Here is a 114,574-nt window from a genome sequence, read left to right as displayed (position 1 = left end):
CGACCGCGGACATGGGGTTCCCGATGACAGAGCCTTGTAAGAAGGCTCTCATCTCGGCCTGGTGCCGAACCCCACAAGAAGCGCCGGCCTCGGTGCCGCACAGCACTGAGGCTTCCCAGCACTGGTTAGTTCCCGCTCACTGCTTCGAGCGTTCGATGCGGGCGACCTTGCGTCCGGCCTTGAGGTACACATCCGCCTTCTCTGTCGGCTGCCCGAGGGAGGAAAGAGCCTTGTCCACGGCCTCGCTCAGCGGCCGTTGGACGTCCTCCTCGGCCAGGACCACGGCCTCCTGGCCTTCCCCCGTCTCGATGACGACGCGCAGGCCGTTCTGCTTGGCGATCCGCCGTGCAGCCGGGGCCCGTCCTTGCCGGGGCGATGGTGTGTGCCGAGACCGCCTCCATCGCCCGACGAGACCGGTGACGGTTACCTGTAGGTGCTCCAGCGTGTGGTGGTGTCGCCGTGCTGCAGGGTGTCGAGTCGGTGGCGCCATTGGGCGCGCAGGCCGGGGTTGGTGTTCAGGACTGGTAGGACGCTGGTGACGAGCTTGAGTTCGCGAACCTGGCGCAGGACGGGGAACCCGGGCCAGCCCAGCACGTCATAGCCGTACTCCTCTGCGAGCGGGGTGTGGGGATCCTGGGCGTAGTCCATGCGGACCTTGCCCACCGCTGCAGGCACCAGGTCCCATTCCCGAGGACCATGACTGAGGCTGTCGAAGTCGCAGATCACCGGACCGTCAGGGCCGGAGATGAGGTTACCCAGGAACGGGTCGCCGTGGATCACCCCAGCGGGAAGCTCGAACTCCAGGTCCTGGACCTGGGCCTCTAGTTGGTCGGTGCGCCTAATGAGGAAACTCCGGTCGACGTCGGCCAGTCCTTCGGCGTCCGTGATGCGGCTGCGGATCCGCTCGAACGGCTCCCACGACGGCAGGGCGAGATCCGGGGCTGGCAGGGCGTGGAGGTGTTTGAGGTCGGTACCGGTCGGTTCGGGGCCGGTGGAGGGCACCAGGTGCCAGAAGGTCGCCGTGGCTCCGCCGGCCTGGACGGGCTGGGAGATGTCCTCGGCCAAACGCACTGCGGGGGCGTCATGGTGGGCGAGCCATCGTGCCGCCCGGATGACTACGGGGACGCGTTCGACCACGGTCGCCGAACCGGCGATGCGCACCACCAGTCTCGCGCGTGGGAGGCGGTAGACGGCGTTGTTGGTGAACTTGATCAGCTCGGCGTAATCGGCCGCCTTGGCGCCCAGTCCGGCTTCCTCGCACAAAGCGGCGAGGACGTCGTGGACGCGGTCTCTGGTGAGGGCGAACCGGGGGCTGGTGGAGGCGGGGATGGTGCTCATGATGTGCGAAGAGTAGCAATCTCGGCGGCCAGGTCCGCTGTCTCACCCCGGGTCCGGTAGGCCTGGGCGGCCTGCTGCAACGGGGCCAGGCGGTCGATCACGCGCACCGAGCGGACCTGCCGGGCGAGGTCGACGGCCTGGCGACCGATGCGCACTCCCTGATCGGGGTCGCCGTTGACGATGTGGGCGGTGGCCAGGGTTGTCAGTTCGAAGGCCCGGCTACGGCCCATGGCGGGGCTGCGGGCGTCCACGGCCCGGTACAGGTGCTCGGTCGTGGCCGTGTACGCGCGGGGAGAGGGCGTGGGAAGCGCGGCGTTGACGACCCCCGACAGGGCGTCCAGGTCGGCTTCGTGGAAGAACCGCACCCAGGGGGTGGCGTCCGAGTGTCTCGTGCCGGTTTTATTGGAGGCTCTGGCATGTACCGGCTTCGATGGAGCCGTCTTTCTGGATTCTCAGGCCACGGTGCTCGGTTGTCTCTTCTCGAACTCTACGGGTGTCAGCCAGCCGATCGCCGAATGCCGCCGTTGCCGGTTGTGGAAGATCTCCAGGTACTCGAAGATCGCGTTGGCCAGCTCAAGTCTGGTTCGCCACCTGCGCCGATCCAAGAGTTCGACCTGCATCCGCGACCAGAACGACTCGATGACGGCATTGTCGTAGCAGTCCCCGAACGATCCCATCGAGGGCACCAGCCCGGACTCCTTGGCCCGACGGGTGAAGGCCCACGACCCGAACTGCACGCCATGATCGGAGTGGATCACCGTCCCCGGGCTTGGTTCGCGGTTGTCGATGGCCATCCCCAGCGCGTTCGTTACCAAAGCCGCCGTAGGCGAGGAATCGATCGCCCACCCGACCACACGCCGCGAACACACGTCCAGCACCACCGCGCAGTAGACCTTGCCCTCCCGGGTGGGGTGCTCGGTGATATCGGTGACCCAGAGCTGGTCCAGGCCCTGGCGAGCGAACTGGCGGTCCACCAGGTCGGCCGAGACCAGATCCGGCCGCGCCCGCCGCCACTTGGAACGGCCCGCGACTCCCTTGAGCCCCGCACGGGACATCAGCATCGCCACGGTTCCGTGCCATAGACGCATCCCACGTCCGAGAGTCAGCTCGGCGTGCACCCGCCGCACCCCGTACACACCGTTGGAAGCGGCATGGATCTGGCGAATGGTGTCGGTGAGCAGCACATGCCGGACCGAGCGGGCCGAAGGGCCGCGGTCGCGCCAGGCGTAGAACCCCGACTCCGAGACCCCCAACACCCGGACGGCGACCTGGACCGGATGGCCCTCGTTGGCCATCACCGCGATCGCCTCGAACCGTCTTTTGGGGGCACCACCTTCACCAACAGCTCGCTGGCCCGGCGGTGGACGGCCAGTTCGGCCTCCAACTCGGCGATGCGCTTGTTGGCTACGGCCAGTTCGGTCTTCTCGGTGCTGGTCAGGCCCGGGGCCAGGCCTCGGTCGATGCGGTCCTGGCGCCGCCAGGCGTAGATCGTCTCGGTACTGATGTCCAGGTCGCGTGCCACGTCCGCGACGCTGCGTCCGGCCTGGACCAGGTCCAGGACCTTGCGGCGGAACTCGGCAGGGTATCCACGACGTCCCACGATGCCCTCCTTCAAGGGTCACGTGGTCCCAGGATCCAGAAATCCGACTCCGAAAAACGCAGGACACACCAGCCTCCATCACACCCGGAACAAGACATGTCGAACCAAGGAGTCCTATAAGGGTTGACCCGGCAGGGGCGGGCCGTCAACGCGGCCATGTAGGGCTCGATCTGGGCGCGGGTGCCGTGGCGGGCGAACCGCCACAGGAAGGCCACCTGACGGGGCTCGGGGAGCGCGTCGAGCCCGTGCGGGCTGAAATTGGGGTCGGGGCCGCGTCGCAGTTGCCTTTCGAAGCATTTCATGACCGCATGATCACACCGTGCTACGACAGGTGGCCCGACTACGTCAGCTCCGGTGAGTGGCTCGGTGCGAACCAGGGGGCCCTCAGCGACTTCACCTGCCCCTCCACACAAGGGGCTCGTCGGGGACTCGAACGCCCACCAGGGAAGGGCCTTGCTCTAATAGATGGCGATTGCGTCCACGATCACTGCGGGACCGGAGATGTAGGCGTACACATCTTCGTTTGGCAGGTCCACAGGCAGTTGTTCTACGAGCTCCTTGACCTGCTCGGCAGCGCTGGCCATCAGAGTGCGGCGAAGCATGTGCTCCCAACCGTGCAACAACCACTCTTCCGAGCTGAAGTAGCCCTCGTCGCCATCGGGAATGAGCTGCCGGACGCTGCCCAGTACCCGCAGGTCTCCTTCTACACGGTCAGCCGAGGCCTGATCGATGAAGTGGTCCGGCCGCACGTTCACGTAGACCTGAATCGGGAGGGAGGAGCCCTTCAGTTCCAACAAGACCGGAACCGGCAGCAGCTCGTTCTGCAGGTAGACCCGCTTCAGGGCTTGGGAGACCTCGTCGTCCTCTGCGCTCATGTCGAGGACTGCCTCGATGTCACCTTCGGTGCTGTCCATCAGCATGCGCATGACGTAGAACATCTTGCCGACCAGACTCGCCGCCGTGATGCGCGTCTGCCCGTTCAGTTCGACCACGAGATCCTTGCTCAAGGCATGGGTCTCATCGGGGGAGACGGTCACAGCAGGGCGCTGGATCAGCCCGTCGATGACCTTGCTGACGGTGGCCTTCTCTTTGGGAGCCAAGGTGTAGGTGGACTGCAGCTCCACATCACTTCCCGCGGCCAGGTTGGCGCCGAACCCGGAGATGCCGATCTTGCCGCCTCCGGATCGCTTCCTGACCGCCTTCTCAACGATCTCGGCCTCATGTGGGAAGGGCACGTCGTTGTACTCAGCGTGTGCGAGCAGGGTGTCGGCATCGAGGTAGATCGGGTTGCGTAGCGCCATGGTTCAACGTTCGCATCCCTAGGCGACAATCCATGGTCCAACTGCTGTCGGATGGAAGGTCGGTGGGGCGTCGTGGCGGCCTTCCTCGTGCCACCGTGCACCCCCGAAACCGGCTGTATGACGGGAGCCCGGCACGTCATCCGCAGCCCCGTGCACCCGCTGGTGCACCCTAAACGCGAAAACGGCCCCTGGTGTGCGAAGGGTCTTCGCAGGCCAGGGGCCGTCTTTCGAACGGAGCGGATGACGGGAATCGAACCCGCGCTATCAGCTTGGGAAGCTGAAGTTCTGCCATTGAACTACATCCGCGTGTGACCGCCGGAAGTCCGGTTGTCGACGCACGCCATCCTAGCCCAACTCCGCCCCCCATGGGCAACTCGGCGCGGCAACCGCGGTCCGGCCGTCCCGCCTATGGTGCGTTGTCGCAGGCGGTAGGTTCGGACCGTGCTGCTCTCCGATCGCGATATCAAGTCCGAAATCGATGCCGGGCGGGTCCGGATCGACCCCTACGACCCCGGCCTCGTCCAGCCCTCCAGCATCGACGTGCGGCTGGACCGTTTCTTCAGGGTCTTCGAGAACCACAAGTACCCCCACATCGACCCCTCGGTCGAACAGCCCGACCTCACCCGCCTGGTCGAGACCGACGGGGAGGAGGCGTTCATCCTCCACCCGGGCGAGTTCGTGCTGGCGTCCACCTACGAGGTGGTCAGCCTGCCGGTGGACATCGCGAGCCGGCTGGAGGGCAAGAGCTCCCTGGGCCGCCTCGGCCTCCTCACGCACTCCACCGCCGGCTTCATCGACCCGGGCTTCTCGGGGCACGTCACCCTCGAACTGTCGAACGTGGCGACCCTGCCGATCAAGCTGTACCCGGGCATGAAGATCGGCCAGCTCTGCATGTTCCGCCTGTCCTCCCCGGCGGAGCGCCCGTACGGCTCCGCGGGCTACGGCTCCCGGTACCAGGGGCAGCGCGGTCCGACGCCGTCCAGGTCCCACCAGAACTTCGTCCGCACGCCCATCAGCCCCGACGCCTCCTGACCGGCGGCGGCTCTGGAATCGGCCGGACGCTTACGTTACGGTTATGAATCGACACGTACCGTCGCGCGACGCATCTGTCTCGTATATGTGACAAGGGTCACCATGAAAAGCAGAGTGGCATAGATCACATATAGACGTCTTGCGGTGCCGACATCCGGTGTCATAGGTCGGCGGACGGTTTTTATGTCGGTTAAACATGTTATTTGCCGGTTACCAACCGTCTGAACTGTGCGTACGTATCTCTGTAGGGTTTGCACCCGACGTGAACCAGGTAGCGGTACCGCCCCGACCAGGGGGCGCATGGGGGCCCTGCGCAAGCCAGCTACCTGCGGGAACCGCGGGTCGGCAGTGGGGCTGAGTATGCCCTGGTGTGCCTCGCGGCCAGGACAGCCCCATAGAGGAGACCGTGCCAGCAGTACGCGCAGACCACTTGTACAAGGTGTTCGGGAAACAGTCCGGAGCCGCCGTCGAGCGGCTCCAGGACGGCAGCCACCGTGACACCATCGCCGACCTCGACGTGACGGCAGCCGTCATCGACGTGTCCTTCGAGGTCGAACCGGGCGAGATCTTCGTCGTCATGGGCCTGTCCGGATCAGGGAAGTCGACCCTGATCCGGATGCTCAACGGCCTCCTGGAACCCACCGCGGGGACGGTCGAGGTCGGCGGCGTGGACATCACCGCCCTGAGCAGGAAGGAACTCCTGAACCTCCGGGGCGAGAAGATCAGCATGGTCTTCCAGCACTTCGCGCTCCTGCCCCACCGCACGGTTCTCGAGAACGCCGCCTACGGCCTGGAGCTCCGCGGGGTCCCGCGTGCCGAGCGCGGCCGCAAGGCGCGGGAGACCCTCGAACTGGTGGGTCTGGGCGGCTGGGAGGACAAGCTCCCCGAACAGCTCTCCGGAGGCATGCAGCAGCGCGTGGGCCTGGCCAGGGCACTGGCCGCGGACACCGACATCATCCTCATGGACGAGGCGTTCAGCGCCCTCGACCCGCTCATCCGGCGGGACATGCAGACCCAGCTCCTGGAACTCCAGGAGAGTCTGGGCAAGACCATCGTCTTCATCACGCACGACCTCAACGAGGCGATGCGCCTCGGCGACAGGATCTGCGTGCTCCGCGACGGACGCGTCGCCCAGATCGGTACCGCGCAGGAGATCCTCAGCGAGCCCGCCAACGACTACGTCGAGCGGTTCATCGAGGACGTCGACCGGACCCGCGTGCTCACCGCGTCCTCCGTCCTGGACGCCGACGCCTCCGAGGCCGACGCGTCCGCGCCGCAGGTCGCCGCGAGCACGCCGGTGGCCGACCTGTACGCCGACATGACCACCGCCGAACGCCTCCGCGTGGTGGCCGAGGACGGCAGCGTCCTCGGCACGGTGACGCGCAACTCCGTGCTCGCCGCCCTCGCGGCGGGGAAGGAGACCCCGTGACACCCGTGGAGTTCCCACCGAGCCTGCCGATCGGCGAGGGCTTCGAGGCGTTCAACAGCTGGCTCAAGTCCAACTTCGGCCTCTTCTTCGACGCGCTCGGCGCGTTCATCCGCTGGGCGGTCGACGCCCTGTCCGGGTTCTTCGTCGAACCGGGTGCGGGCCAGCTCGCGTTCATCGCCGCGGTCATCGTCGCGGCCCCGCTGCTGAGGACCCGGCGGCTGCCGCTGACCGTGATCGTCGGCGCCGTCTCGCTGCTCTACGTCCTCCAGGGGCAGTTCGGCTTCGGCGACACCGTCGTGAACCTCCTCGGACGCCCGTTCTTCGGGTGGGCGATGACGCTCTTCGACCAGCAGTACGTGGACGCCTACCTGTGCATCTCGCTGCTGTTCCTGATCGCCGTCACCGTGCTGGGCCTGACGGGCCGGTCGACGAGGGTCCGGACCGCCGTCGTCGCGGGCGGCTGGCTCGTCCTCCTCGTGCTGGGCTGGCTCGTGCTGCCGGCGCTGGTCACGAACCCGGCGTCGCTGCTGATGATCCTGCTGCTCGCCCTGCTCGCGCTCTCGGTGGCCGGATGGCGGATGGGCCTGTTCGCCCTCGTCGCCCTCACCCTGATCGCGTCCGTCGGCCAGTGGACGAACGCCATGGACACCCTGGGCCTCGTCCTCGTGGCCAGCGCCATCGCCGTCGTCGTCGCGATCCCCATCGGCGTCCTCGCGGCCTACAACGACACGGTCAGCAAGATCGCCAAGCCGGTCCTCGACCTGATGCAGACGCTGCCCGCGTTCGTCTACCTGATCCCCGCGATCTTCTTCTTCTCGATCGGCGCCGTTCCGGGCGTGGTCGCGACCATCGTGTTCGCGATGCCCCCCGGCGTCCGCCTGACCGAGCTGGGCATCCGCCAGGTCGACCGCGAGCTGGTGGAGGCGGGCGAGGCGTTCGGTGCGCCGAGCCGCAAGATCCTCACCGGCATCCAGCTGCCGCTGGCCCTCCCGAACATCATGGCGGGCGTCAACCAGGTCATCATGCTCGGCCTGTCGATGGTCGTCATCGCGGGCATGGTCGGCGCGGGCGGCCTGGGGAGCCAGGTGTACCAGGGCATCACGCGCAACGACGGCGCGCTCGGCTTCGAGGCCGGCATCGCCGTGGTCATCCTGGCCATCTTCCTCGACCGCCTCACCGCGGCCGTCACCCGCAAGGGGCCCCGGGCCCGCGCCTCCGCCCAGGCGTCCTGAGCCGACCCGGCCCCGCACACGGAATTACCTAGGGAAGGAATCCCACGATGTACACCCCCAAGCGCATGACCGCGCTGTCCGCCGCCGGCATGAGCGCCGCACTCCTCCTGACCGCCTGCGGTGGCGGCGGGGAGGACCTGACCGGCCCCGCGGAGGGCGAGGGCGGGGACAACAAGGAGATCAACATCGCGCTGATCGCCTGGGAGGAGGGCATCGCCACCACCGCCATGTGGGAGGTGATCCTGGAGGAGCTGGACTACGACGTCACCGTCACCGACGTCGACGTCGCCCCCATGTACCAGGGCGCCGCCAACGGCGACGTGGACCTGTTCCTCGACACCTGGCTGCCGATCACCCACTCGGACTACTGGGAGGACTACGGCGACCAGCTGGAGGACCTGGGCGTCTGGTACGACAACGCCGTCCTGACGATCACCGTCCCCACCTACATGGAGGACGTGAACAGCATCGCCGACCTGACCGACCACGCCGAGGAGCTGGGCGGCCAGATCATCGGCATCGACCCGGGCGCCGGCCTGACCCGGGTCACCAAGGAGGAGGCGATGCCGGGCTACGGCCTGGACGAGGACTTCGAGCTCGTCGAGTCCTCCACCGCGGCCATGCTCGCCGAGCTGGACTCGGCCATCGCCGAGGAGGAGCCCATCGTCGTCACCCTGTGGCGTCCGCACCCCGCCTACGCGCAGCACGACCTGAAGGACCTCGAGGACCCCGAGGGCCTCATGGGCGACGCCGAGCAGATCCACGCGGTCGGCCGTGACGGCTTCTCCGAGGAGTACCCGGAGCTCAGCGAGTGGATCGGGAACTGGGAGATGACCGACGACGAGCTGGCCTCCCTGGAGGTGCTGACCGTCGGAGAGGGCGTCGACGACCCGCAGGCGGGCGCCCGCACCTGGCTGTCGGAGAACCCGGAGTTCCTGGAGCGCACCCTGGGCGAGGCCGCCGAGGGCCTGGAGTTCTAGCACGCCGGGCCGGCGGCGCGCGAGGCCGCGCGCCGCGCCCGCGGCGGGAAGCGTGAACGGGCCGCCCCCTCGGGGGCGGCCCGTTCGTGTCGTCGGGGGGTCAGGGGGCGTAGTAGCCGCCCTGGGCGCCGCCGTAGCCCTGGTTGAGCTGGCGGGCCCTCTCCCTCCTGGGGAGCAGGTACGCCGCGAGCAGGCCGCCGAGGAAGCCGAAGAGGTGGGCCTGCCAGGAGACGCCGGGGTACTGGGGGAGGACGCCCCAGATCATCGTCCCGTAGAAGACGACCACGCAGATCATGATGACGATGTCGACCGTCTTGCGCTCGACGATGCCGCGCAGGACCGTGTAGCCGAAGTAGCCGAACACCAGGCCGCTGGCGCCGACGGTGAGGGAGAAGGGCGAGCTGAACAGCCAGACCCCGACCCCGCTGACGACGATGACGATCAGCGTGGTGAGCAGGAACCGGCCCAGGCCGCTGAACGCCACGAGAGAGCCGAGCACCAGGAACGGCAGCGAGTTGCCGATGAGGTGTTCGAGGTTGCCGTGCATGAAGGGCGCGGTCAGCACGGTCCAGGGCTGGTCGAAGTTCCAGGCGCGCAGGCCGAACCCGTGGTCGAGCGCTCCCCGGAGGACGAAGCTGTCGAGGATCTCGAGAACCCACATGGCCGCGAGCATCCCCGCTACGGTCAGGATGGCGGTGATTCTGGACTGCTTCACGTCATCGAGGGTAGATGACACCGGCTTGCAGCGGTATGTCTGTGGGGCGCGTGGTGGGTAATTGTCTGATGTGTCCAGAGTCGTCCCAGGGGGACCCGGACGGTCAGGACGTCAGGGAGCGCTTGCGCGGCGGAATGCCGGCCACCGCCATGAACGACTCGACCTTGGCGGGGCTGGTCATCCCGGTGAGCGGCAGGTACGTGCGCGCGGCGCGGCGGCTCTGGAGCGAGGGGAAGCGCTTGGGGCGCCCGGTGGAGTCGCACAGGCCCAGGGAGCGGATGCGACCCGGCAGGACGTAGTAGGAGCCGATGTCGTGGAAGGGGACGCGCACGATGTAGCGGCCCCGCTGGTAGCGGAACTCGCCGTCGGAGACCTCCAGGACGGGGGCCTTGATCATGTGGCCGTGCGCGGCCAGGCCGGCGCCCCCGAGGGCGAGGAGCAGGCCGAGGGTGATGTGGGCCCAGTGCCCGGGGTCGATCGCGACCACCACGACGCCGAGTACCACCAGCGCGTAACCTGCCCACAGCTCCACGTGTTTACGGCCTACGGGGCAGACCATGCGGACTGTTTCGGACACGGCAGATGCCTCTCTCGCTGGGTGCTGCGGTGGGATGACGGCGGTCGCCGTTCCCGACCCTATCGGCTCCTCGGGCATGCGAACGGTGGTTTCGGACAGCTCTGCCGAGGGGTTAGGTCTCGGGTATGCGTGCTTTGGTGTCACCAGCTCCTTTTGACGCTTTTATCTGATTAACATCATGTCATCCCACGAATCACTCGAAGATGCCGGGGCGTCCACGGGGGTGGCGTTTGCGACGAAAGAAAAGTGAGTCTTTCGTCCTCGATGGGGATTTTGGTGTCTTGTGTCCGCTTTTCTCTCGGTAATCATGCGCGAGCAAGTTGTAGTTAAACGTCGTTTACTTTATCGTCAACATTGTTGACTGGCATCAATGTCCAGCAATTCATTTCTGGCTTGTCCGAATCTGATGTCCGGGGTGTGTCGTGTGCAGTCGCCTCTGACCTGCGTGAACTGGTCGTGTTACCGCTGTATTGAGGGTTTGTGTCGACGCCCGAGGTCGATGGGCGCGAACCGGTTGCGGATGGGTCACGAATCTGCCAGTAGGGCTATACAGACATTTCGCTCAATGGTCTTCTGATCGACTAATCGCCTAGGCTCGGCTGGCTGTGTGTGAACCACACAAACCCGCGCGGTCCGGCTCGTATTAGTGATCAAGGGTGTGACTGATGGAGAATCGTAGGAAATTGCTGGCCGCCGCCGCTGTCGGCGTCTCGGCTGCCCTGGTGCTGGGCGCCTGTTCGCCCCCCGAGGACAGTGGCGGTGGCGGTGATGGAAGCTCCGTCACCTGGATCGTCAACCAGGCCGGCGGCGGCTGGAACCACAACGCCCCCGAGGGCGGTTCGGTCTACGTCATCCAGATGCTCCACGGCGTCCTGCCCCCGACCGGGTTCTACAACCCCGAGGGCCAGTGGGAGTGGAACTCCGACCTCATCGTCAACACTCCCGAGCTGCTCAGCGAAGACCCCATGGTCTGGGAGTACGAGATCAACCCGGACGCCAACTGGAGCGACGGCGAGCCCATCGACGCCGACGACTTCATCTGGGCCTGGAAGATGAACAGCGGCAAGGAGGAGCTCTGCGCCGAGATCTGCAACTCCCGCGGATCCGACGTGGACGTGCTGATCGAGAGCGTCGAGGGCTCCGAGGACGGCAAGACCGTCACGGTGACCATCGAGGAGGGGACGCAGTTCCCCGAGTGGTACACCTTCGGCATGGACGGCCTGTACCCGTCGCACCTCGCCGAGGCCGAGGGCTTCGACCTCGACACCCCCGAGGGCATGCTGGAGTCCTCCCACTGGTTCAACGAGAACCCCGTGACCGTCTCCGGCGGCCCGTACATCTTCGAGGGCACCCCCGAGCTCGACGGGCGGATCGTCAAGACCGTCAACGAGGAGTACTACGGCCCGGCCCCGGAGATCCAGGAGATCATCCAGCAGGTCAACACCGAGGAGGGCAGCTGGGTCCCGGCGCTGACCAACGGCGAGGTCCAGGGCGGCTCCCCGGCCTCCTGGTCCGACGACGTCATCACGCAGCTCGAGGACGCCCCCGACGTCGAGTTCGGCATCGAGTCCGGCGGCAGCTGGGAGCACCTCGACGTCAACCTGGACAACGAGGCGCTGTCCGACCGGGCGCTGCGCCAGGGCATCTTCACCGCCATCGACGTCCAGAACATCGCGACCCGCACCTACGGCGAGAAGTTCCCCGAGGTCGAGCCCCGCACGAACCACATCTTCTCCTCCTCGAGCGAGTACCACGAGGACGTCATCACCCCCACCGGGCAGGGCACCGGTGACACCGAGGCCGCCCTGGAGCTCCTGGAGGAGGCCGGCTACGAGCTCAACGGCGACACACTCGAACTCGACGGCGAGGCGGTCCCGGCCCTGCGCCTGCGCTACACCGCCGGCCACGTCGCCCGCGAGATCATCGCCGAGCTGATCCAGGCCGACCTGGCCGAGATCGGCGTCACCGCCGAGATCGAGACCACCGACGACCTGGGCGGCACCCTCGCCGAGCAGGACTTCGACCTGATGATCTACGGCTGGAGCACCACCCCGGCCTTCGCCAGCACGCCCTACAACTACTGGCACAGCACGAGCCTGAGCAACCACGGCAAGCTGGACGTCCCCGAGGTCGACGAGCTCACGGAGCAGGCGCAGAACGTCGCCACCTCCGAGGAGGCCGCCGTGTTCGCCAACGAGGCCGCCGCGCTCGTGGCCGAGGAGGCCTACGTCCTGCCGTTCGTGGACACCCCGTCGTTCTACTTCTACGACACCAACTACCTCGGCAACGTCACGGACAACAACACCCAGTCGCGCCGAGCCCAGTGGAACCAGCACGAGTGGACCGCGGTCAACTAGCGCACCTCCCGGCCCGCATCGCTCCGTGCCGAACAGCGGGGAGACGCGCCCGGACCGGTGACCGCCGACGGGACGAGAGTCCCGGCGGCGGCCCGGCCCGGGCGGGCCCCGCCCGCCGTCCCCCGCGGCGGGCGGGGCCGCCTCCCCGTTCCGGGAGCGCTCACCGAAGGACCTTCCCATGCTCGTATACACCGCGCGTCGCCTCGCCGTGGCGATCCCAGTGCTCCTGGCGGCGTCGGTTCTCGTGTTCCTCATGGTCGATCTCAGCGGCGACCCGCTGGCGGACATGCGCCTCGCGCAGCCGCCGCCCAGCGAGGAGGCCATCGCCGCCGCGGAGGCCCGCTACTACCTGGACCGGTCGACCCCGGAACGGTACTGGCTCTGGATGACGGGGATCGGCGGCAACGGAGACATCGGCCTGCTCCAGGGCGAGTTCGGACCCTCGGTCCGGGGCGGCGCCTTCGACATCGGCGAACAGCTCGCCTCCGGCATCTCCGTCACCCTCCGCCTCGTCTCCGCAGCCCTCGTCTTCGCCCTCGGACTGGCGGTCATCTCCGGCGTCGTCAGCGCCATGCGCCAGTACTCCAAGCTGGACTACACCCTCACCTTCATCGGGTTCCTCGCCCTCGCCATGCCGACGTTCTGGCTGGGCGCGCTGATCCGGGAGGGCGGGCTGGTCTTCAACCAGTCCACGGGCACCTCGTTCTTCTTCACCATCGGGGCGAACTCGGCCCGGGTGGGCAACATGACCAACTGGGAGTACTTCCTCGACTCCGCCGGTCACCTCGTGCTCCCCACCATCACCCTGATGCTGACCAGCTACGCGGCGTGGAGCCGCTACCAGCGCACGTCGATGCTGGAGGTGCTCAACAGCGACTACGTGCGCCTCGCCAGGTCCAAGGGCGTGCGCAACAGCGTGGTCGTCAGGCGGCACGCGCTGCGCACCGCGCTGATCCCCCTGGTCACCGTCGCCACCATCGGCTTCGTCGGCATCATCGAGGGCGTGGTGATCACCGAGACCATCTTCCAGTGGCGCGGTCTCGGGTACTTCTTCATCGAGGCGGTCAGGGCACAGGACGCGTTCGCGCTCATGTCCTGGCTGATGCTCAGCGGCACCCTCGTCGTCGTCGCCAACCTCATCGCCGACATCCTGTACGGCGTTCTCGACCCGAGGATCCGCTATGAGTGACATCGACAGCCGTACGGCGAGCGGGAAGGGCCCCGCCGGGCTACCCGCCGGAGGCGACGTCAACCGGGGGGAGGAGCTGAGCCAGGTCCGGATGGTCTGGCGCCGGTTCCGCCGGCACCGGGCGGCGATGGTCAGCCTGGTCTTCCTGGGCCTGATCACGGCGTTCGCCTTCGTCGGACCCTTCGTGTGGCCGTGGGACCACACCGTCAGCCGGGACATCCTCGGCAACCAGCCGCCGAGCCTGCAGCACCCCTTCGGCACCACCAACCAGGGCAACGACGTGTTCGCGCAGACGATGCGCGGCACCCAGCAGTCCCTCAAGGTCGCCCTCACCGTCGCGGTCCTGTCGACCGTGATCGGCTCGGTCTGGGGCGCGGTCGCGGGCTACTACCGCGGCAGGGTCGACGCGATCATGATGCGCGTCGTCGACGTGTTCCTCATCGTGCCGCTCATCGTCGCCGTGGCGGCGATCAACGGCAACGTCCGGGGCGGGACCACCTGGTACGCGGTGGCGCTCATCATGTGCCTGTTCTCCTGGGCCACCATCGCCCGCGTGGTCCGCGGCGTGGTGCTCTCCCTGCGCGAACAGGAGTTCATCGAGGCGGCCAGGGCGGTGGGGGCCAGGGCCTCGCGGATCATCTTCCGCCACCTGCTGCCCAACGCGGCCGGGCCGATCATCGTGGCCGCGACCCTGCTGGTGGCGGTGGCGGTCCTCACCGAGGCCGCGCTCTCCTTCATCGGGTTCGGCATCCAGCCGCCGGACATCTCCCTCGGGAAGATGGTGGAGGGATCCAGGACCGCGGCCTTCACCCGGCCCTGGCTGTTCTACCCGCCCGGCATCCTGATCGTCATGATCTGCCTGACGATCAACTTCATCGGTGACGGACTCCGGGACGCACTCGACCCACGACAGACGATGGTGCGGCGATGACCACGACCGAACACATGAGCGACGGCCCCGTCCCGACCGCGGGGCACGATGTCGTCCTGGACGTCCGGGACCTCAGCGTCACCTTCTCGTCCGAGGACGGCCCCCTGGACGCCGTGCGCGGCGTCACCTACCAGGTCCGCCGCGGCGAGGCGCTGGGCATCGTCGGGGAGTCCGGCTCGGGCAAGTCGGTGACCTCGATGGCGATCATGGGCCTGCTGCCCAGGACCGCCAGGGTGACGGGATCGGCCAGGGTCCTCGACCAGGAGGTCATCGGGCTCGGCGACGCCGCGATCAGCAGGATCCGCGGCGAGAAGATCGCGATGATCTTCCAGGACCCCCTCACCTCGCTGAACCCGGTGTACACGATCGGCTACCAGATCGCCGAGGCCGTGCTCACCCACCGGGACGTGACCAAGAAGCAGGCGCGGGAGCGCGCCGTCGAACTCCTCGACAAGGTCGGCATCCCCAACCCCGAGCGCCGGGTCGACCAGTACCCGCACGAGCTGTCCGGCGGTATGCGCCAGCGGGTGGTCATCGCCATCGCGATGGCCAACGACCCCGACGTCATCATCGCCGACGAGCCCACGACCGCGCTGGACGTGACGGTCCAGGCCCAGGTGCTGGAGGCGCTGGAGGCGGCCCGCCGGGAGACCGGCGCCGCCCTCGTGCTCATCACCCACGACCTCGGCGTGGTCGCGGGACACGTGGACCGGGTGGCCGTCATGTACGCGGGCCGCCTGGTGGAGACGGGCACGGTCGAGGACGTCTTCTACCGTCCGCGCATGCCCTACGCCCTCGGCCTGCTGGGGTCGGTGCCCCGGCTGGACGGGGGGCGGCACGAACGGCTCACCCCCATCCTGGGGACGCCCCCCTCCCTGCTCAACCTCCCGCGCGGGTGCGCGTTCGCGCCGCGCTGCCCGATGGCGCAGGACATCTGCCAGGAGGAGGTGCCCGAGCTCGCGGAGCCGGCGGACATCGGGGCCCCCGGCGCGGGGGAGGAGGACGACCCCCTGCGCCGGCACCGGTCGGCCTGCCACTTCAGCGAGCAGTTGGCCGGGGTCCGTCCGGAAGACCTCTTCCGGCCCACCTCCGTGGACGCGGAAGCGCCCGCCGAGGTCCTCGCGGCCGAGCTGGGGGAGCCACGGCCGGAGGCGGGCGCCGCAGGGAAGGCCCCGGAGGCGGAGCCCGGGACGGGGGCCGGCGCGCCCGGCGGGGGGTCCGAGGTCCTGCTGACCGCCACCGACCTCGTCAAGAACTTCCCGATCCGCTCCAAGGGGATCCTCCGGCGCAAGGTCGGGGAGGTCCAGGCGGTCTCCGGGATCTCCCTGGAGCTGCGCGAGCACGAGACCCTCGCGCTCGTCGGCGAGTCGGGCTGCGGCAAGTCCACGACGGCGCGCCTCCTGCTCCAGCTGATCCGCCGGACGTCGGGCGACGTCCGGTACATGGGGCGGCCGCTGCACGACCTGTCGGACGCCCAGATGCGGCCGCTGCGCCGTGACCTCCAGCTGGTCTTCCAGGACCCGTTCGCCTCCCTCGACCCGCGCATGACGGTCTCGGACACGGTCGCGGAGCCGCTGCAGATCCACGGCCGGGCCAAGGGCGCGAGGACCCGGGTCAAGGAACTCCTGGAACTGGTGGGCCTCAACCCCGAGCACGGCTCGCGCTACCCGCACGAGTTCTCGGGGGGCCAGCGCCAGCGCATCGGCATCGCCCGCGCCCTGGCGCTCAACCCCAAGGTGCTCATCCTGGACGAGCCGGTGTCGGCCCTGGACGTGTCGATCCAGGCGGGCGTGATCAACCTGCTGGAGGACCTCCAGGACGAGCTGGGGCTGTCGTACCTGTTCGTCTCGCACGACCTGTCGGTGGTCCGGCACATCGCCGACCGGGTCGCCGTGATGTACCTCGGCAAGATCGTGGAGACGGGCACGACCGATCAGCTGTTCAGCGCCCCGGCGCACCCGTACACGCAGGCGCTGATCTCGGCCATCCCGCTGCCGGACCCGGTCAAGGAGAGGACCAGGGAGCGGATCGTCGTCACCGGCGACGTGCCCAGTCCGGCCGACCCCCCGTCCGGCTGCCGGTTCCGCACCCGGTGCCCGAAGTTCGCGGGCGAGCTGTCGGAGGCCGAGCGGGTCAGGTGCGTGGAGGAGCCCCCGGACCTGCTGGACCGGGGGACGGGGCACCGGGACGCCTGCCACTACTCCCAGGTGGTCGAGCTGATCTGATCCGTCCGGGGCGTCGGGCCGGCGGCGGGGCGGGAGCCCCGGCGCCGGCCCGACGGCGTTCCCCCGGGGCAGGGGCCCGCCGGAGCCCCGACCCGCCTCCGGGCATGCGGCGGATCCCGGACGAAACCGCTCCGCCGCGCGGGGACTCGCGGTGAAACCCTGGATCGGCGGCCGTTCCTGGGCTAGGGTGCGTTGCTTCCGCCCCCTTCGAGGAGACCCATGAAGCAATCCTCCCCCGAACCCCCGCGCCCCCGCCGCACCGGAGGGCGCGGCGGCGCCCGGAGGGCCGCCGCCCTCGTCACGATCCCCCTGCTGCCGATGACGCTCATGGGAGCGTCCCCCGCGCTCGCCGACGCCTCCGGAGCCCGCCTGACCGAACTGCGCGAGGACATCGACGCCATCCTGGAGGACCCCGCCCTGGAGGGCGCCGTGTCGGGGGTGGTGGTCGTGGACACCGCGACCGGCGAGGAGCTGTACTCGCGCGACGGCGGCGAGCAGCTGCTGCCCGCCTCCAACATGAAGCTGTTCACCGCGGCCGCCGCCCTGGAGGTCCTGGGCGCCGACCACTCCTTCGGGACCGAGGTCGCGGCCGAGTCCGCTCCCGGGCGCCGGGGAGAGGTGCAGGACCTCTACCTGGTGGGCCGGGGCGACCCGACGCTCTCCGCCGAGGACCTGGACGCCATGGCCGCCGAGGTCGCGGCCTCCGGGGTCCGCACGGTCAAGGGCGACCTGTACGCCGACGACACGTGGTTCGACTCCGAGCGGCTCGTGGACGACTGGTGGCCCGAGGACGAGCCCTACGCCTACTCGGCGCAGATCTCGGCCCTGACGGTCGCCCACGGGGAGCGCTTCGACACCGGCGTGACGGAGGTCTCGGTGGCCCCCGCGGCGGAGGGCGAGCCCGCCGACGTGGACCTCGGCGCCGCGGAGGGCTACGCCGAGCTCGACAACCGGGCCGTCACCGGCGCCGCCGGCAGCGCCAACACCCTCGTCATCGACCGCCCGGTGGGCACCAACACCATCGCGGTCACCGGCTCGCTCCCCGCGGACGCCGCACCCGTGACCGCGCTGCGGACGGTCGACGAGCCCGCCGCGCTCGCGGGCCACCTCTTCGAGGAGGCGCTGGAGAGCAACGGCGTCACGGTGAAGGGCGACGTCGGCCTGGGCGGTGTCCCCGCCGACTGGCAGGACGCCGAGGTGCTCGCCGACCACACGTCGGCCGAGCTCTCCGAGATCCTCGTGCCCTTCATGAAGTTCAGCAACAACGGGCACGCCGAGATGCTGGTCAAGAGCATCGGCCAGGAGACCGCCGGCGCGGGCACCTGGGACGCCGGGCTCGTCGGCGTGGAGGACGCGCTGTCCGGCCTGGGCGTGGACACCGCCGGCCTGGTCCTCAACGACGGCTCCGGCCTGTCGCGGGGCAACCTGGTCACCGCGGACACCGTCGTCGACCTGCTCGGGCAGGCGGGTTCCGCCCCCTGGGCGCAGACCTGGTCCGCCTCGCTGCCGGTCGCGGGCGAGAGCGACCCGTTCGTCGGCGGCACCCTCGCCAACCGGATGCGCGGTACCGCCGCCGAGGGCGTGGTCGAGGCCAAGACCGGGACGATGAGCGGGGTCAGCGCCCTCTCCGGGTACGTGCCCGGGCCGGAGGGCGAGCTGGCGTTCAGCATCGTGAACAACGGCCACTCCGGTCCCGCGCCCCTCGCGGTGCAGGACGCGATCGCGGTGCGCCTGGCCGAGTACGCGGGCCACCAGGCGCCGGAGGGCGCCAGGATGATGCGCGGCCCGGTCCAGGGCAGCGGCGAGCTGGAGTGCTCCTGGGTGCAGGCCTGCTGACCGGAGGGGGCACCTGCCGTCCGGCGGTGGCCCGAGGGGGCCCTCCGGCGGAGTGATCCGGTACGGCGCCGGCCCGGCGGCGTACCGGCCGGCGGAAGCGGGACCGGCGGGCCGCACGCGGCCCGCCGGGGACGAGGGCCACGGGTTCGCCCCCGTGGCCCTCGGCCGTTCCCGGACCCCGGTCCGCTCCCGTGCGCCTACCAGGCCCGGCGCCCGACGAAGGCGAGGAACCGCGTCTGGGCGTCCGCGCCCTCCGGCGGGGTGAGCTCGGGGCCGCAGACGCCGTTGCCGCGCATGCTGTCGCCGAACTCGGCGGTGTTCCCGTGCGCCCACCGCACGTCCTCCGGGTCCAGCCGGTCGTCCAGCCCCGCCGCGCGGGCCAGGTCCCAGCGGTGCACGACCAGGTCGAAGGAGAGGAACCGGTCGACGGAGCGCGCGAACGTCGTCGGTCCGAAGTACCCGTCGTACCCGGCGTCCGCGAGCTCCGGGTCGTCCAGGTCGGCCCGGACCACCGCGCGGGCCGCGTCCCAGGACGCGGCCGGGTCCGCGTCCACCGACGGGATGTCCCCCAGGTCCCGGCCGACCAGGCGGAGGAACATGCCCTGGGTGTCCACGACGTGGCGGACCACGTCCCGGGCGGTCCACCCCTCGCAGGGGGACGGGGCCGTCCACCGGTCGTCGGGCACCGCGGCCACCGTCGCGGCGAAGGCGTCGGAGAGGCGGGCGTAGCGCTCGGAGATGTCGCTCATGGGCAGGTGTCCCCCTGGATCGGTCGAGTTCCGGCCCCATCCTCGTCCCGCGGTCCCGCCGGGGTCTTGAAGAAACGCGACAGGGCCGGGCGGACCGCACGGCCGGGCCCCTCCGGGGGAGCGGAGCGGCGCCGGACCACCGTCCGGATCGCGGGCGCTCCGGGAACCGTCCGAGCGGGGACCTACCCTGGTGCGTGTGAGACCAGAGCCCGTCGAGCGGGACGCGCGGGGCATCATCGACCCGGGGACGGGGCTGACCCGGTTCCGGCTCGACAGGTACGCGCCCTCCGCGCCGGTCGCCCGCTTCGTGGACCGCTACTGGGTGGCCTCGTGGAACCTGTCCGGGCACGAGCCGTACACCCAGCGGGTCCTCGCCCACCCTGTGGTCAACGTGGTGTTCACCGCGGGTGGGGCCGCGGTGCACGGCCCCGCCACGAAGGTCACCCGGCGCCGCCTGGAGGGGGAGGGGTGGGCGCTCGGGGTCATGTTCCGTCCGGCCGGGTTCCGGCCCCTCCTCGGCCGCCCGATGAGCGGGATCGTCGACGCCTCCCTGCCCGTGTCGGAGGTGTTCGCCGGGGACGCGCTCCCCGGGGCCCCGCACCCCCTCATGGCCGAGGTGGACCGGATCCTGGCCGGGAGGCTGCCCGCGGGCCGGCACCCGGCGGAGGACACCCGCGACCTCGTCGAGCGGGTGGCCGCGGACCCGGCGGTGGTCGGCGTCTCCGCCCTGGCCGAGCGCGAGGGGGTCGGTGTGCGGCTGCTCCAGCGCAGGTTCGCCGACCACGTCGGACTCGGGCCCAAGGCGGTGATCCGCAGGTACCGGCTCTACGAGGCGGCGGAGCGGGCGAGGCGGGGGGCCGCCCCCGACTGGGGCGTGCTGGCCGCCGAACTGGGGTTCAGCGACCAGTCGCACCTGACCAGGGAGTTCACCTCGGTCATCGGGGTCCCGCCCGCCCGCTACGCGGCTCTCACGAGGAGCGGAGGGAGAGGAGCCGGGTGAGGACCCGGTGGACGGCGTCCGCGGTCAGCTCCGGGTCGGTGCAGGAGCGCATGAACAGGCCGTCCACGGTCGCGGAGGCGGCTGCGCGGTCGTCCGGATCGGGGAGGTACGGCGCGAGGAAGGAGTCCACCGCGCGGTTCCAGCGGTCGATCTGCGGGCGCAGGGCGGGACGCCGGGACGCGAGCAGGAACAGCTCGTACTCCGCGACGACCGAGGCCCGGTCGCCCCCCGCCCCCGCGCAGGAGATCAGCTCGGCGAACCCCCGCAGCGCCGCGTCCGCCTCGCGGGGGAGGGTTCCCAGGGCCTCCACGTAGGTGTCGTTGACCCTGGTGAGGGCGTCCACGAGCAGGTCGTCGACGGCCGCGTAGTAGTAGGTGACGGTGCTGGGCGGCACCCCCGCCTCCGCGGCGACGCGGCGCTGGCTGACGGCGCCCACGCCCTCGCGCTCCACGACCCGCATCGTGGCGTCGAGGAGCAGCCGACGGCGCTGCATCCCCTTGAGCCTGCGGCCGTCGGTGGTCCCCTCGTCCACGGTGCTGCTCCCCGTCAATGCGCGCCGCCCATCTCCAGTGCCATCACTCCTCCGATGACCAGGGCGATGCCTCCCACCTGGACCCAGGTGAGGGACTCCCCGAGGAAGAGCGCTCCGATCACCGCCACCAGCGCGATGCCCGCCGCCGCCCACACACCGTAGGCCACCCCCAGGTCCATTCCCCGCGCGAGGGCCTGGCTGAGCATGGCGAAGGCGGCGACGTAGCCGACCACGACGACCACCGAGGGGATCGGTCGGCTGAACCCCTCGGAGAGCTTGAGCGAGGTGGTGGCGGTCACCTCGGCGGCGATGGCACCGACCAACCAGAACCACGGCATGTCATCCTCCAGGAGAAAGTTGTTCGTTCGACCAGGTTTCGTCTGAAGAGAAACCTGGGCGTTCGGCCAAGATGTTATCCCCGAGGGCATCCCGGTGTACAGGGCGGTTCGGAGATGGCCGTAATCTCATACATGGAGGGCTTCTGGTGCGTACCCCCTGGGTGTATGGTCGGCGGTTCCGGCGTCTCGCCCCGCGCCGGTGGTAACCGCTCTATACCGATGTGCGGGTTTTCAGAACCTTTTCCCCGCTGGTGCGTCTTAGTGGCAGTAGGCACACGGCGTTCGAGGTACGACATGGAGGTCCAGACGTGACGGGCAAGACCCCTGCGGCGGTGACGCGTCGGTTCGGCATCGGACTGGCGGCGCTCGCGCTCGTCGCCACGGCCTGTACGTCCGGCGAGGCGGAGACGCAGGGCAACAGCCCCGACGCCGACGGCGCGGAAGCGGCCGAGCTGGTGATCACGCCGGAGGACGGCGCCCAGGAGGTCGCGCCCAACTCCCCCGTCACGGTGACCGCCGAGAACGGCGTCATCACCGACGTCGCGGTGGAGCAGGTCGTCATGAACGAGGCCGCCGCGGACGAGGGCGAGGAGGACCCCGACCTCTACGCCATGACCGGAACCCTCAACGAGGAGGGGACCGAGTGGGTCAGCGACTGGAACCTGCGCCCCGGCTCGGAGATCGTGGTCACGGCCACCGCCGAGAACGACGCCGGTGAGACGACCGAGCTGGTCCAGGAGTTCACCACCCTGGACGCGGTGGCCGGTCAGCGCCTGGAACTGGAGTCCAACTTCCCCAGCTCCGGTGACACCGTCGGGGTCGGCATGCCGATCGTCATCAACTTCGACCTGCCGGTGACCAACAAGGCCCAGGTCGAGAACTCCATGGAGGTCGTCTCCGAGCAGGAGGTCGCGGGCGCCTGGAACTGGGTCAACGACAAGACCGCGCAGTTCCGCCCCGAGGAGTACTGGGACCCCTACCAGCAGGTCAGCGTCGACCTCCGCCTCGCGGGCGTCGAGGCGTCCGAGGGCGTCTACGGGGTGCGCAACCACCGGATCGACTTCGAGATCGGCCGCGAGCTGATCGCCACCATGCACGTGCCCGACCACGAGATGGTCATCACCGTGGACGGCGAGCAGGAGCGCGTCATCGAGGTGAGCAACGGCAAGGAGAGCCGGCACTTCGACACCACGAGCAGCGGCACCCACGTGCTGATGGAGCGCTACGAGAGCCTGACGATGGACTCCGCGACCGTGGGCATCCCGGCGGACTCCCCGGGCTCCTACAAGGTCGACGTGCAGTACGCGGTCCGCACCTCGCACAGCGGCGAGTTCGTGCACGAGGCGTCCTACAACGGCAACATCGGCTCGGCCAACACCTCCAACGGCTGCACCAACCTGCGCATGGACGACGCGCTGTGGTTCTTCGAGAACACCCTGATGGGCGACGTCCTCGACACCACGGGCACCGACCGTGAGAAGGAGTGGGACAACGGCTGGGGCGTCTGGCAGAAGTCCTGGGACGAGTGGCTGGAGAGCAGCGCCACCGGCGAGGCCCAGATCACCGACGGCTCCGGCACCCCGGGCTCCGTGCACGGCGAGCAGTAGCCGCCGCACGTCCGAGGGGGCGCCGGGAACCACCTGGTTCCCGGCGCCCCCTCGTCGCGTTCCGGGCCGTCCCGGTGCGGGTCAGTCCTCCTGGGACAGCCGGGCGACGAGGGCGTCTATCACCAGCGCGGTCACGGAGGCCATGTCCACGGCCTCCGGGTCCAGGAGCCACTGCACCTGGAGGCCGTCCATGACGGCGATGACCGCGGCGGCGGCGGCTCCGGCAGGGGTGCGCCCGTCGGGGCCGGGGGTGGACGCGGCCTCCCGGTGCTCGGGCCCGAGCCTGTCCAGGACGGCGTCGCAGATCTCGCCGCGCAGCACCGTGTAGCGGTCCCGGAACCACGCCTGGGCGGGATGCCGGTCGGTGGCGCTCTCCGCCGAGAGGACGGCGTACAGCTGCGTGGTCCCCGGGCGGGCCGCGTTGCGCTCCGCGGTGGTCACCAGGTGGTCGAGCATCCGGCTGCCCCCGGGAGCCGGCTCGGTGTCGTCCCGCAGTTCCAGGACGGCGGTGAGCAGGTCGGTCTTGGAGCCGAAGTGGTGCAGGACCCCGGCCGGGGTGATGTCGAGCATCGCGGCGATGTCGGCGAGCGAGGTGTTGTTGAACCCCCGGGCCGCGAAGACGTCGGCGGCGGTGCGCAGGATCTGCTCCCGCCGGTTCACCCGCTTCCGCGGAGTCGGGGCCTCGGGGCCGCCGGGGGACCGGGTGTCCGGTGCGGGGGTCGTCTCGCTCATTCCTGCTCTCCACTTCGTTGTACCCGGCGGGTACTCCGGGCCCGTGGCCGGGGGCGGGCCCGTCGCCCACGGTATCGAGATCTCGCTTCCTCCCTTTGCTTAATAAACATTAAGTAAGGTTCCCGCCCAAGAGACGTACACCACAGGGTAGGACGGCCCCCGCCGCGTCGCGGCGCGGCTTTCCTCATGGAAGGACACGGCGGGGCCCAGGGCTCCGGCCCTGCGCACCCGCGTCGGACGGCCCCCCACCGGGTCCGGCGGTACGGGACCGGTGGGGGCAGGGGCTCCCACGTCACACCGGCAACGGTTTCGGACAGCCCCTCAACGCGCATCCCCGCCCGGACCGGAGCGGCCCCGGGCCCTCAGACCTCCGCGCCGCAGTCGGTCCCGGCGCCGGAGGGATCGCAGGCCAGCATGACCAGGCGCAGGGTCTCCGGTCCGCTGACCTCGACGGTGACGGCCCCGGCGCGGTGCGCGGACCGGACCGCCGCCGGGTCCGGCCGCTCGGGCCCGGGCGCCTTGTCCGCCCGGTCCGCGGCGTCGGCCGCGCACGGTTCGGCGCAGCCGAACACCCGCGCGCTCCCGTCCCGGAGCACCTCGACGCGTGAGCCGGCCGGCGTCCCCGGGGCGGCGGCCGGTGCGGCGGCCTCCGCGTCGTCGGGGCACGGGCTCCCGGTGTCGCACACCCGCAGGTAGAGCGTGGAGGGGCCGTGGTCGGGGTCCGTGCGCCAGTAGGCGGCCACGACCCGGCCGCCGACCCGTGCGTGCGACCCGTCCGCGTCGACGTGCGCCTCGCGGCCCGGCTCGGCGGGACCGACGGTGCACCCGGGACCGCAGCCGGCCTCGCGCAGCCCCCCGGGACCGACCTCGAACAGGTGGGCGGTGCCGTCCTCGTCCTCGATCTGCACCGTCGTCCGGTTCTCCGCCGACGCCGTGAGGGCGGCGGAAGGTGCCGCCCCGGGGGGCGCCGGCTCCGGACGGAGCAGTCCCGGGGCGGCGAGCGGGAGGAGCGCCAGCACGCAGACGAGGGCGGGCACCGCGGCCGGGATGCCGTGGGCGTCGCCGGGGCGGGGACGGGGGAGGGCGGCGCGGACCGGCGCGGTCAGCCGGGCGGTGCTCCGGGCGCGGACGGTCCGCCAGGTCTCGGCCAGGGCCCGTCCCGGGGACAGGTCGGCCAGCACGTGGAGGGGGAGCGCCGCCAGGAGGAGGGCCGTCACGGCGATCCCGGCCGCCGTCGCGGCGGCGGCCGGCGCGGACCACACGCCTTCCGACGCGAGTCGGCGCAGACCCCAGAACGGCCCGGCCCAGGACGCGGCCGACGGAAGGAGGAGGGCCAGGGTCCCCGGGACGCGGCGCAGGGCGCGGGACCAGGCCGCGGGCGCACCGACGTCCTGCCCGAGCACGGCGCCGCCGCCGACGAGCAGCCCCGCGTGCACGGACACCGGGAGGCCGACCACGAGGGCGGCCAGGGTGAGACCGGCGAGGACCACGAGGCCCGCGGACGGCTCCGCCGGCAGGGAGAGCGGCGGCGCGGCCCCTCCGTCCGGGGCCGGCGAGAGGAGTCCGTGGGCCGGGAAGGCCACCGAGGCGACGGCGAGGAGGAGCACGGCCGGGAGGAGGGGGAGCAGGACGGCCGTCAGCAGGGAGCCGCCGGGCGACGGGCGCCGCTCGCGGGAGCGTGCGGGAGGGGAACCGCCCGGGGCACGGTGGGGGAGTGCGGAATCCGCGGTCCGACGGATTCCGCCGGAGCCGGTCTGACCGTCCATCGCCGTCTCCCTCGCTGTGCCCCAACCGAGACTACACAGGCCTTCCGGGGCGTACCGGGCACTCCGGGGGTCGGGGGCGGGGACGGGCCGCACCGAGCCGCGCCGGGCGGGCCGGCCGGGGCCCGGTTCGGGGCCGCCCCCGGTTCGGGGGCGGCCCCGGAATCCTGTCGCGTGCCGTCCCGGCGGTGGCGCGGTCGGGGCGGCCGTGGCGCGACCGGGACGGAGGCGCCGCGGAGCGGTCCTACCAGGACCGGACGCCGCCGACGGGCGCGGGCAGGCGCTCGTTCAGCCACGTCCACGTGCCGTCGTTCTCGGTGAAGCGGCGCTGGACGCGCTCCACGTCCGTGAGGGGGTTCGCGAACACCTCGGTCCACGCCCCCGCGGTGCGCTCCTCCAGGTAGAGGCTGCGCGCGTCGGTGCGCATGCGCACCGCCTGGAGGGTGTGGGAGGAGCCGTTGCTCAACTGGATGCGGTAGTAGGCCATGGGAAGTCCCTGGGGTCTGGTTCGTCCTGGGAGGAAGGACGGTGCGTCCCCGGAACGTGCGTGCCGCCTCGAACGGCAGGGGGATCGGTTTCCCGGTGCGTGCGGCGGGACGAGAGTGGTCGTCGACCGCGAGGGTGTGCCTGAAGGGTGGCGGCGAGAGTGCCGAGACCCGGAGTGCTCCGGGGAACGGGTGCGGGTGCCGGTGCACCGTGCCTTCCGTGTCCTCGGACTCTACTCCTCCGGGTGGGGGCGGGAGCCGAAAACGGGGTGACGGGCGGTGAAATCCGGGTGATCCGCGGGTGAGCGGCGGAGGTGATTCGGAAACCACCGTGTATATCGGTCTATATTGCTGTGATTCGTGTGATTGACGCGACCAGAGGGAAACAGTAGCGAGCCGAGGCGAACGGTTCACGCTCTGCGGTCGTCCAACGGACAGGACCCCTCTCCCCAGGGTGCCCCGTGCAACGCTTCCGACCCGAGGACCGCCATGGCCCACCCACCCCCGCCGCCGAACCTCACGCCCCTCCAGAGCTCCGACCCCCGCGTGATCCCGCCGTTCGCCGTGCACGGCAGGCTCGGTGCGGGAGGCATGGGCGTGGTCTACGGCGCCGTGGGCCCGGACGGGCGGTGGGCGGCGGTCAAGGTCGTACGCCCCGAGTACGCCGGAGAGCCCGAGTTCCGCTCCAGGTTCGCCAGCGAGGTCGCCCTGATGCACCGGGTGCGGGCCCGCTGCATCGCCCCCGTGCTCGCCCACGACACCCGTGCCGAACTCCCCTGGTACGCCACCCCCTACCTCCCCGGACCCACCCTGGGCGCGCGGGTGCGGCAGGGCGGGGCGCTCGCGCCGCACCAGGCGAGGGTGGTCGCGGCCGGGATGGCCGAGGCGATCGCCGCCATCCACGCGGCCGGGGTCGTGCACCGGGACCTCAAGCCCGCCAACGTCATCCTCGCCCCCGACGGTCCCAAGGTGCTGGACTTCGGCATCGCCAGGGCGGCCGACGCCACCGCCCTCACGCGGACCGGCGGGCTCGTGGGCTCGCCAGCCTGGATGAGCCCGGAGCGCTACCGGGGCACCAGCGGCCCCGAGGCCGACGTGTTCGCGTGGGGCGCGATGGTCGCCTACACGGCCACCGGGCGGCCTCCCTTCGGGGACGGCGGCGCCGAGACCCTGATGTACCGCATCCTGCGCGAGGACCCGGACCTGGAAGGGCTCCCCCCGGAGCTGGAGGAGCCGGTCACCCGCGCGCTCGACAAGGACCCCGCGTCCAGGCCGTCGGCCGGGGAACTGCTGCACCGCGTCGCGGCGGCGGACCCGGAGGCCGCGGCGGGGGCGGACGACACCACCATCGTGGACGGGCTGATCCGCGCCCACTGGGCCGGCGGCGCGGCCCGGGGAGCCCCGGCGCCCCGGACCGCGCCGAACGCCTTCGCCCCGCCTCCCCCCGCCGTCGTCGGCCCCGGGGGCGGACCGGCGGGCGGCGGGCCCGGGCGCGCCGGCGCGGGAGCCGCCCCGCCACCGCGGAGGCGGTTCCGCCGGGCCCCCGTGGTGATCGCCGCCGGGGCGCTCGCGGTGGCGGCCGTGGGCGGCATCGGGCTGGTCAACGCCCTGGAGGGCGGCGATCCGGACCCGCCCGCCCCCGACCCCGGCCCGTCGGTGGAGACCGCGGAACCGGGCACCCTGGCGGGCACGGTGAACGGCGCCGGCTCCACGTTCCTCTCCTCGGCGGTCGAGGCGTGGTCGGCCTCGTACACGGCTGAGCGGCAGCCCGACACGCGGATCTCCTACGAGGCGACCGGCTCCGGGGCGGGCGCCGACGCGTTCGTGCGCGGCGAGGTGGACTTCGGGGCCTCCGAGAACGCGCTCACCGAGAGCCAGGTCGCGGAGGCGGCGGAGGCCAGGGGCTGCCCCGTCGTGCAGTTCCCGGTGCTGGCGGGGGGCATCGCCCTGGTGTACGACGCCGAGGGCCTCGACGGCCTCGCGCTGCACCGGACGGAACTGGCGGACATCTACTCGGGCGCCGTGACCGCCTACTCCGACCTCGACGGGGCCGAGGACCTCGGGCTCCCGGACCTGGAGATCGTCCCCGTCCGCCACGAGAGCGAGGCCTCCACGGCGCACGTCTTCAGCCGCTACCTGGCCGCCGACGGGGGATCCTGGGGAGCGGACAACGTCGGGGACGACACCCGGTGGGGCCCCGGAGTGGTCGCCGCGTCCGGGGACGAGGGAGTGCACGCCGAGGTGGCGGCCACCCCGGGCGCGCTCGGGTTCGTCAACGCGTCCTACGCCGAGGAGCACGGCCTGGACGTGATGCCGCTGCGCAGCGACCGGGGCGTCGAGGTCGACCTCACCCCGGAGACGACCAGGGCCGCCACCGAGCAGATCGACCTGGACGGGACGGACTTCTCCCTCGACGCGGTCCAAGGGGACAGCGCCTACCCGATCATGCGGGTGAACCACGTGTTCGCCTACGAGTGCGGCCACCCGGAGGGAACCGGTTCCGTCCTGCGCGACTTCTGGGCCTACGCCCTCGGGGACGAGGGCGCGCGGATCGCCGAAGGGGCGGGGTACACGCCGCTGGCGGACTCCGTCGGCGCGCGGGTGGTCGCCGACCACGTCTCCCGGATCACCGAGGGGTGACCCCGCCGGTCCCGCCCGGGGCCCGGGTCGGGCGTTGACGCCCCCGTCCACGCCGATCACCGTGCCGGTGACGAACCGCCCGCCCGGTCCGGCCGGGGCACGTGCGGTCCCCGGGACGCCGCGGTCCCCGCGGGTGGGCGGGACTCAGGCGGCGGCGAGGCGGGCGCGCGCCTCCATGAGCGCGAAGCCCAGCAGGTTGAGGCCCCGCCAGTGCTCGGGCTGCTCGGCGTGGTCGTGCCGGGCGCCGAGCCCGATGCCCCACACGCGGTCGCGGGGGCTGGCCTCCACCAGCACGCGGGAGCCCGTGCCGAGCAGGTAGGCCCCCAGGTCCGGGTTCTGGCCGAACTTGGCGAGGTTGCCCTCGACCACGATGCCGAACCGGGCCGCCTCCCACGCCTCCTGGTCGAAGCCGCGGACCTCGCGGCCGATCGCCTTGGCGTCGCGCGGGTGCCCCGCGGCGACGATCCGCGCCTCCGCCCCGGCGTCGCCGAACAGGCGCGCCTTCCCGGCCATCATGTAGTGCTCGGCGGTCGGGTAGAGGACCCCGTCCACCGTGAAGTCGGCGGCCCACCACTGGGAGAGGCAGCTCGCGGAGACGCCCCCGCCGGCCGGAGGCCGGTGGCCCCAGAAGCAGAGGTACCGGGCCCGCCCCGTGGCGTCGATGAGCTCCCGCACGGACCGGGCGTCCGCGGGGCCGTGTGCGTCGGTCATGGGGGGAAGTCTGCCAGGAGCCGCCGACGTTCGGCCGGCCGTTTCCCGGCCGGCGCCCGGAGCGGTCCGCGGCCCCGCCGCCTCCGCCGCGATCTCGTGCCCACGGCCCGTCGGGGCGCCGGAGCCGTCCATGAGCACGGGGCCGTCCGGGCCGGATCCCCGCCGCACCGGGAACGGGTGCGGTCGGCCCGCTAGTCGAACTGGAAGGAGCGCTTGGCCAGGCCGTGCCAGAAGCCGTCCACGGTGGACCGCGAGCTCCGGTGCCCGTCCAGGCCCGCGCCCAGGGCCACGAACAGCGGCGCGAAGTGGTCGCTGCGCGGGTGGGCGATCGCGGCGGCCGGGGCCTTGTGCCCGAAGTCGAGCAGGGAGTCGACGTCGTGGTCGGCCACCGCCCGGTTCACCCAGTCGTCGAACTCCACCGACCAGGAGGGGGCGTCGCCGTGCGCCTGCCGGGACATCTCGCGCAGGTTGTGCGTCGTGAACCCGCTGCCGACGATGAGGACGCCCTCGTCGCGCAGCGGGGCCAGGCGGCGCCCCAGGGCGAGGAGCCGTGCCGGGTCGAGGGTCGGCATGGACACCTGGAGGACCGGGACGTCCGCCTCGGGGTACATCTCCCGGAGGGGCACGTAGGCGCCGTGGTCGAGTCCGCGCCCCGGGTCCTGGTGGAGGGTCCCGACCGGACCGGTGACGAGGTCGCGCACCCTCGCGGCGAGGGCCGGCGCTCCCGGGGCGGGATAGGTGACACCGTAGTAGCGTTGCGGGAAGCCCCAGAAGTCGTAGGTCAGAGGGACTCCGTCCGCCGTCGCGCCGACGGTGAGCGGAGCGTCCTCCCAGTGCGCCGAGACCACGAGGATCGCCTCCGGCCGGGCGAGGCCACCGGACCAGTCGGCCAGCTCCCGGGTCCACCGGGCGTCGTCGGCCAGCGGCGGCGCCCCATGGCTGAGGTACAGGGTCGGCATGCGCGTGGGCCGCGGTGCCATGGGGTCCTCCTGTGACTGGGAGATCGGATTTTGACCAGAACACAATTGAACTCTCAAGTATTCCGGGGGGCACGGGCCTGATGGCCGACACGAGGTGGCTAGACGAGGGCGAGCAGCGGACCTGGCGGACCTTCCTGGCCGCCGTCCACCTGTTGGAGGGCTCCCTGGACCGGCAGCTCAGAAGGGACTCGGGGCTCCCCCACGCGTACTACCAGGCCCTGGCGATGCTGTCCGAGGCCCCGGGGGGCGCGCTGACGATGACCGAGCTGGCCGGGCTGCTGAGGTCGTCGCCCAGCCGGCTCTCGCACGCCGCCGCCCGGCTGGAGGAGGACGGCCTGATCCACCGGTTCAAGCGGCTGGGGGACAGGCGGACCACGATCGCCGAGCTCACGCCGCGCGGGCTCAAGGTACTGCGGGAGGCGGCGCCCGGCCACGTGCGCGAGGTGCGCCGGGTCCTGTTCGACTCCCTGACGAGGGAGCAGGTCGACCAGCTCCGCGAGATCTCCGAGGTGATGCTCGGCGAGCTGGACCCCGAGGGGCGGGAGCCGCGGTGCCCGGGGTCCGGAGGGGCCGGGGACCGGGACTGAACCGGGTTCTGTGACCTGTCCTGACCGGGGGTTACGGCGCGGGAGGGAAAAACGCGGGGAGACACTCTATGTGTTCGGGCGGATGCGTACTATCATCTGGCTTCCCAGAAAAAGGTTGCGGTCTCAAGTGTTGGACTCGGGCCGCGATCTCCTCTGGGATACCCGCTCACAGAACAGGAATCACCCGTGAACGAGAAAACAGTCGTCTCCAGAATCAGCGACACCACCACCCTCCTCGCGAGAGCGGTCGTCGGTGTCGTCTTCATCGCCCACGGCTGGCCGAAGGCCGCCGACCTCGAGGGCACCGCCCAGGGGTTCGCCTCCCTGGGAATTCCCTTTCCCCAGTTCTCCGCCCTTCTGGGCGCGGGAATCGAGATGGGCGCCGGGCTGGCGCTCGCCGTCGGGTTCGCCCTGCCCCTCGCCGGACTCCTCCTGGCCTTCATGATGGGAAGCGCCTACTACTTCGCCCACCTCGGTGACGCGTTCATCGGCGGCTACGAGTACCTGGTGGTCCTCGCCGTCACCGCCGTCGCCCTCGGGTTCGCGGGCGGGCGCTACTCCCTGGACCGCGTCATGCCGTGGGGCCGCGCCCCGCGCCGACGGACATCGGAATCACTGCCGGCCTCCTGACCGGGGTGCCCGGTCGCCCGCTGCCGGAGGCGGGCGGCCCGGCCGCCAGAAAATACTTTTAACTTACTTAACACCTTTCACAAAACAGACATTAGTTCGCACAATATCGAGTTTCTGTCCTATCCTCGTGGCGTTTCGGGTTCGATCGGTAGAATAAAAAAACCAAACACAATCCACGTTGACAGCGGGGTCGCGTCACCGGGTCCGTCCTCCGTGACCCGACCCCCTGTGCCGAACGGGAGCACCGTGTCCCTCCTGTCCAACCGACCCGACACCCCTGACTGGCAGCTCCGCGTCACCGACCGGGACGGCACCGCCCTCCACGGAGCGGCGGTACTGGTCGCGCCGGAGTACGCCCTCACCTGTGCCCACGTCGTCGTCGAGGCCGTCGGGCCCTCGGCGGGCCCCGGCAGCGAGGTGCGCCTGGACGCGCCGCGCGGACTCCCCGGATGGGAGTCCGTCGGCACCGTCCTCGCCGACGGGTGGTGGTGGGAGGGGGAGGCGCCCTGGGACGCGGCCGTGCTCCGCCTCGACCGCACCGCCCCGGGGCCGCCCGCCGCGACCGCCCGCCACCGCGTCGGGGACCGGGTACGCGTCCTGGGCTTCCCCAACGCCGAGACCGGACGTTGGGTGACCGGACGGATCACCGGCGACAGCGGCAGCCGTTTCGGCTACACGCAGATCGACGTCGACTCCGCCACGGGCTTCGCCGTCCTGCCGGGCTTCAGCGGCAGCGGTGTCCGGGAGGGGACGGGCGACGGGCTCCTGGGCATCGTCTGCGAGGCGGCCGCCAACGGCAGGGCCGGCTGGATGATCCCCCTCGACCGGGTCCCCCGGGTCTGGGGGGCGGGCCCGGACACCGCGACCGCCGTCGCGCGCACCGCGCGCGCCATGACCGACCTGCGCACCCTGCTCTCCCCCGACCTGAGGTTCGACCTCTACACGGCCCTCGACCCGAGGCTGCGCCGCAGACTCCGCGCGGACCAGGACCTGACGGTCTTCGCCTCCCAGCTGGTCTCCCTCGCCCACGAGGAGTACCGACTCCTCGGCGCCGTGCTCGACCTCCTCGACGAGAGGGAGGAGGGGAGCGCCGGCATGCTCCGCGTCCGCGAGGCCGCGGCGCCGCTCCTGACGGGGCGGGACGGGTGAGCCGTGCGGCCGGGATAGAGGACCAGCCGCTGGAGGGCCCCGTCCCTCCCCGGGTGGACGAGGCCGACTACGCCCGGCTGGCCAAGGCCCTGTGCTCGGTCACCTGCGTCACGTCCCCCGAATACCACGAGCTGCTGCTGGGCAAGCTCCCCCGGGTCCGCTCCGGGATCAACCGGAACGCCGTGCCCGTGGTCTTCACCGACGCCCTGGTCGGCCGCTGCCGCGAGAGCCGGCTGCTCGGCGTCCTCATGCGGTGGATCGGCTACTGGTCCGACGACAGCCGGAGCTGGCGGACGGCGGCCCTGATCGCCGAGCCCCTGGTGAGGGAGGAGGAGTGGGCCCAGGTCAGCCAGGCCATACCCGAGGCCACCCGGCAGCAGGTCGACACCGTCCGGGAGGAGCTGGTCCTGTACGACGCCGCGGACTTCCGGGAGATCGCCGACCGCGTCCGGGGGGCGCGGCCCATCGACCGCACGCCGTCCGACCGTGCGTGGCACACGTTCGTGGCCCTGGCCGAGATCCCCGGCCGGGAGGGGGAGTCCGCGCTGGTCGAGTTCTGCGCGATCCTGGGCGCCCGGGGCGCGCTGCGCTGCGCGGCGCTGCTGGAGGGCTGGGGCGGGGGGAGCGCCCCCGAGGCCCCCGGGGCGCCGCCGGGGCCGGACGCCGGGGAGGACGTGCCGGCCCGCCTCGTCGTCCACGTCGAGAGGGGCGAGGAGCGCGACCGCCACGACCTGCGGTACTGGACGGTGCTCAGGGAGCACGGCGGGGACCGGCCCGACTTCTGCGACTCGGGCACCCGCAAGGGCGTCACCCCGGACAGGATCGCCGACAGCGTCGGCGTCCTGCTCGGCCTCGTGGAGGTGGACCACCGCAGGGAGCACCACCGGGGGAGGATGCGGGTGGAGCTGGTCGCGGAGCTGGACCTGCTGCGGGAGCTGGAGGCCGACCGGTGGCAGGAGGCGGGGGGAGCGGCCGGGGCGCCGCCGCTCGGGGCCCGCGCGGAGGTGGTCTACCGGGCGGCGGAGCTGGAGGACCCCTCGCGGCGCGACTACGACGCGGGGAGGAGGGCACTGGGCCGACGGTGGGCGGCCCTGCTGAGGTGCGGTTCGGGGGTGCACCTGGACACGGCCCACGAGGCGCAGACCAAGGAGCGGCTGAGCGGCCGGACCTACCGGGAACCATTGGAGGATCGGCTCCCGGACGATAGAATAGCCATTCTCTCGGTACCCTCCCATTTGGACGACTGCCACCAGTCGGTCCGGTCCGCGCTCAGGTTCGGAGTTCCGGTTGTGGTGTGGCGTTCCGCCGACAACGGTCGGGGAATCGGTCCGTGGCTGAATCTGGGAAAGACGGGACGAGAGGTGACGGTGTCATCAGAGAAACTCCAGTCGATCCCCCAGGTGCTCCACAAGTCCCGCTCAGGGGGCGTTTCGCCGGACGATAGCGGGTACATCGAAGAAAGCTTCGAGGTCGCCGTCTTCTACCACGATTCCCTGCCGGTCCTCCCGGACCCCCCTCCGCTGACCGCCAGCAGTATCCGCACCACCCCCCGTTGACCGAGGCTCGAAGGGCTCGCCATGACCGCACACGCCGGACCCGGGCCGACCGACTCCGTACCGGAGTGGTGGGTCTTCCACGGCACTGGTCAGCCGCGCGCGCATCTGGACCTCGCGACGCGGTTACCCCCGCCTCCGCAGTGGCGTACCTACGGCGGGGCGTTGAACTCCGGTTCGACGTCCCCCTTCTACGAACCGTCGGCTCCCCCGGGGGAACCCGGTGAGCCGGCGGAGCCGGGGGAGGACGCCGTCGCGACGGCGGAGAGCGCGCGGCACCTCGGCCCGCAGCACCCGCGCCCCGGCACGGTCCCGCTCGGCCCCCACCGCAAGCACCTCCTGGACAAGGTCAACGCGGCGATCCACCTGCGCAGGCCGCTCCTGGTCACGGGGCCGCCCGGGGTGGGCAAGTCCAGCCTGGCCCACCAGATCGCCCGCGAGCTCAACCTGGGCAGGACGCTGCGCTGGGCGGTGACCAGCAGGAGCACGGTCGGGGACGGCCTGTACTCCTACGACCCGCTCACCCAGATCCACGACCTCAACCTGGAGAACGCCCACCGGCGGGCCACCGGGCAGGCCCCGGACCGGCGCTACGCGGGGGACGGCGACGCGCACCTGCGCAGCAGCGCGGAGTCGATCAGCCGCTACCTCGCCCTGGGCCCCCTGGGCACCGCGTTCCTGCCGACGAGGGCGCCCCGCGTCCTGCTGATCGACGACTTCGACCTGGGCGACTTCGACCTCCCCGGAGACCTGCTCGACCTGTTCGAGAACGGCGGCTACCGCATCCCCGAGCTGGCCAGGCTGGCGGGGGTGGCGCCGACGATCGAGGTGGCCACCGACGACCCCGGACGCACCGTGCCGGTCGCGCACGGAGAGGTGCTCTGCTCCGCCTTCCCCATCACCGTGCTCACCTGCAACAGCGGACGCGACCTCTCCCCCGCCTTCATGCGGCGGTGCATCCCGGTCCGGATGGGCCTCCCGGACGAGCAGGAGCTGCTGGCCGCCGTGGCGGGGCACTTCGGGGGCGACCTGCCCTCCGGGGCGCGCCCGCTGGTGACGGAGTTCCTGGAGAGGAGCGGCAGCGGGCACGAACTCGCCATCGACCAGCTGCTCAACGCCGTGCACCTGGTGGGCGCGCTCGGCCCCGACCAGGCCGGACCCGGGGGGGATCAGGTGCGGGAGCTCTCGGAGCTCCTCTGGCACCGGCTCACGGAAAGCCCGGGATGAGTTCGGGGCGTGGACCGGGGAGCGACCGACCCCGGGTGACAGGCGACGCGGAAGGGTCCACGCACCGGGGGCCGGGGCTCACCGCGACCGACCTGGCGGACGCGATCCACCTGGCGGCCCTGTGGGACGCGAGCGCCCGCCGGGCCCGGCGGGCGCACCGCCTCGGGGAGGGCCGGGAGGAGCTCGTGGCCGACACGGGCCACGACTTCGGGCCGGCGCCGTCCCCGTGGCCTCCCGGCACGGTCCCGGAGCGGGTCGGGGACCCCGTCGCGGGCCGGCCCCGGGAGCCCGCACCCGCGACCGGCGCGGACCGCCCGGCGGCCCCGGACGGGCGCGTGCCGACACCGGACGCCCCTTCCGGGCGGGAGCAGGCCCCCTCCGAGGAGGGGGCCGAGTCGCCGGGGTTCGTCCAGCCCGTCCTGGAACGGCGGCAGGAGTTCGTCGCGGCCCTGTCCCCGTTCAACCTCAAGGCGCCCCGGGGCGAGCCCGACCGGGTCGACCCGGAGGGCACCGCGCGCGCGTACGCCCGCGCGCTGCTGGACAGCCTCCACTGGACGGACGGCGAGCGCGCGAGCGCCGGCGTCCCCGTCGTGCCCGTGCTCCGGGCACGCGACGAGAGGGCGGTGGACCTGACCCTCCTGCTCGACGAGGGCGTCACCATGCTCTTCCAGCGCGGTCCGGCGGGCGAGTTCGCCGGGCTCCTCCGGGACAGCGGCGTCTTCCGGACGGTGCGCGCGCTGCACTTCGACTCCGAGCGGGCCGGGCCGCCGGAGCTGAGGGACGCGAACGGGCGGGGCCGCGGGCTCGGCGGACGCCGGGCGACCGGCGCGCACGTCACCCTGATCCTCACCGACGGACTCGGCGGGGCCTGGCGGGACCGGGAATTCCAGGAGTGGGTGGCGGGCGCGGCCGGAGAGGGCGCACTGGCGATCCTGCACCTCCTGAGCCCCCGGCTGTGGAGGCGTGGCGCCATCGCCACCGTACCCGCGGAGCTGGGCACGTCCTGGCCCGCCGCCGCCGGGGCGCCGAACACCCGGTACGTGCGCGAGCGGACGCTCGCCGACCTGGTCGCGGACGAGGACGAGCCCGCGGCCGGGACGCTGGTCCCGGTGCTCCCGCTGAAGCCGTCCGCGCTCCACGACTGGGCGTCGTTCGTGATGGCCCGCGGTCGCGCGCGGCTGTGGACGCACACCGCCGAGTTCCCCGGGCGGCCGGGGCCGGTGCTGGCGCCCGACGCCGGGGCCGACGGGGATTTCGACCCCGACCGGGAGGTGGGCCGCTTCCAGCGGGCGGCGACCCCCGAGGCGTTCGACCTCGCCGTGGCCCTGGCCGCCGTCCCGCTGGACCCGGGCCTCGTGGAGGCCGTGTGCGAGGACGTGATGGGCCGGGCGTCGCCGTCCGAGCTGACCGAGGTCTTCTTCAGCGGGCTCGTCCGGATGGGGGACGCGGCCGAGCGCGGGGCGGTCCGGTGGGACTTCCGCGACGGGGTCCGCAAGGCCCTCCTCGCCCGGGGAGGGCGGGTGTCCGACATCCGCCGGATGCTGGGCCTGGCGGCGGAGCGCCTGCTGAGGGTGGACCCCTGGTTCGGCGACCTCGCGAGGATGCTCCGCGGCGAGCACGTGGTCTCCCCGACGAACACGGGGGCGTCGCGCTCGTGGGTGCGGTCCATGCTCCCCGCGGTGGAGAGCGCGGCCCTCGTACGCCGTTATTCGGCACCGATCAGGGAATATGCCGAAGCGGCCGGGCGAAACGGATACCGGGATCATTCTGTGCCGGAAAACTGGCCCCCGTCCTCGTCTGGTTTAGGATTGACCAAGGTTCCCGGATCTGCGCAAACGAGTAAGAGCGATAACCGGAAGACACGGAATACCGCACCCTTTTCTGATCGGTCGGGTGAAAAGCCGCTTATGTCTACAAACCCGTCAATTGGGGATAGAATGAACGATTCTGGCGACATTCACAGCGGCCGCGCGGGCAGATCGTCCACCAGCGGTCGGCCGCTGAGTGCTGTCTGGGTGCAGGTCCCCCGTAAGAACAGCGCCTTCACGGGGCGCGAGGAGCTGCTCTCCGCGCTGAGGGCACAGCTCCTCACGGGGCAGCGCCAGGTCATCACCGCGCTGAACGGGATGTCCGGGGTGGGCAAGACCGAGCTCGCGAAGGAGTACCTGCACAGGTACGCCTCCGAATACGATCTCATCGTCTGGATCCCCTCCGCCCACGGCAACCAGCTGCGCGAGAGCTTCTCCGTGCTGGCGTCCCGCCTGAGGCTGGACAGCGTCGGCGCCGGCAGCGGGCACGTCGTGGAGGACGTGCTCGCGGCGCTCCACCAGGGCGGGCTCTTCCAGCGCTGGCTTCTCGTCTACGACAACGCGCAGGCCCGGGCCGAACTGGAACAGTATCTTCCTGTCGGGGGCGAGGGGCACGTGATCATCACTTCTCGGGACAACAGCTGGACCGTGGCGGGGGGTGACGCCTTCCTCTCCGTCCGGGAGTTCGAGCGCAAGGAGAGCATCGAACTCCTCAAACGGCGCGGTCCGGCGACGCTCACCGACGACGAGGCGGACGCCCTGGCGCGCGAGCTGGGCGACCTGCCCCTGGCGCTCAACCAGGCGGCGGTGTGGCTGCACGAGAGCGGCATGGCCACCGAGGAGTACCTGCGCCAGTTCGCGGACAAGAGCGAGGAGATGCTCGCGCTGCTGCGCCCGGACGGGACGTACCCGGTGGCGGTCGCCGCCGCGTGGAACGTGTCCCTGGACCGGCTGGCCATGACCAACCCGGCCGCGCTCCAGCTGCTCCAGCTCTGCTCGTTCATGGCGACGGCGCCCATCCCCCGCACCCTCTTCAACCACGCGCGGGGCATCGAGGGCCCGGCGGAGCTGAGGACGGCGCTGGAGGACCCGGCCAAACTCGGCATGGCCATCCGGGACATCGGGCGCAACAGCCTCGCCCACATCGACCACCAGCGCAACACGGTCTCCCTGCACCGGCTCGTGCAGCGGGCGGTCCAGGCGCCCATGGACGAGGCGGAGCGGGAGGAGATGCGCCACTGCGCCCACCAGCTGCTGGGCCGCAGCGACCTCCAGGACGTCACGAACGACTCCAGCCGCTTCACCGACCTGCTGCCGCACGTGTGGGCGTCCGAGGCCTGGGACTGCGCGGACCCGTGGGTCCGCGCAGTCGTGGTCCAGATGTGCCGGATCGCCCTGCTGCGCCAGGAGTTCGAGGACGCCCGCCGCCTGGGCGACACCGCGTGGGCGTGGTGGAAGCAGCACCTGGGGGAGGAGCACCCCTCCACCCTCGGGATGGCGGTCCAGGTCGCCGTGGCGATGCGGGGCCAGGGCCACCTGGCGGAGGCCCTCGAACTGGGGGAGACCACCCTGGCCACGCTGCGCGAGCAGCAGAACCCGGAGGACCCGGAGACCCTGGAGGCGGAGATCGAGCACATCCGCAGCCTGCGGTTCGTCGGCAGGTTCCGGGACTCGCTCGCCGCCGCCGCCGACGCCTACCACCGCCGGGTGCGCCTCTTCGGGGAGGACGATCCGCACACCCTGCTCACCGCCCACTTCCGCGCCTTCAACCTGCTCCTCAGCGGTGACCCGGCGGCTTCGGCCGAGCAGTACCGCGACACCCTGACCCGGCTGGAGATCGTCTTCGGCCCCGACCACGGGCGCACCCTCGGCACCAACAACGGGTACGCGGAGGCCCTGATGGAGCGGGGCCTGTACCGGGAGGCGGAGGCGATCCAGACCAACCAGGTCGAGCGGGTCACCAGCCTGCTCGGCGAGGACGACCCCGGGGTGCTGAGCAACGTGCGGACGCTGGCCGTCATGCGGCGGCGGATCGGCAGGCACAGGGAGGCGTTCGCCCTCTCGGAGCAGGCCTGGCAGCGCTTCCGGATCAAGCAGGGCGCGGACAGCAACGACACCATGTACGCGGCGCTCGTGCACTCGATGTCCCTGAGCGCGGTCGACCAGCACGACGAGGCACTGGAGCTGGCGCAGACCACCGGTGAGCGCTACGTCAAGCTGCTGGGCGACCAGCACCCCTACGTCGGGGCCGCGAACATCAACCAGGCGATCATCCTGCGCCGCCTCGGCAGGGTCGCCGAGGCGCGCGAGCTGGACGAGGGGGCCCTGGCACTGTTCCGGGAGCGGATCGGCGGGCACCACCCCAGCGCCCTCTCCTGCCTGGTCAACCTGGCCAACGACCACTTCCTCACCGGGGACGTGGCGGGGGCCCGGGAGCTGGACGAGGAGGCCCTGGCCGCGTGCACCAGGGAACTGGGGGCGAGGCACCCGCTGACCCTCCTGGCCCGGCGCAACCTGCTCGTGGACCGCAGGGCCCAGGGCGAGGACGTCGACCCGGAGTTCATCGAGGTGGAGGACATGTACCGGGAGGCCATGGGCGCGGACCACCCCGCGACGCTGAGCATCCGCAAGAGCGTGCGCGGGGACGCGGACATCTACCTCGCACAGATGTGACCGCGGTGGTCCGGGGCCGGCCCCGGACCACGCCCGCTCAGGCGCGGTCCGCGAGTCGGAGCAGCGCGACCCACTGGTGCGCGGGCAGGGCGAGCTCCGCGTGGTCGCGGTGCGTGGAGTCGCGGATCCCGACCGCGGCGGGCGCGCTCATGACCGCCTCGACGCACGAGTTGGTACCGCCGCCGCTGTAACTCGACGTGCGCCATCGCCCGGCCCCCCGTCCCAAGCCCTTCACGAGAGCTCCTGTCCGGGCTGTCTTTCCTGGTTGTTTCTACGCACGCGGCGGCCTCGATTCTTCCGGTTCCACCATTGGTCGCTCCTGTTTCCCGTGCGGCCCTGTAAGTCCGGTCGGGTCCGACTTCGGCTCTCCCATATATTCTGCTGACTTTCGAACCCACTTGTACATGCCCACTGGGGTACTGATCATGTTGTCCGGATGCAGTCATCCTCGGACTGTTCATAAACTGATGCTTGCGGCATGTTTCCCGTTCGCCCGGGGGAACGCCGCCGGGGGATCTGTGGAGAGGATCGGGGAAGTCCGCTGCTCAGTCCGGGTGCGTCTTTCCCCGGAGTCCCCTGTGTCCCGGCGTCATCGGCGATGGCGAGTGCCGGACGGTAAAGCGTTTTCGGTGGATCCGACCCGAAACGCACCAGCTCTCAGCAGCCCCAAAGTGACCTTGGGAGCGAAAGAGCCGGGACCGCGGTCCGGCGATGGCGAAGCCCTTGACCGCTGGAAAGCGGAGGGACGTACCAGGACCTATAGGGAGAACTTCGCGAAGGCGGACCGAAGGGAGGTTTCCGCAGGTAATCCATTGTGGTCGCGGTCGTACCGCGGACGGTTCCCGACTTCTCCGGAGAAGCGACGGCCTTTGCGCTCTCCTGGGCTGTCCCCAGAGCGAGGGAGGGGATCGACGTGAATCAGGGCGAAACGCACAATTCCATCGGCGGTGGCGTCCACGGCGGTGTGGCCGTGAGCGCCGGTCGCATCGGGAGCGTCACCGTCCACCACCACGCCGCCGGGCCCGGCCCCGCGCGCCCGCCCGCGGACCCCTGGCCGGAGAGGGTGGACCGGTCACCCGTCCGGGACCGCGTCCGGGAGGGGAGCGGTGCCGGGCCCTTCCGGGAGCCCTGACCGTGCGCCGTCGTCAGCGGGGGTCCGCAACACTGCCTACCATGCTGGACATGCGCATTCTCGTGGTGGAGGACGACGACCGGGTCGCCCGTGGCCTGGTGACGGCCCTGCGGTCCGCGTCCTTCGACGTCCAGCGGGTCGCCACCGCGGAGCGCGCGCTCACCGCCCCGCCCGCCGACGTCGTCCTGCTCGACCTCGGCCTCCCCGACGCCGACGGCATCGACCTGCTGCGCAAGCTCCGCGAGCGGCCCCAGACCGCCGTCATCGCCGTCACCGCGCGGAGCGAGGAACGCGACCGGGTACGCGGGCTGCGCGCCGGCGCCGACGACTACGTGGTCAAGCCCTTCGGCGTGGCCGAACTCCTCGCCCGGATCGACGCCGTCCTCCGGCGCACCCGCCCGGCGCGGGCCGAGGCCGCCGAGGCCGAGCCCCCGCTCACGGTCGGCGCGCTCACGGTCGACCCCGACTCCCGCGAGGCCAGCGCCGACGGGCGGACGCTCCGGCTGACCCGCAAGGAGTTCGACCTGCTCTCCCTGCTGGTCTCCCGCTCCCCCTCGGTCGTCGCCCGCGACCAGATTCTCGACCAGGTGTGGGGCGACGCCTGGGAGACCTCCTCCAGGACCCTCGACACCCACATCGCCTCCCTGCGCGCCAAGGTCGGCCGCGCCGTGCGCATCCGCACCGTGCGCGGCGTCGGCTACCTCCTCGACGGGGCCTGACCGTTGCTGCGGCGCCTGCTGGCCCTCCTGCTCCCGGTCGCGTTCGTGATCGTCGCCGCGGTGTTCGTCCCCCTGGGCACGGTCATCGCCCAGCAGCGGACACAGGAGGTGTACGTCGACCGGCTGGGCGACGCGGGGCGGTTCGCCGCACTGGCCCGCACCGCCCTGGAGACCGACCGGCTCGACCCCCTCGCCCAGGAGATGGCCCACTACGAGGAGCTGTACGCCATCCCGGCCCTCGTGGTCGCGCCCGACGGGCAGATCGTCGTCGGCTCCGGGGACCGGCACCGCATGCGCGACGTCCTCGACGGGATCCCCGACCCGGGGGCCGTCGACGCCGCGATGGCCGGCGAGCGCCCCGCACCGCCGACCACCGCGTGGCCGTGGAACCCCGATCCGCTGGTGGTCGCCGAGCCCATCGGCCGCGACAGCGAGGTCGCGGGCGCCGTGGTGGTGGTCGCCCCGACCCGGGAGCTCGGCTCCGACATCCTCCAGGTCTGGGGCCTGCTCGGCCTGCTCAGCGTCGTGCCGCTGACGGTGCTGGCGACCGCGTCGCTGCCGCTGTCCCGCTGGGTGCTGCGGCCGATCCGCAGGCTGGACGCCGCCACGACCTCGGTCGCCTCGGGCGACCTCGACGTGCACGTGGACGCCGAGCGCGGCCCCCCGGAGCTGCGCCGCCTCACGGAGTCGTTCAACACGATGGTGGACGTCGTGCGCAGGGCCCTGGAGCGCCAGCGCGCGTTCGTCTCCGAGGCCTCACACCAGCTGCGCAACCCCCTGGCCAGCCTGCGGCTGGCCGTGGAGAACCTCGCGCCGCACCTGGAGACCCCCGAGGCCAGGGAGGCCCACGAGATCGCCGTCGACGAGGCGGCCGTCATGCACAGGATGCTCAACTCCCTGCTGGCCGCGACCCGCCTGGAGAGCGTCACCGGGACGGAGGCGGTGGAGGTCGCCGAGGTCCTGGAGAGCCGGGTGGAGCGCTGGAGGGCGCTGGGCGAGGCCCGGGGCGTCTCCGTCACCACCCGTGTCCCCGCCGGGGTCCGGGCGTACGCCCCGGCGGGCGGGCTGGGCAGCATCCTCGACGAACTGGTCAGCAACGCCCTGCGCCTGTCGGGCGGCACCCGCGTGGTGGTGGAGGCCGACGGGGGGGACCCGGTGCGCATCAGCGTCCTGGACGACGGCGAGGGCCTGCCGGAGGAGCAGTACACGGCGGCCCTGGACCGGTTCTGGCGCTCGCCGCGGCACCAGAACACCGAGGGCACCGGCCTGGGCCTGGCGATCGCCGCCGACCTGGTGCGGGAGGCCGGGGGGCGGCTCACCCTGGGGACGGGCCTGCCCGGAGGGGAGCGCCGCGGGTTCGGCGTGGTGATCACGCTGCCGCCGGTGCGCGGCTCCGGGGACTGACCGGCCCGGCGAAGGCCCGGCGCCGCCTCAGGCGGGCTTGTTGTCCCGGTACCAGCGCTCGGAACCGGGGTGCAGGGGGACGACGCCGGTGGAGATGCCCGTGCGCACGTTGATCTGCGCGGCCTCCGGGCGCTGGGCCGCCAGCCGGGCCTGGCCGCGGTAGACGGTGTCGGTGACCCGGTACGCCAGGGCTTCGTCCAGGTCGGCCCGGCACAGGAGCAGGTTGGGGATGGACATGGTCGGGCAGGCCGGGACCCCGGAGTAGGTGGTCGCGGGCAGCGTCGCCGGGAAGTAGGCCTCCGGGTAGGCGTCGGCCATCACGTCGGCCGTGTCCGCCAGGTCGATCAGCCGTACCGCGTGCTTCTCGGCGAGCTCGGCGACGGCCGGGGTCGGCAGCCCGGTCAGCGAGAACATGGCGTCGATCTCCCCCGACGCCAGGGCGTCGGCGGAGGCGGCCTGGTCGAGCCGGACGGTCTCCACGGCCAGGCCGGTCTCCTCCAGGATCTCCGCGACCGTGAACTCGGTGCCGGAGTTGACCGAGCCCACGGACACGCGCAGGCCGTCCAGGTCGGAGAGCTCGCGCACGGGCGAGTCGTCGAGGACGACCAGGTGGACGAAGCTGTCGTAGAGGCGTCCGACGGCGTCGAGCCGGGTGCCCTCGCCGGTGTCGGCCTCGTACGACAGCACCGCGTCGAGGCTGGCGAAACCGAGGTCGGCCGCGCCCTCGTCCAGGAGGTACAGGTTGTCGAGGGAGGCGCCGGTCTGCACCGTCCTCACCTCCAGCTCCGTCAGGACCTCCTGGAGCAGGACGGCGAGCTTCGCGCCGATCTCCCGGAAGACCGCGCCGGGCGGCCCCGTGGCGACGACCAGCTCGGAGAGCCCGTACTCGGGGCCGCGGGAGCAGCCGCCCACGGCCGCGGCGACGGCGGCCCCCGCCGCGCCGAGCAGCACGGTGCGCCGGTTCGGTCCCATCGAATGCATGGATGCAGCTTAGACAGCCCGAGCGTCGTCCGGGGCCGGGGCGCCGGCGCGGGACGCGGGTGTGCCTGCGGGAACGCCGTCCGGTCCGGGGCTCGGGGCCGGGGGCGGCCCACCGGTCCGGAACGGCCCCCGCGCCCGCTCCGGGCCCTGCCCGCCCCGCCCCACCCCGACCGCGGCACCCCGTGCATACCGGTGCGAAACACGCGGAAACACGGTGAAACCCAGGCTTCACGGGGAGGCAGGGCCGCCGAAACACGCCCTTCCTAGCGTCGGGCCCCATGGACACACCGATGTATACAGAGGCGGTGCCCGCCCCGGAGGCGCCGCCCGGGGACGGCGTGCGGCGGGCGGGGGATCCGGAGGCCGCCACCGCCACCTCGCGCCGGGACCGCGTCTACGCCCTGTTGCGCGAGGAGGTCCTGAGCGGGCGGATCGCGCCCCGCGTCCGGCTGGGCGAGGTACGGCTCGCCGAGCTCTTCGGCGTCTCCCGCACCCCCGTGCGCGAGGCGCTGGCCCGCCTGCACTCCGACGGCCTGGTGGAGCGGCGCGAGAACGGCTTCTACGCCACCGTCCCCAACCTCGCCGAGCTCCGCGACCTCTACGAGCTCCGGGTCACCCTCGAACTCCGCGGCATCTCCCGCGCGATGGAGGACCCCTCCGTCCGGCACGACCCCGGTGTCCTCCGCGCCGAACTGGAGCGGTGGGAGAAGCTCCGCGCCGACGTCCCCGAGCCCGACCCCTCCTTCGTCCTCCTCGACGAGGAGTTCCACGCCGCCGTCTCCCGCGCCTCCGGCAACCGCGCCCTCACCGACTCCCTCGTCTCCGTCAACCGGCGCATCCGCCGGGTCCGCATGTACGACTTCCTCACCGCCGACCGGATCACCTCCACCGTCACCGAGCACATCGGGATCACCGAACACCTCCTCGCGGGCGAACTCGACTCCGCCTACCGCGCCATGCACGAGCACGTCGGCGCGTCCATGGAGGTCGTCCTGGAGCGCGCCCGCCGCGCGCTGACACAGATGGCGCTCCACTCCGACGCCCTCTGACCCGGCATCCGCGCGCCCGGACGCGCCCGCCCACCGCCGCACAGACCACCGGACCAAGGAGAGCCAGCGTGTTCGACTCCGTGCTCGTCGCCAACCGGGGCGAGATCGCCTGCCGTATCATCCGCTCCGCCCGCGAACTCGGCCTGCGCACCGTCGCGGTGTACTCCGACGCCGACGCGGGCGCCCCGCACACCCGGCTCGCCGACGAGGCCGTGCGGCTCGGGCCGGCCCCGGCCGCCGAGAGCTACCTCGACGCCGGACGCGTCCTGGCGGCCGCCGCGGCGACCGGGGCCGGGGCCGTCCACCCCGGCTACGGCTTCCTGTCCGAGAGCGCCGCGTTCGCCCACGCCGTCGAGGCCGCCGGGCTGGTGTTCGTCGGTCCCGAGCCCCGCCACCTGGAGGAGTTCGGGGACAAGCACACCGCCCGCAAGGCCGCGGCCGCCGCCGGCCTGCCCATGGTCGCCGGCAGCGAGACCCTGCCCGACGTGGAGCAGGCGGCCGCGGCGGCGGAGCGCATCGGCTACCCGGTCATCCTCAAGTCCACCTCGGGCGGCGGCGGGATCGGCCTGCGCCCCTGCGCCGACGAGGAGGCCCTGCGCGCCGCCTTCGACGAGGTCGGCCGGACGGCCGCCACCCACTTCGGCGGCGGCGGCGTGTTCGTGGAGCGGTTCGTGTCCCGCGCCCGCCACGTCGAGGTCCAGGTGTTCGGCGACGGCCGCGGCAACGTCGTCACCCTGGGGGACCGCGACTGCTCCCTCCAGCGCCGCAACCAGAAGGTCGTGGAGGAGGCCCCCGCGCCGGACCTCCCCGACGCACTGCGCGCCGAGCTCCACCGCACCGCCCGCGAGCTGTGCGCGGGGATCTCCTACCGCAGCGCCGGGACGGTGGAGTTCGTCTACGACACCGAGCGGGGCGAGGCCTCCTTCCTGGAGGTCAACACCCGGCTCCAGGTCGAGCACCCCGTGACCGAGGAGATCACCGGCGTCGACCTGGTCGCGTGGATGCTGCGCCTGGCCCGGGGCGAGGACGTCCTCGCGGACGTCCCCCCGGAGGGGCCGCCGCGCACCGGGCACGCCGTCGAGGCCCGCGTCTACGCGGAGGACCCCGCCCACGGCTTCCGGCCCAGCTCCGGGCTCGTCACCCGCTTCGAGACCCCTCCCGGGGTGCGGGTGGACGGCTGGATCGAGCCGGGCCAGCGCGTCACCAGCGACTACGACCCCCTGCTCGCCAAGGTCGTCGTGCGCGGCTCCGACCGCGCCGACGCCCTCGCCCGGCTCGGCCGCGCCCTCGCGGAGGTGCGCGTCGACGGGCTCCAGACCAACCTGGGCCTGCTGCGCGCCCTGGCCGGGCACGCCGGCGTCCGCGCGGTCGCGCACACCACGGCCACCTGTGCGGAGGTCGGCGACCCGGAGCCCCGTATCGAGGTGGAGCGGGCCGGAACCCTCACCACCGTCCAGGACTTCCCCGGCCGCACGGGCTACTGGCAGGTCGGAGTCCCGCCCTCGGGGGCCATGGACGACCTGTCGCTGAGACTGGGCAACCGCGCCCTGGGCAACCCGGAGGGGGCGCCCGGCCTGGAGTGCACCATCGAGGGCCCGACCCTGCGGTTCTCCGCCCCGGCCACCGTGTGCGTCACCGGGGCGCCCGCCGACGTCACCGTGGACGGGGAGCCGGTCGCCCGGTGGGAGCCGGTGGCGGTCCCCGCCGGCGGCGTGCTCGCGGTGGGCCCCGCCCGCGGCCCCGGCATGCGCACGTACGTGCTGTTCAGAGGGGGGCTGGACGTGCCCGAGTACCTGGGCAGCGCGTCCACGTTCACCGCGGGGGAGTACGGCGGCCACAGCGGCCGCGCCCTGCTCCCGGGCGACGTCCTGCGCCCCGCGCCCGTCCCGGCGGGGGCGCCGGAGGCCCGTCCGGTCCCGGAGGCCGACCGTCCCGACTTCGGGGTCCGGAGGGGAGGGAACGCGCACTGGGACGTGGAGGTGTCCGAGGGGCCGCACGCCGCCCCCGAGTTCCTGACCCGCGAGGGCCTGGACGCCTTCTACGCCACCGACTGGAAGGTGCACCCCCAGTCCGCCCGCAACGGCGTCCGGCTCTCCGGCCCCAAGCAGTCCTGGGCCCGACCGGACGGCGGCCAGGCGGGCCTGCACCCCTCCAACGTCCACGACACCGCCTACTCCGTCGGCGCCGTCAACCTCTCCGGCGACACCCCCGTGCTCCTCGGCCCCGACGGGCCCAGCCTGGGCGGGTTCGTCTGCCCGGTCACGGTGGTCTCCGGCTCCCGCTGGAAGGTCGGACAGCTCCGCCCCGGCGACACCGTCCGGTTCCACCCGGTCACCGAGGCCGCGGCCGAGCGGCTGCACTTCGAGCCCGCCGCCGCCCCGCTCCTGCGCGCCACCGGCTCCGACGGCGACGACGGCGTCCTCGCCCGCGTCCCGGAGGGCGACGGCCGGCCCGGGGTCACCTACCGGCGCGGCGGCCACGACAACGTCCTGGTCGAGTACGGGCCCATGGAACTCGACCTGGGCCTGCGCCTGCGCGTCCACGCCCTCATGGCCGCCCTGGACCTGGCCGCGCCCGCCGGGATCGTGGACGTCACGCCCGGGGTGCGCTCCCTGCACCTGCACACCGACCCGGCGGTGCTCCCGCTGCGCACCCTCCTCGGCCTCCTCCGGGAGATCGAGGACGGGCTGCCGCCCACCTCCCGGCTGAGGGTGCCCAGCCGGACCCTGCGCCTGCCCCTGTCCTTCGACGACCCGTCCGTCCACGAGGCCGTCGCCCGCTACCGCACGGGGGTGCGCGACGACGCGCCCTGGAACCCCGACAACATCGAGTTCATCCGGCGCGTCAACGGCCTCGACTCGGTCGACCAGGTCCGCGACATCGTCTTCGACGCCTCCTACCTGGTCCTGGGACTGGGCGACGTGTACCTGGGCGCGCCGGCCGCCACCCCGCTCGACCCCAGGCACCGGCTCGTCACCACCAAGTACAGCCCCGCGCGCACGTGGACCCCCGAGGCGGGGGTCGGCATCGGCGGCGCCTACCTGTGCGTGTACGGCATGGAGAGCCCGGGCGGCTACCAGCTCATCGGCCGCACCGTCCCCATCTGGTCGGGTCTGCGCCAGTACGGGCCGTTCGAGCCGGGGACGCCCTGGCTCCTGCGCTTCTTCGACCGGATCAGCTGGTACCCGGTCGGCCACGAGGAGCTCCTCGACGTCCGCGCCGACCTGCTCGCCGGGCGCCACGCGCTCGACATCGACGAGGGCGAGTTCGTCCTCGCCGACCACGAGCGGTTCCTCGACGAGAACGCCGGATCCATCCGGGCGTTCGAGCGCCGCCAGGCGGCGGCGTTCGAGGCCGAGCGCCGGGCCTGGGAGGCCGCGGGGGAGTTCGAGGACCGGCCCGAACCCGACCCCGTCGTCCCCGCCGCGCCCGACCTGCCGCCCGGCGCGGTCCTGGTCGAGGCGCCCCTGGCCGCCTCCGTCTGGAAGGTCGACGCCGCCCCGGGCGACACGGTTGAGGAGGGCCAGCCCGTGGTCCGCCTCGAAGCCATGAAGCTGGAGGTCGTGGTCCGCGCTCCCCGCGCGGGAAGGATCTCGGACATCCTCGTCACACCGGGCCAGCACCTCGACCCGGGGAGCGCACTGGCCGTCATCACACAAGGAGAGCCCGCCTGATGCCCCACCCCACCGACCGCGTCCGCTCCGCCTACCGGAGGATCGCCGGGGCCGACCGGCCCGAGGTATGGATCACCCTGCGCCCCGAGCAGGAGACGGCCGCCGAGGCCGAGGCGCTGGAGGGACGCCTCGCGTCGGGTGAGGACCTGCCGCTGGCGGGGACGCTCCTCGCGGTCAAGGACAACATCGACGTGGCCGGCCTGCCCACCACCGCCGGCCACCCCGGCTACGCCTACACGCCGGAGGCGAGCGCGCCGGCCGTGCGCAGGCTCGTGGACGCCGGCGCGATCGTGCTCGGCAAGACCAACCTCGACCAGTTCGCCACCGGGCTGGTCGGCACGCGCAGCCCCTACGGCGCGGTCCGCAACGCCTTCGACCCCGAACGGGTCTCCGGCGGATCCAGCTCCGGGTCCGCCGTGGCCGTGGCCCTCGGGATCGCCGACATCGCCCTGGGCACCGACACGGCCGGCTCGGGGCGCGTGCCCGCCGCCCTGCACGGCCTGGTCGGCCTCAAGCCCACGCTCGGCCTGGTGCCGTCGACGGGGGTGGTCCCGGCCGCGCGCCCCTACGACTGCGTCACCGTGTTCTCCCGCGGCCTGGCCCCGGCGCGCGCGGCCCTGGCCGTGATGGCCGGACCCGACGCCGGGGACCCCTTCAGCAGGGACTGGCCCGCCGACGTGCGGCTCGCCCCGCGCGGGGCCGGACGGGTGGCGGTGCCGACGGCCGAGGGGCTCGCTCCGCTCGGAGGGGCGGAGCGCGCCGCCTTCCGCGCCGCCGCGGACGTCCTGGGCGCGGCCGGGACGGAGGTCGTGGAGGTGGACGTGGCCCCGCTGCTGGAGGCCGCGCGCCTGCTCTACGAGGGCGCGCTCGTCGCGGAGCGCCACGCCGCCGTCGGCGGGTTCCTGGCCGGGCACCCGGAGGGCGCCGACCCCACCGTCGCCGGGATCATCCTGGCCGCGGGGGACCTCCCCGCCCATGCCCTCGCCGCCGACCAGCACCGGCTGGCCGCCTACAGGGCGACCGCCCGTGCGCTCCTGGCCGGCTTCGACGCCCTGCTCATGCCCACCACGGTCGGCCACCCCACGCTCGCGGAGGTCGCCGCGGACCCGGTCGGCGCGAACTCGCGCCTGGGCACCTACACGAACTTCGTGAACCTGCTCGACATGGCGGCGGTGGCGGTCCCGGCGGGGACCGCCGACGGGCGCCCGTTCGGGGTCAGCGTCGTCACCCGGGCGTTCGAGGACCAGGTGGCCCTGGACCTGGCGGCCGACATCACCGGGGAGGAGCGGGGAGAGGCCCTTCCGGGCCCCGGGGCGGAACTGGCGGTGTTCGGCGCCCACCTGCGCGGGCAGCCGCTCCACCACCAGCTCACGGACGCGGGCGCGCGGTTCGTCGCGGAGGACGCGACCAGCGCCGACTACAGGATGGTCGCCCTGCCCACCTCGCCCCCCAAGCCCGGGCTGCTCCGCGTGGCGGAGGGAGGGGCGTCGGTGCGCTGCGAGGTCTGGCGGATCTCGCCGGCGGGCCTCGGGGCGTTCCTGGCCGGGCTTCCCGCTCCCATGTCCCTGGGCTCCGTCACGCTGGCCGACGGGCGTGCGGTGGTCGGCTTCGGGTGCGACCCGGCGGCGGCCGAGGGGGCGGAGGACATCAGCCGCCACGGGGGCTGGCTCGCCTACCTGGAGACGCTGGAGGGCTGAACGCCCCGGCCGCGGGACGCTCGCGGACCTCCCGGGAGCGGACGGGGCCGACGCCGGGGCCCCGGGTTCGGGGCCCGGGCCCGGGGGAGACCGGTGGGCGCCGCGCCCGGGACGGGCGCGCCACCGCCCGGCGGCCACGTGCCCGGACGTCCCCCGGACACGGGAGCGGCCCCCCTCCGCGCACGGAAGGGGGCCGCTCCTCGTTCAGCCGGTTCGGTGCCCCGGGGACACCGGGGCGCCGGATCAGCGGCGCGGGCGCCGCCTGCCCCGCGACGGGGGCCTGTTGGACCGGGAGGCCTCCTGGCGGGGCTCCGCCGGGAGCGTCACCGGCACGCCCGAGGGCGTGCGGGCGCCGGTCACCCGGGCCAGCTCCGGGTCCTGCGAGCTGACCTGCGCGGTCGTCGCCTCGATCTGCGCCCGGCTCATCAGCCGCGCCATCTCGCGGCGCTGGCTGGGCAGGACGAGCGTGACCACGTTGCCGGACTCGCCCGCGCGGGCGGTACGGCCGCCGCGGTGCAGGTAGTCCTTGTGGTCGGTCGGCGGGTCGATGTTGACGACCAGGTCCAGACCGTCGATGTGGATGCCCCGGGCCGCCACGTTGGTCGCGATCAGCGCGGTCACCGTGCCCTCCTTGAACTGCTTGAGGGTCCGGGTGCGCTGCGGCTGCGACCGGCCGCCGTGCAGGGCCGCTGCACGCACGCCGTTGGCGAGCAGGTGCTTGGCCATCTTGTCCACGGCGTGCTTGGTGTCGAGGAACATGATCACCTGGCCGTCGCGGGCGGCGATGTGCGTCGCCGTGGCCTGCTTGTCGGTGTTGGACACGTGCAGGACGTGGTGCTCCATGGTGGTGACCGCGCCCGCGGTCGGGTCCACCGAGTGGACGACCGGGTCGTTCAGGAAGCGGCGGACCAGCGTGTCGACGTTGCGGTCCAGCGTCGCGGAGAACAGCATCCGCTGCCCGCCGGACGGCACCTGCTGGAGGATCGCGGTGACCTGGGGCATGAACCCCATGTCGGTCATCTGGTCGGCCTCGTCCAGGACCGCCACGTCCACCTGGTCCAGGGCGCAGTCGCCCCGCTCGACCAGGTCGCGCAGGCGGCCGGGGGTGGCCACGACCAGTTCCACGCCCTGGCGCAGGGCCCGGGCCTGGCGGGAGATCGGCATCCCGCCCACGACGGTGGTCAGGTTCAGCTTGAGCGAGCGCGCGTAGGGCGCCAGCGAGTCGGCCACCTGCTGGGCCAGCTCCCGGGTGGGGGCCAGGACCAGCGCCAGCGGGCGGTGGGGCTGCGCGGTCCGTCCCTCCAGGCGGGCGAGCAGGGCGAGCCCGAAGGCCAGCGTCTTGCCGGAGCCGGTCTGGCTGCGGCCCAGGACGTCGCGCCCGACCAGCGAGTTGGGCAGGGTCGCGGCCTGGATGGCCGACGGGGTCGTCAGGCCCTGGCGGGCCAGGGTCGACTTCAGCGGCGCGGGCATGTCCAGTTCCTGGAACGTGGACACGGGGTCGAGCGCCGGGGTGGTGGAGACGGGGAGGGCGAACTCGCCGGCCGGACGGCCGGAGGGGCCCCTGCCGCCGCCCGGGGGGCGGCCGGAGGACCTGGGGGGCCGGGAGCGTCCGAAGGAGCCGCCGTGGCCGCCGCCTGTGGAGGAGCGCCGTTGTCCGTTCACGCGGGACGGATGGTTCATACGAGCCTTTCGTCGACGGCGCGTGCCGGTCGAGGAAGCCTCTGGGAGCTTCGACGTGGAGCATCGGTGGTGCGCCGGAAGATTCTGCGGTTTCCACGGCCCACGCGGAGAACACGCTGTGGGGTGGGGTGGTGCGGACCGGTGCCTGTCGGAAGCCGACGGCCAGAAGACCGGTCCAGAAAAACATGAAAAAGGGACAGAGGCCCAGCACCCGTAGGGCGGGCCTCTGTCACGACTGCAGCGCGGGGCTCAGTCAGAGCAGGGTGATGTTCTCAGCCTGGAGACCCTTGGGGCCCTGGGTGGCGTCGAACTGCACGGCCTGACCTTCCTGGAGCTCGCGGAAGCCGGTGGCCTGGATGTTGCTGTAGTGGGCGAAGACGTCGGGGCCGCCGCCGTCCTGCTCGATGAAGCCGAAGCCCTTGTCACCGTTGAACCACTTGACGGTACCGGTAGCCATGTTTTCTCCTTCGTTCTGGGCAAGGAAAACCGCAATCTGACGGTTTCCCCGTCACCGTGATGACCACCCGAATAACGAACCCTGAAGAAGACCCAGCCTGAAGGCCGAACAACGCAAAATCCAACGGGAATCACAACTGCAACTTCCATGAACTTAGCACACCACGGTTTCGGTGTCGCGGGAATTGTCGTGTGTGTCAAGGCACGGTGGCAGCTGGTATCGATCAGCCCGCCGCGGGCGTTGGACTGTGTCCGCGCGCTGTGGCAGGTGGGGCGCCGGCCCCGCCGGGACCGGCGCCCGGGCTCACTCCCCGGCCGTCTCCGTGGGGGCCGTGGCGCGCATGAGCCGCCTGTAGTGCCGGGACCGGGCGCCCAGGACGACCGCGGCCAGCACGGTCGCGACCAGGGACGCGAGGAGCACGCCCGTCTTCGCGTGCGCCAGGTGCTCCGGGGAGTCGGCGAAAGACAGCTCGGTGATCAGCAGGGACACGGTGAACCCGATGCCCGCCAGCTGGGACATGCCGACGATGTCGATCCACTTCAGGCTCGGGTTGAGCTCGGCCCGGGTGAGCTTCGTGGTCAGCCAGGAGCCGCCCGCGATACCGACGACCTTGCCCACGACGAGGCCGGCGATGATGCCCATCGCGGCGGTGTCGGTGAGGACCTCCCCGACGCCGTCGAACACCACGCCCGCGGAGAAGAACGCGAAGATCGGCAGCGCCAGCCCGGCGGACCAGGGGCGCAGCACGTGCTCCACGCCGTGGCTGGGGTCGTGCGCCTCCCCGGGCAGCTTCGTGGTCCGCATCAGCAGGCCCATCGCCACACCGGCGATCGTGGCGTGCACACCGCTCTCGTGCACCAGGCCCCAGACGACGAGGGCCAGGGGGACGTAGACGATCCAGTTGGGCAGCGCGGAGGCGTTGAGCTTCGCGGCCAGGCCCTTGCCGCGCTGGAGGTACCAGAACAGCACCAGGCCCGCGGCGGCGGCGAGCAGCGCGAGGAAGTTGATGCCGGAGGTGTAGAACACCGCGATGACGACGACCGCGCCGAGGTCGTCCACGATCGCCAGGGTCAGCAGGAACGTGCGCAGGGCCGGCGGGAGGCCGCGGCCGACGACCGCGAGGATCGCGACCGCGAAGGCGATGTCGGTCGCCATCGGGATGCCCCACCCCTGGACGGTGTCCGGGGAGGTGGCGTTGATCGCCGCGTAGATCGCGGCCGGCACGACCATGCCGCAGACCGCGGCGACGATCGGCAGCATCGCCCTCCGCGGGTTGCGCAGCTCGCCGTGCACGAACTCCTGCTTGAGCTCGTTGCCGACGACGAAGAAGAACACGGCCAGCAGGCCGTCGGCCGCCCAGGTCTCCAGGGACAGGTCGAGGTGCAGCGACGCGGGGCCGAAGGTGATCGCGCGCAGGTCCTCGTAGGCCCCGCCGAAGGGCGAGTTGATCCACACGAGGGCGAGGACCGCCGCGCCGATCAGGAGGAAACCGCCGACGGTGTCGCTGCGCAGGGTGTCCGCGAAGCGGGAGAGCGGTCCTCCGGTCGGGACGGACTGGTTCGGGTCGAGGCTCATGGGCAGCTTTCCGGGACATGGGTCGGGGACTGCCGACCAGTCTTCCCGGCACACCTAGGCGCCGTCGCGCCGCGCCCATGCTCGCCGAAGATGGGGCGAATGTCCACTCCAGAGGCCTGTGTCCGTTCCTGGAGGGCGCGCCGGGACGCGTCGAGTACAGTGCTTCGGAGGTGTGCCGGGAAGACTGGTCGGCGGTTGCTGTCGCCTATCCGGAAACAACAGGTGTCCGATGTCCGAGTCCAGCCCTCACGGCGCCCACATCTACCGATCCCCCGCCGGCGCCCGCGCGATCCGCGCCTGGTGCGAGCAGCGGATCTCGGGTTGGCCCTCCCTCCGGTCGCTGCCCGAGCTCGCCACCGCACTGGGCCCGACACGGGCCTTCCGGGCGCCGGGGGGCGACGCGACCCCCGTGCTCGTCCTCAGCGGGACCAACTTCAACTCGGCGACGTCCGTGGACACCGCGAGGACCATCGCCCGCGACCGTCCGGTCACCCTCGTCGACCTGCCCGGCCAGCCGGGCCTCAGCGTCGGGGTCCGGCCGAGGTCGGACCGCGCGGCGGCCTACGGCGCGTGGTTCGACGAGGTGCTGCCCCTGCTGACCGCGCGGCCGGTCACCGTGCTCACGCACTCGCTCGGCTCCGCCGTGGCCCTGGCGGCGAAGCCCTCCCCGCTGGTCCACGCCGTGGTGATGGTCGGGCCCGCGGGCCTGACCTCGGCGGCGAAGACGTCCGAGCTGATGCGCGCCACCCTGCCGTGGATGATCGGTCCGCGGGACGACAAGAGCACCCGCCTGCTCAACTTCATGAGCGGTCCCTCCTACGCCGCGTCGGGGACGCACCCCTTCGCCCCGTGGATGACGCTGGTCGGGCGCCACTGCCGCACCAGCCTGGCCCCGGGGCCGCTGCCGCTGGAGTGCCTGCGCCCCTGGGAGAACACCCCGGTCGTGGTGGCCACCGGGTCCGACGACGCCTTCTACTCCCCGGCGCGCCTGCACGGACCGGCCCGGCGCTTCCTGGACGCCGACGTGGTCGTCATGGAGGGCGCGGGCCACCTCGCCATGAACGAGCAGCCCGAGCGGGTCGCGGAGCTGCTGCGGTCGGTGGACTGAGGGCGCGAACGGGCGCCCCGGCCCGACACGGCGGAGGGGCGGCGCCGCGCGGTGCGCGGAACCGCCCCTCCGCCGGTGCGGGGCCGGATCAGACCGCCTCGCCGGCGCGCTCCAGCTCGGCCTTGGAGGCGCGGTGGGCCAGCGACACGGCGACGACGGAGATCAGGGCCGTGAACACCAGGTAGACGGCGATCGGCACCCACGAGTCGTCGAACCGGGACAGGAGCCAGGTCGCGATCAGCGGGGCCGTGCCGCCCGCGAGGGCTGCGCCGATCTGGTAGCCCAGGGTGACGCCCGTGTACCGGACCCGGGTGGAGAAGATCTCCGAGCTCAGGGTGCCGATGGTCGCGGTCACCGGCGCCCAGAACACGCCCAGGCCGATCACGGTGGCCAGGACCAGCATGGCCACGCTGCCGGTGCCCAGCATGAGGAAGTACGGGACGGCGAACAGCGCCAGGAGGACCGCGCCGACCAGGTAGACCTTCTGGCGGCCGAAGGTGTCCGAGAGGCGGCCCGACAGCGGGATGCACACCGTCGCGACGATCGCGCCGACGGTCACGGCGTTGAGCGCGGCCGTGTTGTCGAAGGACAGGGTGCCCGTGGCGTAGCTGACGACGAACGTGCCGAAGATGTAGAACGGCGCGGTCTCCACGACCTTGGCGCCGACGGCGACCAGCACGGCGCGCCAGTGGAAGCGGAAGGTCTCCACGACGGGCAGCTTGGCGACGTTCCCCTCCTCCTTGGCCTTCCGGAAGGACGGGGTCTCGTCGATGCCGGAGCGGATCCACAGGCCCAGGAGCACCAGCAGGACGCTGCCGACGAACGGCACCCGCCACCCCCACGCCTCGAACTGGGCCTCGGGCAGCAGGGACATGAGGGTGAGGGCGAGGCTGGCCAGCAGCATGCCCAGGGTGATGCCCATCTGCGGGACGCTGCCGAAGAAGCCGCGGCGCTCCTTGGGCGCGTACTCGTAGGCGAGCAGCAGGGCGCCGCCCCACTCGCCGCCGATGCCCATGCCCTGGACGATCCGCAGCACGACGAGGAGGACCGGGGCCAGGACGCCGATGCTGTCGTAGGTGGGCAGCAGGCCGATGCCCATCGTCGCGCCGCCCATGAGGGAGAGCGTGATGATCAGGGTCTTCTTGCGGCCGATCCGGTCGCCGATGTGCGAGAAGACCACGCCGCCCAGCGGACGGATGAAGAACGTCAGCGAGAAGGTCAGGTACGACAGCATCAGCGAGACGAGCGGGTCGTCCGACGGGAAGAACAGCTTGTCGAAGACCAGGGCCGCTGCGGTGCCGTAGAGGAAGAAGTCGAACCACTCGATCGTGCTGCCGGTGAGGCTCGCGACGAGGACCTTGGCCCTCGGTGGCCGTGCCTGCGTGGTGTCCGCGCTCATGTCCAGAGCTCCTGCCGGGGTCGGGGATTTCGCGGGCCGACGAGGGGAGGGTCCGCGAGTATGGCCGGGAGCCTAGGTCCGGGTGGCGTGCGCCACCGTTGTCAGAACGGACGACATGGGCGGGGCAGCGGTGTCGGTTCCGACAATCCGGTCCCCGGGGAGCGCCGGAGGGCGGCTCCCGTGACCGGGCGGAGACCGCACGGGAGCCGTACCGCGATGCGCCGCGCCGCGTTCAGGCCCTGAGCGTGATCGCCGCGAGGAGCCGCTGGTCGGCGTCGTCCAGGTCGAGCCCGGTCAGGGCGCAGATCCGCCGGACCCGGTGCCGGAGCGTGTTGGGGTGGACGTGCAGCCTCCCGGCCGCCGCCGTCACGTCGCCGAAGGCGTCCAGGTACGCGGACAGCGAGCGGCGCTGCTCGCCGTCCAGCGCGTCGAGCCGGTCGTCGCGCAGCCGGGGCATGTCGGCGAGGGTGTCGAACAGGTCGCGCAGCACCACGGAGGAGCGGACCTCATCGAACTCGGTCACGCGCCGCTCGGGGCGGTCCGCGACGACGTCGAGGGTCCGGCTGGCGACCTTCTTCAGGGAGGGCACCGCGCGCATCCTCGGGGCGGTCCCCGCCACGGCGGCCTGCACCGGCGTGCCCAGGTTGTCCCGCAGGACCGACACCAGCTCGCCGGCCCACGCGGCCGGGCTCCGGCCGGTGGTCGCGGGGAGCAGGACGTACAGCAGCCCGCAGGCGGGGATGACCAGCGCTTCCCTGCGGTAGGCGGCCGCGTACACGGAGGTGATCTCCGCGGCCTGGTCCAGCCGCCAGGGGAGGTCGGCCTCCGGGCCGCGCAGGGCGAGGGCGACCACCGCGACCGGGGTGGAGGGGTCGGCCCCCAGATGGCGGGCGAGCGCGTCGGTGTCGAAGGCGCCGGTCAGCAGGCCCACGGACAGCTCCTCGGTGTCCCGCCCCGTGCTGCGCGCCCCGCTGTTGGCGCGCATGACGTGCACCGCGGCCAGCCGTGCCGCGCCGTGCAGCACCTGGACGCTGGCGGGTGCGAGCGGGCGGTCGCCGACCTGGACCCATATGGTGCCGAGCGCGCGCTCCCCGGCCCGTACGCCCACGACGAGGCGCCGGGCGGCGCCGAGGTCGGGGCGCTCGGCGACCTCGACGACCTCTCCCGCCCAGAGGCGCTCGTTGACGCCCCACTCGCGCATGTGCGCCAGGAACGACTCGGGGCAGCCCCGGCCGAGGATGGTCTGCCTGCGCAGCTCGTCCGCGCCCTCGTCGGACGCGGAGTAGGCGAGGACCTGTCCCCCGGCGTCCTCGATGCTGACGAGGCCCCCGGTCAGCGTCGCGACCGTCCGCGCGAGCGAGAACAGGTCGCCGTGGCGGGACTCGGTCTCCTCGGCCTCCAGGACGGACCGGGCCAGGACGGCGAACTCCTCGGGGCCGACGGAGGGCTCCACGGAGAGGACGGGCAGGCCGAGGTCCCGGAGGCCGGCGGCGTCGTCCCCGAGGGCGGCCACGGCGCTCGCGCCCCGGAGCCCGGCCCGCGCGGCGGGGGCGGACCCGCCGGCGGGGACGACGACCAGGGACGCGGCGGGCACGGGGACGCCCTCGCCCGCCACGACGACCGTCCGCACGAGCGCGCCGAGCCCCCGGGGAGCGGCGACGAGCCCGTGGACGGCCCCGTCGAGTGCCTCCATCAGCGCTTTGACGGTCAGGCCGGTCTTGCTCACGTTCCGCTCCGGGGGTCGATCCGCACTGGTCGGAACCATTGTGCGCCTTCGGCCGGTATGCCCGCCGACGGGCGGTCAGGGGCGGTCGGGGTCCAGGACCTGGTCGACGGTGTGCGCGCCCACCGCGGCGATCCGAGCGCCCACGCTCCGGAGAGGCATGTGTGCCAACGGTTCCATGTGTACCCTTGGTTCCATGAGTGAGATGCAGGTGGAGTCCATCCGCCAGGTGCGCGACCACATCGCCGACGTCGTCGACCGTGCGGACAGGGAGGACTTGCCCACCGTGATCACCAGACGGGGGCGTGAGGTGGCCGCGGTCGTCCCCATCGACATGTTCCACCGCTACCAGCAGCTGGAGGAGCAGGAGATCATGCGCATGGTCGACGAGCGCATGGCCAACCCCGCCCCCGGCATCCCCATGGAACAGGTGATGGCGGAGATCCTGGAGAGGCCCGAGTGAACTATCGGACCGTCTTCCGACCCGAGGCGCGGGCCGAACTCCGGAAACTGCCCCGCAACGTCGCGATGAGCGTGTTCCGCAAGCTCACCGAACTGGAGACCGACCCGCTGGGATTCGGCAGCACCGCCCTGGTCGGGGCCCCCGAGGTCCGCCGTCTCCGCGTGGGCGACTACCGCGTGGTCTACACGGTGGAGAGGGGCGAGCTGATCGTCTGGGTGGTCCATGTGGGGCACCGCTCCGGCGTCTACGACTGATCCGGACCGCCGTCCCGACGGGCGGTCAGGGGCGGTCGGGGCCCAGGACCTGGTCGATGGTGTGCGCGCCCACCGCGGCCAGGAGCGGGTCCTCGTTCGTGGAGGCGGCCAGGAGCGAGCCGAAGGAGACCGCCCAGGCGCGGGCGCGGTCCCAGGTGGCGGGGTCCACGGGGGAGAGGCGCTCGCGCTCGGCGCGGAACTCCGCGCGCCCGGGGGCGTCGAACATCATCCACGCCGCGGCCAGGTCCGTGGCGGGGTCTCCGGAGGTCAGGTCGCCGAAGTCCAGGACCGCGGCCAGGCCCGGAGCGCCGTCGGCGGGCGCGAGGACGTTGGCGGGGTGCAGGTCGCCGTGGATCCACACGGGCGGGCCCTCCCGGGCCGGGGCCGAGGAGAGTCGCTCCCACAGGCGCAGGAGCTCGTCCGCGCGGGGGACCCGTCCTCCTGTCAGCCGTTCGCGGACCCGCGCGTCGCGGGAGGCCAGGGGGACGCCGCGGACCGGGTTGGCCGGTGCGTCCCCGGGGGCCGGGACGTGCAACCGGGCCGTGAAGGCGGCCAGCGGACCGGCGAGGCGCCCCCGTTCGGCGGAGGGCAGGGAGGCGGCGACACGGCCCTCGAACCACGGGACGACCGACCAGGGCCACGGGTACCCGCGGCCGGGCCGCCCCAGCCGGACGGGCGCGGGGACGGGGAAGCCGACGCGCGCGGCGACCGTGCCGAGCCAGCGCTGCTCGTTGGCGGCCAGGACCGCCGCGCTCCCGCGCCGCGGGAGCCGCACGGCCAGGTCGTCCCCCAGGCGGAGGACCACGTTGTCCCAGCCGTGGGAGCACGGGACCAGGGGCAGGCCGGCCAGGTCCGGGTGCTGGTCCCGGAGCAGGCCGGCGACGAGTCCGGCGGTGACGGCGACCTCGGCGGGGGGAGTGCGCATGGACCCATCATCCACCGGCCCCGGCGGGGCGGGCACCCGGCGAGGGCGCCGCGGCCCGGAGGATGGTAAGCACTTCCGCCGCAGGGCGCAGGGGTGCACGCACCCCGAAAAGTCAGCGTGGCCGTGCCATGGTCCGAGCCGTCCGCTGCGCCTAGTGTTATGCAGAACACATGAGTGATTCGTTCACCTTTGCAGGGGAGAGAGCATGCTCGACGCCGAGGCGACGACCCTAGGCCGACGTCGGGGCAGTGACTTCGCCCAGCTGTCCCGCCGTGTCCAGGAAGCCGGTCTGATGGAGCGGACGCCGGTGTACTTCGCCGTCCGGCTCTCCCTGATCGGGCTGTCCTTCGCCGGCGTGTGGGCGGCCTTCTTCCTCCTCGGCGACTCCTGGTGGCAGATGCTCACCGCCGTCGCCATGGCCGCCGTCTTCGGACAGGTCGGACTGGTCTCCCACGAGCTGGCCCACCTCCAGATCTTCCGCGGGCGCCGCGTCAGCGAGGCGTTCGGCAGGGTCGTGGGCAACCTCGGCATCGGGCTCGGCTACGGGTGGTGGCAGGACAAGCACACCCGGCACCACGCCAACCCCAACCACGAGGAGCTCGACCCCGACGTCCAGCCGGACATCTTCGTGTGGTCCGAGGAGCAGGCCCACGCCGCCAGGGGCGTGCCCGCCTTCCTCGGCCGCCGGCAGGCGTTCCTGTTCTACCCGCTCCTGCTCCTGGAGGGCCTCAACCTGCACGTGGGCAGCGTGCGCGCCCTGTTCCGGCCGAGCACCAAGCAGCGGGTCCTGGAGGGCGTGCTCCTCGCGGGGCACTTCGCGCTCTACCTCGGCGCGGTGTTCACGGTCCTCCAGCCCCTCCAGGCCCTCGCGTTCATCGCGGTCCAGCAGGGGCTGTTCGGGGTCTACCTCGGCTGCATCTTCGCCCCCAACCACAAGGGCATGCCCACGCTGAAGAAGGGCGAGAAGCTCGACTTCCTCCGCAAGCAGGTGCTGACCTCGCGGAACGTGCGGGGCGGCTGGTTCACCGACCTCGCCCTCGGGGGCCTCAACTACCAGATCGAGCACCACCTGTTCCCGAACATGCCCAGCCCGAACCTGCGCCGGGTCCAGCCGCTGGTGCGCGACTACTGCGCGGAAATCGGCATCCCGTACCACGAGACCGGTTTCGTGCGCTCGCACATCGAGGCGCTCACCCACATGCACAGGGCCGGGGCCCCGCTGCGCGCCGCCGCGCGGGCCTGACCGCTCAGGGGCGCTGTCCCCGCTCCCCGCGCTCCCGCGCCCGGGCCGACTCGGTCCGGGCGCGCTCGGTCTCGGGTAGCGGGACCGCCCGCAGGACCTCCCCGGCCTCGTAGAAGTCGGCGGACGGCATCGCGCGCAGGGCGCTCAGGATCTCCTCGTCGCCGCCCTCGTCCAGGGCGCGGGCGACGATCCGGTCCTTGTCCGCCGGGAACTCCATCCGGTCCAGGATCTGCCGCAGCCCGCTGATACCGCGTTTGACGCCCATGTCGGTCCCCCCGGAGAGCGAGAGGGTCCGCCCGCGCCGCGCCCCGGAGGGGGCGGGGCGCGGGCGGACCCGCTGATGCACGTACTGGTGACTACCCGGCGGCGGAGCGCCCCAACCCCGGTGCCCGCCGGCCGCGACCGGCCGGGGAGCCGGGACGGCGCCCCTCCCGGGGCGCCGCGTGTCCCCGCGTGTCCCCGCGGACCGGCGCGGGGCCCGGCGCCGCTCAGCCTTGACGGAGCCGGGGCATGACCTGCTCCCCGAACGCGGCCAGGTCGGCGTGGTAGTCCGGGAAGATGAGCATGAGGCCGTCCAGTTCGGCGTACTCGACCATCTCGCGGATCCGGCCGGCCACCGTCTCCGGCGACCCGGTCACGAACGGGGTCTGGAACGCCTCGTCCTCCGGGCGCTCGGAGGTCAGCGACAGGGCCCTGTCCAGGGGCAGGCCCCAGGAGAGCTTCATGTTGACGATCGCGTCCACGTCCGCGCCCCGGCCGTACCTCAGCCGGCGCTCCTCGGCCGCGGCGTCGGTCTCGTCCATGATGACGGTGAGCATCGAGTAGGTCCGGATGCTCCGGCCCCGCTTGTCGGCCCGCGCCTTCACGTCGAGGCTGGCCTCGCGCAGGCCGGGCAGGTCCTGCGCGGTCAGGAACGAGCCGTCGCAGTGCCGGGCCTGGAAGTCGAGCCCCGTGTCGGAGCGCCCCGCGCTGATGAGCGTGGGCGCGGGGTCGGGGTGCGGCCTGGAGCGGCAGTCGTCGAGCTGGAAGAACTCGCCGTCGTGGGTGACGGAGTCCTCCGTCCACAGGCGTCTGAGGACGGTGGCCCACTCCTCCGTGTACCGGTACCGGTCGGCGTGGCCGAGGTCGTCCCGCCACAGGCCCATCTGCGCGAACTCGTCGGCGTAGGACCCCACGACGATGTTCATCCCGGCCCGCCCCCCGCTCACCTGCTGGAGGGTGGTGTACATCTTCGCGGCCAGGGCCGGGTGGAACAGGTTCGTGTGGACGGTCGCCCACACCTTGACGCGCTCGGTCGCCTCGGCGAGCCCCGACATCATCGTCATGGACTCCAGGGTGCGCCCCCAGTGGTCGGTGGCCCCGTCGTACCCGCGCCACTTGCCCATGGACATGACGAAGTCGAGCCCGTGGGCCTCGGCGAGGATCGCGGCCTTCTTGTTGTACTCGTACGTGGCCTGCGGATGCGGTGCCGTCTCCGACACGATCCAGCCTCCGTTACCGATGGGCAGGAAGATCCCGTACTCGGTGTCGGCGGTCGGGGCGCCGCCTGGTGCTGCCATCCTGTGGGCTCCTAGTTCTCTGGCGGCGCGTCGTCGCGCCGCCGCTTCGGGTTCTGCGTGTGCCGTCCGCGCGGCCGGCGCCGCCCGCCCGGGGGAGGGCGGCGCCGGCGGCTCACCGCGTGCGGCGGGTCCTGCCCGTGCGCGCTACTCGGCGGGCCAGGAGACCTCGGTGGCGACGTGCACGGCCTCCAGGTAGCGCGGGTCGAACAGGGGCTCCAGGTCGGGCAGCTCGTCCAGCTGGCCGTTGTCCACCAGGGTCTCCCCCTCGGCCTCGGTCAGGTTCAGGTCGATGTACCCGGGAGGGGCGTCGTCGGGCGTGGACGAGGTGACCAGCTCGTGCTCGGCGTTCCACACCCGCAGGTTGTGGTCGACGTCGTACCCGGACTCGGCCAGGTCGGCGGCGTACCCGACGCACTCCTCGCCGTTCTCCTGGCAGTACGAGAACGCCTGGGCGATCGCGCGCAGGTAGTCCTCGACCACGGTCGGGTTCTCCTGGGCCCACTCGGGGTGCGTGGCCATCACGCCGAACGAGCCGACGACCCCGTAGTCCTCGGGGAGCCACTCGTTGTACTCCTCGTCCATGTCGGCGAGGAGGAACGGCTCGTTGGACCGGAACCCGGTGAGGGCCTGCACCTGGTCGCGGGGCAGGACGCTGGGGTCGTAGCCGACCTCCACGATCTCGATGGCGTCCATGTCGACGCCGTCGGCGACGAGCATGGCCTCCAGCGGGGCGGGCAGCATGCCCTTGTGCCCCAGGGTGGTGCCCTCCAGGTCGCCGAGCTCCTCGATGCCGGTCCCCGTCAGCAGGGTGGCGATGGGGACGTGCCCGTACGTGGAGATGCCGATGACGTCGTGGCCGGCGTCGTTGGCCTGGAGGACCTCGGCCTCGTTGCCCAGCGACGTGAAGTGCGCCGTACCGGCCGAGACCAGCTGGGAGTTGCCGATCGTGTCGCCGGTGCCGGGCTGGATCTCGACGTCGAGGCAGACGGCGTCGAAGAAGCCGAGGGCGTCGGCGGCGACGGCCTCCAGGATGCTCACGGAGGCCTGGTACTGGTATCCGGTGATGTAGGTGACGGGTCCCGCGGCGCGGTTGGTCTCGCACCGCTCCTCGTCGATCACGGTGGCCACGTCCGCCGGCTCCTCGGTCGCCTCCTCGCCCGCGCAGGCGGTGGTGAGGAGGAGGGCCGAGGTGAGGGCCGCGGCGGCCACGGGGCGTACGCGCCGGATCCGGGGCCGGGGGAGGGAGGCGGGGGGGAGTGCCACGAGGGCTCCTTCGGGTGTGTGCGTCACTGCTGCGACTCGTGCCAGAACAGCAGTCGTCGTTCGAGGACGGTGATGAGTGCGAGCATCAGCACGCCCATGGCGGCCAGACAGGCGATGGCCGCGTAGACGTACTCCAGGCGGGCGGTCGCGGCCGAGGTGCGGATCATCGTGCCGAGTCCGCTGGAGGACCCGGCGGCGACGAACTCCGCGACCACGGCGCCCACGATGGAAAGGGGGAACACCACCCGCAGCGCTGCGAGGGCGTAGGGGAGGCTGCTGGGGACGCGCAGCCGGAGCAGCACCTCCAGGCGGGAGGCGTGCAGGGTCGAGAACACGTGCAGGACGGGCACGGGCACCGACCGCAGCCCGGTCGTCATGTTGATGAGCACCGGGAAGAAGGTGATGATCGCGGTGACGATCACCTTGGGCGCCATGCCGAACCCGAACGCGACCACCAGGGCGGGGGCGAGCGCGACGACGGGGGTCACGTTCAGCACGACGGCCAGCGGCATGATCGCGCGCCGCACCACCGGCACCTCGGACATGACGAGGGACAGGACGAACGCCGTCCCCGCTCCGAAGGACACGCCGAGGAGGGCGATCCGGAGCGTGGACCACGCGTTGCCGAGGAACAGGCCGGGGTCCTCCACCAGGACCGTGCCCACCTCCCGGAGCGGGGGGAGCAGGTAGGGCTGGTCCTCGGCGACCGCCGTCCAGGCGAGGGCGCAGAGCAGCACGGCCACGGTGGCGGGCATCCACAGCCCGATGCCGAACAGGCGGCGGCGTACGCGCGGGGCCGCCCCTCGCGGGCCCTCCTCGCGGTCGGGACGGGGACGGGCGGGGGTCTGGGTGGCCATGGCCGTTCCTCCTCTCGGGGCGGTGCTCACAGGGGGACGAGGTCGTCGGGGGCGGCTCCGGCCTCCCAGGCGGTCTGGAGGGAGGCGCGCACCCTGTCCTCCAGGACGTGCAGGCGGGGCCCGGTCACGACGCCCCGGTCGCGGGGGCGCGGCAGGTCGACGTCCAGCACCTCGTGCACGCGTCCCGGACGGGCGGACATCACCACGACCGTGTCGGAGAGGGTGACCGCCTCGCGGACCGAGTGGGTGACGAACAGGACCGTCGTGGACATGCGCTCCCACAGCCCGAGGAGCTGGAGCTGGAGCGCCTCACGGGTGAACTCGTCCAGCGCGGAGAAGGGCTCGTCCATCAGCAGCAGGTCGGGGCGGATGCCGAAGGCGCGGGCGATGGCGACGCGCTGCCTCATGCCGCCGGAGAGCTCGTGGGGGTACTTGCGGGCGGCGTCCTCCAGGCCCACCATGCGGAGCAGCAGGTCGGGGTCCTCGCTGCCCCGGCCGGCCCGGCGGTTGACGCGGGAGGGCAGGGACACGTTGCGCCGCACGTTCTGCCAGGGGAGCAGGGCCGGGGACTGGGGGACGAGGCCGACGGCCTTGGCGGCGGCCATGCGCTCCGGGGTCGACCCGAACACGGAGACGGTCCCGGTGTCGTGCCGCTCCAGCCCGGCCACCACGCGCAGCAGGGTGGACTTCCCGCACCCGCTGGGGCCGATGAGGCTGACGAAGCGGCCCCGGGGGATCTCCAGGTCGACGTCGTGGAGTGCCGGCCGGAGCGGGTCGGCGCCCTCGTAGGCCTTGGTGAGCCCGCGCACCTCGATCCTGTCGCCGGTCACGCCGCGTCCTCGTGCCGCGGCGTCCGCTCCCCGAGGGGGAGCCGGGGGAGGGGCCCGGTCCCCGAGGGGAGCCGGAGGCGCGGAACCGCTGCGGGCGCTCGCGAGGCGGCGCCGTGCGCGGACGGGTCGGTGGGCGGCGGTGTCATCCCTGCTCCTCGATATGCGTGATCGGATGATCGCACACGGTGGCGCTCCGGTGAATGGGTGTTTCCGGGGCAAAGGGAGGAGCGCCGGTCGGGGGTGCCCGAAAAGGGCTGCGGAGGAGCGGGAACGGCTGTGCGGCACGTGGGGAAAGCGGGGAAAAGGGGACCCGGGCGCCCGGCGGGAATCGGGGACGCGTGCGCCGGCGGCGCGTCGCCGGCGCGGGAAAGGGTCGCGCGCGCATGTGGCGTGCGGCGGCGCGCGGGCGCGCACGCGCGGCGCGCATGCGCGACGGGCGGGACATCCATGAACACCCTCCGGGGATGACTGCCTCCGGACACGGCGAACCAGGGACCGGAGACGTTCGTTGGAGAGCGGGTGGGAGCATGGAATGCGGCGGCCCGCGGGGTTTGACGCGTGGAACGTTAGGGTTAATCGATTAACACGTTATGAAGTGTTCATCACGTACTGATATCGAGTGTGCGGATCCTGTGATGCTCGTCGACCAGGGCGACGGTGATCCGGTAGGAGGCGAACGCGGTGGGGAGCCAGGCCCCCCGCCCGAACAGCCGGGCGAGCGGTTCGCCGATGACCAGGAGGACGTGCGCGTCCGGGAAGTGGTGGTCGCGCAGCCACACGAGCTTGAAGGCGTCGGCGATGACCTTGTTGCGCTGGGTCGACTTGACCGGGCCCTGGAGCGGGGTGAACTGCACCAGGAGGCTCGGGCGGCCCCCGTCGGCGCAGTCGACGCCGATCCTCGTGCCGTCGGGCAGCGTGAACTCGCGGGGGGTGAGTTCGATGCCAAGGTGCGCCGACAGGGCCTCGGCCAGGCCGGGGTCGCCCTGGCGGGCCGGTCGGGTCGAGACCACCGACGACGGACTTCTCGCTGAATACGCCATGGTAGGAAGACTTTAGTGCACAGAAGCCCCATAGTCATCGCGGCGTCGTCGTTCCGGGCGGGTAATCCACGTGCTTCGGAGGGTCCTACCTGGGGCTTTATGGAAGGGATTCGTGTCGCGTCTCACAGGCGTATTATCTCTGCCGGGGAAGGCTCCGCAGGGGGCTCCGGGCAAGGTTTCCCGTAGATTCGCAGGTCGGACGGCACGAGCCGAAATCAGTGGCTTCGGGTGTGCCCGGATGTCAGGTAAAAGGGCTCTGCTATTGCCGTTTCCCATGGTCTTCGGAAAAGGCCAGTTCAGAGCGTGTTCCGGCCCGCGGGAGGAAATGTGGGATCACCGGTTGTCCTCGAAACGAGACCGGGGAATCCCGCTTCGGGCGTCGCGGGGCCCCTCCGGCAGGGGGCGGCGGGGCCCGCGGGGCGGTGCTCCGCGCAGAGGGGGCACGGGAGCCCGGGGCCGCGCGAGGTCCCGGGCGTACCGGGTCCCCGGTACGCCCGGGAACCCGGTCCGCGGGGTCCGGCGGGTCAGGCGACCTGGTCCGCCGCCGCGCGCTCGGCGGTGTCGAGCAGCGCCTGCCGCTCCCCGGGGCCGATGAACCTGCCCGCGACCACGACGGCGTGGATGCGCGTGGTGTTGCGGATGTCGGCCAGGGGGTCGGCGTCCAGCACCACGAGGTCGGCGGCCCTGCCCTCCCGGACCGTGCCCGACCACTGTTCGCGGCCCAGGAAGCGGGCCGTCTCCAGGGTCGCGATCCGGAGGACCCGCGCGGGGCTCAGCCCTGACCGCACCAGCAGTTCCAGCTCGTCGTGCAGGCCGAACCCGGGGAGGACGCCCGGGGTGAGCGGGTCGGTGCCCGCGAGCAGGCGCACCCCGGCCGCGTCCATCGCGACGACGGTCTCCCGGCGCCGCTCGAACAGGTCGCGGCGCAGGGCCCCCTCGGCGGCGCTGCGTCCACGTGTGTAGACCTGTTCCAGCACGTACTTCCACATCTCGCGCATGTACGGCGGCAGGTACCGCAGGCGGGGGTCCTCCAGTCCGGCCCGCTCCGGCAGGTCCACCTTCTCGTGCATCACCAGCGTGGGGCACAGGGCCACGTCGTTGGCGGCCAGCCGTCCGAACACCGAGGCCGCCGCCGCGGAGTCGTAGGAGTTGACGGACTCCCACTCCACCTCGTTGATCTGCCGGAACCAGCTGGAGTAGTAGGTGTCGGGTTCGAGGGAGATCCGCGCCATCGACGCCTCCATCTCCGCCGCGTCCCGGGAGAGTGCGGGCCACAGGCCGTGGACGTGCTCGAAGGAGCGCTGGCCCAGTTCGACCTGTTCCACGAAGGGCACCAGGTCCGAGCGGTGGCCGACGACGGGGATGTCCTGGCGCCGGGCCTCCTCCATCAGGGCGAGGTAGGACTCGCGGTCCAGCCGGGAGTAGACCTTCACGAAGTCCGCCCCGGCGTCGCGGGTCTCGCCGACGGCGCGGCGGGCGTCCTGGGCGCCCTTGACGACGGTGGGCGCCGCGGGGCCCGGGATGTCCTCCCAGAGGGAGGGGGAGCCGTCCACCAGGTTGCCGCCGACGACCCAGCGGGGGCCCGACATCGTTCCGGCCCCGATGCGCCGCCGCCAGTCGTGGACCCGGGGGCCGCCCCACATCTCGCGCACGGTGGTGACGCCGTTCGCGAGGTAGAGCGCGGGGATGATCCGCTCGTCCTCGATGTCGCTGTGGACGTGCATGTCCGCCAGGCCCGGGATGAGGTACTTCCCGGTGAGGTCGACCACCGACGCGGTCTCCGGTACGGGGACCTCCGCGGTGCGTCCGACCGCGGTGATGACGCCGTCCTCGACGAGGACGGTGCGGTCCGGGGCGGACGGGCCGCCGGTGGAGTCGATCACGGTCACATGGGTGTACGCCTGCACGGGTCTTCTCCTCATGGGTTGGGCTCGCGCCACATCGGGTGGACGGTGGGTCCGTCGGGAAGGGTGACCGGGTCGCCCAGCGGGGTGAACCCGTGCCGGGCGTAGAGGGCCGTGCTCCGCTCGGTGCTGGCCTCCAGGTAGGCGGGGAGGCCGGCGCCGTCGAGGCGGTGGCCCAACAGGGCAGAGCCCAGTCCCCGGCCCCGGGCGCGTGGCAGCACGCAGATCGTCGAGAGGTACAGGTGGGGGACGGTCGGGTGCCGGTCCTCCATGGTCCGCCCGAGCAGGGCGATCCGCGGCACGTGGGGCGCGTACGCCGCGGGGAGCGCCCGGAGGCTCTCCTCGCCCGGGGATCGGGCGGGGCCCGAGCGGTGGGACCAGAGGGCGAGGGCGCTCCCGGTCCCGTCGACCAGCACACGGTCGGTCGCGAGCGCGGTGGCGACGAACTCGCGCATCAGGGCGGGGAGGAGTGCGCGGCGCTCCTCGGCGTCGGGGATCATCCAGGCCATAACGGGGTCGGAGTCCATCGCCTCGGCGATGACGGCGGCCGCCCGCTCCTCGTCGGAGGGAGGGAGTTCGCGGATCTCGATCATGGAGCGATCATACGTATGTATATGACGTTTGTACAATACGCTTGTATATAAAGAGGTTAGAGTGGGTGCATGGGACACAAGGAGCAGTTGCTGGAAGGCGCCAAGCAGTGCCTGTACACGAAGGGCTACGCCCGCACGACCTCGCGCGACATCGTGGCCGCCTCGGGGGCGAACCTGGCGTCGATCGGCTACCACTACGGGTCCAAGGAGGTCCTGCTGACCACCGCGATGATCGCCGTCGTGGGGGAGTGGTCGGACCGCGTGCTCGCGGTGCTCTCCGCCGCCGACGGCGGTTCCGCGCCGGTCGACAGGTTCGAGGAGACGATGAACCGGCTCGTGCGCTCCCTGGGCGACGTCCGCACGATGGTGGCCGCGAACTTCGAGGTGCTGGCCCAGCTCGACCGCATGCCCGAACTCCGCGACCAGCTCGCCGGGGCCCACCGGCTCGCACGCCGGGGGCTGGCCGCCGTCGTGCTCGGCGTGCCGGTGGAACAGGTGACGGACGAGCAGGAGGACACGGTCGGCTCGCTCATGCTGACGCTGGTGCCCGGCGTGATGGCGCAGAGCCTGGTCTCACCCGGCGAGACGCCGGACGGGACGCGGCTCGCCGCCGCGATCCGGGCGCTGCTGCCGCAGGCGCCCGGATCGGCGGGGGAGGCGGAGGGCGACACGGTCCCGGGCCGCGCCTGAACCCGGACCGCCTCCCTCCGCTCCCGGGGACGGGCCCCGGCCCGGCCCCCGGCGGGTCATCGGCCGCCGAAGAACTCCGCCAGCACGGGCGCGAGCCGCTTCGGCGCCGTCATCACCGAGCCGTGGTTCAGACCCGGCAGCACGCGGTGCTCGGCGGCGTCGAGCACCCCCGCCAGCTCCTCCGCGGCCCTGTGGAACCCGGCCGGGCTCCTGCCGCCCGTCAGCACCAGTGTCCGCGCGTCGGTCGACCACGCGTCCGCGTCCAGCGGCTCCCCCCGCTGGGTGTCGCCCATGACCGCGATGTCGTAGGGCAGGGTGTGCGCCATCGCCGTCAGGGTCGCCCACTGCTTGGGCATCAGCCGCATCAGCCCCACCACGAACCCGGGCATGCCCTGCGCCCCGGTCATGAACTCCCGCACCGCGTCCGGGCGCCGTCCCTCGGAGAGCAGGGCGTCGATGCGCGACGGGAAGCCCGGCGGTGGGCCGAAGCCGCCCGGTTCCACCGAGAACGGCGGCTCGTAGAGGGCGAGCCGGTCGACGCCCGCCCCGGCGACGGCGGCCCGGAGCGCGAGAACCGCCCCGGACGAGCTGCCGAACACCGACGCCGAGCCGCCGACGTGCGCGATCAGCGCCGCGATGTCCTCGATCTCGCGCTCCACGGCGTAGGCCTTCGCGTTGCCGCTCGCGCCCCGGCCGCGCCGGTCGTAGTTGACCACGGTGAACCGCTGGGCGAGCAGGCGGGCGAGCCCGCGGGTGTCTCCGCGGTCGGCCAGGGCCGAGGAGACCAGGACCACCGGTCTCCCCTCGCCGAGGCGCTCGAAGGCGATCCGCGTCCCGTCCGCCGAGACGACCGCGGAGTCCGCCGCGGTTCCGTTCTTGCTGTTCGAGCCCATGTGTCCTGCTCCGATCCGGGTGCTGCTCCGTCGTGTCCGACCGTGTGACGGCGGTCCGCCGGAAAAGGAATCGGTCCGGCGGCGGCCGGTCCGGCCCTTCGGCGCGGGCGCTCGTCCTCGGGCGCGCCTCCCGGCCTCCGGGGCCTGACAGGGCCGACACCCGGCCGGCCTTGTTAACCGTATGTATATACGGTTATTGTCGTACGCCCATACGGTTATCAAGGCACCCGTGGAGACCCCCATGAACCGCCGTCCCGCCCGCCCCGCCCCGCGATGGGCCGCCGCCCTCTGCGCGGCACTGCTCCTCGCCCCGGTCGGCGCCCCCGCCGCGGCCGCCGCACGGGATCCCGCCGACCCCTACGCCGCGATCGACGACTACGTGCAGAGGCGCATGGAGGCGACCGGCACACCCGGGCTGTCCTACGCGGTGGTCGGACCCGACGGGCCCCTCCACCGGGCGGCGTGGGGAACCGACGGCGACGGGGCCCCCGTCACGGCCGGGACGCCGTTCCTGTGGGGGTCCGTGGCCAAGCCGGTCACCGCGACCGCCGTCCTCGCGCTGGCCGAGGACGGCGCACTCGGACTGGACGACCCGGTCGCCGACCACCTGCCGGAATTCCGGTTCGGAGGGGCGCACGCCCCGCAGACCACCGTCCGCCACCTGCTCGCCCAGACCTCGGGCCTGCCGCCCTCGTCGGCCTTCGCGGTCTCCGACTGCCGGGGGGACTGCCCGCGGCCCGCCGACCGCCTCCCGGCGCTGGACCGGATCCGGCCCCTCGCGCCCCCCGGCGGCGAGTACGCCTACACCAGCGCCAACTACCTGGTCCTCGCCGCCGTGGTCGAGTCCGTCACCGGCGTCCCCTTCTCCGACCACGTCCGCGACGCCGTGCTCGAACCGGCGGGTGCGGACGGTGCGATCACCGACCCCGCCTCGGCCCGCGACCGCGCCCTGGCCCCGGGGCACCTCCCGCTCTGGGGCGCCACCGCGCCGGTCGCGGCCGGACTCGACCCCCACGGGGCGGCGTACGGCTACCTCGGCGGCGACCTCGACGACCTCGCGGCGCTCGCCTCCCTCTACCTCCGGGGCGGAGGGGACGTCCTGTCGGCGGACTCCTTCGGGGAGATGAGCCGCGAGCAGGCCACGGACGACGGGGCGGGGACGGGCTACGGCCTGGGGTGGCGCGTCGGCGGACTCGACGCCCCGCTGGACGGGGCCGTGTGGCACAGCGGGGCCGCACCCGGCTACTCGGCCGTGCTGCTCCTGCTCCCCGAGCGCGGCCTCGCCCTCGTCATGCAGCAGAACTCCCACGGGCTCCTGCACGACGCGGCGAGCACGGACGTCCTGTTCGGGGCCTCCGCCATGCTCGCGGGCGCCCCGGAGCCGGAAGGCGGCCCGTCCCGCACCGCCTACCTGCTCGCCGTCGCAGCCGCCACCGGTCTGGCCGTGTGGCTGACGGCGACGGCCGCCGGGGCGTGTGCGGCACTGCGCCGACCGCGTGCCCCGGCCGCTCCGCCCACCAGGACGGCCACCGCGTTCCGGGTCGTCCCGGGGCTGCTCCCCGTCGGAGCCGGGGCCGTCCTCCTCGCGGTGACGGGGGTCGACGGGGCTCTCGCGTGGGCGCCCGACGTCGCCCTCTCCCTCGCCGTCGCCGCGGCGGCCGGCGTCGCCTCGGCCGTGCTCCGCACGTGGGCCGACGTCCGAGCGCGGCGGGCCGCGCCGGCGCGGGACCGGGCCGGGGCCGCACCCGCGCAGGCGTCGCGGTCCTGAGGCAGAAGAAGGGGCGTCACCGCTCTCCCGCCGAGAGACCGGTGACGCCCCCGCGTGTCCGTCGTGGTCTTCCCCAACCACGATTAGAACGCATGTACGAATCTATCAGCTGCCGGTGCCGAGCGCGAGATCCGCCGCGCGGAGCCGCCGGTGGCGCGGTGCCGAGATGGGCGCCGTGCCGGCCGAGCCGTGCGCCGAGCCCCCGGGCGCGTGAGGGCCGTCCGCGGTCCCCCCGGGCTCCGGGGCCGGGTCTCCCAGGCTCTGGGCTCGCGTCCGGGGGAGCCCGGCGGGCGGCTGCCGGGCCTGTCCGCGGCGGCGGGCCCCGCGTGTCGGCACGGTGATCAGGCGCGTTGCGCGCGGGGTTCCATCGGCAGCACGAAGGGCCTGCTGCTGGGGTAGAGTTGCCTCTGGCGACGGGCGGCAGCATGCCCGGGAGTCGCCGAGGGCCTCTAGCTCAATTGGCAGAGCAACGGACTTTTAATCCGTGGGTTCAGGGTTCGAGCCCCTGGGGGCCTACCCAAGAAAACCCAGGTCAGAGGCCATCTCAAGGTCTCGGTCCTGGGTTTTTCCCGTTCCCGGGGCCGCCGCCCGCCGGAGCCCGCTCCTGTGCCTCCGCCGTGCCGTCACCTCGCGGGCGTGCCCGCTCCACCCTCCGGCTCCACCCCGTGGCCGGGTCCGCCGTCCGGTACGGACGGCTACTCGTCCTCCTGCGGCGTGTAGAGCATGATCCAGTGGTCCCGCTCGGGGTCGTGCAGCACTTCGATGTCGAAGCGGGCCCACCCCTGGGTCGGGTGGTGCATCCGCTTGACCGCCGACCTCGAAGCGCCGACCTCGCCCTCCTCCCAGTGGTCGCGGAAGCTCTGGCTGGTCGCGGTGAGCTCGGCGAGCAGGGACCGCAGGTAGGCGTCGTCGGGGTACCGGCTCAGCGCGATCCGGAGCTCGGCGGCCGCGGCCCGCAGGAAGCGCTCCGAACCCTCGCCTCCGAGCAGGCGCGCCAGGGTGTCGGTCGTGAAGGCCTGGTAGGCGATGTTGCGCTCGAACGGGCCGTCGCCGAACGAGGTCCCGAGCAGCTCCTGCGCGGCCTTGTTGCGGGCCAGCAGGTCCAGGCGCCCGTCGTGCACGGTGACCGGCATCGTCTCGTCCAGGCCCCGCAGCAGGCGCAGCAGCCCGGGGCGGATGACCGAGGCGGGGGAGGCCGGCTCGGGCGGGGCCTCACCGCCCAGCCGGAAGAGGTGGGCGCGTTCGGCGTCCGAGAGACCGAACGCCTGTGCCAGGGAGGCGAGGATCTCGCGCGAGGGGCGGGGCGCCCTGCCCTGCTCCAGGCGTGTGTAGTACTCCACCGAGATCCCCGCCAGGTCGGAGACCTCCTGACGGCGGAGCCCCGGAACCCGTCGGCGGGAGGTCCGCACGCCGCCCCGCGGGTCCGCGGGGCTCATCGCGGCCCTGCGGCGCCTCAGGTACGCCCCGAACTCGGTTCGATCGCTGCTCGGCATGCCCCCTATTGTCCCCGCCCCGTGTCGGCGGGCGAGCCTGGTCCTGCCGATACCACCCTCGGCTCGGCCTTCCTGCCCCGCCCGTCCTCCCGGATCATCGAAAACGAACCGGGATCACCAGGACCGCCCCCCGCATGCGGCGGACCGCCCGGGGCCGAGGAGAGGGCATGACCAGTACAGCGTGGACCTTCACGATCCCCCGGAGTCGCGTCCAGGAGTTCCGAGACCTCCTCTCCGACCTGAACAGGGACCACCTGCCCGGCCTGGACACCCGGGCCCGAGAGGTCGGCTACCACCGGGAGCGGATGTGGCTCCAGCCGAGGGAGGACGGCGGCGCGGAGTTCATCGTCTACCTCGAGTTCGACGAAGGCGTCGACCTGGCCGCCTTCTCCGAACGGCTCCTGGCCTACGAATCCGAGTTCACGCGGTGGTGGACGCCCCGCTTCGCCTCCTTCGGAATCCCCACGTCGTTCGGTGAGCCCCTGCTGTCCTGGGACGCCTGAACCGGACCCCCGCACACACCCGCACAAAGATCGGAAACCTCATGGACGACCAGAGAACGACTTCCGCCACCCACACCGGGCTCGACGCGGCCCAGGAGTTCATCCGCGCCGTCGAGGCCAAGGACATCGACGCCGTGGCCCGGACCCTGGCCGACGACGCACGGCAGCTGTTCATGCACGCCCGGGGCGCCACGACCCCCCAGGGCGTCGCCGACATCGTCGCGGGCCGCAAGCGGGGCATCTGCGTCGCCGACGTCAAGGGCAGGAACGAGGTCCTCGCGTACACGGGCGCGCTTTTCGACAAGTTCTCCCCGCTGCGCTGGCGCGACCACAGGTGGATCGTCTCGCCCGACGGCGGCGAGCTCTTCTTCCACGGCGTCGGAGACATGGTCGTGGCGCGCACGGGACGGCCCTACCGCAACACCTATGTGACGCGGTTCGACGTCCGGGACGGCCGGATCGTTCTCATGGCCGAGTACGGGAACGCGCTGATGTACGCCGGTTTGGGTGTGCGCCCGAACGGGGCCGAGTTCCGGGCCCTGCTGCGCGCGGTCGGACGCATGCTCTCGCCGCGGCTCTCCGCCCGCTCGGGCCGGTGACCCTCCCGCCGCGTGCGGGCGGCCCCTGTGCGCGCGGGGTCTCACCCGAGGACGTCCGCAGACCGATCGGCGGGGTCGGCGGGCGACGGCGGCGCCTCGACGACGAAGAACAGGAAGCCGATCTGCGTGGACAGGGCGTGGAAGTCGTCGGGGAACAGCTCACGGGCGGCCGGGTCGGGCTGCGGCTCGCTGATGACGGAGAGGCGGAAGCCGGCGGCGGTGAAGGCGTCGGTCATCGCGTGCAGCGGTCGGCGCCAGAACTTCAGCGTGACGGTCCGCCCGCTGAACGAGAACTCGTCGGAATAGCTGGTGGTCGCGGAATAGTCGGGTCGGGGGTCCTGGATCGCGTAGTCCACGAACGGGTGCTGCACCGAGGCGATCAGCCGGCCGCCCGGCCTGAGCACGCGCCGCATCTCGGCCAGCGTCGGCCCCCAGTCCTCCAGGTAGTGCAGCACCAGCGACGCGACCACGTCGTCGAACGCGCCGTCGTCGAACGGCAGGGGGTCGCCCAGGTCCGCCACGCGCAGGTCCACGCCGTCCCCGAGCCGCCGCCTGGCCAGCGCCAGCATCCCGGCGCTGGCGTCGACGCCGGTGACGACGGCGCCGCGTTCGCGAAGGGCGGCCGACAGGGGACCCGCGCCGCAGCCGGCGTCCAGGATCCGGCGGCCGGCCACGTCCCCGGCGAGGGCCAGCATCGCCGGCCGCTCGTAGTAGGCGTTCTGGATGTTGTTCTCGTTCTCCGCCGCGTACGCCTCGGCGAAGCCGTCGTAGTCGTTCGTCCGGCCCGGAGCATCGGGCCGGGCGGGGGTCTCGGGGGTGCCGGTTCCTCGGTCCATGGCCAGAGCCTAGATGAGTAATTCCAAGGGGTGTGTGGTCTGAGCACGAGGTGAGGGAGCCCATGGTCGAGTTGTGACGCAAGACCTGAACTCCCTCGTCCAAGCACTCTACGACACCCCCCAACGGCTCCTGAAACACCGCCCGGACCTGGCCCCCGGCGTCCCGCCATCGGATTCCGCCCCCGCCTGTCCGACGCCGGCCTGGTCACCCTCGCGCTCATGCAGGCCATGCCCGGACACACCGACGAAACCCGATGGCCGCGCTACGCCCGCACCCACCTCGCGGAGCGCTTCCCCTGCCTGCCCCAACAGAGCGGATACAACAAGCGCCTACGCGAAGCAGCCGGACCGAGCGGCGCTCCCCCGCCCCGCCAGCAGGCGTGGATGAGACAAGGCCCTGTTTCCTGACTCTTCTCGAAAACGCTCTGAGTCTTCTGTGCCATCACGGCCTGCTGAACCGTTTCCGGGTATTGCGTGAACTCATGTCCGACGAACGCGCGGAGATCATCGAATGATCCGGCCTGCGGCCTGTCCCGGGCCCACGGCGAGCGTCACGGAAAGGCCGCAGCGCACTCCCGAAACACCTGTTCACGACCACCGTTCGAATTCGGCGTCGAGGCGTGTTTCAGTGCGCACCCAGACTTCGCCGTCGGCCGCCTCGGCCGGGGCGTCGACTCGCTCGAGGCCGAGAAATTCGATCAGCTTGAGCAGTTCGGCTCGCTCGGCTCGATCATCGTCGACACCATGTGAATCGAAGAAGACGTAGTAACGGTTGCTCGGGTCCACGATGCCCGAATCCGCCCAGATGCGGGCAACTTCTTCGATTGCAGCGGCTTCGGTTGTGATCATGGCGGCGCGGGTGGCACCACGGGTCTCCGGTGACGCGTCGAGGTCGGCGAGGTCCGGGAACCACTGTCCGAAGTGGTCGAGGCCGGAATGTCCGTTCTCGAAGAACAGCATGGCGCTCGGCAGGTAGCGATTGCCCCTGTCGACCTTGAGGTATTCGATCTGAGGCGCGTCCGCACCTTCGATCCGGGCGATCATGCCTCTGTCGGGCATGAGAAGCAGCCTTTGGACCGCCGGTTCGTCTTCGATGGTGTAAGTGTCGGAATCTCGACCACGGAAGAACTCGGAGAATGCCACGTAGGCCTCTTGGGGGTCTCCCACGGAAACGTAGTGGTCGTTACCGTCGCCAACACCGAAAATGAACTGCTTCGGTCCTGGTTCGTAAGAGCGAGCCATGTTGTCTCCTTGGTTCAGGCGTGATGCCTCCATCAGCGTAGTCGAATCCGAACAGGCGGACTTGTCGGTCATCACCGATGAGTCCCGGACGACCGGGAGCGTGTTCGAAGGGGCGGGAAACAGGGTCTTGGCCCGTCCGGGCCTGCCGGGCACCGGATGGGCGCGTCGCCGCGCGCGGGACGGGCACTGTTGGTGTACTCGGACAGTCGGAAGACCGGCCGAGGATCGACGACCAAGGAGCGGCATGGCGTTCTCTGAGAAGCAGCAGGCGGTTCTGCGCAAGCCCGCGTTCGGGCACGTGGCCACACTCGGCCCCGAGGGGCAGCCCCAGTCGAGCCCGGTGTGGATCGACTGGGACGGCGAGTTCCTGAGGTTCAGCCAGACCACCACCCGGCAGAAGCTGCACAACCTCCGGCGCGACGGGCGGATCGCGGTGTCGGCCACCGACCCCGACGACCCCTACATGTACGTGGAGGTCCGCGGCGAGGTGGAGCGGATCGAGGAGGACACGGACAAGGCCTTCATCAACGAGATGTCCCAGAAGTACATGGGCACCCCGTACCCCTGGGACGACCCCTCCGAGAAACGTGTCATTGTCTACGTCCGGCCCGAACGCTTCGTGGGCCGGTAGGGCGGTCGGCAGGCCACGGGCGCGGCCCCGCTCCGGCGGGGTCGCGCGCTCCCCGTCGCGGGCGGCGTCCGCGCCGCCACGGAGCACACTCGTTGAGAAATATTGCACGGTCCGCAAGAATTGGCCGTGTACGGGGAGGACCACCATGGGACTTCGGGAACGGAAGAAGCAGGCGACCCGCCGCGCACTCCAGGAGGCGGGGATACGCCTCACCCTGGAACGCGGGCTGGAGAACGTGACGGTCGAGGAGATCGCCCTGGAGGCCGACGTCTCGACGCGCACCTTCTTCAACTACTTCGCCACCAAGGAGGAGGCCCTCCTCGGCGACGTCCCCGCGACCCCCGACGAGCAGGTGCGGCAGGCGTTCGTCGACGGCGGTCCCACGGGGGACTTCGTCGAGGACCTCATCACCGTCCTGATCACGTTCCTGGTCAGCACCGAGGACCTCGCCACCCAGCGCGCGGACATGCTCCTGCGCAAGAAGCTCACCGAACGCGAACCGCAGCTCGTGCGCGGGCTGCTCGCCCGCTTCCACAACGTGGAGGTGGAGCTGGCCGGGGCCATCGCCGAGCGCACCGGCGCCGGCCCCGACGACGACCGGCCGCAGCTCCTCGCGGCGGCCGGCATGGCGGTGATGCGCCACACCATGAAGCGCCTCCACTACTCGGAGAGCGAGGAGTCCGCGGACGTCCGCGCCAAGATCCGCGAGGCGCTCCGCCACCTCGGAGAGGCCTTCGCGCCCCCGTCGCGCGAGGACTGAGCTCCGGGGCGAGCCGTCCCTCCCAGGTCTCCCGAAGGCGAACGGAACCCTCTATGGCCACCCCCGGACCCACCCGGCTGCGCTGGATCCTCCTGACGATCATCCTGACGATGCTGCTGGGCTCGCTCGACCAGACCATCGTCGCCACCGCCCTGCCCACGATCGTCGGAGAGCTCGACGGCCTGGAACACCTCTCCTGGGTCGTCACCGCCTACATGCTCGCGGCCACGGTCGGCATGCCCGTCTACGGCAAGGCCGGGGACGTCTTCGGCCGCCGCCACGTGTACGTCTTCGCGATCGCGGTGTTCCTGCTGGGGTCCGTCCTGTCCGGCCTGGCCCAGAACATGACCCAGCTCATCGTCTTCCGCGCCGTGCAGGGCATCGGCGGGGGCGGGCTGATCATCAGCGCCCAGGCGATCATCGCCGACGTGGTCCCGCCCCGCGAGCGCGGCAAGTACATGGGGGTCATGGGCGCGGTGTTCGGCGTCTCAGCCATCGCGGGACCGCTGCTCGGCGGGTTCTTCACCGACCAGCTCGACTGGCGCTGGATCTTCTACATCAACCTGCCGCTCGGGGCGGTGGCGCTGGTCACGGCGCTGGCGGTGGTCCACCTGCCCCGGCCGACCGGTCCCCGGCCCCGCCTGGATTACGCGGGCACGGCACTGCTCGCGGCCACGAGCGTCTGCCTGGTGCTGGCGACGAGCTGGGCCGGGCACGCCTACGCCTGGCTCAGCCCGCAGATCATCGGCCTGGGCGCGGGCGCCCTCGTCGCGGGCCTGCTGTTCGTCCTCGTGGAACGGCGCGCGGCCGACCCCGTCATCCCGCTGCGCCTCTTCCGGGACCGGGACTTCGTCCTGACGGCACTGGTGGGGATCACCGTCGGCATCGCCATGTTCTCGACGGTCGCCTACATGCCCACGTTCCTCCAGATGGTCGGCGGGGCGTCGGCCACCGAGTCCGGCCTGCTCATGCTCCCGATGGTGGCCGGGATGCTCACGAGCACCATCACCACCGGACGACTCATCTCCAGGACAGGCCGCTACAAGCACTGGCCGGTCATCGGCACAGCCCTGATCACGGTGGGCCTGGTCCTGCTGTCCCGCATGACCGCCGACACCCCCTACGCCTTCAACGGGACGGCGATGCTGGTCCTGGGGTTGGGCGTGGGCATGGTGATGCAGAACCTCGTGCTGATCGTCCAGAACACCGCCCCCCGCCGCGACCTGGGGGCCGCGACGTCGGCGAACAACTACTTCCGCCAGATCGGCGCGTCCTTCGGCATCGCCGTGTTCGGCTCGGTCTTCGTGTCCCGCCTCGACCGGCGGATGGAGGGCGCGCCCGGTGGCGGCGTGGAGTTCGCGGGAGGGGAGGCCGGGATCAGCTCCATGACCCCCCAGCTGCTCCGGGGCCTTCCGGCGCCGCAGCGCGAGTTCATCGTCGACGCCTTCGCGGGGGCGCTGCCGCCGATCTTCCTCTACGCGGTGCCCGTGGCCCTGGCCGGCTTCGTGCTCTCCTGGTTCATCTCGGAGAAGCCCCTGGGCACCAGCCTTCCCGGTCACGACCCCGCGGAGTCCGTCGGGCCCCGGCCGGACGCCGCGGCCGGGGACGGCGGGGACACGAGCGCCGGGGATCCCGGCACGTCCGGCCGGGCGGAGGGAACCGCCGAGGAGCTGCCCACCGGTAGGGACTGACCTCCGGGGAACGCCCGGTCTCACCCCGGGGCGGCCGCGCCGCCCTCGGGGGCCGCCGTACGGGTCGGCCCGGCCCCGTTCGGGCCGAATGTGCCCCACGCCTCAGGAACGCCGTGGGACTCCGTCCCGTCGAACCCTTCACGGGGGTGTCCGGACGCCCCCGGCCGCCCCTCCAGGGGGGTCGGGGGGATGTCAGGGGAGGGCCAGGGCTGTCCCCGATGGGAATCGTCGTGGGGAGCGGGCATGGTGGATACATGAACGAGAACTACCAGAGCAAGCGGTTCCGGCGCAGCGGGACCGACCGTTACCTCGCCGGCGTCTGCGGCGGTATCGCCGAGTTCCTCAAGGTCGACTCCAACCTCGTCCGGCTGGTCCTCGTGGTACTGACCTTCTTCGGGTTCAGCGGTGTCTTCGTGTACATCCTGGCCTGGCTGGTCATGCCGGCCGCGAACGAGCAGCGCTCCATGCTGGAGCAGATCATCCGCAACTTCCAAGGAAAGCCGAGCGAGAACTGATGTGGACCCTCAGGGCACACCCGGGCTGGGAACGACGTGAGCTCCGCACCCCACGGGAGGAACGCGAGGCCGAGGAGGCCCGCGAACCCTCCGTGGAGAGCTGCGGCGAGCGCTAGGGCGCATCCGGCCGACGCCCGCCCCGCCGAGAGGGACGGGCGGCACACGCCGGAGGACGCCCTAGGGCCGCTCGGTGGCGTCCATCCGCGCGATGGTCTCCCCCGAGAGCCGTGACCAGGGGATCGCCAGGAGCACGGCGAAGCCCACCCCGAGCACACCGGCCGAGACGATGACGACGCCGGTGCCGAAGAACTCGGCGAAGAACCCGGCGATCAGGATGCCGACGCCCTGCGCGGCCTGGAGCCCGGACGCGACCAGCCCGAAGGCCAGTCCCCGGCCCTCCTTGGGCACGCACAGCACGAACGCCGCGTTGGCCACGAACTGGTAGGACCCCGCGACGCCGCACAGGGCCAGAGCGGTCACCATCAGCCACAGCGGCGGGTCGAACAGCCAGAGCAGCAGCGGTACCGACGTGAGGACGGCCAGGGGGCCGAGCAGGCGCATCCGGGTCGGCGGCGGGACCAGGCGGGTGAGGACGAACCCGCCGAGGAACGCGCCGATCGACGAGCCCGCCATGATGAACCCCGCGGCGGCGGCCCCCGCCCCGATCTCGGCGGCCATGGGGTTGGCCAGCCCGTAGGGGATCATGTAGAGGCCGGCGAGCCACGCGAGCAGCGCCAGTGTGCGCAGCCGAGGGTCGCCGAAGACGAGCTTGGCCCCGTCGCGTGTCATGGCCGCGAACCCGGGCCGCTCCTCCTTCTCGCCCCGGGGCGCCGGGCGGGCCTTCACTCCGATCAGCACGACCGTCGCGGACAGGACGAAGAGGATCCCGGTCGACATCACGGTGATGTTGGGCCCGACGTGCGCCACGATCACACCGCCGGCGACGAGCCCGGCGAGCATGCCGATCTGCGAGGTCAGCTGGATGATCGCGGTGCTCGCGACGTAGCGCTCGCCCTGGATGATCTCCGCCATCATGGCCGCGCGTGCCGCCGCGAAGGGGATCGACGGCAGCACCGAGCAGAACAGCAGGAGCCAGATCGCCCAGATCGGCATGCCGGGGATGCCGATGAGGACGATGACCGCGGCGCGGGCGAGGTCGCAGATGACCATCACCCTGCGCCTCGGGAAGAGGTCGGCGAGCCCCGCGATCAGGGGGCTGATGATCGGCGGCAGGAAGGTGAGGGCCAGGGTGACGCCGGCGGCGAGCGCGGAGCCCGTCACCTGGAAGACGAGGATGCTGGTCGCGATGTTCAGCAGGTTGCTGCCGATCATCGAGAGTGCGTGGGCGAGCCAGACGGCGCGGAACTCGCCGATCGCCATGACGTCGCGGTAGCTGCTCCGCCAGTCGTCCTTGCCCGGGCCGGCGGGGGTCGCGTTGTCGGGGGCGCTCGAAGACTCGTGGTCTCCGTTGTCAGGTGTGTTGTCGAGGCGCGGATTGGCCACCCGGCACTCCCTTACTGTTACAGGGTTGAAATCACGCTGTGTCGTGTCTCAATAACCAACCGTTCCGGAAGGCGGGCTTCCTCGCAAGCCACTTGGGCAAATTCGTGTCTGATTCGTTGCTGCGGGTAATGAACGACGGGTGGATTCGGCAATCTCCCGGCCAAGTCGTGTACGGAACGTTTTTGCTGGTGACAATATGTACACAGGCGATCCCCGTGGCGGCCCGGCGTGTCGGACGCGGGCGAGTCGTTCCCGGATGTGTACGCAGAGCACCGAAAATGGGACCCCGTACCGAAAAAAGCGGCCGGAGTTTCGGATTCCGGCGGCCCCGCTCAGCCCCACCCCAGTTCGGTCAGCCTGGCGTCGTCGATCCCGAAGTGGTGGGCGATCTCGTGCACCACTGTGACCAGGACTTCTTCCACCACCTGCTCGGGGGTCTCGCAGATCGCGCAGATGTTGCGACGGTAGATGAAGATCTGGTCCGGGAGCACGCCGAAGTAGGTGTCGCCGCGCTCGGTCAGCGGGATGCCCTCGTACAGGCCGAGCAGGCCGTCGGGGGACTCGTCCTCCACGCTGATCACCACGTTGTCCATCAGCCGGGACAACTCGGCCGGGATCTCGTCCAGGGCGTCGGCGACCAGCTCCTCGAAGGCCCTGCGTGTCAGTTCCACCACGCCTGCCATTGTGCTGCCTGCCGGTGGGGGAGGGAAGCGGCCCCCGAGCGGCATAACACTCTGGAAAGGGAGGAAATATTGGGATCGACCCCCGTCAGCGGCATGATGGTGGTGTGTTGTCTTGGGAAGCGATCCGCGGTCACGACTTCCGTGGGGCCCTCGCGCGGCTCCGCGCCGCCCTCGACCGGGTGCGCGCCGGACGCGCGTGGCGGTGGGGGTGCGTCGTCGCCGCCGGGCTCGTCGGGGGGTGGCTCGGCCTTGCGCTGGGCGGACAGGTGGTCACCCCCATCGGCCCTGCCGACGTCACCCTGGGTCTGACCCCCCAGTGGCGCGGCGAGACCGTCGTCGACGTTGCCCCGCTGGGCCAGCTGGCCTTCGACACGCACAGCGCGCCCCTGAAGCTGGAGGCGACGATCTCCGACATCCGGCTGTCGGCGGCCCAGGAGATGTTCGCCGACCCGGAGGCCATCAACCGGATGGCCGCGGGCATCGGATCGGACCTGCGCGACGGCGTGGTCGCGCTGCTGGTCCGCGCGGTCCTCGCGGCGACCCTGGGCGCGGCCCTGATGGGCCTCCTGCTCTTCAGGAGCGCCGGGCGTGCCGCGGGCAGCGCTGCCGCGTCCCTCGCCGTCCTCGTGGCCTCGGGCGCCGCCGCCGCGGGCACCTTCAACCCCAGCGCCATCGCCGAGCCCCGCTACACCGGCCTCATCGCGGGGGCCCCGCAGGTGGTCGGCAGCGCCGAGGAGGTGGTCGGCCGCTTCAGTCAGTACCAGGAGCAGCTCGCGGGCCTGGTCGGCAACGTCGCGATGCTCTACGAGGCCACCTCGACCCTCCCCGTGTACGAGGAGGACGAGACGGTGATCCGGGTGTTGCACGTGTCCGACATCCAGCTCAACCCCGCGTCGTGGAGCATCATCCGCACCCTCCAGGAGCAGTACGGGGTGGACATGGTGGTCGACTCCGGGGACATCACCGACCGGGGCAGCGCCACCGAGGACGTGTTCGCCGACGAGATCGGCAAGCTCGACGTGCCGTACGTGTGGGTGCGCGGACAGCACGACTCCATGGGCACCCAGCGCGCGGTGGAGGCCCAGTCGAACAGCGTGGTCCTCGACGGCGCCGTCGAGGAGGTGGGCGGGCTCACCTTCTACGGCTCGGGGGACCCCCGTTTCTCCCCCGACGCGACCCGTCTCAACCCCGACGCCGCCGGGGTGGCCGCGCAGGGCGAGGAGGAGGCCGGCGAGGTCATCGGCTCCCGCGAGGACGTGGACGTGGTCCTCATGCACACGCGCACGCAGGCCGAGGCGTTCGACGGGGTGGCGCCCCTCGTGCTGACCGGCGGCGACCACCTGAGATCCACCGAGCTGACCGACCTCGGCACGAGGTTCCTCGTCCAGGGCTCCACCGGGGGCGCGGGGCTGCGTGGCCTTGATCACGGTCCGGACCGGCCGACCCCCTACCAGGCTTCGGTGCTGTACTTCGACGCCGAGAGCGGGCGCCTCCAGGCGCGCGACGACATCGACCTGGGCGGCATCGGCCTCACGTCGGCCCAGGTCGAACGGCACATCGAGGGAGAACCGGACCGCCCGGTCGGGGACCCCCCGCAGGTACCGGCGACGGAGGGCGACGGGGACGGCCGCACGCCGTAGCACCCGGGCCCGGATCGGCGTTCCCGCAGGTGGCGGACGTCTGGCCCGGGTGGGGGAATCGCTTTGGTGTTGGTGGGAATCTCCCCTATGCTTGACCTGTCACACGGGCCCCCATCGTCTAGCGGCCTAGGACGCCGCCCTTTCAAGGCGGTAGCGCGGGTTCGAATCCCGTTGGGGGTACGACGCGGTTCGAGCACTGCCGGACGTCTGGCAGAATAAGAACCGCGACAACGCGCCAGGGCACGTACCGGGCGCGACAACAGAACAAGGTCCTGTGGAGCAGTTAGGAGTGCTCGCCACCCTGTCAAGGTGGAGGCCGCGGGTTCAAATCCCGTCAGGACCGCCGTCGCCGAGCGATCGGCGAGTGCGGCTAGGTAGCTCAGTTGGTACGAGCGTCCGCCTGAAAAGCGGAAGGTCGGCGGTTCGACCCCGCCCCTAGCCACCCAGTTTGAGCAGTACCGACGCCCGGAAGCCGACAGGCTCCGGGCGTTTTTGACAGCTGCGTGACAGCAACCGGGTCATCCGAGCGCGTCCCCGAGCTTCCCCAGTGCCCGCCGCTTGTCGGCGAGCGAGGCGTGCGCGTAGATCGTCATCGTGACCCCGATGTCGCTGTGGCCCACGATCTCCCGGACCACCTGCGGCGGCACCTCCAGGTTCAGCAGCAGCGTCACGCACGTGTGCCGCACGTCGTGGAAGCGCATCCCCTCCAGGCCCGCCGCCCGGCGCAGCGGTTCCCAGGACCGGCGCAGGTTGTCCGGCTCCAGGGGCGTGCCCCTGCGGGAGGGGAAGACCAGCCCGTGTTCCTCCCAGTCGGGGAAGGCGTCCGAGCGCTCCGCGAACTGGCGCCGGCGGTGGCCCTTGAGCGCGTCCACGCAGAACCCGGGGAGCGGCACGGTCCGCGCCGAGCCCTCCGTTTTGGGCGGCACCAGGGACAGCTTCCCGCCAACCCGTTGCAGCGTGTGGACCACCTCCAGGCGACCCGCCTCCAGGTCGACGTCACACCAGCGCAGCCTGAGCAGTTCGCCCCGCCGCAGCCCCAGGCACAGCGCCAGGACGTAGAGGGCGTGGAACCGGTCGTGCTCCGACGCCTTGAGCAGCCGCCGGGACTGGGCCACGTCCAGGCCCCGGTTCACCGCGTAGCGCGGCGGCGAGACCTTGACCAGGGACGCCACGTTGCGCGGGATCACCTCCTCACGCACGGCCGTCTGGAGGGCGTTGCGCAGGACGGCGTGAATGGACTGCACCATGCGCGCCGACAGCCGGTGCCCACAGCATTCCGGCCGGGGGAGCGCGCAGCACCGGGGCCGTTCCCGGGCGGCGTCCGTGCCGTTGCGGCAGCACTGGCACAGTTGCCGAACATTCGTGACGAAGGTGCGCACGTCCCGGGCCGTCAGCTTGGCCAGCCGCTTCTTCCCCAGGTGGGGGACGAGGTAGCGGCGAACGACCCCCTCGTACCCCTGCACGGTCTTGGGACGGCGCTCGGCGCGCACGACGTGTTCGAGCCAGTAGTCCAGGTACTCGGCCACCGTCCAGTTCTCCGAGGCGACCGGAATGCCTCGGTCGGAGTCGGCCAGGAGCCTGTTCAGCTTGGCCCGCGCGTCCGCCTGGTCGCGGCCATAGCCCTGGACGCGCTTGTGCGTGCCGTCGGTGGTCAGCACGTATCCGGCGAAGGCCCAGCGGTCGTCCTTGCGCAGCCAGACGCTTCCCTCCCCGTTCGCGGCACGTCGGCGGCCCCTGCGGCTGCCCTTGCCCTCGGAGGCGCTCACGCGGCGTCCTCCAGGGCTTCCAGGCACTCGGGGAGCGCGGCGACGGGGACCAGGCGGCGACGCCCGATCTTGACCGTGCGCAGCGTGCGGGAGCGGATGAGGTTGTAGACCATCCAGCGGCTCACACGCAGGCGCTCGGCGGCCTCTTCGACGGTCAGGAGGAGTTCGGTCATGATCACGCTGCTTCCTGCTCAGGAGTTGCCGAGAGTTCGAGAGTGCGAGCGGCGTCGAGTTGGGCGCGGCGTTTGAGCGCTTCGCCCACCGCGCGGAGGAGGCGTTGCTCCCGAGGGGCCACGTCGGGGTCGGTGGGTCGGGCCAGTTCCCACTCGAAGGAGCCCGAGGCGACCGAGGCCAGCGCCGGGGGACGCGGGTTGTCCTCGTCCGCCTGGCCCTCGTTGGTCGGATCGACTCCGAGGGTTTCCAGGACCCAGGCGAGCCGGTCCGCCTTGTGATCGGCCAGGGTCTTGCCCGACCACTTGCGTGAGACCAGGACGCGGCGGCCCGCGTAGCCCAGGTGTTCGCGGCGGTGGGCCTTGGACCGGCAGAATCCGGGGCGTAGCCCTGCTTTGGGCTGGTCGGGTTGGATGCCGTAGCGCAGCCAGTTGGAGCACCGGGGCGAGCACGGCTCGAAGCGCAGAGCGTTGAGGAGCCGGTCCACGTGCTGTTCCTGCGAGATCGTTTCGACGGTGTGGCAGTCGGCGATGTCCTTGGTCAGGTACTTGGCCAGGTAGCGCACACACCGTGACGCGTCCTCGGACCCGGCCACGACCCCTTTGGCGTCCACCTGACGACCGAACCGCACCACGTGGAAGGGTTCGGCGTCTGGTTCCTCGTCTAGGGCGTCCAGCGCCTCATCCCAGGTGGGCAGCACTTCCCCGGTGGTGGGGTCGAGGTAGGTGTGGTTGTCCTCGTCCCACACGGGCAGGTGGTCACCCTCGAAGACGACGCGGTCAGCGGCGGGCCACCACACCTGGTGGTAAGTCGCGGCGGCGATCTGGCGCAGCTCCGCCCGGGGGATGGTGCCCCGGGTGGCCATGTGCAGGTGCGGGGCCAGACGCCGTTGGGGTTCCACGGCCGCGAAGTACTGGACATCGAACCCCGCCACGCGGCGAAGGTTCTGCACGAAGCGATCCACGAGCTTGGAGAAGTGCAGGGTGTCCCGAGCAGCACGGCGGTAGTCGTACGTGGAGGGATCGACGGGGGTGCCGTCCGAGCGCACCCGACCGTAGGAGTCCAACGTCAGGGTGATGAACAGTGAGGGCCGAAACACCTTGCCCGAGGCAGGATCGGTGAAGGCACGCCCGACCGTCTTCCTCGTCATGGGCCGCTTGGGCAGGTCAGGTACGTCCTGACGGCGTTTGGTCGAGCGGACCCGACGCGACCCCGAGGAGCCCGAGGAGTCGCCGGAGCGAGTGATGGAGCCGCGTAGGCCGGAGGCGGTGATCTCCTCGTCCAGGTCGGCGATCGCCGCATCCAGCGCGGACAGTTCCTCGGCCGAGGCTGATCCCGTGGCGGCGAGGCGGTCCCGTTCGGCGGTGACCATCGCGCGCTGTTCCACCCAACCGCGTTGTTCCTCGGACGGCGGATCAGGGGTCACCACGGGTTCGGCGGCTAGGTGCCACCCCTCTTCACACTGGGAGCGGCGAAGGCTGCGCTTCCTCTTGGCGCAGGCAGGGCACCGGGATTCCAGGGTGGACCCGCACGGAACGTCGATCACCTCGGCGGCACCGGTGGCGATGTTGGTGCGTCGAAGGGACACGGGGCGGATGCACACGCCGTGGTCGGTGGCGACCTGTTCGGCCACCTCACGCGCGAGCGGTTGCGCGAGGCGTTCAGCCCGGGTTGTCTTACCGGTAGGCGTCGGCATCAGCCCACCCCCACAACCACAGAGCAGGAGCGCAGCGCATGGCGCGACCTTTCCGAGAGACACCGACGCTGGCGAGCGCACTCATATGCGTAGTCGGTCTGCTGATCTCGGGGTCCGACATCATCATGAGCCGACTCAACGAGGAGAGCGCGAATTCCGCTTCCTGGCCGGGACTCATCGTGTGCGCTATAGCTCTTACGGGCGTCATCGTCCAACACCGCAGGCGAAGCTTGGCGATGCGCGACCATCAGCTCACCTCCGAACCAGAGGAGGAACCGACCTCGTAGGTGTTGGCCATGGCGGTGATGTCCTCGTCCGAGACGTAGGCCGCGCGGACCCGCACCGGGGACGGGGAGCCCTCCAGACGGACGTAGGCCACACCGGGCAAGGTGGGGTCGATCAGGTGGGCCTCCGCGCCCCGTTCGCGTGCTCCCTCTCCGAGGACCATGTCCACCTGGGATGCCTCGTCCAGCCGCAGAGCGACCTTGTCCGGGAACAGGTTGCGCAGGTTCATGACCTCTTTGCGCGGGTCCTGCAACGCCGCCAGCACGGCGAAGCCGACCGAACGCCCCTGCGAGGTCAACGTGGCGATGGCGTTCTCCGCGCGACGACGCACGTCCCGATCCGGGTGGTAGGCGGTCAGAAAGGCGACCTCGTCCAGGAGCACCATCACGAACGGGTCATCGATGGTCGGGACGTGGGAGCGCTGTTTGCCCGCGTAGCGTTCGGCCCGCTCCTGCATCGAGGCCACCGCGCGTTCTAGCAGGGCCACCGCGGATTCGCCCGTGTCGGCGTAGTGCGCGAACAACTCGCGGCCGTAGGCCAACTCCATGCGCTTGGGGTCGATCGCCCACACCTGCGCGGTGCCGTCCGCCAGGGCGGGGAGCATGGCGCGGACGGTGGACCAGATCACCGATCCCTTGCCGGCCCCGGTCACCCCGACCACAAGCACGTGGGTTCCGTGCAACCGCAGCAACCACGGCGACCCGTCCTCGCGTCGCCCCACGGGAAGGGCGTCGAGGTCCACGTGGTGGGTCATCGGGAAGGCGTCGAAGGGTTCGGCCAAGGTGTCGTGGCGGGGGAACTCCAACGTGATGTCCCGAGGACCGTTCACCACCACACGGCAGGAAGGGGCGGCGAAACCGTGCGCCAACTCGGCCACCCGGTGCTCGAAGTCCGCCGGAGAAGTGCCAGCGACCAGGGACACCCTCACGTAGTCGGCCCAGGAGTTACACCGCACACGGCGGATACGCGGGAGATAGCGGCGTTCCTGGTAGGACTCGGCCAGCCCGGAGATCACCAGCACCGGCTGCCAGTGCCGCCGGTACACGAACAGGTGCCGCCACCACGCCAGCAGACGCAGGGTCACGCAGGTGCGGTAGGAGTCCGGCCAGGCCCGCCACCACACCAAAGAGACCACTGCAGCGGCCCCCCACAGGCAGGCGAGGCCGGACCAGTCCAGCCACCACCAGGCCCCCGCCGACGAGGCCAGGCAGGCGACCATGACGGGGAAGCGGAACGGCAGGGTGAGCAGGAAGCGGACCAGCCGCCAGATCCACGAGGCCAGAACCACGATCCCGGGAGTCTCCACGACGGGAGTGGTGAACCGTACTCCCTGGGCGGGAGTGGGGAGCGTCGGGGAGGTCTGGGCGGCCCCCACCTTGGGCTGACGCAGCATCACGCCCCACCGCCGTTCGCGGTGTCGGTCTGGGCGAGGAGCCGGTCACGGGCCACACGGGCGCGAGCAGCGGCGCGAGCCGCGTCCGGGTTGGCGTCCCGCTCAGCGATGGCGGCGAACACCCGTGCCTTGAAGTCGAAGAACGCCGCCCGTTCAGCCGGGGTCGTGCGCGGCTTGTCGAACTCGGCGAGGAAGGCCCGGACCAACTGCGGTCCGGTCAGTGTGGACAGGTCGGGTCGGTTTTCGGACATACTGAGGACACCTCTTCACGAAGCTTGAGCAAGGGCTTGCAGGAGGGGTTCACAGGGGCGGCTAGGTGTTGGCGCACCAGGCCGCCCCGTCTCAAGTCTTGTGGCGGGTCAGGCGGCTTCCTTGGCCGCCGGAGCGCGACGACCGCCAGCGGCACCGCCGGGAGCCTTCACACCACGGGCGCGCAGCGAGTACGCCACCCGGGGGCGACGGCCGTTGTCGTCGACGTAGGGCATGACCGCCATCGCCTCGAACTCGACCGGCCGGAACGGCAACCCCGGAACCTCGTCCGGCAGGGTCGGGCACACCTCGGCGGCGACCTTGACCTTGACCGACTTGGCCTTGCCACGCGCTTCGGGGTCGGCGTCGATCACGTCCACCGCCCACAGCGGAAGTCCCGTGTCCTTGTCGAGCTGGGGACGCTTGGTCTCGAAGTCGGTGATCGCCTCCACCCCGAGGGCGAAGGCACCGTTGGGGAACACCGTGCCGAACTCGACCGGCAACGCACCCTGGATAGCCATGCGGACTCCTCACCGCGCCTGTCGGCGCAAACGAAAGTGTGTGGTCGGTCGCGCCTCCCACAGCAGGAAGGACTGTGCGACCCACCACACACTAATCCGCACTTTTTGTTTTGTCTAGTACGTTAAGTACTAGCTAACACTCAGAGTGCGCCCACCCTCCTCGCTAGGCCGGTCAGCGCTGTTCCGGCGGGGTCCTGGATCGCCAGGAGGTCACCCACGACCTGCCGCACGATCGGGTGCGAGTGGACCTGTTCGGGCGTGATCCGCTCCGCCTCCTCCAAGGTGGACACGGCGGCGTCGGCGTTGCGTCGTTGGAGTTGGGCGCGTGCCACGTCGATGAGGAAGCGGCCCCGGCGCTCCGGGGACAGGATGGACACGTCCACGCCGTCCGCAGCCCGCAGAGCCACGCCAGCGTCGCCCAGGTCCACCGCCACGGACACCTCGTGCAGGCCCACGTTCGCCGGACCGAACTCGGTGTTGAAGTCGTTGCGCTCTGCGCCGATGGCGTCCGCGATCCGCTTGGCCTCGGCCACGTGCCGGTAGGCGAGCGCGGCGTTGTTGCGGCGTGCGGCGGCGACCGCCCGTTGCAGGGTCAGCGCGCCGTAGACGGACATCGCCTCGGGGTTGCCCTCCTCCACCAGGCCGCCCAGAGCCTCACACGCGGTCTGCGCGGTGGCCTCCACCTGGTCGTAGTGGCGTGCCCCCTGGAAGGTCAGGCACAGACGGAACTCGCCCGCCGCCATGAGGAGCGGGTCCTCCGCCCGTTCGGCCGCCGTGATGGCGCGGTCGGCGGCGATCCACGCCGCTTCGTACTCGCCCAGGCGGGACAGCGTGGAGGAGCAGGCCCGGTAGGCGGCGTTGAGGAGCCGGAACAGCTCCAGGCGCTCACCGTTGGGGACCGAGCGCGCGGCCGACTCCAGGTCGGGGATCAGTGACTCCAGGACCTCGGTCAGCTCCATGTAGGCACTGGCGTGCGTCAGCTCCCATGCGCGGTCCACCCGTTGGCGAAGGCCATCCATGTCGACCGACGCGGGGTTGCGCCGCAGCAGCGCGGCCAGGGCGTGCGACCCGCTCAGGATGAGGCGCAGGCGGCTACTGCCCGGAGGTTCCTCGTTGGAGGCGGCGACGATGGGCGCCTCGGCGGCCAGTTCGGAGACGGGGATCTCCAGGACCTCGGCCAGCTTTTCGAGGACCACCATCCGGTCGACCTTGCGCACCCCGCGTTCGACCTGGGACACCCAGGTCTCGGAGCGTCCCACGAGTCCGGCGAACTCCCGTTGGGAGAGTCCGCGCTGTCTGCGGTGCTTGGCCACCTTGCGGCCCAGCGCCTTCTGGTAGTCGGTACTCACTCCTGCACGCCCTTGGCGTCCACCAGGTCCAGGAAGTCCACGTCCACCGAGGCCAGGAACGCGCCGCGAGCGTCGAGGAAGCGCTTCACGTGCGGCTGCTCCTCGTGCGCCTCGAAGGCGGCGCGGTCGGCGTACAGCTCGTAGAAGATCCGCTCCAGCGGCTTGCCCTCCACCGTGTGGACCGCGTACACGAGCGTGCCCGGCTCGTTCTCACGGATGAGCGGAAGCGTCTCCGCCACCAGGGCGTCGAAGCCGTCGGCGGCGGCATCGTCCTTGAGCGTGAACCGCACAGACAGGCCGAACATGGGCACTCTCCTCACTTGGACTACAAGACCCGTACTTATTGTGCGCGCAAACTGGTGCGCTACACACGCATTAGATGTACGGTAGCCGTACTAATAGTACTAGTCATGCAGCTCAGTGTCTGCCCCCTGCGCTCAGAGCACGAGGTGAAACCCCATGTCCCTCCATGCAGACAGGTCCCACCGCACGGTGACCGTCCACCACGGGTGGTTCTACGGCCGCCCTGACCAGGTCGCGGCTGTGCGCGCGTTCGTCGCCGACCGCCTGGGCGCCTGCCCGGTGGTGGACGACGCGGTACTACTCACGAGCGAGTTGGCGACCAACGCCGTGCAGCACTCCCCGTCCGGCTTGCCCGAGGCCGGCTTCGGAGTCCTCATCGAGCACGAGCACGGCCACAGCGTGCGCGTCACCGTGCACGATGGCGGTTCGTATTTCGACGCCCCGTATGTGGCGCAGTCCGCACCCGACGCCGAACACGGTCGCGGCCTGTACCTCGTTGACACCCTTGCCGACTCATGGGGCAGCTACGCCACCCTCTCCGGTCGCAAGACCTGGTTTATTGTCACTTGGGGTTAGTTTTTCCTTTTTTGCGAATGCTTCTATGAGTTCTTTCATCTGCTCGCCAATGTCCGTCTCTGTTTCCTCGTACGGGGGGACTTCGATGGTTTCTATTATTTTATCATCGGGATGAAAAAATATGGCATCTCTTGCATTATTAATCATTGCTTGATTGATAATCTTGGATGCCATGGTGCTTCCAGGTAGAGTATCGTCTGGTCCTTCAAATTCTCCCATTATGAGAGCTGCTTTTCTCGCGAGGGGCACCACTACCTCGCCTGCGTTCAAGAGGCCTATTCCCATATATGGGGGGTGGTTTGGTGCGGGCAGGAGGAGTACTGGTGCGTCTCCTGTTGCGAGCGTCTTTCTTTTGAATTTCATGATCTTCCAGGCTCGATGAAAAAATGTGTTCGCCGTCCTTGCTAGCAGTCTTTGGATGTGCTCTGCGTGGTGGTTGGCAGTGACGGTCACCTCGTAGGAGCTGGGATCGAGCAACGAAGGCGCGCTCTCGGCCAGTTCCTTCTGCTGCTCCTTTGAAATGCTTAATCCTATCTGGGCTTTAACTAGAGCGTCCGCCAGCTCGCTCATCCATTTTCTCTGTTTTTCTGTTCGTAGATGCTGTAGTGCGACCCATTCGGAAATGGCCCACCTTTGTTCTTCTGTTGGTGGCCAATTGTCGCATTCAATTATTTGGCGTATGGCCTTTGCTGCTGGGCCTTCGAGTTCTCCGAATGCATCTTCAAGAATGTCTGTATCGGATCCGTCTTCGAGCTTGAGCATGTAAAAGTCTCGATGGACGCTAGCGGCATTGATCGAAATTGGATGTGATTTCAAGTCTTTCAGTGAAAACCTTTGGATTATTTCCCTGTCATTCGCAAAGCGCTTAAGGTAGAACCTGGAAACGGTATGGTGTTTTCTTTTCTTTTTTGCACTCATTTTTTCTCCGCTTAGTTGCCGAGTTGGGCTGTATGGGATCAAGGCGACGGCGCAAGCGCCGTCGCAGTGGCCTATGGCCGCCGCTCGGGCTGCGGGCTGCCGCCCGGTCCCGAGCGCGGCCGGAGGCCGTGTAGTTGGCATCATGACGCCGCACGCTGACAAGCGGTTGCCGGTTCGGAGAAATTGGCTGATGGCGTGACAGAACCCGAGGCACCCGATAGCGGAGTGCGACTGTCTGGGGTGGCCGGCTCCGGCGCTATCGGGCACCTCGGCCCGGAGGGGGTGGCCGGCGTCCTATGGCGGGCCGGGGCAGTGGGGGAGGAGCGCGGGCGCGGCGTCGCCGTGGAGTGCGGCCGGTGGCCTTGGTCGGGGGAGGCCGGGAGGGGGCGACGAAGTGACAGCAGCGTTGACAGCAACGACAGCAGCCGGGGGTGGACTCACCCGGACCGCACCGGACGTGCGCCCAGCAGCGCAGAACGGGGCCGCGCCGCCTACCCCGCCTGAAAAGCGGAAGGTCGGCGGTTCGACCCCGCCCCTAGCCACTTCCAGCAGACATGCACAAAGGCCCCGTCACCTGCGTATACAGGTGGCGGGGCCTTTTGGTGTGTCGGTGGGCGGGGCCGCCGCTGCTCGGCCTGTTCGCCAAGACCGTCGCCGAGGTCGAGGTCACCGGGTGCGGCACCCTGTGCGTCGACTTCGACGACGGCACGGGGCTGAGGGTCGACCCGGACCCGGATTACGAGTCGTGGAGTCTCACCGGCTTCGGTTCGACTCCGTTCTGGTGGGTCCGGGCGGGGAAATCGGCCGGCAACGCTGATCAGCGGTGGCCCGGTGGCCCGGTGGCCCGGTGGCCCGGTGGCCCGGTGGCGTCGGTGCGCCTCCTCTCGCTCTGCCCCGCCGTCGGTCGTCGGGGGACCGTGTCGCTCACCACACGCGGCGGCTCCCGGACCGCGCAGGCACAGGTCACAGGGTTCCGGGACCGCGCCCCCCGACCGGCCGGGGACCGGCCCCCCTCCACCGCTGTTGACCGTGCCCCGACGGCATGGTCTGCAATGGCAGGCACCGGCACGGGAAGCACCGTGCCGGAGCGAGGAGGGAGGGCCGGCCATGGCGTGGAGCACCCGTCAGCTCGCCGAGCTCGCCGGAACCACGGTGAAGGCCGTGCGGCACTACCACGAGCTCGGCCTGCTGGACCAGCCAGAACGCGCCGCCAACGGCTACAAGCGCTACGGGGTCGAGCACCTGGTGGTCCTGCTGCGCATCCGGCGACTGGCCGGCTTCGGCCTGTCGCTGGCTCAGATCGCCGATATGGAGCGCACCGGGGAGCCCCCGGCGGAGGCCCTCCGCCTGCTGGACGCGGAGCTGGCGGAAGCGGTGGAGCGGCTCCGGCGGATCCGCGCCGAGCTGGCGGACATCCTGGCGCGGCGCCTGCCCCCGGAACTGCCCGCCGAACTGGCCCCGGTCGCCGGGCGGCTCTCCCACGAGGACCGTTCGCTGGCCCTGGTGATGACGCGGGTCTACACCCCCGAGGCGGCGGAGGCCTACATCGCGTTGCTACGGGACATCGAGCCCCATCCCGTCGACGAGGTCTTCATGAACCTGTCGGCGGACGCGGACGAACGGGCACGGCGCGGCGCGGTCGAGCAGATGCTCCCCCTGGTCCGCGGTGTGCTCGCCGACTACCCCGCCCTGGACCGGTCCGGCCTCCCCCCGGCGGACGCGGCCCGGACCGGCGAGGTGGTCACCGCGATGATGCGCGTCCTGTGCAACCCCGCCCAGCTCGACGTCCTGAAGCGCGTCGGGGACCGGCTCGCGGAGGAGCGCGAGCCGCCCCGGGGCACCTGGCCGGACACACGACCCGCCGGCGCCGACAGCCGTGAGGAAGACGAGGAATCCGCACCATGACGACCACCCGACCCGACACCCCGCCCCCGGAGCCCCCGGCCCCCGCCGCGACCTCGGCGGGCTCGACCCCGGTCTCGGAGCGGGCCCTGGCCCCGGACCTGGCCCGCGGCATGATGCTGCTGCTGATCGCGCTGGCCCACGTGCCCTGGTTCATCTACGACGCCCCCGCCGGCCTGGCCATGCTCCACCCCGACCAGGGCAACCTCGCCGACCGGATCGCCCAGGTCGCGTCCCTGGTCGTGGTGGACGCCCGCACCCACACCATGTTCGGGTTCCTGTTCGCCTACGGCATCGGGCAGATGTACGCCCGCCAGAAAGCCCACGGAACCCGGGACGAGGACGCCCGCAGGATCCTGCGCACACGCCACCTGTGGATGCTCGCCTTCGGCGCCGTGCACGCCCTGCTGCTGTGGCAGGGCGACATCATCGGCACCTACGGCCTCATCGGCCTGCTCATGGTGCCCCTGTTCCTGCACCGCACCGACCGCACCCTCAAGGTCTGGACCGCCGTCCTGCTCGCGGTGGGCGCCCTGTTCACCGTCCTGTCGGTGCTCGCCACGCTGGCCGCGCCGGCGGGCGCGCCCGGGGTGGACGCGGCCGGCCTGCAACGGGCCAGCATCGCCGAGACCGGCTACCTGCTCTCCGCCCTGATCCGCTTCCCCACCTGGGTCTTCGGGCTGGGCTCGGGGCTGGCCTCCCTGGCCCTGCCCACGGTGTTCCTGATCGGTCTGCTCGCGGCACGGCACCGGTTCCTGGAGGACCCGGAACGGCACCTGCCCCTGCTGCGCCGGGTGGCCGTGTGGGGCATCGCCGCCGGGTGGGTCCCCGGGCTGGTGCTGGGCCTGCAGCACGTGGGGGTGCTGGACCCGGTGTACGGCCCGGCGGTGGCCGCGGTGCACTTCTACACCGGGATCTTCACCGGGGTGGGCTACGCCGCGCTCTTCGGCCTCCTGGCGCACCGGCTCGCCGGTCGAAGGGGCGGGCCGTCCCTGCCGGTCCGGGGCCTGGTGGCCCTGGGACGGCGCTCCCTGAGCGGCTACCTCGCCCAGTCGGCGGTCTTCGCACCCCTGCTGGCGGCGTGGGGGCTGGGCCTGGGGGTGCACCTGTCCAGCTGGTCGGCGGTCCTGGTGGCCTTGGGCACCTGGCTGCTGACCGTCCTCGCGGCGTACCTGCTCGACCGGGCGGGCCGGCGCGGACCCGCGGAGGTCCTGCTGCGCAAACTGACCTATCGGAAGCCGGTCCGCCGGCGCCGGCCCGTGGCCGAGCACGCGGGCTGACGGATCCGTCCCCGGCGGCCCGCCGCCGTGAAGGCCGGCCCCGGCAGCGGGGCCGGCCTTCGGCGCGGGCCGTGTCCCGGCAGGGGGGCCGTGCGCGGGGCGCGCCGGCGGCGTCGGGGAAATGCGGTCGCGGCGTCCGCCCGGATACGGCACAGTGCGTCCATGGACGACGGGCGGGGACTGGACACGGACGGCGCGATCGCGCGCGAGGGCTCGCTCGCGCGGGTCGGGCCGGCCTTCGCGCCCGTGGTGGAGGCCGCCCGCGCCCGGATCGCCGGTGCGTTCGGCGACGCGCTGCACAGCGCCTACCTCTACGGAAGCGTCCCCCGGGGCACCGCGGTCCCCGGGACCTCCGACCTCGACCTGCAACTGGTGTTCCGCGACGCCGTGACCGGGGCGCAGCGGGAGGCGGCCGGGGAGATGGAGGCCGACCTCGACGCCGCCTTCGGCGAGGTCGACGGGGTGGGCGTCCTGCTGGGGTCGGTCCGCGACGCGCTCAGCGAGCTCGAACGGCACAACTTCGGTTTCTTCGTCGCCTGCCTGTGCACGCCCCTGCTCGGCGAGGACCTCGCGGACCGGCTGCCGCGCTACCGCCCCACGTCCCTGCTGGCGCGCGAGACCAACGGGGACCTGCACCTGGTGCTGCCCCGCTGGCGGGAGCGTGCCGGACGGGCGGAGACCGCGGCCGAGCGCGCGGGGCTCGGACGCGGCGTCGGCCGCCGCCTGGTCCGCACCGGCTTCACCCTGGTCATGCCCCTCTGGGGCGGCTGGACCAGCGACCTCGACGAGTCCGCCGAGATCTTCGGCCGCTACCGTCCCGACCGCCTCGGGCAGATGCGGGCGGCGGTCGCGGAGGGCCGTGCCCCCTCGGGCGACCCGGAGGTGCTGGAGGAGCTGATCGAGGACCTGGGACCCTGGCTCGCGGCCGAGTACCGTGCGGTCCACGGGGAGAAGGCGCCCCGCCCCTGAGCGGCGGACGCCGACCGCGACCCGGAGCGTCTCCTGCGCCTCTCGGGAGCCCCGCCCCTGAGCGGCGGGCGCCGACACGCCCCGTCCCTCGAAATCGGGGTGAGGGGCGCCACGGCGGAAGGAGGCCCGGGGCGCGGGCGCCCGCGGCGGGGAGGGGGCCGAACGCGGCGTCCCGCGGTCCGGGGGGCGGGGTCGCGCGGGTCCCCCGCCCCCGGGCGACACGTGACACGGCCCCCGCGCACGTCATCGGGTAGTGTCCGGACCCGTGAGCCATGTGACCGCGGCGGACGGAACCCGCATCTGGTACGACACCCTCGGTGAGGGCGACCCCCTCCTGCTCCTCAACGGGCAGTCCCTCGACCACGGGATGTGGGAGGGCGTCCGCGCCGGGCTGGCGGCCGGGCACCGGGTCGTACGGGTGGACTTCCGGGGCACCGGAGGCAGCGACGCGCCCCTGGGCGAGCCCTACACCTTGGAGCTGTTCGCCGAGGACGCCCTGGCCGTCCTGGACGCCCTGGAGATCCCGAGGGCGCACGTCTACGGGTTCTCCATGGGCGGCAAGGTCGCCCAGGTGTTCGCGTCCGCGGCGCCGGACCGCGTCGGCGCGCTCGTCCTGGGCTCCACCGGCCCGGGCGGGGCCGACGAGGTGGAGCGCCCGGCTTCGGCCACCCTGGCGCTGCGCCGGGCCAACACCGCGGCCGGGCGGGACGCGATCGCCGAGCTGTTCTACTCGCCCGCGTGGGCGTCCGCCCATCCCGAGGCCGTCACCGGCATCCTCCCGCACGGCCCCCTGCGCGCCCAGCGCCTGCACTTCGGCGCGAGCACCGGCTACGACGGCCGGGACCTGCTGCCGGGCATCCAGGCGCCGACCCTCGTCGTGCACGGCGAGGACGACGAGCTGACCCCGGTCGGCAACGCCGCCCTCCTGGCCGGGCGGATACCCGGCGCTCGCCTGCTGGTGCTGCCGGGGATGCGCCACGGCTACCTGCACGAGGACGGGCCGAAGGCCACCCGCGAGGTCCTCGACTTCCTGGCGGGCCACCCGCTCTAGCCGGAACGCCCGCCGCGCCACGGCTGTGCCCCCTCGCCGCCGGACGCTCCCGTCCGCCGGTCGGCCGGACCCGTGCCGCGGTGTCCGCCGCCGGTCCCGCGGGCCCGGCCCGGGCCCCGCACCACCCCCCACCACCCCCGCCCCCACCCCACCCCACCCCACCCCAGGAGGACCATCCATGCCGGACGACGCCGGGAAGCCCTCGGAGACGGAACAGCTGAGAAGGCGCGTGACCCGGCTGGAGATCAGGGCGCGGGAGTCCTCCGCCGCGGAGTCCAGGGCGCGGACGGCCGCGGCGGGTTCCGCGGCCGGGGCCGTCGCCCTGTTCCTCTCGCTGTCCCTGCCCTGGGCCCGGGAGGAGGTCCCGTACGCGTACGACATCAGCGACGAGGGCGTCCCCAGCATGTACGGGGTGCGCGCGTCCGCCACGGGATGGGACGTGCTGGCGGCGTCCTTCGAGGACGAGCGCCTGCTCCTCGCCGCGGCCTTCACGGTCCTCCTCGTGCTCCTGGCGGTCGCGGTGTGCGCGGTCGTGACCTGGTCGAGGGTCCTCTTCGTGACGGTCCAGGTCCTCGCGGCGGCGTCCCCGCTGCTGTTCCTGTTCTCCTGGCCCCGGAACAGCGGCGATCTGGCTGCGGGTCCGGGGCTGGCGGCGGCGGTGTTCGCCTGCGCGGTACTCGTGCTGTCCGCGCGCCTGGCCGCGCACAAGGACTCGCGGTCCCCGGACCGCTGAGGGGTCGCCGGGCCGCCCCGGGGCTCCCCGTCGCCCCGGCGGCGGGGCCGGGGGAACCGGCCCCGCCGGTCGCCCCCGCCGCCGCGGTCCCGCCGGGGGCGCAGGCGTCGGCCTCGCGGCCCGACGCGAGGAGTGCCGGCGGCATGGGGGAGGCCGTCCGTCAGACGGGCGGGGGGAAGTCCGTGCGGAGCCGGTCCAGGACGCGCCGGTCGCGCTTGGTCGGGCGTCCGGCCCCCCGGTCCCGGCGGATGACCGGAAGGTTCGCCTCGGGCGGGGCCTCGGGGGTGTTGTCGGCGTAGCAGCGGACGGCGACCGGGGCGCTGACGCGCTTCTCGATGACGTGGCCGACCTCCACGATCCGCGTGGTCCCGTGCAGGCGGACCCGCACCTCGTCGCCGGGCTTGACCGGGGAGGCCGGCTTGGCCGGGCGGTCGTTGACGCGCACGTGCCCGCCCCGGCAGGCCTGCGCCGCGTCGGCGCGGGTCTTGACCAGGCGTACGGCCCACAGCCAGCGGTCGACCCGGGTGCTGTCCGGTCCGGGCGGAAGGGGGGCCGGTGACTCGTTCACGCCGGGTCCTCTCGGGGTCGTCGGGGTGGTGGAGCGGATGCCTGCCACTCTAGGCGGGAGCCGGTACGAAGTACTCCGAAACCGCGCTAGAGTTGTACCAGCAACGAGGTCCTGTGGAGCAGTTAGGAGTGCTCGCCACCCTGTCAAGGTGGAGGCCGCGGGTTCAAATCCCGTCAGGACCGCATGAGAAGGCCCGGTGTCCCAGGACGCCGGGCCTTCGGCGTTCCCGGGCCCCGGGCGATCCGGTCCTCCGGGGGCCGCGCCCGGCCTCCGGGGAGCGGCCGGGGCGCGCCGCCCGCCGTGTTCCGCCGTGCTCGGAGAACATGGGAGGCGCACGCCGGGTCGCGCACGGCGCCGTGCCCGGTCCCCGGGGCCGGCCGTGCCGCCGGGGGCGGTGCGGTTCCGTCCGCCGCGTGCGGGTTGAGCGCGGCGGAGGCCGGGGAGACCGGTGCGGGGCCGCCCGCGGGCGACCGCGGCCGGGGCGCCGACGAAGCAGGACACGGAAGGGCAGGGGCACTGTGAGCTACCGGTACGCCGTCGAGCGGACCGACCACTCGGCTCTGGCGAGCGGGCAGGTGCTGCGGTCCGCACCCGGTTTCCCGGGCTTCCCGGTGCGGCTGGCGAGCGAGCTGTTCCAGCGGGCGATGGTGCACACCAAGGAGGAGCGCGTGCGCCTCTGGGACCCCTGCTGCGGCAGCGGCTACCTGGTCACGGTCCTGGGCTTCCTGCACCGCGAACGGCTCACGCGCGTCCGCGCGGGCGACGTGGACCCGGACGCCGTCGCCCTGGCGGCCCGCAACCTCCGCCTGCTCTCCGCCGAGGGGCTGGCCGAGCGCGAGGACGAGCTCCGGCGCTCCGCCCGCGACTTCGGCCGCCCGGAGTTCGTCGAGCGCGCCGAGGCCACCCGCGACCTCGCCGCAGGGCTGGCCGCCACGGGCGGCGACCTGCCCCACGAGGCGGTCGTCGAGGACGTGTTCTCCCTGCGGGAGCCGGTGGGGGCGGACCTGGTGGTGACCGACGTGCCCTACGGCGAGATGACCTCCTGGGCGGGGGCCGTCCCGGAGGACGGGGGCCCCGGGGCCGCAGGGCCGGGGGGCGGTACCGGGCACGCGCCGGCCGACCGCCGCGAAGGCGGCGGATCGGCCGGGGGAGGGGCGCCGCTGCGGGCGATGCTGGCCTCCCTGGGGCGGGTGCTGCCCGAGCACGCCGTCGTGGTGGTGACCGCGAGGACGAGGCGGGTCGCCCTGCCGGAGGGCGTCAGGGCCCTGGAGCGCGTGAAGGTGGGCAACCGCGCCGCCGCCCTCGTCCGCGCCCGGGACATCGCCCCCTGACGGCCGTGGCGGGCCCCGACCGCCCGCCGCCCCTCCGGGCCCATGTCCGTGCGCCCGAGGCGAGCCCTCCGGGAGGCGTCGCGTCAGGGACGGGGGACCGGACCGGTCCCGGGTCCGGGGCCGTCCGCGCGGGCCGCGCGCCGGGCTCTCCGGCCCGGGGTCAGGCGGACACGCCGCGGAAGGCCCGCGAGGTGTACAGGGCCACCGCCAGCGAGACCGCGGCCAGCAGCACGAAGCCCAGCGTGTAGGCGCCCGTCGCCTGGTAGACGACCCCCATCAGCAGCGGCGGGAAGTAGCCGCCCAGACCCCCGGCCGCACCCACGAGCCCGGTCACGGTACCGACCCTGGACGGGTCGACCAGCTTCGCGACCAGTGCGAACACGGCGCCCGTGCCCAGGCCCAGCGACAGCGCGATCAGCACGAATGCCGCACCCGCCGGGAACTCCGCGGGCGGGTGCAGGGCCAGCACGACCGCGAACACGCACGTGCCCAGGAACGACGCCAGGCACACCCGCACCGGGCCGAGCCGGTCCGACAGGATGCCGCCGACCGGCCGGGCGATCACGGCGGCGACCGCGAAACCGGCGGTGCGCACCCCGGCGTCGGTCTGCGCGTAGTCGTACGCCATCGTCAGCAGGGTCGGCAGATAGGTGGAGAAGGCCACGAACCCGCCGAAGGCGACCGCGTACAGCAGGGACGCCTGCCACGTCGCCTTGAGCCCGAGCGCGTCGCGCATCCCCGGCAGGGCCGGCTCCGTGCGGGGCCTCCACGCGGGGGAGTTCCGGCTGAACACCCACATCACCGCGCCCATGGCCGCCAGGGCCGCGCACATCAGCAGGTGGGTGGTGAGCACCCCCGTCTTTTCGACGAGCAGGGGGGTGAGGAACGACGACAGGGCGGTGCCGCCCATGCCCGCCCCGAACACGCCCGTGGCGAAACCGCGCCGCCCGGCCCTGTACCAGGCGTTCACGAACGGGATCCCGACGGCGAACGACGTGCCCGCGATCCCGAGGAAGAAGCCCCAGACCAGCAGCATCGCGTAGGACCCCGACGACACGCCCACGAGGAAGGTCGGCACGATGCTCACGAAGCAGATGACCGTGAACATCAGCCGCCCGCCGTAGCGGTCGGTCAGCGAGCCGACCGGGATACGGCCCAGGGAGCCCACGAGCACCGGGAACGCCACGAGGAGCGAGGTCTGCGAGGGCGACAGGTCCAGCTCCTGCGTGTAGGTCCGCGACAGCGGTCCGACGAGGTTCCAGGCCCAGAAGGTCAGCGCGAACGCCGCCGTGGCCAGGGCGAGGTTGGCGCCCGCCGTTCCCGAGCGGGTGTCCCGCTCCCCGACTTCCGCTCCCATGGCGGTCCCCCACGTCCTGTCGATCCGGCCGGCGGTGTCCCTTTCGGAGGTGATTGTCACCCCTTCCGGTGTGGGATACGTGACTTCCGCGCCGAAGGAGGCATATTCATTAACGGAATGTCATGGGCACAGGACACCGGAACCGCGTGGAAATGCAATTCTCGGCAATGCGCTGTTAAACGAGGTGGCTCCCGTATGGCGGAAAACGGCAAAGGCGGAGGCGCGGGGGAGGCCCTTCTCCGGTTGGGCGGTCACCTGAGCCGGGCGGAGCCGCTGGACGGCGTCCGGGCGCAGGTCAGGCACGGTGGTCGAGAGGGCGACGTCTTCTACAGGGACCGCTGGAGCCACGACAGGGTCGTGCGTTCCACCCACGGCGTGAACTGCACCGGTTCGTGTTCCTGGGACGTGTACGTGAAGGACGGGATCATCACCTGGGAGACGCAGGCCACGGATTATCCCTCCGTCGGCCCGGACCGTCCCGAATACGAGCCGCGGGGCTGTCCCCGCGGCGCGGCCTTCTCCTGGTACACCTATTCTCCGACCCGCGTCCGCTACCCGTACGCGCGCGGCGTCCTCGTGGAGATGTACCGGGAGGCGCGCGGACGCCTGGGCGACCCCGTGGCGGCCTGGGAGGAGATCACCGCCGACCCGGTCAGGCGCCGCCGCTACCAGCGGGCGCGCGGCAAGGGCGGCCTGGTGCGCGTCACGTGGGACGAGGCGCTGGAGATCGCCGCCGCCTCCCACGTGTCCACCATCAAGAGGTACGGTCCGGACCGCGTGGCCGGGTTCTCCCCGATCCCCGCGATGTCGATGGTCTCGCACGGGGTGGGCGCCCGCTTCGTGAACCTCCTCGGCGGCTCCATGCTGTCGTTCTACGACTGGTACGCCGATCTGCCGGTGGCCTCGCCCCAGGTGTTCGGCGACCAGACCGACGTCCCCGAGTCCGGCGACTGGTGGGACGCCGCCTACCTGGTGCTGTGGGGCTCCAACGTCCCGGTCACCCGCACCCCCGACGCGCACTGGATGGCCGAGGCCCGCTACCGGGGCCAGAAGGTCGTCGTGGTCTCCCCCGACTACAGCGACGCCACCAAGTTCGCGGACGAGTGGCTGGCCCCCCACCCGGGCACCGACGGGGCGCTGGCCATGGCCATGGGCCACGTCATCCTCAAGGAGCGGTTCGTCGACCGGACCACGCCCCGGTTCGAGGACTACGTCCGCCGGTACACCGACCTGCCGTTCGTGGTCTCGCTGGACAGCCGCGACGGCCGCCTGGTGCCCGGCAAGTTCCTCACCGCCGCCGACCTCGGTCCCGGCGGAGGGGAGAACGCCCACTGGAAGCCGGTGATCTGGGCGGAGGGGGAGGACGCGCCGGCCGCTCCCCACGGCACCGTCGGCGACCGGTGGGGCGAGGAGGGCCTGGGCAGGTGGAACCTCGACCTGGAGGGCCGCACGCCCGCCCTCAGCTTCTACGAGGTGGGCGGCGAGGCGGCCGAGATCGCCCTGACCCGCTTCGACACCCCCACCGGCGCCGCCGGGGTCGCCACCCGGGGCGTCCCGGTCCGCAGGGTGGGCGACCGCCTCGTCACCACGGTCTTCGACCTGCTCCTCGCCCAGTACGGGGTGTACCGCGACGGCCTGCCCGGCGTCTGGCCGACCGGCTACGACGACCCGGGCGAGTGCTGCACCCCCGCCTGGCAGGAGGCGGTCACGGGGGTGCCGGCCGACCGGGCGGCCCGCATCGCCCGCGAGTTCGCGGACACCGCCGAGGCCTCCGGCGGCCGGGCCATGATCATCCTCGGCGCGGGCACGAACCAGTGGTTCCACGGGGAGAACGCCTACCGCGCCTTCCTGTCCCTGCTCCTGCTCACCGGCTGCCAGGGGGTCAACGGCGGCGGCTGGGCGCACTACGTGGGCCAGGAGAAGTGCCGCACCGCCACCGGCTGGGCGGCCTACGCCTCCGGGGCGGACTGGTCGAGGCCGCCGCGCTTCATGGCCGGGACGGCGTACTGGTACACCCACACCGACCAGTGGCGCTACGACACCTACCGCGCCGACGCCCTGGCCTCGCCGCTGGGGCCGGGGCGCGTGCGCGGCATGCACACCGCCGACCTGGTGGCCTCCTCGGCACGGATGGGCTGGATGCCTTCCTACCCCACGTTCAACCGCAACCCGGTCGACCTGGGCCGCGAGGCCGACGAGCTCGGGCAGGACCCCGGCGAGTACGTCGCCGGCCAGCTGGCCGACGGCACCCTGCGCTTCGCCGCGGAGGACCCGGACGACCCGGCCAACTGGCCCAGGACGCTCACCGTCTGGCGGTCCAACCTGTTCGGCTCCTCCGCCAAGGGCAACGAGTACTTCCTCAAGCACCTGCTCGGCACGCACTCCAACCTCCGGGCGCGGCCCGCCGGGCCGGACGACCGGCCGCGCGACGTCAGCTGGCGCGAGGAGGCCCCGGAGGGCAAGCTCGACCTGCTGCTGTCGATGGACTTCCGCATGACCAGCACGACGCTGCTGTCCGACATCGTCCTGCCCGCCGCCACCTGGTACGAGAAGCACGACCTGTCCACCACGGACATGCACCCGTTCGTGCACGCGTTCAACCCGGCGATCGACCCGCCGTGGGAGACCCGCACGGACTTCGACGCCTTCCACGCCCTGGCGCGGGCCTTCAGCGCCCTGGCCGCCGACCACCTGGGCGAGGTCACCGACCTGGTGGCGGTGCCCCACCAGCACGACACCCCCGGCGAGCTGGCCCAGCCACACGGGGTCCCGGCGGACTGGAAGGCGGACGGCGAGCGGCCGGTCCCCGGCCGGACCATGCCCGCCGTCGTGGCCGTGCGCCGCGACTACTCGGCGGTCGCGCAGAAGATGGCGGCCCTGGGACCCCTGACCGAGTCCGAGGGGCTCCCGGTCAAGGGCGTCTCCTTCACCCCCGACGAGGAGGTGGAGTGGCTGCGCGAACGCAACGGCGCCGTCCGCGGGGGCGTCGCCGACGGGCGGCCCTCCCTCGACACCGACGTCAAGGCCTGCGAGGCGATCCTCGCCCTGTCGGGCACCAGCAACGGCCGCCTGGCGGCCCAGGGCTTCGAGCGCCTGGCGGCCCGCACCGGCACCGACATGGGCGAGCTGGCCGCCCACTCGGCCGAGCGCCGCGTGGTCTTCGACGACGCCCGCCGGGGCCCCACCCCGGTGGGCACCAGCCCCGAGTGGTCGGGCAAGGAAGCGGCCGACCGCCGCTACTCGCCGTTCACGATCAACGTCGAGCACGACAAGCCCTGGCACACCCTGACCGGGCGACAGCACTTCTACCTGGACCACGACTGGATGCACGAGTTCGGCGAGGCGCTCCCGGTGTACCGCCCGCCGCTCGACATCAGCCGCCTGTTCGGCGAGCCCCGCATCGGCCCGAACGGGCGGCGCGAGGTCACCGTCCGCTACCTGACCCCGCACTCGAAGTGGTCCATCCACTCCGAGTACCAGGACAACCTGCTCATGCAGACCCTGTCGCGGGGCGGCCCGACCATCTGGATGAGCGTGGAGGACGCGGCGGTCATCGAGGCCGCCGACAACGACTGGGTGGAGGCGGTCAACCGCAACGGCGTGGTCGCCGCCCGCCTGGTGGTGTCGCACCGGATGCCCGTCGGCACCGTGTACATGCACCACGCCCAGGAGCGCACCATCGACGTCCCCAAGACGGAGACGACGGGGAGGCGCGGCGGCATCCACAACTCGCTCACCCGCCTGCTGGTCAAGCCGACGCACCTCATCGGCGGCTACGCCCAGCTGTCCTACGCGTTCAACTACCTCGGCCCCACCGGAAACCAGCGCGACGAGATCACCGTCGTGCGCAAGCGGACCACGGAGGTGCGGTACTGATGGCACGCCGCAAGGACACGAACCGCGGGCAGGGGGCGGCGGCCGACGGCGCCCGGGGGGAACGGGCCGTCGGCCGGGTCATGGCCCAGGTCGCCATGGTCATGAACCTCGACAAGTGCATCGGCTGCCACACCTGCTCGGTCACGTGCAAGCAGGCGTGGACCAACCGCAGCGGGGTCGAGTACGCCTGGTTCAACAACGTCGAGACCCGCCCCGGCCAGGGCTACCCGCGCACCTACCAGGACCAGGACAGGTGGAGGGGCGGCTGGGTCCGCAAGGCCGGGGGCCGCCTGGTGCCGCGCGCCGGGGGGCGCATCAAGCGGCTGGCGACGATCTTCGCGAACCCCGTGATGCCGTCGATCCAGGACTACTACGAGCCGTGGACGTACGACTACGACACCCTCCTCAACGCGCCCCTGGGGGACGACTTCCCGGTGGCCTCGCCCCGCTCCGCGCTCACCGGCGAGCCGATGCAGGTCACCTGGAGCGCCAACTGGGACGACGACCTCGGGGGCGGGCCGGAGCTGGCCCGGCACGACCCGATCGTGCGCAAGCTCGGCGACAGGGTGAGGTTCTCCTTCGAGGAGACCTTCATGTTCTACCTGCCGCGCATCTGCGAGCACTGCCTCAACCCGACGTGCGTGGCGTCCTGCCCGAGCGGGGCCCTGTACAAGCGGGTCGAGGACGGCATCGTGCTCGTCGACCAGGACCGCTGCCGGGGCTGGCGCATGTGCGTCACCGGGTGCCCGTACAAGAAGATCTACTTCAACCACAAGACCGGCAAGGCCGAGAAGTGCACGTTCTGCTATCCGCGCGTGGAGGTGGGCATGCCCACCATCTGCTCGGAGACGTGCGTGGGCAGGCTCCGCTACCTCGGCGTCGTCCTCTACGACGCGGAGCGGGTGGGCGACGCGGCGGCCGTCGAGGACGAGAAGGAGCTGTACCGCGCCCAGCTGGACGTGTTCCTCGACCCCGCGGACCCGGCCGTGCGCGCCGCCGCGCGCAGGGACGGCATCCCCGACCGCTGGGTGGAGTCCGCCGCCCGCTCACCGGTGTACGCGCTGGCCAAGCGCTTCCGGGTGGCGCTGCCGCTGCACCCGGAGTACCGGACGATGCCGATGGTCTGGTACGTCCCGCCGCTGTCGCCCGTGGTTGACTCCCTCACCTCCACCGGGCACGACGGGGAGGACGCCGGCAACCTGTTCGGCGCCATCGACACCCTGCGCATCCCGGTCGAGTACCTGGCCGAGCTGTTCACGGCGGGGGACACCGCGCCCGTCGACCTGGTCCTGCGCCGCCTCGCCGCCATGCGCTCCTACATGCGCCGGATCAACCTCGGGCAGGAGCGCGACGAGGACATCGCCGGGGCCGTCGGCATGACCGGCGCCGAGATCGAGGACATGTACCGGCTCCTCGCCCTCGCCAAGTACGACGACCGCTACGTCGTCCCCACCGCCTACGGGGTGGACGAGGCCGACCGGGGGGTCATCGAGGAGGTCGGGTGCGGCCTCGACTTCGAGGGAGGACCCGGGATGGGCGGGATGGGGGGCGTCCCGTTCGGCGAGGCGTCCGGCCGTCCGGACGCCGCGTCCGTGGAGACCTTCCACGCCCTGCGGGACCGCCAGACCGGCGGGGCCGCGCAGGGGGAGGGGCGGGTCCCCGCGGAGGGGCGCGTCAACCTCCTCAACTGGGACGGCAACGGCCGTCCCGACGGACTCTTCCCGCCCCGGCAGGGCGGGGACGGCAACGGCACCGACGGCGGTGGCGGGGGCGGGGCCTCCGCGCCGCGTGAGGGGGGTCAGTCATGAGCACCACCACCGACGGGGCGGACGGGCACACGGGCGGCGCGACCGGGGAGGACCGGGCCGCGGCCGTCGAGGGGGCGGGCGCCCCCGCGGTTCCGGCGCAGCGGGGACCGGGCTGGCTCGGCGCGGGCCGGTCCGCCCGGCGCTCCCACCGGATCGCGGTCACCCACCAGGCCGCGTCCGTCCTCCTGGCCTATCCGGACCAGGCCTTCTTCGAGCGCCTGCCGCTGGTCGCGCGCGCGGTCGCGGAGCTGCCCAGGGGCGCCGTGCGCACCGAGCTCCAGGAGTTCTGCGAACACGCCGCCAGCACGCCCGAGCTGGAACTGTGCCGGCACTACGTCGACGTGTTCGACCTGCGCCGGCACCGGGCCCTGCACATGACCTACTACACCGACGGCGACACCCGGCGGCGCGGGCACGCGCTCGCCGAGATCAAGCGGGTCTACGCCGAGTCGGGGTGGTCGGTGAACGCGGGGGAGCTGCCCGACCACCTGGCGGTCGTCCTGGAGTTCGCGGCCAGGGGGGACGCCGCCAGGGGCGGGGCGCTGCTGCTGCGCTTCCGTCCGGGCCTGGACCTGCTGTGGGAGGCGCTGCGCGCCCACGGGACCCCGTACGCGCGGGTCGTCGACGCCGTCCGCATGACCCTGCCCCCGCAGCGGCGGGACGACCGGGAGGCGGTGCGGCGGCTCGCCGCCGAGGGGCCTCCGGCGGAGGACGTGGGCCTGGAGCCGTACGGTGTCCGGGTCCCGCTGCCGGTGACCGACGTCTCCGGCCGGGGCGCCGGGGGGCCGGCGGGCGGCGTGCCGCCGGCGCCGGGCGTGCCCGCGCCGCGGGCGTCGGGGCCCGGCTGCGGCTGCGGCGACGGGGGACAGGCGTGAACGGCTCCGGGCCGCTCGACCTGGCCCTGTGGGGCATCCTGCCCTACACGGTGCTCGTGACCGCGGTGGGCGGGCTGGTCTGGCGGTACCGGTACGACCGGTTCGGCTGGACCACCCGCTCGTCCGAGCTCTACGAGTCGCGGCTGCTGCGCATCGGCAGCCCGCTGTTCCACGCAGGCCTGCTCTTCGTCGTTCTCGGCCACGTGGTGGGGCTCCTGGTGCCCGAGGGGTGGACCCGGGCGCTCGGGGTGTCCGACGCCCTCTACCACGTCACCGCGCTGGGCCTGGGCCTGGTCGCGGGGGTGTGCACGCTCGGCGGGATCGCCCTGCTGATCTGGCGGCGGCGCACCACGGGCCCGGTCTTCAGCGCCACCACCCGCAACGACAAGCTCATGTACCTCGTGCTGGTCCTGGCGATCCTCACCGGGCTGGGCATGACCGCGTACTTCGCCGGGGTCGAGCTGGCGGGCGGGCACACCCAGGACTACCGGCGGACGGTCTCCCCGTGGTTCCGCTCGATCTGGATCCTGCAGCCGGACGTCGCGGCGATGGCCGCCGCCGAGGCCCCGTACAAGCTGCACGCGCTGACGGGCCTGGCACTGTTCGCGCTGCTGCCGTTCACGCGGCTGGTGCACGCGTTCAGCGCGCCGGTCGGCTACCTGTTCCGCCCCTACGTCGTCTACCGCACGCGGGACCGGCACACGGCCGGCGCCGGCCGGTCCGAGCGGTCCACACGCCGGGGCTGGTGAGCCCCGCACGGCCGGGGACCGGTCCCGGTCCGCAGGTCCGGCCGTGTACGCCACCCACCAAGGAGAGAAGGAGAGAGTCCGTGGAGCTGTTCCCAGCCATCCCGCTCGACTCGTGGTACGACACCAAGCAGACCCTGCACCGCTTCGAGCAGGTCGTCGGCAAGGTCCGACTGCATCACAGCCCGCGCCGCAATCACTGGTGGAACGTCCCCTTCCACGTCACGGGGCGCGGCATCACCACCCGTCCCATGGGTCTCGTGGACGGCAACCCCGTCTTCACCGTCGACTTCGACTTCGTCGGGCACCGGCTGGTCGCGGCGAACCTGGACGGGCGGACCGCGTCCTTCCCGCTCCAGGGGCACAGCGTGGCGTCGTTCTACCTCGGGCTCCAGTCGGCGCTGGACAGCCTCGGCGTGGACGGCAGCATCCCGCACGCGACCCCGTTCGACCTGCCCGACACCGGGCGGCCGTTCACGGAGGACCGCGAGCACGCCGACTACGTGCCCGAGCACGCCACCCGCTACTGGCAGGTGCTGAGCCAGGTCGCCCTGGTCCTGGAGGAGTTCGCCGCCGGCTTCTCGGGCAAGACCAGCCCGGTGCACCACTTCTGGCACACGTTCGACATCGCCGTCACGCGCTTCTCCCCGCACCCCGTCCCCCAGCCACGGGAGGCCGGGCAGCTGGTGCGCGAGGCGTACTCGCGGGAGGTGGTGAGCTTCGGCTTCTGGTTCGGCGACGACAAGATCCCGGAGCCCTGTTTCTACTCCTACACGGCGCCCGAGCCGGACGGGCTCACGGACCGGAGGCTCGACCCCCCCTCCGCGGAGTGGGTGAGCAGCGGCCAGGGGCACCTGGCGCTGCTGCGCTACGCCGACGCGCGCAAGTCGCCGGACCCGCGCGCCACCGTCCTGGAGTTCCTGGAGAGCGCCTACCGGGCGGGCGCCGGGCTCGCCGGCTGGGACCTGGACGCGCTGGCCTGCCCCAGGGGGATCACCGACCCGTACCTCGCCGGCCGCTGACCCCCGCCCCGCGTCCCGCGCCCCCGCTCAGGGGGTGCGAGAGGCCGGGTCCACGTTCTCCCAGAACCCCCGGCGCCCCGCGCCCGGGGGCCGGGGACGGGGCCCGGGGTGTGCGTGGTGGGTAGGTGTGGGAACGTGGCCCCAGGGCCCACCCATCACGCGCACACGGCGTGTGCGGACGCAGGAGGCGGGGAAGTGTCATGGACCTGACGGTCGTCGACGTGCCGGAGCGCTCGCGCTACGAGGTCAGCGCGGACGGGGAGGTGGTGGGCTTCTCCGCCTACCACCTGATCGACGAGGGCGTGTACGCCCTGCCCCACGTGGAGGTCGACCCGGCCTTCGAGGGCAGGGGCGTGGCCAGCGCACTCATGCGAGAGTCCCTGGACGACATCCGCGAGCGCGGCCTGAAGGTCGTGCCGATCTGCCCCTTCGCGCGGGCCTACATCGGGAAGAACCAGGGCTACGCGGACCTCGTCCACAAGGGCTGACGCAGGGCACGGGCAGTAACGGAATCATCACCATCGCGCCGGTGTGCGCCCCCGGTGGTGATTCGGTGCACTTCACGGGTAGGTGGGAGCGGTTGTCCCTTTCGGAGCGAAGGAGCCCCGTCCCCCGTGATATCCGCAGACGCAGCACAACCCCTCGACGCGCGCCTCACCGACGCCGTCGCCGCCTTCAACGACGAGTTCTTCTGGTCCTGGATCCTGATCCCGCTGCTGGTGGCGGTCAGCCTGTACATCACGGTCAGGACCGGGGTCGTCCAGATCCGCATGCTCCCGGAGATGTTCCGGGTCCTGCGGAGCAGGCCCGAGATCGCCCCCGACGGCAAGAGGGCCGTCTCCTCGCTCCAGGCGTTCATGATCTCGGCCGCGGCCCGCATCGGCACGGGCAACATCATCGGGGTGTCCATCGCGATCTCCCTGGGCGGCCCCGGCGCCGTCTTCTGGATGTGGGCCATGGCGGTCGTGGTGTGCGCCGCGAGCTTCGTGGAGTCCACGGTCGCCCAGCTCTACAAGGTCCGCGACCCGGCGGGGTACCGGGGCGGGCCCGCCTACTACATCGAGCGGGGCCTGGGCCAGAAGTGGGCAGGCGTCCTCTTCGCCCTCACGCTCATCGTGACGTTCCCGCTGGTCTTCAACGCGGTGCAGAGCAACACGATCACCAACACCATCGCGAACTCCGCCGAGGACCTGGGCAGCGGCACCGGACTGTGGATGTCCGCGCTCATCGGCGTGCTGCTCGTCGTCCTCACCGCGCTGGTGATCTTCGGCGGGGTCCGCAGGATCGCCAACACCGCCCAGGCGCTCATCCCGTTCTTCGCCGCGCTGTACGTGCTGCTCGGCCTCGTCGTCATGGCGCTCAACTGGGAGGCCGTCCCGGGCATGATCGCCCTCGTCTTCCAGCACGCCTTCGGGGTGCGGGAGTTCGCCGCGGCGGGCCTGGGCGTCGTGATCATCCAGGGCGTGCGCCGGGGCATGTTCTCCAACGAGGCGGGCCTGGGATCGGCCCCCGTCGCGGCGGCCAGCGCCGCGGTCTCCCACCCGGTCAAGCAGGGCCTGGTCCAGACGCTCGGGGTCTACCTGGACACCCTCGTCGTCTGCTCGGTCACGGCGTTCATCATCCTGCTCGGCAACCCGGGCACCGGTGACGGGCAGCTGGAGGGCGACCTGACCCAGTTCGCCCTCCAGGCGGCGCTCGGTCCGTGGGCGCTGCACCTGATGACGCTGATCATCTTCCTGGTCGCGTTCACCTCGGTGCTCGGCAACTACTACTACGGCGAGTCCAACCTGGAGTACCTGACCACGAACGAGAGGGTCCTGTTCGGCTACAAGCTGGTCTTCCTGACGGCGACCTTCCTGGGGGCGCTCGGCTCGATCGACCTCATCTGGACGCTGGCGGACACGACCATGGGCCTGATGGCGCTGGTCAACCTCCTGGCGCTCGTGCCGCTCACGGCGGTCGCCGCACGCCTGCTCAAGGACTACGTCGGACAGCGGCGCGAGGGGATCGACCCGGTCTTCACCCGCGACCGGATGCCGGACCTGCGGGGGGTGGAGTGCTGGGGGCCCGAGGACGCGCTGCGGCCGGACGAGTCCGAGCGCTCGCCGGCGTGAGCCGGCGGCCGGGGGGCGGGACGGGGGCGGGCCCGTCCTCCGGCCACGCACACGGGGGCGTTTCTCCACGAATAACCAGAAAGTGTTCGATGGGGGGCATCTGTGTTCTTTCGGTCACGGCGAATAATCGCTAGTGTGCTGGATCACAGTTGTGGCGGCCAGTGTGTCTCGTCGAGGGAGTCCGATGTCCATCGTCTCAATCGAGCCCGCCACCGCCGAGCGGTGGGATGACCTGGAGAACCTTTTCGGACCGACCGGGGCGTACGGGCACTGTTGGTGCACGTTCTTCCGCCGGCGGGCCAAGGACCACACGGCGAGCACATCCTGTGAGCGCTCCATGCGCGGCGTGGACAACAAGGAGGAACTGCGCCGCCTGACCCTGGACGGCAAAGTGCCCGGCCTCCTCGCCTACGACGAGGAGGGGCCGTGCGGCTGGGTGTCCGTGGCTCCGCGCGACGACTTCATCCGGCTGGCCCGGTCGCGCTCCCTGCGCCCCGCCGACCCCACGGAGCCGGGGGTCTGGGCGCTGGTCTGCTTCTGGCTGCCGCCCCGCCGGCGCCGGCGGGGCCTGGGCAGCCGTCTGCTGGACGGGGCGGTCGAGTACGCCCGCGCCGGCGGCGCGCGCGTCCTGGAGGCCTACCCGGTGGACACGGTGGGCGGCCGGGCCCCCAGTGCCGAGGTCTACACGGGGACCGTGGAGATGTTCCAGCGGGCCGGTCTTCGGCGAGCTGGACCGCTGCACCATGGTCAAGGACCTGTCCATGCTCGAACGGCGCCGCCTGGGCGTCGCCCTGGCCCTGCTCGCCGAGCCCCGGCTCCTGGCCGTGGACGAC

The 114,574-nt window shown here is 72.0% G+C and carries 97 protein-coding genes, 7 tRNA genes and 3 pseudogenes; 58 read left to right on the top strand and 49 right to left on the bottom strand.

Annotated elements, in window-relative coordinates:
- Positions 1-136: 136 nt before the first annotated feature.
- The 6 genes and pseudogenes from ABZ234_RS02305 to ABZ234_RS02280 form a co-directional block, all read right to left on the bottom strand.
- Positions 137-283 carry a hypothetical protein gene (locus tag ABZ234_RS02305; protein ID WP_355010671.1) on the bottom strand — a complete coding sequence of 49 codons (147 nt, stop codon included), beginning with the start codon at positions 281-283 and terminating at the stop codon, positions 137-139.
- Between the two features lie 140 nt (positions 284-423).
- A complete protein-coding gene (locus tag ABZ234_RS02300) occupies positions 424-1,338 on the bottom strand; it encodes an aminoglycoside phosphotransferase family protein (protein ID WP_355010670.1) in 915 nt (304 codons plus the stop codon).
- Complete coding sequence (locus ABZ234_RS02295; protein ID WP_355010669.1) at positions 1,335-1,703, bottom strand: hypothetical protein; 369 nt, start codon at positions 1,701-1,703, stop codon at positions 1,335-1,337. The genes ABZ234_RS02300 and ABZ234_RS02295 overlap by 4 nt, the downstream gene beginning before the upstream one ends.
- A gap of 87 nt (positions 1,704-1,790) precedes the next feature.
- A pseudogene (locus ABZ234_RS02290) lies at positions 1,791-2,938 on the bottom strand (IS3 family transposase).
- A gap of 458 nt (positions 2,939-3,396) precedes the next feature.
- Positions 3,397-4,239, bottom strand: coding sequence for a hypothetical protein (locus tag ABZ234_RS02285; RefSeq protein WP_355010668.1), 843 nt, complete (start codon positions 4,237-4,239; stop codon positions 3,397-3,399).
- 235 nt (positions 4,240-4,474) lie between these two features.
- A tRNA-Gly gene (locus ABZ234_RS02280) sits at positions 4,475-4,545 on the bottom strand.
- A 135-nt stretch (positions 4,546-4,680) separates the two neighbouring features.
- Here ABZ234_RS02280 and dcd point away from each other — a divergent pair.
- The 4 genes from dcd (at position 4,681) to ABZ234_RS02260 (ending at position 8,912) form a co-directional block, all read left to right on the top strand.
- Complete coding sequence (gene dcd / locus ABZ234_RS02275; RefSeq protein WP_267947068.1) at positions 4,681-5,271, top strand: dCTP deaminase; 591 nt, start codon at positions 4,681-4,683, stop codon at positions 5,269-5,271.
- 430 nt (positions 5,272-5,701) lie between these two features.
- The gene (locus tag ABZ234_RS02270; protein WP_344183598.1) at positions 5,702-6,700 is read left to right on the top strand and encodes a glycine betaine/L-proline ABC transporter ATP-binding protein; all 999 of its coding nucleotides are present in this window, start codon (positions 5,702-5,704) and stop codon (positions 6,698-6,700) included.
- Positions 6,697-7,932 (top strand): ABC transporter permease subunit, encoded by a 1,236-nt coding sequence (locus ABZ234_RS02265; RefSeq protein WP_267947067.1) that lies wholly within the window; start codon positions 6,697-6,699, stop codon positions 7,930-7,932. The genes ABZ234_RS02270 and ABZ234_RS02265 overlap by 4 nt, the downstream gene beginning before the upstream one ends.
- 47 nt (positions 7,933-7,979) lie before the next feature.
- Positions 7,980-8,912 carry a glycine betaine ABC transporter substrate-binding protein gene (locus ABZ234_RS02260; protein WP_355010667.1) on the top strand — a complete coding sequence of 311 codons (933 nt, stop codon included), beginning with the start codon at positions 7,980-7,982 and terminating at the stop codon, positions 8,910-8,912.
- Positions 8,913-9,012: 100 nt separating this feature from the next.
- Here the strand turns inward: ABZ234_RS02260 and ABZ234_RS02255 are convergent, their stop codons facing one another.
- Complete coding sequence (locus ABZ234_RS02255; RefSeq protein ID WP_267947065.1) at positions 9,013-9,627, bottom strand: rhomboid family intramembrane serine protease; 615 nt, start codon at positions 9,625-9,627, stop codon at positions 9,013-9,015.
- 103 nt (positions 9,628-9,730) lie between these two features.
- The gene (locus ABZ234_RS02250; protein WP_344183566.1) at positions 9,731-10,204 is read right to left on the bottom strand and encodes a hypothetical protein; all 474 of its coding nucleotides are present in this window, start codon (positions 10,202-10,204) and stop codon (positions 9,731-9,733) included.
- Between the two features lie 665 nt (positions 10,205-10,869).
- On the opposite strand from ABZ234_RS02250, the gene ABZ234_RS02245 reads away from it, so the two are divergent.
- The 5 genes from ABZ234_RS02245 (at position 10,870) to dacB (ending at position 18,742) form a co-directional block, all read left to right on the top strand.
- Complete coding sequence (locus ABZ234_RS02245) at positions 10,870-12,561, top strand: ABC transporter family substrate-binding protein (protein ID WP_267947063.1); 1,692 nt, start codon at positions 10,870-10,872, stop codon at positions 12,559-12,561.
- A gap of 178 nt (positions 12,562-12,739) precedes the next feature.
- Positions 12,740-13,750 carry an ABC transporter permease gene (locus tag ABZ234_RS02240; RefSeq protein WP_267947062.1) on the top strand — a complete coding sequence of 337 codons (1,011 nt, stop codon included), beginning with the start codon at positions 12,740-12,742 and terminating at the stop codon, positions 13,748-13,750.
- Between the two features lie 91 nt (positions 13,751-13,841).
- Complete coding sequence (locus tag ABZ234_RS02235; RefSeq protein WP_267950557.1) at positions 13,842-14,681, top strand: ABC transporter permease; 840 nt, start codon at positions 13,842-13,844, stop codon at positions 14,679-14,681.
- Entirely contained in the window at positions 14,678-16,906 is a 2,229-nt protein-coding gene (locus ABZ234_RS02230) for an ABC transporter ATP-binding protein (RefSeq protein ID WP_355010666.1), read from the top strand. Before ABZ234_RS02235 ends, ABZ234_RS02230 begins: the two co-directional genes overlap by 4 nt.
- Positions 16,907-17,224: 318 nt before the next feature.
- Positions 17,225-18,742 (top strand): D-alanyl-D-alanine carboxypeptidase/D-alanyl-D-alanine-endopeptidase, encoded by a 1,518-nt coding sequence (dacB, locus tag ABZ234_RS02225; protein WP_355010752.1) that lies wholly within the window; start codon positions 17,225-17,227, stop codon positions 18,740-18,742.
- A 197-nt stretch (positions 18,743-18,939) separates the two neighbouring features.
- Here dacB and ABZ234_RS02220 read toward each other — a convergent pair whose 3' ends face one another.
- Positions 18,940-19,491, bottom strand: a complete 552-nt coding sequence (locus tag ABZ234_RS02220) for a TIGR03086 family metal-binding protein (RefSeq protein WP_355010665.1) — start codon at positions 19,489-19,491, stop codon at positions 18,940-18,942.
- Between the two features lie 196 nt (positions 19,492-19,687).
- Between ABZ234_RS02220 and ABZ234_RS02215 the strand changes: the two genes are divergently transcribed.
- A complete protein-coding gene (locus ABZ234_RS02215) occupies positions 19,688-20,491 on the top strand; it encodes a DUF6597 domain-containing transcriptional factor (RefSeq protein ID WP_355010664.1) in 804 nt (267 codons plus the stop codon).
- Here the strand turns inward: ABZ234_RS02215 and ABZ234_RS02210 are convergent.
- A complete protein-coding gene (locus tag ABZ234_RS02210; protein WP_344183594.1) occupies positions 20,460-20,984 on the bottom strand; it encodes a TetR family transcriptional regulator in 525 nt (174 codons plus the stop codon). The two genes, ABZ234_RS02215 and ABZ234_RS02210, sit on opposite strands and share 32 nt — an antisense overlap.
- A gap of 53 nt (positions 20,985-21,037) precedes the next feature.
- On the bottom strand, positions 21,038-21,361 hold the full coding sequence (locus tag ABZ234_RS02205; RefSeq protein ID WP_355010663.1) for a multidrug efflux SMR transporter: 324 nt from the start codon (positions 21,359-21,361) through the stop codon (positions 21,038-21,040).
- Between the two features lie 308 nt (positions 21,362-21,669).
- Here ABZ234_RS02205 and ABZ234_RS02200 point away from each other — a divergent pair, with 308 nt between their 5' ends.
- Positions 21,670-22,968: an Ig-like domain-containing protein gene (locus ABZ234_RS02200; RefSeq protein ID WP_344183555.1), complete on the top strand. Its 1,299-nt coding sequence runs from the start codon at positions 21,670-21,672 to the stop codon at positions 22,966-22,968.
- Positions 22,969-23,049: 81 nt separating this feature from the next.
- Here the strand turns inward: ABZ234_RS02200 and ABZ234_RS02195 are convergent, their stop codons facing one another.
- The 3 genes from ABZ234_RS02195 to ABZ234_RS02185 all read right to left on the bottom strand — a co-directional run bounded on the left by ABZ234_RS02195 (position 23,050) and on the right by ABZ234_RS02185 (position 25,950).
- On the bottom strand, positions 23,050-23,700 hold the full coding sequence (locus ABZ234_RS02195; protein WP_355010662.1) for a helix-turn-helix domain-containing protein: 651 nt from the start codon (positions 23,698-23,700) through the stop codon (positions 23,050-23,052).
- A 362-nt stretch (positions 23,701-24,062) separates the two neighbouring features.
- Positions 24,063-25,466 carry a hypothetical protein gene (locus ABZ234_RS02190; protein WP_355010661.1) on the bottom strand — a complete coding sequence of 468 codons (1,404 nt, stop codon included), beginning with the start codon at positions 25,464-25,466 and terminating at the stop codon, positions 24,063-24,065.
- 241 nt (positions 25,467-25,707) lie between these two features.
- Entirely contained in the window at positions 25,708-25,950 is a 243-nt protein-coding gene (locus ABZ234_RS02185) for a hypothetical protein (RefSeq protein ID WP_330162601.1), read from the bottom strand.
- 487 nt (positions 25,951-26,437) lie between these two features.
- On the opposite strand from ABZ234_RS02185, the gene ABZ234_RS02180 reads away from it, so the two are divergent.
- Entirely contained in the window at positions 26,438-28,588 is a 2,151-nt protein-coding gene (locus ABZ234_RS02180; RefSeq protein WP_355010660.1) for a substrate-binding domain-containing protein, read from the top strand.
- 144 nt (positions 28,589-28,732) lie between these two features.
- On the opposite strand, the gene ABZ234_RS02175 is transcribed toward ABZ234_RS02180, so the two are convergent.
- Together ABZ234_RS02175 and ABZ234_RS02170 are read right to left on the bottom strand one after the other, a co-directional pair.
- Positions 28,733-29,299: an NADAR family protein gene (locus tag ABZ234_RS02175; RefSeq protein ID WP_344176705.1), complete on the bottom strand. Its 567-nt coding sequence runs from the start codon at positions 29,297-29,299 to the stop codon at positions 28,733-28,735.
- Between the two features lie 191 nt (positions 29,300-29,490).
- Complete coding sequence (locus ABZ234_RS02170) at positions 29,491-30,279, bottom strand: class III extradiol ring-cleavage dioxygenase (RefSeq protein WP_355010659.1); 789 nt, start codon at positions 30,277-30,279, stop codon at positions 29,491-29,493.
- Positions 30,280-30,359: 80 nt separating this feature from the next.
- On the opposite strand from ABZ234_RS02170, the gene ABZ234_RS02165 reads away from it, so the two are divergent.
- The 6 genes from ABZ234_RS02165 to fxsT all read left to right on the top strand — a co-directional run bounded on the left by ABZ234_RS02165 (position 30,360) and on the right by fxsT (position 39,906).
- Complete coding sequence (locus ABZ234_RS02165) at positions 30,360-30,866, top strand: MarR family transcriptional regulator (RefSeq protein WP_267947050.1); 507 nt, start codon at positions 30,360-30,362, stop codon at positions 30,864-30,866.
- Positions 30,867-31,052: 186 nt separating this feature from the next.
- Positions 31,053-31,496, top strand: a complete 444-nt coding sequence (locus ABZ234_RS02160) for a DoxX family protein (RefSeq protein WP_267947049.1) — start codon at positions 31,053-31,055, stop codon at positions 31,494-31,496.
- Between the two features lie 213 nt (positions 31,497-31,709).
- Positions 31,710-32,645: a serine protease gene (locus ABZ234_RS02155; RefSeq protein WP_355010658.1), complete on the top strand. Its 936-nt coding sequence runs from the start codon at positions 31,710-31,712 to the stop codon at positions 32,643-32,645.
- Positions 32,642-34,201: a hypothetical protein gene (locus ABZ234_RS02150; protein WP_344176713.1), complete on the top strand. Its 1,560-nt coding sequence runs from the start codon at positions 32,642-32,644 to the stop codon at positions 34,199-34,201. Before ABZ234_RS02155 ends, ABZ234_RS02150 begins: the two co-directional genes overlap by 4 nt.
- A 21-nt stretch (positions 34,202-34,222) precedes the next feature.
- Positions 34,223-35,425, top strand: a complete 1,203-nt coding sequence (locus ABZ234_RS02145) for an AAA family ATPase (RefSeq protein ID WP_267947046.1) — start codon at positions 34,223-34,225, stop codon at positions 35,423-35,425.
- A 35-nt stretch (positions 35,426-35,460) separates the two neighbouring features.
- Positions 35,461-39,906 (top strand): FxSxx-COOH system tetratricopeptide repeat protein, encoded by a 4,446-nt coding sequence (gene fxsT / locus ABZ234_RS02140; protein ID WP_355010657.1) that lies wholly within the window; start codon positions 35,461-35,463, stop codon positions 39,904-39,906.
- 37 nt (positions 39,907-39,943) lie between these two features.
- Here the strand turns inward: fxsT and ABZ234_RS02135 are convergent, their stop codons facing one another.
- Complete coding sequence (locus ABZ234_RS02135; RefSeq protein WP_355010656.1) at positions 39,944-40,141, bottom strand: DUF397 domain-containing protein; 198 nt, start codon at positions 40,139-40,141, stop codon at positions 39,944-39,946.
- A gap of 938 nt (positions 40,142-41,079) precedes the next feature.
- Between ABZ234_RS02135 and ABZ234_RS02130 the strand changes: the two genes are divergently transcribed.
- On the top strand, positions 41,080-41,757 hold the full coding sequence (locus ABZ234_RS02130; protein WP_355010655.1) for a response regulator transcription factor: 678 nt from the start codon (positions 41,080-41,082) through the stop codon (positions 41,755-41,757).
- 3 nt (positions 41,758-41,760) lie between these two features.
- Entirely contained in the window at positions 41,761-43,161 is a 1,401-nt protein-coding gene (locus ABZ234_RS02125) for a HAMP domain-containing sensor histidine kinase (protein ID WP_344176722.1), read from the top strand.
- 27 nt (positions 43,162-43,188) lie between these two features.
- Here the strand turns inward: ABZ234_RS02125 and ABZ234_RS02120 are convergent, their stop codons facing one another.
- Positions 43,189-44,142 carry a TAXI family TRAP transporter solute-binding subunit gene (locus ABZ234_RS02120; protein WP_267947040.1) on the bottom strand — a complete coding sequence of 318 codons (954 nt, stop codon included), beginning with the start codon at positions 44,140-44,142 and terminating at the stop codon, positions 43,189-43,191.
- Between the two features lie 278 nt (positions 44,143-44,420).
- Between ABZ234_RS02120 and ABZ234_RS02115 the strand changes: the two genes are divergently transcribed.
- The 3 genes from ABZ234_RS02115 to atzF all read left to right on the top strand — a co-directional run bounded on the left by ABZ234_RS02115 (position 44,421) and on the right by atzF (position 50,562).
- Complete coding sequence (locus tag ABZ234_RS02115) at positions 44,421-45,191, top strand: GntR family transcriptional regulator (RefSeq protein WP_355010654.1); 771 nt, start codon at positions 44,421-44,423, stop codon at positions 45,189-45,191.
- A 68-nt stretch (positions 45,192-45,259) separates the two neighbouring features.
- Positions 45,260-48,865 (top strand): urea carboxylase, encoded by a 3,606-nt coding sequence (uca, locus tag ABZ234_RS02110; protein ID WP_355010653.1) that lies wholly within the window; start codon positions 45,260-45,262, stop codon positions 48,863-48,865.
- Positions 48,865-50,562, top strand: a complete 1,698-nt coding sequence (gene atzF, locus ABZ234_RS02105) for an allophanate hydrolase (RefSeq protein ID WP_355010652.1) — start codon at positions 48,865-48,867, stop codon at positions 50,560-50,562. Before uca ends, atzF begins: the two co-directional genes overlap by 1 nt.
- A gap of 243 nt (positions 50,563-50,805) precedes the next feature.
- On the opposite strand, the gene ABZ234_RS02100 is transcribed toward atzF, so the two are convergent.
- The 3 genes from ABZ234_RS02100 to nhaA form a co-directional block, all read right to left on the bottom strand.
- On the bottom strand, positions 50,806-52,242 hold the full coding sequence (locus ABZ234_RS02100; RefSeq protein WP_267947036.1) for a DEAD/DEAH box helicase: 1,437 nt from the start codon (positions 52,240-52,242) through the stop codon (positions 50,806-50,808).
- A 253-nt stretch (positions 52,243-52,495) separates the two neighbouring features.
- A complete protein-coding gene (locus tag ABZ234_RS02095) occupies positions 52,496-52,699 on the bottom strand; it encodes a cold-shock protein (RefSeq protein ID WP_267947035.1) in 204 nt (67 codons plus the stop codon).
- A 303-nt stretch (positions 52,700-53,002) separates the two neighbouring features.
- The gene (gene nhaA, locus ABZ234_RS02090) at positions 53,003-54,274 is read right to left on the bottom strand and encodes a Na+/H+ antiporter NhaA (RefSeq protein ID WP_355010651.1); all 1,272 of its coding nucleotides are present in this window, start codon (positions 54,272-54,274) and stop codon (positions 53,003-53,005) included.
- A 229-nt stretch (positions 54,275-54,503) separates the two neighbouring features.
- On the opposite strand from nhaA, the gene ABZ234_RS02085 reads away from it, so the two are divergent.
- Entirely contained in the window at positions 54,504-55,382 is an 879-nt protein-coding gene (locus ABZ234_RS02085; RefSeq protein ID WP_355010650.1) for an alpha/beta hydrolase, read from the top strand.
- Between the two features lie 88 nt (positions 55,383-55,470).
- Here ABZ234_RS02085 and ABZ234_RS02080 read toward each other — a convergent pair whose 3' ends face one another.
- Together ABZ234_RS02080 and ABZ234_RS02075 are read right to left on the bottom strand one after the other, a co-directional pair.
- A complete protein-coding gene (locus ABZ234_RS02080; RefSeq protein WP_355010649.1) occupies positions 55,471-56,781 on the bottom strand; it encodes an MFS transporter in 1,311 nt (436 codons plus the stop codon).
- A 232-nt stretch (positions 56,782-57,013) separates the two neighbouring features.
- Entirely contained in the window at positions 57,014-58,507 is a 1,494-nt protein-coding gene (locus ABZ234_RS02075) for a helix-turn-helix domain-containing protein (protein WP_355010648.1), read from the bottom strand.
- A 193-nt stretch (positions 58,508-58,700) separates the two neighbouring features.
- On the opposite strand from ABZ234_RS02075, the gene ABZ234_RS02070 reads away from it, so the two are divergent.
- Complete coding sequence (locus ABZ234_RS02070) at positions 58,701-58,967, top strand: type II toxin-antitoxin system Phd/YefM family antitoxin (RefSeq protein ID WP_355010647.1); 267 nt, start codon at positions 58,701-58,703, stop codon at positions 58,965-58,967.
- The gene (locus tag ABZ234_RS02065) at positions 58,964-59,221 is read left to right on the top strand and encodes a type II toxin-antitoxin system RelE/ParE family toxin (RefSeq protein ID WP_330160343.1); all 258 of its coding nucleotides are present in this window, start codon (positions 58,964-58,966) and stop codon (positions 59,219-59,221) included. The genes ABZ234_RS02070 and ABZ234_RS02065 overlap by 4 nt, the downstream gene beginning before the upstream one ends.
- A gap of 25 nt (positions 59,222-59,246) precedes the next feature.
- On the opposite strand, the gene ABZ234_RS02060 is transcribed toward ABZ234_RS02065, so the two are convergent.
- Complete coding sequence (locus tag ABZ234_RS02060) at positions 59,247-60,146, bottom strand: aminoglycoside phosphotransferase family protein (protein ID WP_355010646.1); 900 nt, start codon at positions 60,144-60,146, stop codon at positions 59,247-59,249.
- Between the two features lie 292 nt (positions 60,147-60,438).
- On the opposite strand from ABZ234_RS02060, the gene ABZ234_RS02055 reads away from it, so the two are divergent.
- Positions 60,439-61,389, top strand: coding sequence for an acyl-CoA desaturase (locus ABZ234_RS02055; RefSeq protein ID WP_267950554.1), 951 nt, complete (start codon positions 60,439-60,441; stop codon positions 61,387-61,389).
- Between the two features lie 4 nt (positions 61,390-61,393).
- Here the strand turns inward: ABZ234_RS02055 and ABZ234_RS02050 are convergent, their stop codons facing one another.
- The 8 genes from ABZ234_RS02050 to ABZ234_RS02015 form a co-directional block, all read right to left on the bottom strand.
- Positions 61,394-61,654, bottom strand: a complete 261-nt coding sequence (locus ABZ234_RS02050) for a DUF2795 domain-containing protein (RefSeq protein WP_355010645.1) — start codon at positions 61,652-61,654, stop codon at positions 61,394-61,396.
- A gap of 223 nt (positions 61,655-61,877) precedes the next feature.
- Positions 61,878-62,948, bottom strand: a complete 1,071-nt coding sequence (locus tag ABZ234_RS02045) for an LLM class flavin-dependent oxidoreductase (protein ID WP_267947027.1) — start codon at positions 62,946-62,948, stop codon at positions 61,878-61,880.
- 144 nt (positions 62,949-63,092) lie between these two features.
- Complete coding sequence (locus tag ABZ234_RS02040) at positions 63,093-64,211, bottom strand: ABC transporter substrate-binding protein (protein WP_267947026.1); 1,119 nt, start codon at positions 64,209-64,211, stop codon at positions 63,093-63,095.
- Between the two features lie 23 nt (positions 64,212-64,234).
- A complete protein-coding gene (locus ABZ234_RS02035) occupies positions 64,235-65,068 on the bottom strand; it encodes an ABC transporter permease (protein WP_355010644.1) in 834 nt (277 codons plus the stop codon).
- Positions 65,069-65,094: 26 nt separating this feature from the next.
- Positions 65,095-65,898, bottom strand: a complete 804-nt coding sequence (locus ABZ234_RS02030; RefSeq protein ID WP_267947024.1) for an ABC transporter ATP-binding protein — start codon at positions 65,896-65,898, stop codon at positions 65,095-65,097.
- A 602-nt stretch (positions 65,899-66,500) separates the two neighbouring features.
- Positions 66,501-66,908: a hypothetical protein gene (locus tag ABZ234_RS02025; protein ID WP_355010643.1), complete on the bottom strand. Its 408-nt coding sequence runs from the start codon at positions 66,906-66,908 to the stop codon at positions 66,501-66,503.
- Between the two features lie 554 nt (positions 66,909-67,462).
- Positions 67,463-68,845 (bottom strand): amidohydrolase family protein, encoded by a 1,383-nt coding sequence (locus ABZ234_RS02020; RefSeq protein ID WP_355010642.1) that lies wholly within the window; start codon positions 68,843-68,845, stop codon positions 67,463-67,465.
- 11 nt (positions 68,846-68,856) lie between these two features.
- Complete coding sequence (locus ABZ234_RS02015; RefSeq protein ID WP_355010641.1) at positions 68,857-69,435, bottom strand: GNAT family N-acetyltransferase; 579 nt, start codon at positions 69,433-69,435, stop codon at positions 68,857-68,859.
- Between the two features lie 69 nt (positions 69,436-69,504).
- Here ABZ234_RS02015 and ABZ234_RS02010 point away from each other — a divergent pair, with 69 nt between their 5' ends.
- A complete protein-coding gene (locus ABZ234_RS02010) occupies positions 69,505-70,125 on the top strand; it encodes a TetR family transcriptional regulator (RefSeq protein ID WP_355010640.1) in 621 nt (206 codons plus the stop codon).
- 56 nt (positions 70,126-70,181) lie between these two features.
- Here ABZ234_RS02010 and ABZ234_RS02005 read toward each other — a convergent pair whose 3' ends face one another.
- Complete coding sequence (locus ABZ234_RS02005; protein WP_355010639.1) at positions 70,182-71,018, bottom strand: alpha/beta hydrolase; 837 nt, start codon at positions 71,016-71,018, stop codon at positions 70,182-70,184.
- 241 nt (positions 71,019-71,259) lie between these two features.
- Here ABZ234_RS02005 and ABZ234_RS02000 point away from each other — a divergent pair, with 241 nt between their 5' ends.
- Complete coding sequence (locus ABZ234_RS02000) at positions 71,260-72,786, top strand: serine hydrolase domain-containing protein (protein ID WP_355010638.1); 1,527 nt, start codon at positions 71,260-71,262, stop codon at positions 72,784-72,786.
- A gap of 443 nt (positions 72,787-73,229) precedes the next feature.
- A tRNA-Lys gene (locus ABZ234_RS01995) sits at positions 73,230-73,302 on the top strand.
- Between the two features lie 179 nt (positions 73,303-73,481).
- Here the strand turns inward: ABZ234_RS01995 and ABZ234_RS01990 are convergent.
- On the bottom strand, positions 73,482-74,279 hold the full coding sequence (locus ABZ234_RS01990) for a helix-turn-helix transcriptional regulator (protein WP_355010637.1): 798 nt from the start codon (positions 74,277-74,279) through the stop codon (positions 73,482-73,484).
- 167 nt (positions 74,280-74,446) lie between these two features.
- Here ABZ234_RS01990 and ABZ234_RS01985 point away from each other — a divergent pair, with 167 nt between their 5' ends.
- Entirely contained in the window at positions 74,447-74,782 is a 336-nt protein-coding gene (locus tag ABZ234_RS01985; protein ID WP_355010636.1) for a hypothetical protein, read from the top strand.
- 41 nt (positions 74,783-74,823) lie between these two features.
- Positions 74,824-75,381, top strand: coding sequence for a nuclear transport factor 2 family protein (locus ABZ234_RS01980; RefSeq protein ID WP_355010635.1), 558 nt, complete (start codon positions 74,824-74,826; stop codon positions 75,379-75,381).
- A gap of 41 nt (positions 75,382-75,422) precedes the next feature.
- On the opposite strand, the gene ABZ234_RS01975 is transcribed toward ABZ234_RS01980, so the two are convergent.
- Both ABZ234_RS01975 and ABZ234_RS01970 read right to left on the bottom strand, forming a co-directional pair.
- Positions 75,423-76,217: a methyltransferase domain-containing protein gene (locus ABZ234_RS01975; RefSeq protein ID WP_355010634.1), complete on the bottom strand. Its 795-nt coding sequence runs from the start codon at positions 76,215-76,217 to the stop codon at positions 75,423-75,425.
- A 588-nt stretch (positions 76,218-76,805) separates the two neighbouring features.
- Positions 76,806-77,531, bottom strand: coding sequence for a hypothetical protein (locus ABZ234_RS01970; protein ID WP_355010633.1), 726 nt, complete (start codon positions 77,529-77,531; stop codon positions 76,806-76,808).
- A 172-nt stretch (positions 77,532-77,703) separates the two neighbouring features.
- Between ABZ234_RS01970 and ABZ234_RS01965 the strand changes: the two genes are divergently transcribed.
- The 4 genes from ABZ234_RS01965 to ABZ234_RS01950 all read left to right on the top strand — a co-directional run bounded on the left by ABZ234_RS01965 (position 77,704) and on the right by ABZ234_RS01950 (position 81,056).
- On the top strand, positions 77,704-78,090 hold the full coding sequence (locus ABZ234_RS01965; protein ID WP_355010632.1) for a PPOX class F420-dependent oxidoreductase: 387 nt from the start codon (positions 77,704-77,706) through the stop codon (positions 78,088-78,090).
- Between the two features lie 145 nt (positions 78,091-78,235).
- Positions 78,236-78,850, top strand: coding sequence for a TetR/AcrR family transcriptional regulator (locus ABZ234_RS01960; RefSeq protein WP_355010631.1), 615 nt, complete (start codon positions 78,236-78,238; stop codon positions 78,848-78,850).
- A 53-nt stretch (positions 78,851-78,903) separates the two neighbouring features.
- Complete coding sequence (locus tag ABZ234_RS01955; protein WP_355010630.1) at positions 78,904-80,541, top strand: MDR family MFS transporter; 1,638 nt, start codon at positions 78,904-78,906, stop codon at positions 80,539-80,541.
- A 254-nt stretch (positions 80,542-80,795) separates the two neighbouring features.
- Entirely contained in the window at positions 80,796-81,056 is a 261-nt protein-coding gene (locus ABZ234_RS01950) for a PspC domain-containing protein (RefSeq protein WP_267947006.1), read from the top strand.
- A gap of 177 nt (positions 81,057-81,233) precedes the next feature.
- Here the strand turns inward: ABZ234_RS01950 and ABZ234_RS01945 are convergent, their stop codons facing one another.
- A complete protein-coding gene (locus tag ABZ234_RS01945; protein WP_344176786.1) occupies positions 81,234-82,559 on the bottom strand; it encodes an MFS transporter in 1,326 nt (441 codons plus the stop codon).
- 332 nt (positions 82,560-82,891) lie between these two features.
- Positions 82,892-83,242 (bottom strand): metallopeptidase family protein, encoded by a 351-nt coding sequence (locus tag ABZ234_RS01940; RefSeq protein ID WP_355010629.1) that lies wholly within the window; start codon positions 83,240-83,242, stop codon positions 82,892-82,894.
- A 107-nt stretch (positions 83,243-83,349) separates the two neighbouring features.
- Here ABZ234_RS01940 and ABZ234_RS01935 point away from each other — a divergent pair, with 107 nt between their 5' ends.
- From ABZ234_RS01935 to ABZ234_RS01920, 4 genes are all read left to right on the top strand, one after another.
- Positions 83,350-84,882 carry a metallophosphoesterase gene (locus ABZ234_RS01935; RefSeq protein ID WP_355010751.1) on the top strand — a complete coding sequence of 511 codons (1,533 nt, stop codon included), beginning with the start codon at positions 83,350-83,352 and terminating at the stop codon, positions 84,880-84,882.
- 107 nt (positions 84,883-84,989) lie between these two features.
- Positions 84,990-85,062, top strand: a tRNA-Glu gene (locus ABZ234_RS01930).
- A gap of 88 nt (positions 85,063-85,150) precedes the next feature.
- Positions 85,151-85,225: transfer RNA gene (locus ABZ234_RS01925), tRNA-Asp, on the top strand.
- A gap of 25 nt (positions 85,226-85,250) precedes the next feature.
- Positions 85,251-85,324 (top strand) — tRNA-Phe (locus ABZ234_RS01920).
- Between the two features lie 76 nt (positions 85,325-85,400).
- Here ABZ234_RS01920 and ABZ234_RS01915 read toward each other — a convergent pair.
- The 8 genes from ABZ234_RS01915 to ABZ234_RS01880 all read right to left on the bottom strand — a co-directional run bounded on the left by ABZ234_RS01915 (position 85,401) and on the right by ABZ234_RS01880 (position 92,617).
- Positions 85,401-86,648, bottom strand: coding sequence for a site-specific integrase (locus ABZ234_RS01915; protein ID WP_355010628.1), 1,248 nt, complete (start codon positions 86,646-86,648; stop codon positions 85,401-85,403).
- On the bottom strand, positions 86,645-86,821 hold the full coding sequence (locus tag ABZ234_RS01910; protein ID WP_083926642.1) for a helix-turn-helix domain-containing protein: 177 nt from the start codon (positions 86,819-86,821) through the stop codon (positions 86,645-86,647). The genes ABZ234_RS01915 and ABZ234_RS01910 overlap by 4 nt, the downstream gene beginning before the upstream one ends.
- A 2-nt stretch (positions 86,822-86,823) precedes the next feature.
- Entirely contained in the window at positions 86,824-88,515 is a 1,692-nt protein-coding gene (locus tag ABZ234_RS01905; protein WP_355010627.1) for a replication initiator, read from the bottom strand.
- A 247-nt stretch (positions 88,516-88,762) separates the two neighbouring features.
- A complete protein-coding gene (locus ABZ234_RS01900; RefSeq protein WP_355010626.1) occupies positions 88,763-90,193 on the bottom strand; it encodes a cell division protein FtsK in 1,431 nt (476 codons plus the stop codon).
- A complete protein-coding gene (locus ABZ234_RS01895) occupies positions 90,193-90,444 on the bottom strand; it encodes a hypothetical protein (protein WP_355010625.1) in 252 nt (83 codons plus the stop codon). Before ABZ234_RS01895 ends, ABZ234_RS01900 begins: the two co-directional genes overlap by 1 nt.
- 108 nt (positions 90,445-90,552) lie before the next feature.
- Complete coding sequence (locus ABZ234_RS01890) at positions 90,553-90,963, bottom strand: plasmid replication, integration and excision activator (RefSeq protein WP_355010624.1); 411 nt, start codon at positions 90,961-90,963, stop codon at positions 90,553-90,555.
- 140 nt (positions 90,964-91,103) lie between these two features.
- Positions 91,104-92,312 carry a helix-turn-helix transcriptional regulator gene (locus ABZ234_RS01885; RefSeq protein ID WP_355010623.1) on the bottom strand — a complete coding sequence of 403 codons (1,209 nt, stop codon included), beginning with the start codon at positions 92,310-92,312 and terminating at the stop codon, positions 91,104-91,106.
- On the bottom strand, positions 92,309-92,617 hold the full coding sequence (locus ABZ234_RS01880; RefSeq protein ID WP_355010622.1) for an antibiotic biosynthesis monooxygenase: 309 nt from the start codon (positions 92,615-92,617) through the stop codon (positions 92,309-92,311). Before ABZ234_RS01880 ends, ABZ234_RS01885 begins: the two co-directional genes overlap by 4 nt.
- Positions 92,618-92,771: 154 nt before the next feature.
- Between ABZ234_RS01880 and ABZ234_RS01875 the strand changes: the two genes are divergently transcribed.
- Positions 92,772-93,191: an ATP-binding protein gene (locus ABZ234_RS01875; protein WP_355010621.1), complete on the top strand. Its 420-nt coding sequence runs from the start codon at positions 92,772-92,774 to the stop codon at positions 93,189-93,191.
- Here the strand turns inward: ABZ234_RS01875 and ABZ234_RS01870 are convergent.
- Complete coding sequence (locus ABZ234_RS01870; protein ID WP_355010620.1) at positions 93,129-94,109, bottom strand: DUF4238 domain-containing protein; 981 nt, start codon at positions 94,107-94,109, stop codon at positions 93,129-93,131. The two genes, ABZ234_RS01875 and ABZ234_RS01870, sit on opposite strands and share 63 nt — an antisense overlap.
- 468 nt (positions 94,110-94,577) lie before the next feature.
- Here ABZ234_RS01870 and ABZ234_RS01865 point away from each other — a divergent pair.
- The 7 genes and pseudogenes from ABZ234_RS01865 (at position 94,578) to ABZ234_RS01835 (ending at position 100,044) form a co-directional block, all read left to right on the top strand.
- Positions 94,578-94,651 (top strand) — tRNA-Phe (locus ABZ234_RS01865).
- A 12-nt stretch (positions 94,652-94,663) separates the two neighbouring features.
- Positions 94,664-94,822, top strand: a pseudogene (locus tag ABZ234_RS01860) (hypothetical protein); the annotation flags it as partial.
- 394 nt (positions 94,823-95,216) lie between these two features.
- Positions 95,217-96,014 (top strand): MerR family transcriptional regulator, encoded by a 798-nt coding sequence (locus ABZ234_RS01855; RefSeq protein ID WP_355010619.1) that lies wholly within the window; start codon positions 95,217-95,219, stop codon positions 96,012-96,014.
- Positions 96,011-97,291, top strand: coding sequence for a DUF418 domain-containing protein (locus ABZ234_RS01850; RefSeq protein ID WP_355010618.1), 1,281 nt, complete (start codon positions 96,011-96,013; stop codon positions 97,289-97,291). The genes ABZ234_RS01855 and ABZ234_RS01850 overlap by 4 nt, the downstream gene beginning before the upstream one ends.
- A 162-nt stretch (positions 97,292-97,453) precedes the next feature.
- The gene (locus tag ABZ234_RS01845; protein ID WP_355010617.1) at positions 97,454-98,260 is read left to right on the top strand and encodes a nucleotidyltransferase domain-containing protein; all 807 of its coding nucleotides are present in this window, start codon (positions 97,454-97,456) and stop codon (positions 98,258-98,260) included.
- Positions 98,261-98,525: 265 nt separating this feature from the next.
- Positions 98,526-99,311: an alpha/beta fold hydrolase gene (locus ABZ234_RS01840; protein WP_267946999.1), complete on the top strand. Its 786-nt coding sequence runs from the start codon at positions 98,526-98,528 to the stop codon at positions 99,309-99,311.
- Positions 99,312-99,489: 178 nt separating this feature from the next.
- Positions 99,490-100,044, top strand: coding sequence for a hypothetical protein (locus tag ABZ234_RS01835; protein ID WP_267946998.1), 555 nt, complete (start codon positions 99,490-99,492; stop codon positions 100,042-100,044).
- Between the two features lie 160 nt (positions 100,045-100,204).
- On the opposite strand, the gene ABZ234_RS01830 is transcribed toward ABZ234_RS01835, so the two are convergent.
- Entirely contained in the window at positions 100,205-100,612 is a 408-nt protein-coding gene (locus ABZ234_RS01830; RefSeq protein ID WP_267946997.1) for an RNA-binding S4 domain-containing protein, read from the bottom strand.
- Between the two features lie 107 nt (positions 100,613-100,719).
- Here ABZ234_RS01830 and ABZ234_RS01825 point away from each other — a divergent pair.
- Both ABZ234_RS01825 and ABZ234_RS01820 read left to right on the top strand, forming a co-directional pair.
- Positions 100,720-100,794: transfer RNA gene (locus tag ABZ234_RS01825), tRNA-Asp, on the top strand.
- A gap of 336 nt (positions 100,795-101,130) precedes the next feature.
- Entirely contained in the window at positions 101,131-101,943 is an 813-nt protein-coding gene (locus tag ABZ234_RS01820; RefSeq protein WP_355010616.1) for an rRNA methyltransferase, read from the top strand.
- A gap of 160 nt (positions 101,944-102,103) precedes the next feature.
- Here ABZ234_RS01820 and ABZ234_RS01815 read toward each other — a convergent pair whose 3' ends face one another.
- The gene (locus tag ABZ234_RS01815) at positions 102,104-103,300 is read right to left on the bottom strand and encodes an MFS transporter (RefSeq protein ID WP_344183633.1); all 1,197 of its coding nucleotides are present in this window, start codon (positions 103,298-103,300) and stop codon (positions 102,104-102,106) included.
- 195 nt (positions 103,301-103,495) lie between these two features.
- Between ABZ234_RS01815 and ABZ234_RS01810 the strand changes: the two genes are divergently transcribed.
- The 8 genes and pseudogenes from ABZ234_RS01810 to ABZ234_RS01775 form a co-directional block, all read left to right on the top strand.
- Complete coding sequence (locus ABZ234_RS01810) at positions 103,496-107,176, top strand: nitrate reductase subunit alpha (protein ID WP_355010615.1); 3,681 nt, start codon at positions 103,496-103,498, stop codon at positions 107,174-107,176.
- Positions 107,176-108,984 carry a nitrate reductase subunit beta gene (gene narH / locus ABZ234_RS01805; protein ID WP_355010614.1) on the top strand — a complete coding sequence of 603 codons (1,809 nt, stop codon included), beginning with the start codon at positions 107,176-107,178 and terminating at the stop codon, positions 108,982-108,984. Before ABZ234_RS01810 ends, narH begins: the two co-directional genes overlap by 1 nt.
- Positions 108,981-109,859 carry a nitrate reductase molybdenum cofactor assembly chaperone gene (narJ, locus tag ABZ234_RS01800; protein ID WP_355010613.1) on the top strand — a complete coding sequence of 293 codons (879 nt, stop codon included), beginning with the start codon at positions 108,981-108,983 and terminating at the stop codon, positions 109,857-109,859. The genes narH and narJ overlap by 4 nt, the downstream gene beginning before the upstream one ends.
- Complete coding sequence (gene narI, locus ABZ234_RS01795) at positions 109,856-110,608, top strand: respiratory nitrate reductase subunit gamma (protein ID WP_355010612.1); 753 nt, start codon at positions 109,856-109,858, stop codon at positions 110,606-110,608. Before narJ ends, narI begins: the two co-directional genes overlap by 4 nt.
- Positions 110,609-110,688: 80 nt before the next feature.
- Positions 110,689-111,627 (top strand): DUF5996 family protein, encoded by a 939-nt coding sequence (locus ABZ234_RS01790; RefSeq protein ID WP_355010611.1) that lies wholly within the window; start codon positions 110,689-110,691, stop codon positions 111,625-111,627.
- Positions 111,628-111,827: 200 nt separating this feature from the next.
- Positions 111,828-112,115 (top strand): GNAT family N-acetyltransferase, encoded by a 288-nt coding sequence (locus ABZ234_RS01785; RefSeq protein ID WP_355010610.1) that lies wholly within the window; start codon positions 111,828-111,830, stop codon positions 112,113-112,115.
- Positions 112,116-112,241: 126 nt separating this feature from the next.
- Positions 112,242-113,741 (top strand): alanine/glycine:cation symporter family protein, encoded by a 1,500-nt coding sequence (locus ABZ234_RS01780; protein WP_355010609.1) that lies wholly within the window; start codon positions 112,242-112,244, stop codon positions 113,739-113,741.
- Positions 113,742-113,925: 184 nt separating this feature from the next.
- Positions 113,926-114,459: pseudogene (locus ABZ234_RS01775) on the top strand (GNAT family N-acetyltransferase); the annotation flags it as partial.
- Between the last annotated feature and the right edge of the window lie 115 nt (positions 114,460-114,574).

It is taken from the genome of Nocardiopsis sp. NPDC006198, assembly GCF_040613895.1.
Classification (GTDB): Bacteria; Actinomycetota; Actinomycetes; order Streptosporangiales; family Streptosporangiaceae; genus Nocardiopsis; species Nocardiopsis tropica.
The sequence above is the reverse complement of the archived record's forward strand: the minus strand, read 5'-3'. Positions and strand labels throughout refer to the sequence as shown.

Excerpts from the sequence above, each read along its gene's own strand:
- ABZ234_RS01980 (WP_355010635.1), top strand. The coding sequence starts at position 74,824 with ATGGACGACCAGAGAACGACTTCCGCCACCCACACCGGGCTCGACGCG.
- ABZ234_RS02190 (WP_355010661.1), bottom strand. The coding sequence starts at position 25,466 with ATGGACGGTCAGACCGGCTCCGGCGGAATCCGTCGGACCGCGGATTCC.
- ABZ234_RS02145 (WP_267947046.1), top strand. The coding sequence starts at position 34,223 with ATGACCGCACACGCCGGACCCGGGCCGACCGACTCCGTACCGGAGTGG.
- ABZ234_RS01890 (WP_355010624.1), bottom strand. The coding sequence starts at position 90,963 with ATGGCTATCCAGGGTGCGTTGCCGGTCGAGTTCGGCACGGTGTTCCCC.
- ABZ234_RS02260 (WP_355010667.1), top strand. The coding sequence starts at position 7,980 with ATGTACACCCCCAAGCGCATGACCGCGCTGTCCGCCGCCGGCATGAGC.
- ABZ234_RS01845 (WP_355010617.1), top strand. The coding sequence starts at position 97,454 with ATGGACGACGGGCGGGGACTGGACACGGACGGCGCGATCGCGCGCGAG.
- ABZ234_RS02240 (WP_267947062.1), top strand. The coding sequence starts at position 12,740 with ATGCTCGTATACACCGCGCGTCGCCTCGCCGTGGCGATCCCAGTGCTC.
- ABZ234_RS01815 (WP_344183633.1), bottom strand. The coding sequence starts at position 103,300 with ATGGGAGCGGAAGTCGGGGAGCGGGACACCCGCTCGGGAACGGCGGGC.
- ABZ234_RS01965 (WP_355010632.1), top strand. The coding sequence starts at position 77,704 with ATGGCGTTCTCTGAGAAGCAGCAGGCGGTTCTGCGCAAGCCCGCGTTC.
- ABZ234_RS01835 (WP_267946998.1), top strand. The coding sequence starts at position 99,490 with ATGCCGGACGACGCCGGGAAGCCCTCGGAGACGGAACAGCTGAGAAGG.
- ABZ234_RS01900 (WP_355010626.1), bottom strand. The coding sequence starts at position 90,193 with ATGCTGCGTCAGCCCAAGGTGGGGGCCGCCCAGACCTCCCCGACGCTC.
- ABZ234_RS02070 (WP_355010647.1), top strand. The coding sequence starts at position 58,701 with ATGAGTGAGATGCAGGTGGAGTCCATCCGCCAGGTGCGCGACCACATC.
- ABZ234_RS01975 (WP_355010634.1), bottom strand. The coding sequence starts at position 76,217 with ATGGACCGAGGAACCGGCACCCCCGAGACCCCCGCCCGGCCCGATGCT.
- ABZ234_RS02195 (WP_355010662.1), bottom strand. The coding sequence starts at position 23,700 with ATGAGCGAGACGACCCCCGCACCGGACACCCGGTCCCCCGGCGGCCCC.
- narJ (WP_355010613.1), top strand. The coding sequence starts at position 108,981 with ATGAGCACCACCACCGACGGGGCGGACGGGCACACGGGCGGCGCGACC.
- ABZ234_RS02080 (WP_355010649.1), bottom strand. The coding sequence starts at position 56,781 with ATGAGCGCGGACACCACGCAGGCACGGCCACCGAGGGCCAAGGTCCTC.
- ABZ234_RS02060 (WP_355010646.1), bottom strand. The coding sequence starts at position 60,146 with ATGCGCACTCCCCCCGCCGAGGTCGCCGTCACCGCCGGACTCGTCGCC.
- ABZ234_RS02175 (WP_344176705.1), bottom strand. The coding sequence starts at position 29,299 with ATGACCGACGCACACGGCCCCGCGGACGCCCGGTCCGTGCGGGAGCTC.
- atzF (WP_355010652.1), top strand. The coding sequence starts at position 48,865 with ATGCCCCACCCCACCGACCGCGTCCGCTCCGCCTACCGGAGGATCGCC.
- ABZ234_RS02120 (WP_267947040.1), bottom strand. The coding sequence starts at position 44,142 with ATGCATTCGATGGGACCGAACCGGCGCACCGTGCTGCTCGGCGCGGCG.
- ABZ234_RS01955 (WP_355010630.1), top strand. The coding sequence starts at position 78,904 with ATGGCCACCCCCGGACCCACCCGGCTGCGCTGGATCCTCCTGACGATC.
- ABZ234_RS01875 (WP_355010621.1), top strand. The coding sequence starts at position 92,772 with ATGTCCCTCCATGCAGACAGGTCCCACCGCACGGTGACCGTCCACCAC.
- ABZ234_RS01850 (WP_355010618.1), top strand. The coding sequence starts at position 96,011 with ATGACGACCACCCGACCCGACACCCCGCCCCCGGAGCCCCCGGCCCCC.
- ABZ234_RS01940 (WP_355010629.1), bottom strand. The coding sequence starts at position 83,242 with ATGGCAGGCGTGGTGGAACTGACACGCAGGGCCTTCGAGGAGCTGGTC.
- ABZ234_RS02085 (WP_355010650.1), top strand. The coding sequence starts at position 54,504 with ATGTCCGAGTCCAGCCCTCACGGCGCCCACATCTACCGATCCCCCGCC.
- ABZ234_RS01970 (WP_355010633.1), bottom strand. The coding sequence starts at position 77,531 with ATGACCGACAAGTCCGCCTGTTCGGATTCGACTACGCTGATGGAGGCA.
- ABZ234_RS02245 (WP_267947063.1), top strand. The coding sequence starts at position 10,870 with ATGGAGAATCGTAGGAAATTGCTGGCCGCCGCCGCTGTCGGCGTCTCG.
- ABZ234_RS02180 (WP_355010660.1), top strand. The coding sequence starts at position 26,438 with ATGGCCCACCCACCCCCGCCGCCGAACCTCACGCCCCTCCAGAGCTCC.
- ABZ234_RS02185 (WP_330162601.1), bottom strand. The coding sequence starts at position 25,950 with ATGGCCTACTACCGCATCCAGTTGAGCAACGGCTCCTCCCACACCCTC.
- ABZ234_RS02205 (WP_355010663.1), bottom strand. The coding sequence starts at position 21,361 with ATGCCGTGGTTCTGGTTGGTCGGTGCCATCGCCGCCGAGGTGACCGCC.
- ABZ234_RS01905 (WP_355010627.1), bottom strand. The coding sequence starts at position 88,515 with ATGCCGACGCCTACCGGTAAGACAACCCGGGCTGAACGCCTCGCGCAA.
- ABZ234_RS02210 (WP_344183594.1), bottom strand. The coding sequence starts at position 20,984 with ATGCAGCGCCGTCGGCTGCTCCTCGACGCCACGATGCGGGTCGTGGAG.
- ABZ234_RS01810 (WP_355010615.1), top strand. The coding sequence starts at position 103,496 with ATGGCGGAAAACGGCAAAGGCGGAGGCGCGGGGGAGGCCCTTCTCCGG.
- ABZ234_RS01960 (WP_355010631.1), top strand. The coding sequence starts at position 78,236 with ATGGGACTTCGGGAACGGAAGAAGCAGGCGACCCGCCGCGCACTCCAG.
- ABZ234_RS02050 (WP_355010645.1), bottom strand. The coding sequence starts at position 61,654 with ATGGGCGTCAAACGCGGTATCAGCGGGCTGCGGCAGATCCTGGACCGG.
- ABZ234_RS02010 (WP_355010640.1), top strand. The coding sequence starts at position 69,505 with ATGGGACACAAGGAGCAGTTGCTGGAAGGCGCCAAGCAGTGCCTGTAC.
- ABZ234_RS02130 (WP_355010655.1), top strand. The coding sequence starts at position 41,080 with ATGCTGGACATGCGCATTCTCGTGGTGGAGGACGACGACCGGGTCGCC.
- ABZ234_RS01880 (WP_355010622.1), bottom strand. The coding sequence starts at position 92,617 with ATGTTCGGCCTGTCTGTGCGGTTCACGCTCAAGGACGATGCCGCCGCC.
- ABZ234_RS01895 (WP_355010625.1), bottom strand. The coding sequence starts at position 90,444 with ATGTCCGAAAACCGACCCGACCTGTCCACACTGACCGGACCGCAGTTG.
- ABZ234_RS01870 (WP_355010620.1), bottom strand. The coding sequence starts at position 94,109 with ATGAGTGCAAAAAAGAAAAGAAAACACCATACCGTTTCCAGGTTCTAC.
- ABZ234_RS02055 (WP_267950554.1), top strand. The coding sequence starts at position 60,439 with ATGGAGCGGACGCCGGTGTACTTCGCCGTCCGGCTCTCCCTGATCGGG.
- ABZ234_RS01910 (WP_083926642.1), bottom strand. The coding sequence starts at position 86,821 with ATGACCGAACTCCTCCTGACCGTCGAAGAGGCCGCCGAGCGCCTGCGT.
- ABZ234_RS02285 (WP_355010668.1), bottom strand. The coding sequence starts at position 4,239 with ATGGCGCTACGCAACCCGATCTACCTCGATGCCGACACCCTGCTCGCA.
- ABZ234_RS02000 (WP_355010638.1), top strand. The coding sequence starts at position 71,260 with ATGAACCGCCGTCCCGCCCGCCCCGCCCCGCGATGGGCCGCCGCCCTC.
- narH (WP_355010614.1), top strand. The coding sequence starts at position 107,176 with ATGGCACGCCGCAAGGACACGAACCGCGGGCAGGGGGCGGCGGCCGAC.
- ABZ234_RS02230 (WP_355010666.1), top strand. The coding sequence starts at position 14,678 with ATGACCACGACCGAACACATGAGCGACGGCCCCGTCCCGACCGCGGGG.
- ABZ234_RS02170 (WP_355010659.1), bottom strand. The coding sequence starts at position 30,279 with ATGGCACCGCGGCCCACGCGCATGCCGACCCTGTACCTCAGCCATGGG.
- nhaA (WP_355010651.1), bottom strand. The coding sequence starts at position 54,274 with ATGAGCCTCGACCCGAACCAGTCCGTCCCGACCGGAGGACCGCTCTCC.
- ABZ234_RS02035 (WP_355010644.1), bottom strand. The coding sequence starts at position 65,068 with ATGGCCACCCAGACCCCCGCCCGTCCCCGTCCCGACCGCGAGGAGGGC.
- dacB (WP_355010752.1), top strand. The coding sequence starts at position 17,225 with ATGACGCTCATGGGAGCGTCCCCCGCGCTCGCCGACGCCTCCGGAGCC.
- ABZ234_RS02015 (WP_355010641.1), bottom strand. The coding sequence starts at position 69,435 with ATGATCGAGATCCGCGAACTCCCTCCCTCCGACGAGGAGCGGGCGGCC.
- ABZ234_RS02100 (WP_267947036.1), bottom strand. The coding sequence starts at position 52,242 with ATGAACCATCCGTCCCGCGTGAACGGACAACGGCGCTCCTCCACAGGC.
- ABZ234_RS02045 (WP_267947027.1), bottom strand. The coding sequence starts at position 62,948 with ATGGCAGCACCAGGCGGCGCCCCGACCGCCGACACCGAGTACGGGATC.
- ABZ234_RS01985 (WP_355010636.1), top strand. The coding sequence starts at position 74,447 with ATGACCAGTACAGCGTGGACCTTCACGATCCCCCGGAGTCGCGTCCAG.
- ABZ234_RS01950 (WP_267947006.1), top strand. The coding sequence starts at position 80,796 with ATGAACGAGAACTACCAGAGCAAGCGGTTCCGGCGCAGCGGGACCGAC.
- ABZ234_RS02300 (WP_355010670.1), bottom strand. The coding sequence starts at position 1,338 with ATGAGCACCATCCCCGCCTCCACCAGCCCCCGGTTCGCCCTCACCAGA.
- ABZ234_RS02220 (WP_355010665.1), bottom strand. The coding sequence starts at position 19,491 with ATGAGCGACATCTCCGAGCGCTACGCCCGCCTCTCCGACGCCTTCGCC.
- ABZ234_RS02095 (WP_267947035.1), bottom strand. The coding sequence starts at position 52,699 with ATGGCTACCGGTACCGTCAAGTGGTTCAACGGTGACAAGGGCTTCGGC.
- ABZ234_RS02115 (WP_355010654.1), top strand. The coding sequence starts at position 44,421 with ATGGACACACCGATGTATACAGAGGCGGTGCCCGCCCCGGAGGCGCCG.
- ABZ234_RS01855 (WP_355010619.1), top strand. The coding sequence starts at position 95,217 with ATGGCGTGGAGCACCCGTCAGCTCGCCGAGCTCGCCGGAACCACGGTG.
- ABZ234_RS01990 (WP_355010637.1), bottom strand. The coding sequence starts at position 74,279 with ATGCCGAGCAGCGATCGAACCGAGTTCGGGGCGTACCTGAGGCGCCGC.
- ABZ234_RS02165 (WP_267947050.1), top strand. The coding sequence starts at position 30,360 with ATGGCCGACACGAGGTGGCTAGACGAGGGCGAGCAGCGGACCTGGCGG.
- ABZ234_RS02235 (WP_267950557.1), top strand. The coding sequence starts at position 13,842 with ATGGTCTGGCGCCGGTTCCGCCGGCACCGGGCGGCGATGGTCAGCCTG.
- ABZ234_RS01785 (WP_355010610.1), top strand. The coding sequence starts at position 111,828 with ATGGACCTGACGGTCGTCGACGTGCCGGAGCGCTCGCGCTACGAGGTC.
- ABZ234_RS02005 (WP_355010639.1), bottom strand. The coding sequence starts at position 71,018 with ATGGGCTCGAACAGCAAGAACGGAACCGCGGCGGACTCCGCGGTCGTC.